Raw genomic sequence first — 87,984 nt, 5'->3', positions numbered from 1 at the left:
CAACAACGGTAACATCAGGAAATGCACGGACTAAATCTGGAACGCCACCAATGTGATCATTGTGGTGGTGCGTAATCATAATCGCTTCTAAAGTTAACTCGTTAGCTTGTAAGTATTCCAATACAGGCTTTGCATCACCCGGATCAACAACGGCACAACGTTTATCGCTATTTTGTATTAGCCAGATGTAATTATCATTAAATGCGGGTATGCTTTTGATCTCTAACACGATTCGTTCTCCGTCACCCATTATAGTTAGGTGGTTAATGAAACCAGCACTCAGCAACAAAACTATACCACACCCGTCGACTTGGTCCGATCTGAATAATGGACCTTGGGTGCTTGAGTCAATCCAAACTCGGTTTGATGAGTGGTGTCCGAAACTTTTCGGTTACCACATGCTCAAACTGGGCGGGTTGAGCTGTGAGCTAACCAGCAGTAATTGTAACATTCAACACCAAGTCAACGTAGATATCCAGAACCCGTTGCATAATGTCGTTGCGGATGGTTACGAATTACCCTTTTTGGAAAAAAGCTTTGATGTGGCAATTCTGGCTCATCAGCTAGACTACGCACGTGATCCTCACCGTCTATTAAGAGAAGTGGACAGAGTGATGATGGATGATGGCTACCTGATCATTACTGGTTTTAATCCATTTAGCTTTACTGGCTTGGCGAGTCTTTTCCCGTGGCGTAAAAACAATTTGCCTTGGAGTGGCCGAATGTTCTCATCGAACCGTGTTCAGGACTGGCTCGGGCTGCTTAACTATCAGGTGATTCATCGTGATCGCTATGCACTTTTCCCAATGACACGTTACCGCACAATGTGGACTTGGTTTGAAAACAGTTTAGGGGAATGGGCATCGCCAGCGGGCAGTCTGTATTATATCGTTGCCCGTAAACGAACATACCCTCTCAAGCCAATCAAGCCGCACTGGCGTTTAAAGAAAAAGCTCACACCACTGGGGGTTATGAATCGAGAGGGTGCTGGAGTGAAAAAGATGTCGAGCGATAAGCGCTAGGAAGCTTGATAGCCAGTGTCTTCTTCAGTCGGGTTTTCTGCTGCTGTTCGGGCTAATTCATCACAGATTTCGTTTTCTCTGTGGCCCGCATGACCTTTTACCCAATGCCATTCAACTTCATGGCGGGCGGTTTCTTTATCGAGCGCCTGCCATAAATCTGCGTTCTTCACTGGCTTTTTATCCGCTGTTTTCCAACCACGTTTTTTCCAGTTATGAATCCACTGAGTAATGCCTTGACGGACATATTGGCTGTCGGTTGTTAATGAGACTTTGCAAGGTTCTTTTAGCGTTTGCAGCGCAACAACTGCAGCGAGCATTTCCATACGGTTGTTGGTCGTTAGGGTGTAGCCTTTAGATAGTGTTTTTTCCACGTCTTTGTAGCGCAGAACGACGCCGTAACCACCCGGTCCAGGGTTACCTAAACAAGATCCGTCAGTGAAAATCTCAACGTGTTTGGTCATATTTTTTGGTACTATTAGCCGAAACATTTATTAAAGCATAGTCTGACACATATAAGCTTATGAATACCAGCAGCAATTCTGAATATAATCGCATTGTGGTTCTCGATACCGAAACCACGGGTATGAACCAAGAAGGCGGTCCTCACTACATGGGGCACCGTATTATTGAGATCGGAGCCGTGGAGATCATTAACCGCAAGTTGACCGGGCGTCACTTTCACGTTTATCTAAAGCCTGATCGTGAAATTCAGGCAGAAGCGGTTGGGGTTCACGGTATTACCGATGAATTCTTAGTTGATAAGCCTGAGTACGCCAGTGTGCACCAAGAGTTTATCGACTTCATCAAAGGTGCCGAGCTGGTTGCCCATAATGCGCCCTTCGATACCGGCTTTATGGACTACGAGTTTGAAATGCTCGATCCGAATATCGGTAAAACAGATGATTTCTGTAAGGTAACCGATACCCTTGCCATGGCGAAGAAGATCTTCCCGGGCAAGCGAAATAACCTCGATATCTTATGTGAACGTTACGGCATTGATAACTCGCACCGTACACTCCACGGGGCTTTGCTCGATGCGGAGATTCTGGCTGACGTTTACCTATTGATGACTGGTGGACAAACAAGCCTTGAGTTTAACGCCAACAAGCAAGAAGGAGGCGTAGAAAGCGTTCGCCGGGTCGAGGGAAGAAAAGCGCTAAAGGTTTTGCGAGCAAGTGCCGATGAAATAGATGCGCACCAGAAAAGGTTAGAGCTGGTGAACGACAGTATTTGGCTTCAATAGGAGAAACTATGCTCAGGGCTTTGTCGGTTGCTATCCTGGCAATCTGGAGTTGTCTTGCGAGTGCCGCGAGTGAATCTACGATGTCTTTGTTAGATAATCGCTTTCGTGTCGATCCTAGTATCGAGCAAATCACATTTCTGGTCCATCGTGAGCAAAGTTCTCAACCCGTTGTCTTAGTTCGTCCTGACGGTAAAAAATACTATGCTTGGGGCTCCTACGATAATATCCGCTGGTATCAGGAGCCTGCACTGGATATTGTCTCGATCGATCAGCCGATGCCGGGTCCATGGCAAGCGGTGGGTAAAGTCACGCCTAAGAACAATATTCGCTTAATTTCTCATTTGAAGTTAAGCACTGACGCTTTTCCGAATCATCTATATCACGGTGAAGCACTCAAATTTACCTCACGACTGACTTCAGACGACAAGCCTCTGGTGTTAAGAGATTTTCTCGACCGAGTTAATTTACAGGTCACCTTTACCAAGTTTGTTGAAAACGAAGATGAGCTGATTAACGAGGAGCGACCAGTTCCATTAGTGATTGGTGATTTCCAGGATGACGGCCGAGATTTGGATGAGCAAGCTGGTGACGGCGTATTCACCGTTCAGCTGCCAATTGAAGTTCAACCGGGAAAATATCGTGCACGTATTGTCTCTGGGAATGGCGTCTTCTTGCGTGCTGAAGAGCAGGTAGTACTCGTATATCCGAATCCTATTTCGCGTACCTTTATTCAATCTCGTGAACAAAACCAACCTCATCAGCTGGTGGTCAGTGGCGAGCAAGGCATGATTGCGCCTGGTTCACTCCTGGTAAGTGTGGAAAAAAGTGCTCCCGATGGTTTTAAGAGTTATGGCCAAGGTCAAGTTTCTCAAGACGGTCTGAAAGCGACATTGAATTTGGATAATGACCCTGAGCTAGGTAAATACTCTTGGCAAGGCGTTATCTTTGCGACGGATTTTGCCACTCAACGTCCTCTGATTTTCCCAATTCAGGAGCAGACATTCAGTGTCGTTGATGACGTTGATTTGGAGGCCGCGCGTAAAGCCAAAGAAGCGGAGCTTGCCGAGCAGCACCGAATCGAGACAGAAAAGCGCATCCTTGCTGAACGAGAAGCAGAACGTAAGCGCAGTCTACTAATGATCGCGGTAGGTAACGTCGTGATGTTAATTATCGGTATCTTAGTTTGGCTGATATGGCGAAAGCTAAAAGCCAAAAGAGAAGCCATTCCTGAAATGCAGCTGCAAATGCCAAAGAATTAGAATAAGCGGAACCGATTGGTTCCGCTTTTGGTTTGGTCATGGTCAGCATTGACGATATCAAGCTAATTGGGTTGAATTAATCACGCAAGCACTAAGCCACTTCGGGAATCGGCTTCGGAGTTTGTTCCAAATCGGGTTCTTTTTGTACGGCTGGAACTTGCCCTTCACCAACAGCGCTGATGTAGCATCCGCTGAGTTTGATGGCGAGATACATATCGGCACGAAGTAAGATCCCGCCATCGCTGGTGCTGATGCCCGTTAGATCACACCATTGGCGTAAGCGGCGTTTTCGACCAGCAAGAATCAATCGTATGCCGCGTTTTTTCAGCATTTCATGAAGATCTGACAGGGTTGCCATCACGCTTAAATCAAGGTGAGTAAAGCTGGATACGGCGTCTACCACCACGCAACTGACGTCTTTTGTATGTTCTGCTTGTTCCAATACCCGGCGTTTAAAATAAGGGGCGTTAAAATACGTCAGTGGCGAGTTAAACCGGTAAATCACCATCCCTGGTATCGGAGTAGCTTTACCTGTGCCATCGACAGTTCGTATTGTGCCTTTCTCATCCAAACCCAGGATTTGATCGCTCGGGCGCATGACAATCCGCAAAAATTGGAATAGCCCCAAAAGCACCGCTAGTGTAATCCCCGGAATCACCCCAATAACCAATACGGATACGAAGGTGATGCCTGCTAGGTTGAAGGCATCTTTGTCGCGCTGGCGTAATGTCCATATCGCTTTGAGGTCGAGTAACGATAATGAAGCGATGATCAATACTACGCCAAGTGAAGCGATAGGGATAAACTGTAAAGGCTCATAAATAAAGATCGCGATGACCGCGATAGTCAGTGCGGCAATAATAGAGACCAACTGTGATTTGCCGCCATTGGCATCGTTGACTGCCGTCCGAGAGTCGGCACCACTGATAGCAAAACCTTGTGAAAATGCCGACGCGATATTGGCAAATCCTAATGCTCTGAATTCTTTGTTTGCATCAATGTCATAGCCATTTTTTGCTGCGAAGCTACGTGCAGTGAGCATCATGCTTACAAAGCTGACAATAGCAAGGTTCAATGCAGGGACCACCAGTTCACGCACTTCACCGAGTTCAAACTTTGGTGCTTGAAATTGAGGGAACCCACCCTGAGTAATGCCCACCACTGACACACCCATATCTTGTAAGTGGAGTAGCCAAACAGAGCCAGTCGTGACCAATATAGCAAGCATGGCGGCTGGCCAAGCGGGGCGAAAACGTTTGGTGACCAGATAAACGACGACAGTGGCAATACTTAACGAGACGGTAGGCCAGTGAACTTCGGTTAAGCGTTGAGGTGCTTCCCATAAACGTTCCAATAGGTAGCGCTGTTCGTATCTCCAGCCGACAACTTTAGCGAATTGGCTGACAATGATGGTCAGTGCAACACCGTTAAGTAATCCAAGCAGAATAGGGCGGGAGAGAAAATCCGCAAAAATCCCTAATTTAAATCGGCTCGCCACAACACACCAAATGCCCGTCATGGCTGTCATGGTCATCACTAACTGCCAGTGTTTGGTTGGGTCGCCAGCTGCGAGCGGAGTGACAACAGCAGCAATCACCGCACAGGTAGCGGCATCAGGGCCAACAATGAGTTGTCGAGAAGTCCCCATCAAGGCATAAACCAACATCGGCAACACACATGAATAGAGGCCGACAACAGCAGAAACACCGGTTAGTTGTGCATAAGCGATGGCGACAGGTAAGGCGACGGCAACGACAGAAAAAGCGGCTCGAAAGTCATTAGTGAACCATTCACGTTGATAATGCTTAAGCTGAACGAGGCCAGGGAACCACTGCGAGAATAATTTTTTGGCCACAGATGCACCCCCTAAAAAATGGTTTATTTACAGTAAAGTATACATCGTTCTGTTATTGCGTCCGTGAGCTGTTTATCACTCATCAGCGCACAAGTCGCATATCGCTATCAATCTAGGGCCAGAAAAAACAAAAAACCGAGAGCCATTTGGCTCTCGGTTTGCTTATTACTTTGGCGTTATTGTCTTAGGCGACGCTGTCCATGTGAGGATAATTCGGCTTTGCCGCCAATTGCTCTGGCTCAAAGTCATCGACGTTAATGGTATCTAAACGGTGCTGCTCTGCTTCTCTGAGAAGTTCCGCTTCTTCCTGACTAATAATGCCTTGCTCTAGCCCTTCTTCCGCAATCATATCCAGACGTAAGAACGGACGACGTTTGCCTTGCGCTTTACACACTTTGTCGAATACTGGCTCGGCTTGAAGAATCACAGACAATGCTAATTCAATCTTACCTGCCGGGTTATGTTCTGTTGGTGCCAGATACTGACCACGACCAATGCGCGAACGCGTTGCGCTAGGTGTTTGCAAAATACGCGCAACTTTGCTGTCGAGCTTGTCGCTTGGCGCTTTGCGTACACGACCAAACGGCATGATTAATACGCGCAGCGTGCGAGCAATGGCTTTGTTCGGGAAGTTAGCTAAAAACTCATCAACGGCGGTTTCTGCTTGCTTCAAGCTGTCTTGCAGAGCCCAGTGAACCAAAGGTAAATCTTCAACTGGACGGCCATCTTGTTCAAAGCGTTTTAGCGCTGCTGAACTTAAGTAAAGTTGGCTAAGGATGTCACCAAGACGAGCAGATAAACGCTCTTTACGTTTCAATGAGCCGCCAAGCACTGCCATCGAAATATCAGACAGAAGTGCTAAGTTAGCGCTGTAACGGTTAAGTTGTTGGTAGTAACGTTTGGTCGCGTCTTTGGTTGGCGCGGATGAACCCAAACCATCGCTCAAACCAAACCAAATACTGCGTACAAGGTTACTCATGGTGAAGCTCACGTGACCTGCCAATGCCTTATCAAACTTTTCGACGGCATCACTTGCATCAGAGTAGGCTGCGTTCATCTCTTCGAGAACGTATGGGTGACAACGAATGGCACCCTGACCAAAGATGATCATTGAGCGAGTCAGAATATTTGCACCTTCTACGGTCACCGCAATTGGTGAGCCTTGGTAGCCACGAGCGAGGAAGTTTGACGGGCCAATACAGATGCCTTTACCACCGACAATGTCCATAGCATCAATGATGCTCTGTTGACCACGGTGGGTACAGTGGTACTTCACGATGGCAGAAATAACAGACGGTTTCTCGCCAAGGTCGATACCCGCAACCGTTAAGTTACTCGCAGCATCCATTACGTAGGCGTTACCACCAATACGTGCCAAAGGCTCTTCGATGCCTTCCATGTGGCCGATAGGTTGTTTGAACTGACGACGAATACGCGAGTAAGCTCCTGTTGCCAGTGCAGCTGTTTTAATGCCACCCGTTGAGTTTGAAGGAAGTGTGATACCACGACCAACCGACAGACACTCAACCAGCATTCGCCATCCTTGGCCTGCCATCTTCTCACCACCGATAATGAAATCGATAGGAACGAAGATATCTTTGCCGCGTGTTGGGCCATTCTGGAAAGGGACGTTAAGAGGGAAGTGACGATTTCCGATTTCAACGCCTTTAACATTGGTTGGAATGAGTGCACATGTGATACCCAAGTCTTCTTTATCACCTAGCAGACCTTGTGGATCGCGCAGTTTAAAGGCAAGACCCAGAACAGTTGCCACAGGAGCAAGCGTGATGTAACGCTTATTCCAGGTCAGGCGCATGCCGAGTACTTCTTTGCCTTCCCATTGACCTTTACACACCACACCATAGTCTGGGATAGAGCCCGCATCGGAACCCGCTTCAGGGCTGGTTAAAGCAAAGCATGGGATTTCTTTACCTTCTGCCAGTCGAGGTAAATAGTAATCTTTTTGCTCTTCTGTACCGTAATGTTGCAGTAGCTCGCCCGGACCCAAAGAGTTAGGTACGCCAACGGTAGAAGAAAGCACGCCGGAAACACCAGTCAATTTTTGTAGCACTAATGACTGTGCGTAAGCAGAAAATTCCAGACCGCCGTATTTTTTCTTGATGATCATGGCAAAGAATTTGTGGTCTTTTAGGTATTGCCAGACTTCTGGTGGCAAATCTGCAAGCTCATGCGTTACCTGAAAGTCGTTGACCATGGCACAGACTTCATTTACTGGGCCATCAAGGAAAGCTTGCTCTTCCGCACTCAGCTTAGGAGTCTGAATCGCATGCAGCTTTTTCCATTCAGGTTTACCCTTAAATAATTCTGCTTCCCACCAGACCGTACCTGCATCTAAGGCTTCTTTCTCGGTTTGAGACATCGCCGGAAGGACTTTTTTGAAAACAGCTAAAGCCTTACGACTGATAAGAGATTGACGAATACCTGATACAGCAAATACGGCGATGGCAAGGATGTAAATAGCCCAGCCAATAAAGCCTGCAGAACCAGCGATGGTCAGCACTAACATGGCAGCAGTTAGAAGGCTGACGGATTTTGCGAGTGACATTCGGTGATAGAGCGTAATGCCTAAGACGATTGTCACCGCAACGATTGAAAGCAAGATGTCCATATATGTTTTCCTTTTCAGACGTTATAAGTGTTGTGCGTCTGTATTCTGATAAGAGGTCTAACCAGTTCTTGTAATTGTAATCAGAATATTAACAAAATGTAAAACTTGGTTTTGGGTAAAAAGTGATCTAAGTAGAGTAAAAATTCTAAAAATGCGATTTTGGTGCTGTTTTCTTGAGCAAGTTACTAAGTTTATTACTTCTACCAATCCAAATCTGTTGGTTCGCTATCGACACTAATTCTCGTTTGTGGGTAAACTCTCTGTAACGAAATGTCTGGTGTCAGATTGGCAACAGAACCATTTGCCAAGGTAATGTGATTGCATACCAAGGGCCGAAATAATAAAGAGAACGTCTTATGTACCAAGATCTGATTAAAAGTGAGTTAAACGAAGCTGCTGAAGTGCTCAACAAATTTTTAAGCGATGACCATAACATTGCTCAAATTGAAGCCGCTGCGAAATTGATTGCTGATTCTTTTAAACAAGAAGGCAAGGTGCTGTCATGTGGTAATGGTGGTTCACACTGTGATGCAATGCATTTCGCTGAAGAGTTGACAGGTCGTTACCGTGATAACCGTCCGGGTTATGCTGGTATTGCGATTTCTGACCCAAGCCACCTTTCTTGTGTGAGTAACGATTTTGGTTACGACTTTGTCTTTTCTCGCTATGTTGAAGCAGTCGGTCGTAAAGGCGATGTACTGTTTGGTTTATCGACATCTGGTAACTCAGGCAATATTCTTAAAGCCATTGAAGCCGCGAAAGCAAAAGGCATGAAGACCATTGCACTGACAGGTAAAGACGGTGGTAAAATGGCAGGTTTGGCAGACGTTGAAATTCGTGTGCCTCATTTTGGCTACGCTGATCGTATTCAGGAAGTACATATTAAAATTATTCACATCGTCATTCAGTTGATTGAAAAAGAGATGGAATAATTAGGACGGCAGTTCCTGTTTAAGGTTGGTATTTTAGGTAAGGAGTTCTTTAAACCATGTGTGAATTGCTCGGCATGAGCGCCAACGTTCCAACGGATATTTGTTTCAGTTTTACTGGGCTGATGCAGCGTGGAGGCCGAACTGGCCCGCACCGTGATGGGTGGGGAATCACTTTCTATGAAGGTAAAGGATTTCGGACGTTTAAAGATCCGAAGCCAAGCTGCGATTCAAAAATTGCGGAACTGGTTCAGAACTACCCAATCAAAAGCCGCGCTGTAGTCAGCCATATTCGACAGGCTAATCGTGGCGGAGTCAACCTGGAAAATACGCATCCATTTACACGTGAGTTGTGGGGTAAGTATTGGACATTTGCTCACAATGGTCAGTTGTCAGATTATCAGGATTTACATACAGGTCGGCACCGTCCTGTAGGTCAAACTGACAGTGAACTGGCGTTTTGTTGGTTGTTGAAGCAGATGGAAGATCGATACCCAGAGCCTCCAGAGGATATGGCGTCGGTTTTTGTCTATGTTGCGAAGTGCTGTGATCAACTGAAAGAGAAGGGCGTATTTAACATGCTGCTGAGTGACGGTGAGTTTGTCATGACGTATTGCACCAATCACCTGTATTGGATTACGCGACGAGCTCCTTTTGGTAAAGCGGCATTACTGGATGAAGATGTTGAAATCAACTTCCAGGAAGAAACAACACCAAATGACGTTGTGTCTGTGATCGCGACTCAGCCGCTGACAGGTAATGAAGCATGGCAGCGAATGAAGCCAGGCGAATATGGTCTGTTTCATTTAGGTGAGTTGGTTGATGGTAATGCAGCTGCGCTGAAAGACGTCGCATTCGCGCCAAAGAAAGTAGCCAGCCAGGCTCCGACGGAACCGTTAGAATAATCAATGCTTTCCAGCTATGAATAAAAAGGCAGTCATCAAGACTGCCTTTTTTGATTTGGTTTTGAGTTTGCCGAAGAGCGTTACTCTTCTTCAGCGGCTGCATAGCCGTGAGCACCAAGCTCTTTGCCATCTAACCACGCTTTGCCGTCTTGCATCTTTAATCTGTCTTCAACCAGCCATTTAGTGACGATTGGATAGATAGTGTGCTCTTGAGTTTGAACTCGAGCCGCAAGGGTATCTGCATCATCATCTTCAAATACAGGTACTTTTGCCTGCAGAACAACCGGACCACCGTCGAGCTCTTCCGTTACGAAGTGGACACTGGTGCCGTGCTCTTTATCTTTCGCGTCAATTGCACGTTGGTGAGTGTGCAGCCCAGGGTATTTTGGCAACAGTGAAGGGTGAATATTGATCATCTTACCCATGTAGTGTTGCACAAATTCGCTGCTGAGAATGCGCATATAACCAGCCAATACGATGACATCTGGTTGATACTGGTCGATTTGCTTCATCAATTCTGCATCAAATGCTTCACGAGACTCAAATGCTTTTGGGTCGACAAAATGGCCTTCAACATTAAATTGTTTCGCGCGCTCTAATCCGTAAGCGTCCGCTTTATTTGAGAAAACGGCAGCGACTTGCGCGTTAGGCATATTTGCTTCACACGCTTCCAATATCGCTTGTAGATTACTGCCACTACCAGAAATTAGGACCACTATATTTTTCATGATGTTGAGACTGCCTTACTACTGTAGGTTTTTTAAATTATATCAATGTTAGCAAGAATGATGATCTCATTACGGAATTGATATCACCTACTATTGAAATGGTTTTCGAGTTCCAGATAGCAAAATGAGGACATAGCGTCCTCATTCTTTTTACTTTTTGAGCAAGAATCGCAAGTTATTTGATTTCAACTTGTTCTTCATTTGCTTCCGCTTGAGCGATTTCACCAATCACCCATGCGTTTTCGCCTTCTTCTTGCAGAAGTGCAACCGCTGCTTCTGCTTGATCTTTAGGAAGAGCAACGATTAGACCAACACCACAGTTAAATGTACGGTACATTTCGTGTGTTTCAACGTTACCTTTCTCTTGTAGCCATTGGAAAATCACTGGCCATTCCCAGCTGTTACCGTCGATCACTGCTTTAGTGCCTTCTGGTAGAACGCGTGGGATATTTTCCCAGAAACCACCACCTGTGATGTGAGAAATTGCATGAATGTCGTGCTTCTCAATCATTTTAAGTGCTGATTTGATGTAAATCTTAGTTGGTTCTAGAAGATGCTCACCGATAGTGCGACCTTCTAGCATTTCGTTTTTGTCTGCGCCAGATACTTCAAGGATCTTGCGAACCAGAGAGTAGCCGTTTGAGTGAGGGCCGCTTGAACCTACTGCGATAAGAGCATCACCTGCCGCTACTTTCATACCGTCGATGACTTCTTCTTTTTCTACCACACCTACACAGAAACCAGCTACGTCGTAGTCTTCACCTTCGTACATGCCTGGCATTTCAGCAGTTTCGCCACCGATTAGGGCACAACCTGCTTGCACACAGCCGTCTGCAATACCAGATACAACGTCAGCCGCTGTATCGACATCTAGCTTGCCTGTCGCGTAGTAATCTAGGAAGAACAATGGCTCTGCGCCTTGCACGATAAGATCGTTTACACACATCGCAACTAAGTCGATACCGATAGTGTCGTGCTTGTTCATATCCAGTGCGAGGCGAAGTTTTGTACCTACACCGTCAGTACCAGAAACCAATACAGGTTGTTTGTATTTCGTCGGCAATTCGCATAAAGCGCCAAAACCACCGATACCACCCATCACTTCAGGGCGACGAGTACGTTTTACCGCACCTTTAATACGATCTACAAGCGCGTTGCCTGCATCAATATCAACACCAGCGTCTTTATAGCTAAGAGAAGAGTTATTACCACTCACAGGGAAGTCCTCGGTATTTAAGTTGGATATGAAAACGGCGCTATTCTACCAGTGCTTAAATACAGATAGCAAACGTTTGCGCAGGTTTTTTTCTTCAGTGATATATCCTGATTTCCTAGCAGAAATCGTGTATAATCTGAAGGTTTGTTTAAATATTGCCTATTATAGCCGGAGATGGACATGAAAGTTGTTGAAGTAAAACACCCTCTAGTAAAACATAAAATTGGTCTAATGAGAGAAGGTGACATCAGCACAAAACGTTTTCGTGAGTTAGCGACCGAAGTCGGTAGCCTACTTACTTACGAAGCGACAGCAGACTTTGAGACAGAGAAAGTTACTATCGAAGGTTGGAACGGTCCGGTAGAAGTTGACCAGATTAAAGGTAAGAAAGTAACGGTTGTGCCAATCCTACGTGCTGGTCTAGGTATGATGGATGGTGTTCTTGAGCATATGCCAAGTGCACGTATCAGTGTGGTAGGTATCTACCGTGATGAAGAAACGCTTGAGCCAGTTCCATACTTTAACAAGCTTGCTTCTAACATTGATGAGCGTATCGCACTGGTTGTTGACCCAATGTTGGCAACTGGCGGTTCTATGATCGCGACGATCGATCTTCTGAAAGAGAAAGGTTGTAACCAAATTAAAGTTCTTGTTTTGGTAGCGGCACCGGAAGGTATCGAAGCGCTAGAAAAAGCACACCCAGATGTTGAGCTATACACAGCGGCAATCGACGAGAAACTAAACGACAAAGGTTACATCGTTCCTGGTCTAGGTGATGCGGGTGATAAGATTTTCGGTACTAAATAAGCGTCTAACATAACGCAGATTCAGTTCTGAACAAAAAAAACAAAGGCTTGGTTATTACCAAGCCTTTTTTGTACGTGTCGAATTGAACCTACGAATTAGTTCGCTTTGTCTTCTTCGATCTGAGCGTTATCTACAACGTGGTTTTCACCTAGGTCGTGTGGAAGAACCAGGTTCAGAATGATTGCCACGATACCGCACAAGCTAACGCCTTGTAGGCTGAATTCACCAATGCCGAAAGCCATGCCACCAATACCAAATACTAGCGTAACAGCAACGATAACCAGGTTGCGAGACTTGTGTAGATCAACGTGGTTTTTGATCAGCGTGTTCAGACCTACAGTAGCGATAGAACCAAACAGGAGGATCATGATGCCACCCATTACAGGAACAGGGATGGTCTGAAGGATAGCGCCTAGCTTGCCAACCAAAGCCAGAACAATAGCGGTCACTGCTGCCCATGTCATGATCTTCGGATTGAATGCTTTCGTCAGCATTACCGCGCCAGTTACTTCGCTGTAAGTCGTATTTGGTGGCGCGCCAACCATTGCCGCCGCCATTGTCGCTACCCCGTCACCTGCGATAGTGCGGTGTAGACCTGGCTTTTTAAGGTAATCTTTGCCTGTCACGTTAGAAATGGCCAGCATGTCACCTACGTGTTCTACAGCAGGAGCAATCGCAACCGGAATCATGAACAGAATCGCGTTGATATTGAATTCTGGTGTGGTGAAGTTTGGCAATGAAAGCCAAGCTGCTTGAGCGACAGGGGTAAAATCAACAACGCCATAGGCAAGAGACACGGAGTAGCCTGCCAATATACCACCAACAATTGGTACTAGCTTTAAGAAGCCTTTCGCAAATACGCTCAGTGCAATAGTTGTTAATAGTGAAACGGCAGAGATCATGATCGCTGCATCACCATTGACTAGTTGAGCTGCGCCGTCACCAGTTTTACCAATCGCCATATTCACTGCGGTTGGAGCCAAGCCCAGGCCGATTACCATAATCACTGGACCAACAACCACAGGTGGCAGAATCTTATGAATAAAGCCTACGCCACGAACTTTAATCGCTGCACCGAGGGCAATATAAACCATACCTGCTGCCATTAAGCCGCCCATAGTTGCACCGATACCCCATGTTTGGATACCGAACATAATAGGAGCAATAAACGCAAAAGAAGAAGCAAGGAAAATTGGGACAGAACGTTTAGTGATTAATTGGAAGAGTAGGGTACCAACACCAGCGCCGAAGAGTGCTACGTTTGGATCGAGGCCAGTTAGAAGTGGCACGAGTACCAAAGCACCAAAAGCGACAAAGAGCATCTGAGCGCCTTGTAACGCATTTTTCATAATCATTTCCTATTTAAAGATACGCAGACAAATCCGGCGAATAGTACCACTCGGCAAACGTTTGCGACAATGATCAGATCAAACTTTTCGATGATTTTAAGTGGTTAAAATATGCTTTTAGAGCGGTTTTCTTACAAAAGTGCCTGTTTTACGAGCTAAAGTTCATATTTTGTTAGATGAATTGCAAAGAAAAAGATGTAATCGCCTGCTACTCACAAGGTCAGGCTTAATGTTGGAGATGGGGTTTTCTTTTATCTAGTCCGCCCGGAGAACTCAGTTTTTGTATACGCATATAGATTGATAAGAGTAAGGATAACTCATTAATTGACACTGAATACTGCGCCGCAATTGACGTAAGTTGCTCAAATTTTAGGCTATTTTCTTGTGGCTCGCCTTGCTCAAGGTTTGATAGTTGCTTATTATGCTTTCTCTTATTTAGAGGAAAATGAAAACTATGCGCTATTTAGCTCTTTTACTGATCGGTTGGTTGTCTCTGCCCGTTTACGCATTAACACAGGTAGATATCTATCGTGCTGAAGTGGTTATCGACAGTGAGCAAGATAACGGTGAGTCTTTGGCTCGTGAACAAGGTATGAAAGAGGTGATTGTTCGAGCAACTGGTTCTCAATCTTCTTTAAGTAATACCGTTATTCAAAAAGCGCTGAGCTCAAGCTCACGTTACATTTCTCAACTTGGTTACGGTCAAGTGGACGGCAAACCAAGTCTGGATATGCGCTTTAACAGTGGTCAGATTCATTCTCTTTTGACTCAAGCACAGTTGCCATCGTGGTCGCCTCATCGCGCCAATATTCTTGTCTGGGCGATTGAAGAACAAGCTTATGAACGCACCATTGCTTGGGAGAATTCAGACTCAGCGCAGGTTTCTGCATTGCGCGTTGCAGCGGAAACACGAGGCCTGCCGATTACTGTCCCAGTGGGTGACTTTGATGATGTGACTGGCGTTGATGTCTCTGATCTATGGGGCGGATTTGTTGAACCCATCGCGAAGGCGAGTCAACGTTACCCCGTTGATGCGGTGATGGTACTTAAAGCTCAGGGCGATCAAATTCGCTGGACGTTATACGACCAATCACCATCGGCGATTCTTGTGTCGCAGCGTTCTCCTCGTAGTGGGGCGGCAACAGGGGTGAATGCGATGGCAGAAGTGGTCGATGCTATTTCCGACTATTACGCAGGCAAGAGTGCCGTGGTTGTGTCGGGCGAGTCTTCTGATGGGATCACGATGAAAGTGGTTAACATCCATTCAGCGAAAGATTTTTTCCACTTAGAAAGCGCGTTAAAGAAACTTAACTCTGTTGCTGGCACTGAGGTTAAGCGAGTTCAGGGGAATGAACTGACGCTTAAACTTCATCTATTGGCTTCTAAAGAGGCGTTTGAAAAGGAAGCGTCATCGATTTCGCAACTGGGTGACTACCAAGAGCCAGTAACGCCAGTGGAAGACGCCGCGCCTTTACAACCTGTTCAAGAGCCAATTCAATCTGAATTGGCAACGGAAGAGGCCCCATTGGCTTCAGATGTTGTGACCGCTGACGTCGCAGTTGAAGAAGTTAAAGAATCTGAGCCTGTTGTAATTCAACCGGTGCAAGAGCAGTACGACGTTATTTATGAATGGACTTCTAGTCAACGTTCATAGAATGCTAACGTTTTGAAAATAATAAAAAAGAGTCGCAAATCGCGACTCTTTTTTGTTTCATCGTTGGCCTTATTTGTTGAACTTCGCTTTTTCTTCTTTCTCTACTTGGGATAAGCGTTTGAGTTTGAGGCCCAACTCTTTGCCTCTTGCTCTCGCAAATAGAATGTTGCCAAAAAAGCCTAGCGTCGTTAGCAGAAGCTCGACTGCGGCAAGCCAACGTTCTCCGCCATCGACATATAAGATGGTTAATGCATGAAGGAAATACAGCATTAACACAAAGTTTGCCCAAGCGTGAGTATAGGGTTTGCCCGCCAATATGCCCGGCAACGGAAGCAATAATGGAATACACCATGCAATCGCTAGCGTTGTACTGCTCAAGTGAGGGTGAGGAGACAGCGCGAGTTGCCATATCGCTACCCAAGCCAGTAAAGCCAAGTTGCCAAACAAAGCCAAGTAACGATAGCTTTTCGTTTGTGCACTAAGTGCAGGTTGGTCAAAAGATTCAGACATCGATTTACTATCCTTGAATTTACTAGCTGCTCTTCAGCTTTAGTGCTGCTGTTGCTAGTCGTTTACCCAACTTCTGTGCCAGACGAGCCTCATCATTGGTGAGTGTTGGCTCTTTGCCGACACTGCTCGCGCCATACGGTGTACCACCTGACTGAGTTAAGTGCAGCTCTGGTTCTGCATAAGGAATTCCCAATACCATCATCCCGTGATGCAACAATGGAGTCATCATGCTTTGTAGTGTGGTTTCCTGACCACCATGCATCGAAGAGGATGAGGTAAATACACACGCTGGCTTATCGATTAAGTCTCCGCTTACCCACAAAGGTGTGGTTTGATCCCAGAAGTGCTTTAACGGCGCTGCCATGTTGCCAAACCAGACGGGACTACCAAATGCAAGACCATCGCATTTTTTCAGTTCTTCTAGAGTAACAATTGGATCGGAAGGGGTATGTGAGTGAGGTGACAATTCTTCAACTGTACGCAAAATTGCTTCGCAGTGAGGAGTCGATTCGACCCCTCTTGCTATCTGTCTTGCCAGTTGTTTTGTTGCGCCGTGACGGCTGAAGTACAAAATAAGGATCTGGCAATCCATTTATAGAATATCCAACACTTGCTCTGGTGGACGACCGATTTTCGCTTTGCCGTTTGCGACAACAACAGGGCGCTCGAATAGTTTTGGATTTTGTGCCATTGCTTCGAACAGTTGTTCATCACTGACAGACGCCTCACCCAAGCCTAATTCTTTGTACTCGGCTTCTTTTGTACGCATCATGTCACGAACAGCTGAGAACCCTAGTTGAGCGTAGAGTGCTTTTAGTTCTTCCACGGTAAGTGGGTTATCCAAATATTTTACGACTTCAGGTGTAACACCATTTTGTTCCAGCAGCTCAAGAGTTTGACGGCTCTTTGAGCAACGAGGGTTGTGATAAATCACGACTGACATGGTTTTCTCCATTTCGTTATTGTAATGCCATGAATCGATCTCTTTGGATCATGAGCTGGTCAATTCGAGCATCGTATCGTGCTTGCTCTAAACTGCCCAACTTGGCCATTTTACTTGCTTCACTGTAATATTGAATCGCTTTATTCCAATTCGCTCGCAACGCCAAAATCTCGGCGCGTGCAGCCAACTCTTCATCGTTACGCCCTAACTCGTTGTAGGTCTTCGACAACAGTTGCCAACCATTGGTATCTTCAGGGTTGTCATGGGTGTATCGTTGAAGAATACGCACCGCTTGCTCATCTTTATTGTCTTCGAGCAGCGCATTCGCGTAGTTAATCGTCAAAACTTTATTTTGCGGATTACGTGCGAGTGCTTTACTCAACATATCGGCCGCTTTTTCGGGTTGTTTTTTCTCGATATACAGATCACTCATCGTATCAAGATAAAAGGGGTTGCCCGGATCTTGCGCCAACAGTTTCTTCAATATTGGTTCGGCTTTCGATAACTGTTTGCTGTCCAAATGAACCAGCGCACGCCCATAATCAAATGCCGGCATGATATCGGCTGTGGCTTTCTTCTGCGTACGCTCAAACCAGCCTAAAGCGGCTTGCGAATCAATGCTTGCATAACGGGCTACGATACGCGCACGGGCGAGGTGATAGTCAATCGACGGAAGTATACGCAGCGGAGGATAAGCCTGCGCGCGTTGTCGACTGTCTGTGATTCGGTCTTCTGGAAGTGGGTGAGTAAGCAACATCGGAGGCGGCTTACTCGCATAGCGATATTCGTCGGCTAAGCGTCCGAAGAAGCGAGGCATGGCCTGAACATCAAATCCTGCTTTCGCCAGTGTAGATATGCCAAAACGGTCGGCTTCTTTCTCGTTTGCGCGCGTGTAGTTTATTTGGCTCTGCATGTTACCAGCCGTTGCCGCAGTGATAGCGGCAATCCCCGCTTCTGGTGCAGCAATTGAAAGTAGTAGGGCTCCCGCTAACGCCGCCAATGATGCTGGTGAGCGTCTTGCTTGCTCTTCCATACTACGAGCAAGGTGTCGCTGCGTAACGTGCGCGATTTCGTGCGCAACCACTGAGGCGAGTTCACTTTCACTGCGAGCGTGCAGAAACAAACCGGAGTGCAGAGCGACATAGCCGCCAAAAAACGCAAAAGCGTTGATGTTGCGGTCACGAATCATGAAAAAATGGAACGGTGTCTTTACGTCATTTGCATTGGCCACTAAACGGTGGCCAAGAGAATCAATATACTCATTAATCACAGGATCGTTAACAAGCGGCTTGCTCGCTCTGAGCATGCGCATGTAGGCATCACCATAAATCAACTCTTGGTCTATCGATAGAGTGCTACCTGCGGCTGTCCCAATATCGGGTAAGTCGATACTATTGGCGTAGGTTGTTGGCGAACTAATTGCTGCAGCAATACATAAGCAAACTAGCGATCGAGTGCGTTTTAACATACGTTTTAAAGGTTCTCCCAAATACCTGAGCATGTGGTAGGAGGTCGCGAACCTCACAACGTCACCACTATACTGTACGGTCATCCTGTTATTAGTATGCCCAAATAACCTCGAGAAACTCGCGGTATCATGCACCTTGAAGTCATTTGGGTATATGCTAGCAATAAGACCGAGAATAAACGAATTGGTTTCGTAAATTGTGTATATCTGAGTGATTTCAGGATCTGGTTAAATCATGTCAGAAGTGCTAGCACCAACTTAAAAAGCCGTTACAATACAACCCTATCATAAGTGCAGAGCAATACAATGGAATCCATGCTACTTGATTTGCGCAAGCAACGCTGCCCCTTAGCGCTGTTACTTGCAAAGCGTCACACTGTTGAGGCATTTGAAGGAGAAAATCCGCAATATCAAAAGCTTGTCATTCAAGTTACGGATAACAGCTCTAAACAAGATATTGTGAAATACCTAAATGCTCAAGGGTACGTGGTTGATTGCAAACCAACATCAGATCACCACACATTGACTGTTTTCAATAAGGAATCCGCTTAGATGTTCGAAATGGTAAGTCGTTGGTATCAACGTCGATTTTCTGATCCACATGCAGTGAGCCTGGTAGCGATTTTGCTGTTTGGTTTTATCACTATTTACTTCTTCGGTCATCTCATTGCTCCACTATTGGTGGCGATTGTACTCGCTTATCTGCTGGAGTGGCCGGTAGTGCAAATGTGCCGTATGGGGGTGCCGCGTACACTCGCTGTCATCATCGTATTGCTGATCTTCATTAGTTTGATGTTGATTGCTTTGTTTGGTTTAGTGCCGACTATCTGGACTCAGGTTGGCAACTTAATTAACGATATCCCTAATATGTACAATGGGTTGCAGAAGTTCATTGTTACGCTTCCGGAACGTCATCCCGAACTGGCCAACCTACAAATCGTAGAAACTATCGTAACCAATGCGAAAAATCAGGCTTTAGGGCTTGGCGAAAGCGTCGTCAAAGGGTCTTTGGCTTCTTTAGTCAGCCTCGCGACGTTAGCGGTGTATTTAATTCTGGTGCCTTTGCTGATTTTCTTTTTGCTAAAAGACAAAGAGGAAATGCTCGGTATGGCGAGTGGTATTCTGCCTAAAAACCGCAGACTAGCGAACAAAGTTTGGCACGAGATGAATGAACAAATCTCAAACTATATTCGCGGTAAAGTGCTCGAAATCCTGATTGTCGGTGGAGTAAGTTATGTCACCTTCGCGATTCTGGATTTACGTTATTCTGCGTTGTTAGCCGTCGCGGTCGGTTTGTCCGTTCTTATCCCATATATTGGCGCAGCAGCGGTCACCGTACCTGTGGCTATCGTCGGGCTGTTCCAGTGGGGGCTTACACCGCCATTCTATTGGCTACTGCTCGCGTACGGGATTATCCAGGCATTGGACGGGAACGTGTTGGTTCCGGTTCTGTTTTCTGAAGCAGTAAACCTTCATCCCGTTGCTATCATTATTGCTGTGCTGGTCTTTGGCGGACTGTGGGGCTTTTGGGGTGTCTTCTTTGCTATCCCATTGGCGACGCTAGTAAAAGCCGTTTGGAATGCGCTACCGAGTACAGAAGAGAGTGAACCTGCGGAGCAGGAATAGCGATACCAAGCTTGTCTGCATTAAGAGAATCAATTCTCACTGTCTGAGAGAAAAAAGAAAGCCCAGCATGTACTGGGCTTTCTTGTATTTAGGAGTTCGGTTCAAGCCGACGGTTTACGCGTTTTCGTTGAGGTAATTTAAAACCGCTTCATGGTGATCTTTGGTTTTAAACTTATTGAACACGTGCTCAATCACGCCTTCTTCGTTGATAAGAAAGCTGATGCGATGCAGACCATCGTAGATCTTACCCATGATATCTCACCCTTGGGAATATTCTAAGACCTAAATTTTGACAATTATTGACAAACTCTATTTTTAACAGTGAGTTAGGGTAATAAATTTTCTTTTTGAACTCTAATTATAGCAGTTGTCATAATTTTTTGTAAATCTGGCTGTTTTTGACGCTTTTCAAAGTGGAAGCTTGTCATAAAAAGTTTAGGCGATGTTATAATATGAAGCTGATTGTCATTGCGACAGAATCGCTCGGTGATCACAAGCATAATTCTGAGCTTGTAACTCATTTGTGGACAAAAGCTTCTTAGAGTAATCACTTAAATTAGGAAAATGCGGATAACCTTTAGGGTTCTTCTCCGCTTAGGTGAGCTTGATATTTGGGTAAAAAGTTGAGTGGGTATCAGGAACCGATGTTTGTCTGATCTTCAACTTAAAATAATCTGTATCTCTTACTCCTCTGGCTCTTCGTCTGAGTAACCCTATAGATACATTGCCAGCCTCAACCCGAGCGTTGGTCAGCTTGTATTTTGCGTAGTTACAGATACCTACTTTTCTTTCTAATATTGAGTCTGCAAAGCTGCTTAGTGACATTATCCGAGTTGACTTTGCTAGACGGCACCAAGCTTCAAGAGCGGCTGTCATGGTCTCGTAACAAGGCTCATCCCATATCGCTTGTAGCTGCTCTTTTAGCATATAAATCACGCACAACGTCTTGTTACTCTCAAGTAAATCGTCGAGTCTGTCAGACTGCTTGTCATCCAATTTCTGTGCATTTTTCAGTAGGAGGAAGAGTGTGCCTTTAAGCATCCTTTTCTCATCGTGCGAGCCAATCCTAAAAGCTTTCGCTCTCTCTTTTCTGATTAAAATGCAGTAGTTTTGCATCACATGGAATCGGTCAAAAACGATGTCTGCATGAGGTAACATTTTTCTTACCGCTGATTGGTAAGCTTGCCCCATATCCATTGATACCGCTTTAATTCCAGCCTTTGTTTCCTCTGATAGTTGCTCGAAAAATGAGATAAGGACTTCTGCTTTTCGTCCATGTTCTACCCAAATTAAATGACCAGAAACAAGGTCGTAAACGACGGTCATATAATCGTGTCGTTTAGCTCTAGCTACTTCATCAACGCCAATGTGGAGTAAGTTCTTTAGTTTCTCGGGTTCTAAAGCTGGCAGGCTTGAACGCAAGTATTCTCTATCGATGTTTTTGACTGTTTCCCACCGAATACCTAAATGCTGAGACACGGCATGTATGCTCATGTGGCGGCATAATCCACTGATAAACTTGCAAAAGCGAGCGGTATAGCGACCTCCTTTAGAGACATAGTCAGTATCTTCAATTAGCCGTCTTCCGTCTTTATCTCTGGTTTTAGCCAGTTCAACTTCTATCGTGCATGGCCGTCCGCTAACAGGCAGATCCTGAAGTCGTCTTTTGACATAGTGGTCTACGGTGCAGGTTGCACCTGTGATTGGATCTTTGACCTTATATCTTCGGTCTCGACGGCAACGAACGAAAACTGATTGGGACACTTCTTCTATTGAACAAGATTCGACACACTGACCTTTAAAGCAAAACAACGAGGAATACAAAGACGACAAAATACACTACAAACTTATAATAAAAATAAGCATTATAAATCATGTGATTATGATAGGTTCATTGATGTTGTTTGACTCATGAAAGCGGAGAAGAGCCCCTTTAGTATCAGAAAGTCGCTTAACGGAGTGTCCAAAGTTGCTGGTGCAGATCAGGAGGCTTTTAGCCTCCTTTTTTGTGCCTGAAGGTTATTGAGGCCAGTCCCAAGCTAAGTAGCTGTCTAATTGATCTCCAAGTTCATCTGATGCGTCATGGTCAACATGAAAATCGTTGTAGTTGTACGTTTTGCCTTGAGGGATACCTTCAAATTCATTTTCTTCAAATGGATTGAAAACAGGCATGTCACCGATAGTTGAAATGTTGGTGTTGATAGTCTTCATCCAAGTAACCAAGATGGCTTTTGCTCCCGCTGCTTCTACATACTTCTTAGCAGCGTCTAAAGACCAACCTTTAGTACAAATGTCATCGACAAGCAGAACAGTTGTCCCTTTTTTGATCTGCTTGGTTTTGTACTGATTTTTGTAATTCCATATAGGGAACTTATTCAACTTAATAGTATTTAGTTGGTTGTGATGGTCGATAAACTCACCCCTAGCTCTAGCGAAAGCACATTTCTTAGCTGTCTTGTGTCTTTCTATTAAGTTGTGGAGGTATTTTGTATGGCTAAAACAGTGGGTAAATGTAAGTAAATCACTACTCATAACATCGCTATCTACACCTTCTGAGTGACTTGGGTATGGTGCTATGAATTTGACTCGTTGGTAGATTCCTGTGAAATACAAACTTGTCACAGTTGCTCCAAGCCAGAAGTCTAAAGTACCACCACCATCGAACTTAGCAGCGGCAAATCCGTTACGTGAGTATTTAGCAAACCTTTCTACTTTCGTTGCGTAAGGGGCTAGAGCATAATACTCAAAGTCATCATCTTGGATTACATGACTCCAAAAGTGTTCACGAAGACACAAGGTATCAATGAAGCGTGCAACTTCCTTTGGCTCTGAAAACTTGAAACCATACTCTGCACAATCTTCATGGTCAGCGTACCATGTTGCTCTCAAGAACAGGATTCCACCGTGCAAAGCGGTGATCATGTCGTCTTTACTGCTGCCAATGTAGATAGTTTCGTTCGGCTCCCATCCCATTTGATTTAGTACGTATTTGGTTGCGTTAGGAGTCTTCTTGTATGGCACTCTTCCATCACGAATACGGGTGAAGATAATTAGATCGTCAAACGTCTTTTCGAGATAGTCGTATAAGTCCACTTTGCCTTGTGGAGTTATCACCCATCGTCTTTGATTGGCTAATAAGACAGGTTTAATGCCCTTTGACTTGAAGAAATTGAATAGTTTAGTTATCTCCGTATCGTCAATTTCATTGTAATCAGCGTTAGCAGGATCGATGCGGAAAAGTAGGGTATCTTCAACGCTGAGTATCACGCCTTTTAATTGCTTTGTTTCCATCCTGACATCCTTATAAGCCAAGTGAGATCTGACGTTCACCATCGTTTAAATCCGTTACTGGTGACTCTTCTATTTGTTCTATTTCTGAAGTTTCTAGGAAGATTAGTAGCTCGGTCGTTTTTTCTGGGACTTTGAAAACAACGCCCTTCCTGTATGAAGTAATAGCTTGTAGTTCGCTACTTTCGGGGTTCGAATCTGGTAAGTAGGGCATAACCAAGAAACGGTTGAAGTCTTTAGCGAAATTGACAGTGTGTGCAGTACCGCTTTTGATCTTCCATTCTACTGGAATAACACATGTAGCGAGTCCCGCTTGAATACGGTTTCTTTGAACAAAGTTATGACCGCTGTAGCTCTGACCTATTAAGTATTCGGTCACGATTGTTCCGCCAGCGTTTATGATTTGCTCTCGGACTGTTTCAGAACCTTTAGGGTAGTTGCTATCAATGCCCGTACCCAAGACCGCCACAGTTGGCACACCGAAGCGAATTGATTCAATGTGTGCTCGTTGGTCGATACCGTCAGCTAATCCGCTAACAGATACGAGATTCTTGTTCGCCATACCTGCAACGATGAGCCTAGTTAACCAGTGACCATCTTCTGATGATTTGCGGCTGCCGATGATAGCTACAGACTTGGTATGAAGGTTATTCAGGTTGCCTTGAACGAATAACCACATTGGAGGCTCTTCTATGTTTCTCAAGCTGTTAGGGAATGCTTCATGATCGCGGAAAACCACCCTAACTTGCTTCTGAGCGTAGGTACGAGCTATTGATGTGCCTTTAGCCCATAACTCTTTCTTGAAGTTTTCCCATTGCTCTTGTGAATCGAAGATAGGCTTTGGCAGCTTGACTCGTAGTATCTTGCCAAAATGTTTAGGATCTTCGGTCTTGATTAGTTCTCTGAACTTGATTCCTTGAACTGCTATTTTGTACAGCGTTCTGAAACCAACACCATGAAGCGACTGAAGCGCATAAAACGCAACAGTTTCGGCTCTCCAGTATTCTTGTTCTTCAGTCACGGTTAAGTCAGTCTCAATAAATAATCTTGTATGAGATCAGCATACCATAGGACGCCAAAAGCGTATTAAATTTAGTATGATGGTTGTGAAAGGAACTCTAGGAGTTCGAGTAGGTAAGGGAGCGATTTATTCAGTTTCACTCCCTTGGATTATGGCACCGCTTAATGTCATACAGTTGATGACCGTGTATGTAGTTGGTAAGCCCCCAATTGGTTAGACATTACACAGGTGAGAAAAAGTAGGTCAAACCACCTCACTGTGATTTGTGAGGCTGAGCATCGCTGACATGGAATGGGGCAGCTTCGTGCCAAGCCAAGTCAACCTGGCACGTCGATGGACAGAAATGAGTTAAGATTGTCCCTTAAGCCATTGGCTTCGAAAAAACTACGTTCAGGCGAATCCATATTGAAGGCTTTTCTAATGTGCCGTTGGTATGCATTCCGTGTAACATCACGTGTGGTCAGTCTCAGAACTGACTAAATCTCTAATAACCTCTTTAAGCATACTTAGTCTGCCTGCATCTAATGCATTTTCATGGTGTGCTTTCAACACGTTGATAGGCTTTAAATCGCTCCGTTTTTTATCAGGTTTAGGTATTTGGAGGAAATCTTCTAAATCAGACTCAAACTGATGCAATCCTGTTGTACAAGGTGTCTTGGCTCCTTGGATGATGCCATTCCAAACTTTATGATTAATGAACTTATTTACAGCGTCATTATCTCCATCAAATAGTACAGAGTGTTTAATACCTAATACATTGAGTAAATGCATAAATCGATGCAAATTAAATTTACCTACACAATCTAAGATGTATACGCGCTGTTCTCTCAAAAACTCCCAATCACTATCAGCTAAGCAATCAAGCAATACTTTTTCAGATGGTCCTTCACACAAAAGTACATGTCTTGCAAAGAAGAGATTTGAACGCTCTGTATCTAGCCACAAAAAGTACTTTATCGCTTCATCAGCAGCTCTTACTTCCTCATCAAATTCGGGAGACTTATCTTCCCCATGAACTCTTGCAGCAACTAGGTTGTTTGATAGTATTTCCTTTAGAGAACGCTCTGTTATTTGATAAGCTGTTGTAGAATCTGTTTCTTTGAAAAGTCGAGAAATAGAGTTTATTGAGTCGATTGACTTGCTAACGAAAACTGATGAATGCGTCGAAACTAATACTTGTTGCTGCTCGTCTGAAACTAGTTTATTTAAGCTTCGGTAAAGCACATCTTGCTGTGCGGGATGTAAAAATGCCTCAGGCTCTTCAAATAGTATCAATGAAAAATCGGGGTTAAAATCTTTTTTGGTTGATTTGGTTTTAGCACTATATTTAGCTGAAAGCTTGATGAGTGTATATATCAAATGGCGTTGTAAACCTTGGCCAAATGACGAAATATCCACTCGCTCACCAAGGTTACTATCTTCAATATGTGGCTTTAATAAGCTCTTGACTAGGTCATCAGTGTTAATAGGGGACACTTCAATATCAAAACCCACACCCCATTGTTTCAATTCACTATTTATTTCAGATTTAACACCATCAATTGAAAATCCGCTAATTTCTTCCTGTTTAAATACTTTATTGAATTCGTTAAATGCGGTTGTTAACGTCTTAAATGACTCACTACTAGCAATAGCCTTTTTCATCACCACGTTAACCATATTTCTAAATGGTGAAGGTCCTGTAGTTTTCATGCTATCTTCGACCTTACTAACTGCTGGTATGTAGATAACACTACCTAGCTTAGATGTGGATACGTTAGCAGCACCGTAAAACAAATTGTTAGATAACTGCCCGTTCTCATAAGCATAAATATTTGATTGTTTAGACTGAACTAATCCATGCTCTGACTGAAGATATTTACGTACCTTAAGAACTCGATCTGCTGAACGATACTCTTCCTTCAGGGAGTCTTGTTCTTCTGGTGTAGTTAAGAAAGAAAGTTCAATCCAACTCTCTTTATCATCAGTTGAAAATTTGGGGAAATCTCTCTTAGTATCGAACTTTAAGCCACTTTCTTCATAAAATACGCGCAACGCCGACAAAAGGTTTGTTTTTCCTGAGTTATTTTCTCCAACAATCAAAGAATAAGGGTTAACCTCAATAGCAATATCCTTGATTGAACGGAAATTATGCACTTCAATTTTTGTGAGTTTCATATTAGTTATCTGCTTCTGTCAGCGCCGATGTAAAAATGACCCACTAACGCCGATTTAAAATTGACCCACCTGAGTCAAACTATCCGTTCGTAACATGGACAAAGCGGCGGATTATGATCAATCAGGAGCAACTAGTGGAAATACACGTTTTACATCAGCAAGGGTGCAGCATCCGCCGTATCGCAAAGGAGCTGGGGATCTCAAGGAATACCGTTCGTACTTATCTGCGAGATAGAAGCAAAGCACCCGTGTACCCCGAGCGTCAATCCCGACCAACTAAACTTCAGCCCTACCATGACTACTTGTGTACGCGGATTGAAGCCGCAAAGCCTTATTGGATACCCGCAACCGTCTTACTACGTGAGTTAAAATCACTTGGTTATGAAGGCGGTATAACGATGCTTAAGGAGTACATCAAACAGTACAAACCAAGTACGCCTGTCGACCCTGTCGTTCGGTTCGAGACATTGCCAGGTGAGCAGATGCAAGTGGACTTTACGACCATCACCCATTACGGAGTCCGTGTTAAAGCCTTCGTGGCAACGCTTGGTTATAGCAGAGCGACGTTCGTTCGCTTTAGTGAACGAGAGCGCCAAGAAGACTGGATAGAAGGTCTTGAAGAAGCGTTTGAATACTTCGGTGGCGTCCCCAAAGAAGTTCTGTTCGATAATGCGAAAGCCATCATGATAGAGCGTGATGCATACGGTGAAGGTGAGCACCGCTGGAACCCTGCACTGCTCACCGCAGCCAAGAAGTACAATTTTAAACCGAGAGCCTGTCGTCCATATCGCGCAAAGACCAAAGGAAAAGTGGAGCGATTTAACTCCTACTTGAAGAATAGTTTCGTCACTCCTCTTGCGGCGACACTCAAGCAACACGGACTTAAAATCACCGTCGATGTTCTTAATGGACATATCGGCGCATGGCTAGAAACCGTCGCTCACCAACGAACTCATGGTACGACAGGTGCAAAGCCTCAGGTTCTCTTAGATGAAGAGCGCTTTACACTTCAGTCGCTACCATCGCCGACACGCCCAGTCACACCACTAACAATAAGCGATAGTGTGATGCCACTTGAGAGCTTCCAGCACCCACTCTCGACGTATGATGCGTTGTTGGAGGTACGACCATGAACCTTCAAATGAGTCGTATCGAGGCTGCCTGTGCAACGCTGAAGTTACAAGCTATCGGTCAGGAGTGGCCGAGACTGGCAGAAGCAGCCAACAGTCGTGAACTGAGTCTAGCCGATTACTTAGAGTCACTTCTGAACGCTGAACTGGAAGCGCGAGCAGAACGCACAAGAGCCACACTGACTAAGTTCGCCAGCTTCCCAATGGAAAAAACGTTCGATGACTATGACTTCAAGTTCGCAACGGGTGCCCCAAGAAAACAGCTCAAGGAGTTAACAGGGTTAGCCTTCATTGAGCGAAAGGAAAACGTGGTATTACTCGGCCCAAGTGGCGTTGGTAAGAGCCACCTTGCAGTGAGCCTTGGCCAAATAGCGGTTCAAAAGGGCCTAAAGACACGGTTCATCACCGCAGCAGACTTGATGCTTCAGCTATCTACAGCAAAAGCTCAGGGTAAGCTTGAAAGCTACTTGAGACGAAGTGTACTCGCACCTAAGCTACTTATCGTCGATGAAATCGGCTACTTACCGTTCGGCAGAGAAGAGGCCAACTTGTTCTTTAACGTCATCGCCAAACGTTATGAGCAAGGCAGCATTATCGTGACCAGTAATTTGCCGTTCTCTCAATGGTCAAATGCGTTCGCCGATGATACAACGTTGACGGCGGCATTACTCGATAGACTTCTTCATCACTCGCACATTGTACAAATCAGCGGTGAAAGCTATCGATTAAGAGGAAAGAAAGCGGCTGGAACCATACCAGCGGTTCTAGAAAGTCTATCTGAAGGCAAAAGTTAATTGTATGGGTGGGTCAATTTTACTTCGGCGATAACGTCGATAAGTGGGTCAATTTTAAACTGGCGTTGACACTTCTATAAAAATTTCCAAATGCCGCACTCTAAACCAATGCTGGGGTATCTATTCAGTAAGCCGACTTCAGGTATCAAATAATAAATTATCGCCACATTAGACACTTTCAGCGACTGATCTAACAGCTTTAACGATTGAAAATGGTCTTATCTCGTCATTGGAGAAATGAACCTTATAACAAGGGTGTGATGCCCATACACCATTATTTTGACGTTTCTCGTAGGCAACACTGAAAGCTGTAATCAATCGACCATTTAGCTCATAACCTGGTGAGTTATCACAGTATCTTACGTATACATCTTTGAGTGCTTCATATAGCTCACCTGCCTGAATTAATCCGCTTGATAGCTGTTCTTCCTTCTGCTCGGTGAAATAGCTAATAGCGTCGCCTTGTTTCTTAAATAGCTTCCCTGCAATTGTGACTGATTTTGCTTTGCCCATTAATATTATCCTTTAGATCTAGTTGTTGACTTATCTTACGCCCCTGACTTGAACCCAACTCTTTTTGTCCGCTTATAAGTTAGCTTAATATTCAACTGAATACATAGTGAGGCGTTAGATAAACTTGGTCAAACTGAAGTGACTAGAAATGTGTCCTAAACAGGTTTGGGGCAAAGGTGTGTTTGCCGTGATCTGTGCTACATGATCTGTGCTACAGCTTGCTCATACCCCGACGTTGAAAAGTTTCAATGGTTGAAGAAATCAACGTTGTTATACGTGTCGTGGTGCGAACATGATGATAGCCATGCCGATCAACGCTACCGTTACACCTACTATGTCCCATAAAGTTGGTCGAATACCATCAACTATCCACAGCCATAGTATTGCTACAAAAATATAAACCCCACCATAAGCAGCATAAACCCTACCAGCCGCTGTTGGGTGAAGAGAAAGTAACCAAGCAAATAGTGCTAAGGATAGAGCTGCTGGTAGTAAAAGCCAGACAGATTTCCCGTCTTTCAACCAGAGATAAGGTAGATAACACCCCAATATTTCTGCTACTGCTGTAATAAAGAACAACCCGATAGTTTTTGCTTCTACCAACTCAATTTCCTCATATTATTTATGACCGACTTAGCACTGAATATGACGATTGTAACGTTCAGCTCTCAATGATGCAGTCTTTTGGCTATTGCTTCAATTTATGAATCCAGACACAACAAAGAACAACTGATTAATTTCTTAAAGGCAACACATCGCTCTGACACACTTCCACCGTTCATCAGAGATAAGTTTTATTAAGGCTACGTAAGTACAGTTGACAGTAGTGATCTTTGCCGTAAAGAAGGAATGGGGCATTTTTGATTCAGGCTAATTTGTGCAGAAGTAATTTGTGCAATAGGCTGTTGCACAATTTGGCCAGATGGAAGTTATTGCAACAGTCCAACTGCCGAGAAATCCGTATTGCTAGTTAGTGCTATGAGAGCGATCTACACCAAAGTTTTCATCTGGAAGGTCTTGCTCATCATCGAACATTACAATGCTTCGACGATGCTCCTTTAGAGCAGATAACGCAACTTGAAAACAACTTTCACACATATCAAGGTGGTGAGTAATGCCGTCCATTTTTGACCCAAAACCCCAGTTGGCAGTCAGTTCACCAACCTCTTCTAACTGAACGCCATTTGAATCGACCATCACGCTAACACCACAAATATCACAATGTCGATCAACAACGACCTCTATCGTTTTTTGTCCATAAACTTTCATTGTGAACTCCTGTCGCTGATAAGATTAATCATTACTTGGATGTTAGCCAGTACCAAATAACGACCAAGTAGTAGCTGAAAATTATAGCTGCCCTAAAGGCAACTGAACAACAATTACCAAAGTCACTGAATAATCATCGTGACTCAACGAAGTAGCCGCTTATGTAGCCACGTTAAACGTATTAGCAAAAACTAAGTCATATGACAGAGCATCAGGGAACAGGCTCAATTGACGCTGGCACACAATGGGGCAAAAACGAGTTAACGAAAAGTGAGGGGCGTCAGGCAAACTAGGCTTGATATGGGAACATGTCCACCTGAAATTCAGCTTTTTTGTTATGAAGCCCACGGGCTTCCAACCAAGAGTAGAATCGACTTCGAGAAATCGATACACCACGTTCGTTTAGTTGCCTAAGAATTTCAGCTTTGGTGGTCTTGGTGTCGAGGAGGTTCAATATGAACGCTGTATGCTCATCAAGTTTGGATTTAACCTTCTTTCCCTTCTGGCGGCCAGATGATAGTCCTTTGGCCTTGCGTTTGGCATGGCCTGCTTTAGCTCGCTCAGAGCGTTTCTGAGCCTCTACTGCGCTGGCAAAGGATTGCCCAATAACGGTAAAAATGATTTCAGCGTTATCAACGTTTTCTGAACTTATGATTGTGTCGTTGTATGCCAAATGTAGCTCACCATATGAGGCGATCTGACCTATGGCACCTACTAACTCCATAACCTTGTGGCGACCCAGACGAGTTATATCCGATACAATGATGCTTTGTTGAGAGGTGATGAGAGAAAATAACTTCCGCTCACTCAGTTCTGTCTTGGTGGCAGACACATGTTCTTCGATCCAATCTGATATTTGGATGCTATGTTTAGCGGCGTATGCCTTGATAGCTTCTCTTTGAGATTCGCCATCGGCTTTCTGTGAATCTGATACTCGAATATAACCAATCATGCCTGCCCCCAAGTTGAAGAGTTAATTGTTCATGGACTGTTATTTGTTGTTTAGGTAGTCCAATACAACTTCATGGTGATCTTTGGTCTTAAACTTGTTAAACACATGCTCAAGTTTGCCAGACTCATCAATCAGGAAGCTTGTTCTTACAACGCCCATATTTTCGCGGCCCATAAATTTCTTGAGTTGCCAAACATTGTACTTTTCACAAACTGTGTGGTCTTCATCGGCTAGCAAAGTGAAGTTAAGCTCTTGCTTGTTGATAAAGTTAGTTAATTTTTGCGGTGTGTCTGGGCTGATACCAAGAACAATAACATTGTGGGCGTCTAACTCAGATTTAGTATCTCGTAACCCTTTAGCCTGAACCGTGCAGCCTGGTGTTGAAGCGCGTGGGTAAAAATAGAGCAGTACCTTTTTTCCCTGAAACTCAGATAGCGTCACTGGGTTATTGTTTTGGTCATTTAGGGTAAAATCTGGTGCGATTTGTCCAGCTTCGATTGCCATTGGTTTTGTCCTTACTTTCTCAATTAATGGTGTGTGGCGTAGTGTTATTCGCTACGTCCTTTTTAGTGCATTTTTATTACGTTAGGGTGTACGTTTTTATCGTTAATCTAGTGTCCTGTCTAGTGATTACACTAAGCAGGACGGCTTTTGACATTACAGAGCGAAGGGTTACTTCGGCTTTTGAAATTGCGCAGCAATAATATTATCTGAACGAGTAGATACGATTTTATCCATGGCCTTTTCTCGCTGACTCTCATGCAACATGTCCATCAGTTCTTGAACGACTTTTATGTGAGTCGCAGCTTGAGCAGCTAACGCCTCTTTATGGCTTTTCGCTTCATCGTAATATTCTTTTTTCTTTTTGTTCGCTTGCGCTCTCTCACCCTTGAGTGACTTTATTTCTTTTTGAAGGACTTCAATGGGGGAGTTTGCGGTTTCATCTTGAGCAATTTGCATCTCTAATGACTTGTTTTTTATCATTAAAACAACGTCATCATGTCTTCTGAGAGCCCCAGCAGACAGCCCCGCTTCTTTTTCAACATTACTATTGTTGATTTTGAGTTTGCCCTTTCGTGCTTTATTACGCAGCTCTCTCGATGTTAACTTGGTGACATCACCATCCAAAAGCCTTTCCAATGCTTTGATTAGCTTATTTTTGGTTACCTGTGACATTATGATGTGACTCCGTATGGGATAAGCAAATTCTTAACTTCATCAGGAAAGATGACAGGCTCAAAGTCGATGTTTAAATCTTTCATAATACGTTCAGCAGCTTGAATTTTTATATAAGATTCAGAAGCAGTTTGAGGCGTCAATTCATCATTTTCAATATCATAAAGCATGTGTATTTCTGCCTCTTTACGCTTTGCCTCGGCAAATACGGCATCAACGATGTAATCATTCTTGCAGTCTACACATTCCATCAGGTTAACTTGCGTTCTTAAACTACAAGCCGTCGAAGTGCAATATACTCCCGGAGCAACGGCATGGATGTGGCGATTTTGAGTTCGAATTTGCTTTTTCCAATAGTTTAGAGAAAGCATGTCATTGTCCACCTTGTCCTTGAATAAGTTACGGTCTGTATTGGCCATGTTTTTAGCAAACTCTTTGCCTTTGCCTCCTGCAACGCGCTCCTTGTTTGCCAGTTTCTGGTAAATCTTTAAATAAATTCGGGCTTTCTGCTCAATTCTTTCTTCATCAATGGCGTTGGCAAGGTTTTTTTTCCTTTTCCTGAGTTTTTGAAACTTGCTGGCATTTTTTGCATAGTGCCGAGTCATTGCCATAGAGACATGGCTAAATTGCTGTTTGAGTTGCGGAAAGCTGCAAAGCTCAAAACCAATTAAGTAGTAGGCAAAAGAGCGACGCAGTTGATGCCCTGTAAATTCATAATCCTCACCCACTTCAAACGAAAAATTTGGGTCAGATATCTTTAGGTCAATAATGTCTTCATTGGTCAGTGCAAGCTCTTCGCCCATCGCATTTTTAAACCAATCTTGAGAATGTTTACCTAATTGACTCTTAGTTATTTCACTACAGTCCTCTTTTGTTTTGTGGAATAAGGATTGTGAGTCTGGGTGCCGTTTTCTGAGCGGTGTATGTAGTGCTTGAAGAACCTCATACGCTTTCATGCCCGTTTCGGTGGTGACAAACTCATCTTGCTTTGATTGAGAGCCTTTGGTTGTCTTTGATAAGTCGGCATGAATAACGTGTATCTTCTGTCTTTTGATTATCTCAGTCGTGCAGCCCTGAGCGGTGTTTAGGTGATAAATCTCATCGGCTCTCATCCCTGCTCGAGCCATTAACCCCCATAAGCAGCCACCGCTGAGTTTTTTAAACAGCGATTGAGCCTCCATGAGATTGGTGATTTCCCATTGCCCAATCGCTAGCTTACGCTCGGTGTGGAAGCTATCCATGTAGTCGCTGTGTATCTCTGGTCTATGAAGGCGAATGAGAGCCAGTGTCTCATCTTTACTTGGAGAATGAAGTGCGGCAAAGGCTTCTTGAAAAGCAAGGGTGCGTTTTTTGAACCATTTGTTCGTTTTTGCCAAATACCATTGAATGTTACCGTTTTTAAATCTGGCTTCATCACTGACCAGATATTCAGCATAACCCTCATATGCCTTATCAAAGTAAGTGGCGATGTATTCAGCAAGTTGCCCTAGTTCGTCACGAAGGGCATAAGCTTCATCAATAAGGGCTTCTGACCGTTGAAGACCCAGATAGTAGAGCCTTTGAGGGATGACGGTATACTGCTCCGCTTCTTTGATTGATAAACCAAAATCAGACGCGTTAAGCTTTTTGGCTAAGTTAACCTCAAACGGTAAACCTCTGGCTTCTTTGTATAGGCGATTTAACCCGTTGTAAATTGACTCTCTTTCAAAATCGATATTGGTAAAGCCGGTTAGCACCCAAGTTTCGAGTCGGTCAAAATTTAAAGCCGATAAGGTGTTACACCCTTCATTTAACAGTGGGGTAATGACTTTCTTTAGGTTCTGTAATGCTTGATAAAGAGTCTCAAACGAATGGTCATGAGGTGATAGCCACATCATTTTTAGCAGGAGGGTCTTAAGCTGATTTTTAAGGTTACGTTCAATCACCTTACCATCGAGTGTAAAATCAATGGTTCTAGTCGCTTTTGCTCGTGGTTCAAAATAAGGCCGTAGGTGTCTCCAAGCGTTATCATCGCCAATTTTACCCAGTGATTCACCCGAAATAGTAAAGCCAATATCAAGGCTTTCGAGCTCATCCCAATCACCACGCTCAATAGCTGGCTTTAGCACATCCATTAAGTAATTTGCATGTGCGCCAACATTTTCTTGTGCTTTAAGAAGCTTATTTTGGTGCTCTAGGTCATTTAGCTTTATCACTTTAGCCTCCGTAATTATAAGGATAAAAGCGCGTGGTCGATAGATACTCTTGGGTGGCGACCTTGGGCATTAAATCGCTTCATAGCCTCATCAAATACATCATCACTCGCCCTGTCCAGCGTATATTCATACTGTTCAATTTTTTCATGAATATCACCTTTCGTATCAGGGTACATATCAAATGCTTCCTTAAGAACATCTATGTATGAGATGAGCTTATAAACGGCCTCAACGTCATCTACCGCTTTGGCTGATTGGCACTTGTAACAGATATCAAATTCAGCACAAGGTAAGTTCACGCCTACCGCATGATTCGTTTCTCGCTGCGTGTTTTTTCCGTCGCCAATGACTTGTTGCCCATTGCAAGTTAGGCCATTGGGGTTGGTTTTAGCATTGCCTTCTGCGTGCTTTTTCTTCCACTCATCATATGACAACATCGGAATACCGCGCCTTGTTGCAACCGTCGCCTTTGCTTGCGCTAAGTTCGTTTTATCATCGAGATTTTGCAAAACCTCCAAGCCCTGAGACACGATAACCTTATTAAGCAAAGGGTCTCCGTTAGCGTAATCTCTCTCCAACGTTTCTTTCGTGTTTTGGAGTAAGTTTTGAGCAACAGGAATGCCACCTTCGGCGTAGGCTTGGTTGCTGGTCATTTCTCGCCAGCGACTCGATTGAAGAGAAAGATAATAATGGTTTGTCTCAACAGACCAAGTATTCATTAGCCCTGATGAAATAGGACTGATGCCTTCCCAATCTCTAGGGACGCACTGGCTACTTCTCGTTAAAAGCAGCCGTTCATATTTCTTTGGCTGCTTGTCGGCGTTCTCAGTTGCATACTGCTCAATATCTGTGATTAAAGCCAAATCAGACGCAGGTACTTTAAAGAAACCACCCATGCCATTTCTATAGTTAAAAGAAACGGTAATGTTGCCATCACTGTCTTTTTCAGAGTAGGTGAGGGGAAGTAAAATGCCTTTGAGTGGTAAGTCTGTGTAGCAAGACAAAATACAGTAGGCACTGTTGGTCGCCCCTTCTCCTGCCTTGCTCTTGCTGGTTGCCCGTACTTCCTTATAAACAATAGTACGACCCAAATGATTAACTGTTTTCTTTAACGTGATGGTTTGTTGGTTGCGATAGGCGTAAAACAGCGCTTTAAACCAAGGCAGGTTGCCAGCTCGATACGGAGATAATAGGTGTAGTTGGTTAACGAGCCTTTTATTGAGTTCTCTCAGGTTAAAGCTTTCGCTCACGTCCGCGTTATTGCTAAGGGTGAAAATTAACTCAGAGCCATCTTCTGCATTGCCATACAGCTTAGACAGTCGCTCTAGGAGCATAATAAACTTCACACCATCACGCTTATCAACATCAAATGGCTCACCCACCAATTGCTCTCCCACCAATAGAGCATCAACCTCTTTGTTCGCTCGATACTTATAGCTTGAGATTTTCACCGTCTGTAGGCTCTTATCTCGCTCTTGTGTATGAACCTCAATTGGGTGGGCAATATCTCGAATGTTGCTGTCATTGAGTGAAGTGAAAAAGCACATCAAATGATAGGCAGCGCCCATCGTGAGGTTAAAGGCTGCGCCAGCATTAACAGAGGTGCCACTTTTGCTTCGTCCAAGGCTTTGTGTATCCAATGATGTTGGGATTTGAACCACTTCCTCATGCTCACCAAGGGCAATGATAATAGGAAGCGCCTCTGGCAGAGGTGTATTGTTTTCTTTGGCTGCAATAAGCTGTGGTGTGAGAGCGAAGAATAAATTGCTCAAACGTGTCACCAGAAGCTCTTCTTCCTCTGAATACCCCTTGTATGGCGTATTTTCCCCTGCATACCCTCGGTGAAGCAAAGCCCAATTGGAAGCAGGTAAACCACACCAATCGAGTGCATTACGAAGAGCCGTAAGTGTCGTCGCCGCTGTCGCTTCTTTAATGCCTAGCTCATCACCATGATTGTATTCCCATAGTCGTTTGGAAGGGTTAAACATCTTGATGCGATGCCTTAGTTCACCATCGTTGCCACCAAACTTTAGATAGCCACTCTCCGTAAATGGGTCAACATCTACTGCATCACAAAAAGCCAGATAGGCGCGTAAGTTCTCGTACCGGCTTGAGACGGTGTTTGCTGAGTTACCATTACTGACGTATTGGTTGGCTTTCTCGCAAAAGCGCCGAATAAATGCGGTTCGGCGGTCTACTTTCTGGTTTTCCTTATTACATCCTAAATGCAGTAAGTGAGAAACATCGAACTGCTCTGGCTTTTTTGAATAAACTCCTTTGTAAGGAATGGTCAGATTCAAAGGCACGACATTTTGGCTGTTGCGGACACGTTTAACGGATGTGGATTGTCTTGCGATTTTACTTTTTGCCATTACGCCCAACCTCCATTTATCTTGCGGTTTTTCGCTTTGGCTGTGCGGATTTGGTCGTCCAATTTTTTCATGAACTTAATGTACTTCTCAGTGGTTGAAGTGCTTGCGTGCCCCATTAGCGTCGCCAATTCATCCATGAGGAAGTCGTAGTCAACGGCACGATTTTTCGATTCGAGCCAAAGCCAATGAGTAGCAAAGGTGGAACGTAAATCATGAATACGGTAATACCAAGATGAGTCCACTTCGCGTATCTGTTTTCGAAGGTTTGAAAAGTGCGTTTCCAAGGTGTTGCCTGAGTATGGCGTCCCTTTATTTGAAATAAATAGGTAATCTACGGTGTCTAAAATCTCACCTGACTGAATAAGCTCATTGCGTTTGTTTAGGTTCGTAAGTCGTGCATTACTTTCTTTATATATTTCTAGCTCTTCGTACAGTTCAATGGGAATTTCTACGGTGCGAGGCTTACTGAATTTTGTGTGAGTAATTTTGATTGGTACTGCCTCTAAATCACTGTAGTCAGCCTTTCCTATGTCGTGAGCGGGGAAATGAATAGCCTCATCAATTCGAAGTCCTGCCTCGACACATAATCGAAAGATTAATCCTGTCGCTTTTGGGAGTGAAGTGACATGTTCATTAAATAAAATTTTGTGCTCAGGGGGCATGGGCTTGAGCTTTTTATGGGCTGGGGTGTTTTCTTTTTTAGGAAACATTCTCATGATGTTGGATGTTTCATAAGTACGCCTAGAGTCTACTCTTGTGTGAGCCAACATGTCGTGTTGGTTTAGCCCTTGATGCACTGTGCCAGTTGTGTAGTGGGTAACAACATTCTGCTCGTCATTTTTGATGTAGCCGTATTTTTGCATCCACTTATAGAATCCAATCACGGCACTCATATAGCTTCTAGCGGTAGACAAACTAAAAGCTTCATCACCATTAGCACCTTCAATATTGTTGCAGTTAGCAAGCAGAAACTCAGCAAACCGCCAAGGTGCGCCTTCTTCCTCATATTTGGTTAAAGATTTATAAGTTAAATACTCAGGAGGAATAATGTTTCCATCTTCGTCTTCTTGCTCGACACAGGTTGAATCTAAGAATCGAGTAAAGGCGAGCAGCCCCTTAGCAATTGAGCCAGTATCTTTTACTTTTCCCTCACCACGTAACTTAGAGACCAAATAGAGAGACTGAGGATAGACCACTAAGCCATTACGACCAATGATGATACTGGTTTCTTTATTGAATTGCTTTAAGGAGGATGGTTCTAATAGGGCAGAAAAAGCAACTTCGCCTGATTCAGTGTCAGTGCTGCTTCTTATCTTGAGCTTGGCTAACGTATCAACTTCTATTGGTAATAACCAACAGTCATCATAAATTTCTAAGCATGTATGATTTGTTTCTATCAAAAAACAACCCTTAATATGTTTACTCACATATTAAAGATAGTCTGTCATAAAAAACAATCAAGGTTATTTGTCATAAAAATTAACTAAGGGTAAACTTCTTTTCGCCCCAAACACCAAACTGGTCTGCGACCGCGTGGTCTTCGTCAGACAGTAGCGTGAAGTTAAGCTCATCGCGCTCGATAAATTTGCCCAGACGTTTTACCGGGTCAATGCTGACGCCAAGTACAACAACATTGTGCGCGTCGAGTTCTGCTTTAATGTCACGCAGGCCTTTTGCTTGCGTTGTACAACCCGGAGTCATCGCTTTCGGGTAAAAGTAGAAAAGTACTTTCTTGCCTTTAAAATCACCAAGTGTCACTGTGTTGCCGTCTTGGTCGAGCAAAGAGAAGGCTGGCGCTGGCGAGCCTGCTGTCAGCGTATTCATTATGATTTCCTTTACTTTATAGTGTGTTTTTAATGAAATTCAGAGAACCTTGTACGTTGAGCGACTTACAAAGTTCATCGAAATCTTCTTGTAATTGCATCAGATTGCAATCGGCACTCACCGATGCAGTAATGGCTATGTGGAATTGATCAACATCGGCCTGAATCTTTGACTTGCTGATGGTTTGTGCGCTCAGTGAGTCCAGTCCAATCTGCTGGTCAGCAAAAAACTGAGTGAATTTCTCAGTGAGCCCAGGACGGTCTTCTGACTCGATAAACACTTCCATGGTGTAGCTGTTGTCGAGTAACTCGTGAGCAGCGGTACGCTTCATTATCGTGATCAGGTCGTGTTCTTGCCCCAGTAAAGGCATCTGTGTTTCGACGCGAGTGATATTACTGGTGCTACCTGTCAGCAGCATGATTAGGGTAAATTCATTGCCAAAAATAGCAATTCGGCTATCGACAATATTACAGCCAGCTTGCGTAACGAGCTTTACGACTTGGTTACAGATACCTGGACGATCCGTTCCAACTGCTGTAAGTACCAGATGTTGCTTCATAAATGAGCTTCTTGTCCTTTCTTCAATAGAAAGATGTTAGCACAGATATTCCAGAGAAAGATCGAGTCAGTCCGCTTTTGTTTACAACATGGTTTTTTTATTCACTCAAGTCTGACTTGATTCAGCGCGCCGAAGAGTATATTTCTGAGCATAGTAAAAATGAGGTCTTTCTTTTGCTCGCGCCTTGTTCTTCAAAATTGAATCAGTTAACTAACGCTGTTATCCAGTTTTGTGCGAGTCCGGCCAAAGCGAGCATTTAATTTGCTAGATCTCTAACATCTGATAATTATTCACTCATTTGTACTTTGTAAGCGAGTTTACGCTCTTGTGTTTTTCAATCGCATTACAGTACCATGCAGAAAGAACTAAATAAGGGAGATAAACATGTTTTCAGGAAGTATCGTAGCGCTGATTACGCCATTCAAAGCGGATGGCGAAGTAGACTTTGATAGTCTGCAAAAGCTAGTGGAATACCATATCGAATCTGGTTCCGATGGTATTGTGGCAGTAGGCACAACCGGAGAGTCAGCGACACTGACGATTGAAGAGCATGTAAAGGTTGTTAATAAGACGGTAGAGTTTGCCAATGGTCGTATCCCGGTGATAGCTGGTACGGGTGCAAATGCTACCCACGAAGCCGTGACGTTCAGTAAATTACTGGCGGATTCTGGTATCGCTGGTTTCCTAAGTGTAACGCCTTACTACAATAAGCCGACACAAGAAGGTTTGTACCTGCACTATAAAGCTATTTCAGAAGCGAGTGATGTGCCGCTCATTCTTTACAATGTACCAGGTCGCACGGCGGTAGATATGAAGCCTGAGACAGTGGCACGTTTGTCAAAGCTTGATAATATAGTTGCTCTAAAAGATGCGACAGGCGATTTGGACAGAGTTGCAATTCACCGTGAACTTTGTGGCGAAGATTTTATCTTACTAAGTGGTGATGATGCGACGGGCTTAGATTTTGTTAAGCTTGGTGGCAATGGGGTTATCTCGGTAACCAACAACATCGCGGCAAAAGATATGGCAGACATGTTCCATTTGGCAAGTGAAGGTAAGTACGAAGAAGCAGAAGCGATTAACGAGCGTTTAATGACTCTGCATAAGAATCTATTCGTTGAAGCAAGCCCGATCCCAGTCAAATGGGCAGCAGAAAAGCTGGGTTTGATCGAGGATGGTAGCTTACGTCTTCCTCTAACCACGCTTTCTGAAAATCTGCAGCCTATCGTGGAACAGGCGTTAATCGACGCCCGTATTTATAAAGATTGAGCTACTAGGATTGACGTTCATACTGGGGGCCACTGAGCCCTCAGTGTTTTAGGAGTATAAATGAAGCTTTCAAGCCAGTTAGTGTTAAGTTCATTAGCTGTATTCGTATTGACTGCCTGTACAGGTGGTGCCACCCAACGTCGTCAGGCAAAGGACGATTTCGAGTATTTAAACACCCCAACGCTGGGTGAGTGGAATACGCCACAAGGCGTTCAGCCTCAGCTCTACCCAAACTACGAGATCCCTCAGGGTGCTTATGCTGGTGGCGTGGGTAAAGACGTTGATATTCGTCCACCACAGCAAGTGTTAGAACTTATTCCTGGCGCTCGCTTGGATCGCAGTCAAAATGGTGAAGTGACGTTGTGGTTGCTCCGTAAAGACGAGTTGGACAAGGTTTGGCAAACTGTACAAGGTATGGTTGAGGCCAGAAAAATTCCGGTTGAGAGTCAGACCGATTCACGTATTGAAACGGGTTGGGTAACTTGGGATTCTCCAGATGAAGACATGGAGATTGGCAGCCGATACGAGATCTTGCGTACACAGCAAGGCGGTCGTTATGGATTTAAAGTCGGTCTTATTGACTGGCGTGAAGGTGGCCAAGTAAAAGAAGTCACTCCGACAAACCGTGAGCGTTACAATGTGTTCATGACTAACCTGGTAACCGCTCGTTACGATCAGCAAGTCCGTGAAGATGCTCAGCGTAAAGCTCAGGAGCTGGTAAAACAGATTCCTGTGACGATGGGTACAGACCGAAGTGGACTTCCAGTCATCATCGCTCGTGCTCAATATGACGTATTGTGGCCGCGTCTGCCTGCGATTCTGCCTAAGATGGGTTTCACGGTTGAAGATCGCACCCAATCCCAGGGTACAGTAGAAGCGAGATACGCATCACCGGATGATGAGTTCTGGAATGATATTGGCGTTAAACCTGTTGACTTGAAGGCGGGTAAATACACCTTCCTATTTGGCGACTTGGGTAACCGTACGTCAATCAACATTACCGACTCTTCAGGTAAGCCTGTTGAAGAAGAATTCCTTAAATCACTAGCGCCAGTTCTGGCAGAAGTAGTGAAGCAGTAATTGTTCAGTGCATAAGTATTTGTACAGTGCATAGAGAAAAGGGACCGTTTGGTCCCTTTTTTAATGGCATTCATTAACGAGAACGATCGTCTTTGTTCTCTTTATCCCCGTAGCGTTCCTGGTCGAGCTCATTCAGTTTATCCAAGTCGTTTTTACGGCTTTTATCCATTTGATTAAACTTCATTTTGGCTGTGTATTTCAGGGCGGCAATATTACCGATGATGACACTTAACACGACAATAATGATAACCCAAGGGTTAGTGAGCAGCTCTATCATGGTGCCTCCGGCGGTGGTGCAATGTTACGAATAAACGTAGACATGATCTTATCTAGATTATTGAGTATTGAATCTATTCCCGCAATCTTGTGCTGCTCGTTTTGCTTAATCAGTTCACTTCTTAGCAACTCAGACGTTAGCTGTGAGCAACATTGCTGACCGACAATTTTGTGGCTAATGTGCCATGGTTCAATAGCGACGCCACCAAGATCGTCTTTGTATGGGAAGAAAAAGCCAAACTCATTGAGGTGCGTTTTCAGCCATAGATAGAACTCATACTGGTGGCCTTCTAGATACTCCCACGGTTCCAGTTGCAGATCTGTACCTTCAGGTAACAAGTTACGAGCATAGACATCAAAATCGCATCCCCAGTGGTGACGGCTTCCACCTGGCAGAGCTGACCACCGCAAAATCGCCATTAGCTTCTCTTCGTCACTCAACGCAGACTTATTCAGTGGCTTTGAGTCTGAATCAAGAATTGGCAACCCACCAGAAAACTTTCCGTTCCAGATTGAGCGCTGACGTGAAAAATCTCGAAAGCCGCTGGCAATCTCCATTTTAAAACCAGCATCCGTTGCAGCCTCAATCATTCTTAGCAGGTCATGAGCCACTTCTGGGTGAAGCAAAAAGGCTTTCTGACCCACCATCGTTGATTGAAGGTGAGAATCGGTGGTTCCTGTAAGTTGCGATGGTGTCATGTTGTTCTCGTTAACTGGCTGTTAGCGACCGATTACTTCGCCAATAAATGCTTAAGCGTATTTTGGTACATGTCCGTTAACTTTTCTAAGTCATCTACTTTCACACACTCGTTCACTTTATGAATGGTTGCATTCACAGGACCAAGTTCTACGACTTGACCACCCATTCGAGCAATAAAACGGCCATCCGAAGTTCCGCCAGTTGTCAGTAGCGCTGGTTTGGTGTGGTTTACTTCATTCACTGCAGCAACGACGGCATCCAGTAACGCGCCTGTGTCGGTTAAGAATGGGTCACCGTTGAACGTCCAGTTCAGCTCATAGTCCAGGGCATGCTTGTCTAGCGTTTCTGTCACTCTTTGAACAATAGTGTCGTTGTTCAGCTCTGTGCTAAAACGCAGGTTGAATTGAACATTGAACTCGCCCGGAATGACGTTTGAAGCACCAGTACCTGCCGACACGTTCGGAATCTGGAAGCTGGTTGGCGGGAAGTAGTCGTTACCTTTATCCCATTCCGTGGTTGCTAACTCGTGAATGGCTAACAGAGAAGAGTGAACAGGGTTATTAGCCAGATGTGGGTAAGCCACGTGTCCCTGAGTACCTTTAACCGTCAGGTCACCAGTGATTGAACCACGGCGACCATTTTTCACGACATCACCAACGATCTCGGTACTTGAAGGTTCACCCACGATACACATATCAATGTTTTCACCACGTTCCATCAGCGCTTCTACCACGCGAACGGTACCGTTGATGAAAGGACCTTCTTCATCTGAAGTAATCAAAAAGCCGATAGAGCCTTTATGATCAGGGTTCTCTGCAATAAAACGTTCCACAGCGACAATCATTGCCGCCAGAGAGCCTTTCATATCTGCCGCACCGCGACCATGCAGGTAGCCGTCGATTATTGTTGGCTCAAATGGATGCGTATCCCATTGCTCAAGCTTGCCCGCAGGCACTACGTCAGTGTGGCCAGCAAAGGCAAATAAAGGTGCTTCGGTGCCACGGCGAGCCCAAAAGTTGGTTGTATCTTCAAACACCATGACTTCGATTTCAAAACCAAGCGCTTTTAATCGCTCGATCATTAAGTCCTGGCAGCCCGCGTCTTCAGGCGTTACGGATTGTCTGCTGATTAGGTCTTTCGCAAGAGCCAGTACTGGACTGTCTGTCATCCTTGAGTGTTCCTTAATTTATGAGTTAAAAATCGTTGTGTATTGATCTGCTTTAAAACCAATATGGAGCTGATCATTCACTTTTAAAATTGGGCGCTTAATCATCGCTGGGTTTTCCACTAGCAGCTTGATAGCATTTTCTTCATTCAGAGAATCTTTCTGTTCCTGAGTTAACTGGCGGAAAGTAGTACCACGTTTGTTGAGCACGATTTCCCAGCCTAGAGCATCACAAAATTCTGTCACCAATGCTTCATCTACGCCTTGTTTGCGGTAGTCATGAAACTCATACGCGATATCTTCCGCTTCTAACCATTTCTTGGCTTTTTTAATTGTGTCGCAGTTTGGGATACCGAACATGGTAATCGTCATAATTGTTTCCTTTTATCTTTACTTTGTTTTTATGCACAGAGGCTGAGATTCTCTGGTGCTCAAGCAATTTTGGGCTGTGTACCGCATCCTACCAAGAAGCAATCAAACTGACAAAATGCGAAAGAAAATAATTTATGACCTCGAAGCACGCCAAATTGCCGAGTTGGAAACGTTGATAACTTACAGAATGAGCGTAAATGGGAATTAACTTGTAGGAATTTGAGTAAAAAGACACCAAAAAAGGGTGGATAAGTCGAGTTATTGATCAAACGCAACATCTCTCTGTGCAAAAACGAAATAATGATTCAGCACAAGTTTAGGAGGTGTCAATGGAGTTGAGTCCTGTTTTTGCAAGGCGGTTATATTTGGCCTTGTTGGTCGAAAGCCTGGAAAGGCCAAATGTACCAAAATTAATCGAACAAACGGGTTGGCCTCGACGTACAATTCAAGATGTACTCAAGGCATTACCGGGTATCGGCATCGAGCTTATATTTGTTCAAGATGGTCGACGTCACAATGACGGCTATTACCAACTTTCGGATTGGGGACCTTTTGATAGTCAATGGGTTCTGGAGCGAGAGCGTGATATCGCTAGTAGCCTTGGATTTCGTGCATAAGCCAGCAATTGCTGGCTTTTTTTATCTGTCGAGGCAGGAGATAAATTCCCTGAATAGGGAACATGCATTACTTGCAGCGGTAGGCAACACCTAACAGGTTGAAAGACGTGACGAAATATTGAGGAGACACCATAAATACCGTATCAGCACCCATGGTCATCGCGTTGTTTTTTAGGTCGTTAACCGCACCTTTGATCATGCTGTCATTGCTGAAGAACAGGTAGTTATACCAATGCCCTTCATTGCCAGTTACTTCACCAAGGTACTCGCACTGAGCAGGGTCGAACTGGCCATCAATCCGCACTTCGACCTGTTGGCTTTTATCGTGAGAATTGAGAGGTGTCGATGAGCAGCCAAAGAGAGTAAAGATTGATATGGCGACAATGATTCGAAGCATATTATTTTCCCATGAAAATAGTGGCGGCGAAGCCAATCCAACTGAGAACAAGTAGCACCCATGGCAGCGCGGATGATTTAGCTGTTGAGGACTCTACCGCAATTTGAGGCTCGTGTTGTGTTTGTTCTTCGGTCTCGCGTTGTTTTTCTCTTTGCTGTTTCTTTTTGGCTTTGTCTGCTTGGCGGCTTCGCTCTTTTTGTTGTTTTTTATACAACGCAATGCCTTTCTCGATACCCTGAGCAATGAGTTTGGTTTGTTCCTTTGTTTGCCCTGGTTTCTGAGTCGCTCTGGCAATGTTCATTGCTTCGTTCTGAGTTTCTTGGGAAGGAACGGGAGCTGCTGTATTTTTCTTTTTCATGTTTTTATTTACTCGGCGCTAGGAGCCTGCGTTTGAAATTACTTAAGCCTAGTCTACTCGCCAAGTTGGTTGAAATGAACCGTAGAGCGCAAGTTCTCTGAACAAGATTTCGCTTTTTGCGCGGGGTGTGAGGCTTTATTACCGGCGGGAGGTACTTGCGTTGCAGTTTCGCTGCGATCAGGTAAAGTGACCACAGTAAGTTATTAAAGAAGAAGATATTGTGCGCTACGCATTTGATCAATATGACGCTCATGGCTTTTTAAAAGCGCCTATTTTTGTTTGGTTAGGGTGGATGTTTCTTGCCCGATCTTGGGTGGTGTTTGCCATGGCAGGTGTGAGCCGGGAGAGTGGAAGTAAACTGCTGTCGATTGTTTATCCAGATTCGAGCACACTGTATTTGGGTTTGTTAGCCGGTGTTCCCAGCTTACTATTGATGTGGTTGATGGGTTTACGCCAGCCAGACCGAAAATGGGTGAACAAAGTGATGAGCTACGGGCGAGAGGTGACCTTGATCTTGTGTAGTATTCAGCTTGCTCAGACCATGTATCATGTCTACCTGGAACATGGTGTATTCAATTGGGCAAACGCTCTTACCATCACCTTAATTACCTGGTTTATGATCTACCTTTTGAACGGAAGGTGGGTAAAAGACTGTTTTAATGTGCCACAATTTGAGCATAATAAAGAACAGCCTTCAAAGAATTAAAAATCAACAACTTCCCGCACAGGGGCAAAGTATAGAGGAAACCTCAATGTTACAAGCTCAAACGGCAATTGTGCCAGAAGCAGGACCATTTGCACTGTACACTCAACTGAAAGTAAACCAAAACCGTGAAAACGTATTGGCGAAGCTAAAAGCCCTTCCAGAGCTGGTTGAAGAGCTAAATAACAGCCAGCCAGGTGCTGACCTCACACTATCCATCGCATTCACAAAATCATTCTGGCAGCACTTAAATATCGATGCGCCTGAAGAGTTGATTGAGTTCCCACAGTTAGGGGAAGGGGATGTTGTGGCGCCAGCAAGCGATGTTGATGTGCTCATTCACTGCCACTCAACTCGTCACGATTTACATTTTTATGTTCTGCGTAAATTCCTGGTCGACACGGCAGAAGATGTGACTGTCGTTGATGAAACGTATGGCTACCGTTACCTGGACGCTCGTGATATGACTGACTTTATCGATGGCACAGAGAACCCAGAAGGCGAAGCACGAGCAGAGGTAGCCTTGATTAAAGAAGGCCCATTTGCTGGTGGTAGCTACGTAATGGCTCAGCGTTTCGAACACAACCTTCCTGCATGGAATCGTTTGAACGTAAAAGCACAAGAGAAAGTGATTGGCCGTACTAAGCCAGATTCTGTTGAGTTGGATGATGTGCCGGCTGCGTCGCACGTTGGCCGTGTAGACATCAAAGAAGAAGGTAAAGGTCTGAAGATCGTTCGTCACAGTTTACCATATGGCACCGTGACGGGGGCTCATGGCCTGTTGTTCATCTGCTACTGTCATACACTGCATAACATTAAAGTGATGCTTGAGAGCATGTACGGTGTGACGGATGGCAAAACCGACCAGCTTCTGCGTTTTACTAAAGCGGTCACTGGTGCGTACTTCTTTGCACCATCTCAGGCTATGCTGGCGGAACTTGCGATTAAGTAATTCCAAGCCGGTAATTTTGAAGCTCTCCAATCGGAGAGCTTTTTATTTTCTGGATCTTTCCCTCTTCCTTTCTTTTGCTCGTCACCCTATTGCTAAAAGCACTAAACCTTCCAAGAATCCGGCCGATAAATATCCAATACCTTCATCTTATTGGAGCACATATTTGTGGCTATCACCGTTAATACCAATATTTCAGCTCTGGTGGCACAGCGTCATTTAACTAACGCAACGGATATGTTGAACCAATCTATGGAGCGTTTGTCTTCAGGGAAGCGCATTAACAGCGCGAAGGATGATGCCGCAGGTTTGCAGATTTCTAATCGCTTGCAAGCGCAAATGCGTGGTCTGGATGTCGCAGTTCGCAATGCAAACGATGGTATTTCAATCATGCAAACCGCTGAAGGCGCAATGAATGAAGTCACTAATATTATGCAGCGTATGCGAGATCTCTCCTTACAGTCGGCAAATGGTTCAAACAGCAATGCAGAGAGGATAGCATTGCAAGAAGAAGTCAGCGCATTGAATGATGAACTGAATCGTATCGCGGAAACCACTTCGTTTGGTGGACGCAAATTGCTCAATGGCAGCTTCGGTAAATCAGCGTTTCAGATTGGCGCGGCTTCAGGAGAAGCGGTACAAGTTGAATTAAAGTCTATGCGTACTGATGGGCTAGATATGGGTGGATTCAGTTACATTTCGCGGGGCAGAGCAGGGTCTGATTGGAAAGTGAAGAGTGACTCAAACGAGCTTACCATGTCCTTTGTTAACCGCTTGGGTGAAACAGAACAAGTCCATATTAGCGCGCAAGCCGGTGACGACATTGAAACGTTAGCCACGTACATAAATGGTCAAACCGACAAAGTGTCAGCGTCAGTGAATGAAGATGGGCAATTACAGATCTTTATGGCCGGCAAAGAAACCTCTGGCACGATTTCATTTTCCGGCGATTTGGCGAACGATTTGGGTTTGGAGCTAAAAGGTTATCAAGCGGTCGATAGCATTGATGTCACCAGCGTTGGTGGAGCGCAGCAAGCTGTGGCGGTTCTGGATACGGCAATGAAGTATGTGGATAGTCACCGTGCCGAGCTCGGTGCTTATCAAAACCGTTTTAATCATGCGATAAATAATTTAGACAACATTCATGAGAATGTGGCGGCTTCTAATAGTCGAATTTTAGACACCGACTATGCCAAAGAAACCACACAAATGGTCAAACAGCAGATTTTGCAACAGGTCAGTACTTCTATTCTTGCTCAAGCGAAACAAGCGCCAAATCTGGTTTTGTCTTTACTGGGGTAATGTCATTCCCGTTTAAAATTTAGAAAAAACTGCCTGTATCGACAGGTGAAAAAGAAGCTTTAGTGAAAATTTAACGTTTTTTGTCTTTTTTACCTATTTCGTCACGATCCCCCCTAAATATGAACTTTTTCTAAAAAAATCGAACATTTTTCCTAAAGAAATCAGATTGTGCGTCGTTAATAAAAGTAACTTTGAGAGAACTACTTGGTTTTCCGAGACGTCGGAAACCGCTACACCGGAAAATCAATTGGAGAAATCACCATGGCAGTGACTGTAAACACAAACGTATCAGCGATGACCGCTCAGCGTTACCTTAACAATGCAAACTCAGCTCAACAAACGTCGATGGAGCGTCTGTCTACAGGCTTTAAAATCAACGGCGCAAAAGATGATGCAGCTGGCCTTCAAATCTCGAACCGTTTGAATGTGCAAAGCCGTGGTCTGGATGTGGCTGTTCGCAACGCGAATGACGGTATCTCTGTTGCGCAAACTGCTGAAGGTGCGATGAACGAGACAACCAACATACTGCAACGTATGCGTGACCTGTCACTTCAATCTGCAAACGGTTCTAACTCAAAAGCAGAACGTGTTGCGATTCAGGAAGAAGTAACTGCACTGAACGACGAGCTTAATCGTATCGCGGAAACCACTTCATTTGGTGGTAACAAACTTCTTAACGGCACATACGGCACCAAATCGTTCCAAATCGGCGCAGACAATGGCGAAGCAGTCATGCTTGAGCTGAAAGATATGCGTTCTGACAACCAAATGATGGGCGGTCTTAGCTACCAAGCTGAAAATGGCAAAGGTAAAGACTGGAATGTTTCTGCGGATAAATCAGACCTGAAAATCAGCCTGACAGACAGCTTTGGTCAAGAGCAAGAAATCTCGGTTAATGCAAAAGCAGGCGATGATATCGAAGAGCTGGCAACGTACATCAACGGTCAGACTGACTTGGTAAAAGCTTCAGTGAATGAAGATGGCCAATTGCAAGTCTTTGCTGGTAACAACAAAGTGGAAGGCGAACTGTCATTCTCTGGTGGTCTATCTGGCGAATTAGGTCTGGATAAAGGCAACAGCGTCACGGTTGATTCTATTGATGTTACCTCTGTGGGCGGCGCACAAGAATCAGTAGCAATTATTGATGCTGCTCTGAAGTACGTAGACAGCCATCGTGCGGAACTAGGTGCTTTCCAAAACCGTTTCAACCATGCAATCAACAACTTGGATAACATTAACGAGAACGTGAGTGCATCGAAGAGCCGTATTAAAGATACCGACTTCGCAAAAGAAACGACAGAAATGACCAAGTCACAAATTCTATCGCAGGCGTCAAGCTCAATCCTTGCGCAAGCGAAACAAGCGCCGAACTCAGCGCTAAGTCTGCTAGGTTAAGGGTTATACCCAGATTAACCTCAGACGAGAACCTCATTGGCTCGTGGTGAGAGATGAGCGAGTAAACCCAGCTTCGGCTGGGTTTTTTTCTATCTGAGGAAAGCACGCTGACGTGTTAATTTGGTCACAGTTGATACCGGTCACACTTCTCTAAGTAGAGGATACTAATCGCAAAAAAATGGGAAATTCTCCTAAAGGATATGTATTGATCGCCGTTAAAGGGATTGAGAGAAATGAGATGTACCCAAGTGAGGTGAGAGACACGAAGGTACATTCACAAAAGCCTTAAGGAGAACAACTATGGCGATTAACGTTAATACTAACGTTTCTGCGATGACCGCACAGCGTTACCTGAATCAGGCCGCTGAAGGTCAACAAAAATCAATGGAGCGCTTGTCTTCGGGCTATAAAATTAATAGCGCGAAAGACGATGCTGCAGGTCTACAGATTTCAAACCGCTTGAACGCGCAAAGCCGTGGCTTGGACATGGCAGTGAAAAACGCCAACGACGGTATTTCTGTTGCACAGGTTGCTGAAGGTGCAATGAATGAATCTACCAACATCCTACAGCGTATGCGTGACCTTTCGCTTCAGTCTGCGAACGGTTCTAACTCAAAAGCAGAACGTGTCGCGATTCAGGAAGAAGTAACAGCCCTAAACGATGAGTTAAACCGTATTGCGGAAACGACATCTTTTGGTGGTAACAAACTTCTTAACGGTACTTACGGTACACAGTCTTTCCAAATCGGTGCTGATTCAGGTGAAGCAGTAATGCTTTCTTTGGATAGCCTGCGTTCTGATACTTCTGCTATGGGTGGTAAGAGCTACGCTGCAGAAGAAGGCAAAGATGCATCTTGGGCTGTTGGTGAAAAAACTAAGCTTGAAATGAGCTACACCAATACACAAGGTGAAGAGCAAAAGCTGACTATCAACGCCAAACAAGGTGATGATCTTGAGCAGTTAGCGACTTACATCAACGGCCAGAGCGATGACGTGAAAGCGTCAGTAGGCGAAGACGGTAAGTTGCAAGTATTTGCTTCTTCTCAGAAAGTAAATGGTGAAGTTGAATTCTCAGGCAACCTGGCTGGCGAAATTGGTTTCGGTGATGCTAAAGACGTCACGGTGAAAGACATCGACGTTACATCGGTAGCTGGCTCTCAAGAAGCTGTGGCTGTTATCGACGGTGCACTTAAGTCAGTAGACAGCCAGCGTGCGTCTCTTGGTGCTTTCCAAAACCGGTTCAACCACGCGATCAATAACTTAGATAACATTAATGAAAACGTTAATGCGTCTAAGAGCCGTATTCAAGATACTGACTACGCGAAGGAAACAACAGCAATGACTAAGTCGCAAATCCTTCAGCAAGCGAGTACTTCGATCCTGGCACAAGCGAAGCAGTCACCATCTGCAGCGCTAAGCTTGTTGGGCTAATTAGGCTGGATTAGTCAAGCGATAGACCCTATCGTTAGCTCATAAGTTGGAAGGGAGATTGTAATGGAAATAGCCTCCTACACATCGAACATCCAGTCTTACGGTGCAGAGGATGGCACCAAAGTTGCTAGTAAAAATGGCTATGGCATAGGCGTGCCGGACCCAGCAAATTCAGTCGGTGACATTTCGCTGTCAAAAGCGAAAGACACCGAGCGTGATTTCTCTGTTCAAGCTGCAATCAAAATGGCGGAAAGCCGTCAGGAGCTGAACAGAGAAGAGCGTGAAAAAATGGTCGCACAAATGAATGAGTTTGTGACAGCCATAAACAAGGGAGTGGCGTTTCGCGTGGATGAAGAATCTGGCCGAGACGTTGTGACGATTTACGAAGCCAAAACGGGCGACGTGATTCGTCAAATTCCTGATGAAGACATGCTGGTCGTTTTACGTCGCCTAGCTGAGCACACAGCTAACAGCGGTTTGTTAGTTGAAAAAGTTTAATACCAATCGTAGTAAATAACTGGTCATTCTAGCTTGTTAAAATACTCGATAACGACGTTAAAATTTTTGATTGTAGAATAACTACTTATCGAAAAATTTTGCCTTGTTCTCAAGCATTTTTCCTACGCTATTTCTGATCACTTACTTACTGTGATTGGTATAAGCCGTTTTTAGAGGTGATTTAATGAGTTTAGGCCCGTTGGGGATGTCTGGTGGCATGGATATTAATGCCATGGTCAGCAAAATTGTCGATGCCGAGCGTGTACCAAAGCAGCAGAGCATTAACAATGAACGCACGACGATAGATGCCAGCATCAGTGCTTATGGGCGACTCAGAGAATCGTTGGATACGATGAAAAACCTCATGGTTAACTTCCGTCAGGAAAAAGCTTTTGCTGCCCGGACGGTTGATACCACGGACGATAAAATCGTATCTGCCACTGCAACTACCGATGCTATAGCTGGTAAGTATGCTATCGATGTGTTGCAGCTTGCACAAAGCCATAAAGTTGCGTCTGATGTGTTACCAGAAGACGCAAAGCTTGGTCCGGGTAAGCTGCATATTTCGCTTGGTGACGAGAGCTTTAACATCAATGTCCGTTCAAGATCTAAGCTCGTAGATGTGGTACGTAGCATCAACGGTGCGAAAGACAACATCGGCGTTCGTGCTTCACTTATCAACGATGCCGAAGGCCCCCGCCTTATCCTTGCCTCAAACCAATCTGGTAAGGATCACCAAATTACCGTCACAGTGGACGCTGAACAAGGCAATCCACTTAAAAAATTCGCATATCAAACACTTGAAGAGCGAGTACGAGCTTTGGAAGAAGCACGTGCTGCCGCTGAAGAGGTGTTAGGTCCTTTGCAAGATCCACAATCATCCGAACCTGTTTTACTGGATGAAAGCGGCAACCCTCTACCTCCCGAAATGCAATCCTCGCAAGAGGAATTAGCCACTCAACAGGGGAGTGCAGTTGGTGAACCTGTTTCTACTGCCGGCGCAGATGCTGCCAAAGCGGGACAAGATGCTCTCGATAAAGCGCAAGAACGCGCAAGTTGGCGTCCAGAGGAACGAATTCCTGGCTGGACGGAAACGGCCTCAGGCACCTTACTGGATTCATACCAAGAGCCAGAGCTGGAGCTGGACGACAAGGCGATTGAAAAAGCGCCTGATGTTCCGGGTTGGAACAATGCTGCATCTGGTACGCTGACCGACTCTTATGTCACCACCAAAGAAGCAAAGCAGCGGCTTGATCAAGAAAAAGCAGAAATTGAGCAGAGCATTGCTGATGAAAAGCAGGAGCTTGATGCGAAAGTAAAACGTGGTGAATTGACGCAAGAGCAAGCGAAGCAAATACATCGTGCTCAGCTTTCACCGGAAGAGCGCGAGCGACTCGAAAAAATAGACGCTGCCGAAGCCAAAATTGCTCAGGCCGAATCTATGTTCGAAGGTTATAGCGGCATGACCGAAGTTCAGGCCGGCCAAGACTCGGTCGTGTTACTCGATGGCGTTGCGAAACTCTCGAGTCATAACAACGTGATTGAAGATGCGATAGAAGGCGTAGACCTCACATTGAAAGGGAAGTCTGAACCTAATCAAGCACCGGCGGAAATAGGCGTTGAATATGATCGTCAGGGCGTTCGCAGTGATATAGAAAACTTTGTTGCGGCTTATAATTCGTTTTATCAAACCTCTCGGGCGCTCTCGAGCGTTGATCCTCTTACCGGACAAAAAGGCCCTTTATCGGGCGACAGCACCGTACGAAGTGCTGATGCCAGACTTAAATCGGTCTTTTCCGCCCAAATTGACAAAGCGCCAGAAAACCTCAAATCCCTCACTGAGTTTGGTATCACCACGACTCGTCAGGGAACGCTCGAAATTAACTACGACATGCTCGATCGTCAGTTAAATAACAACTTCAATGAACTGGAAAGTTTCTTTGGTGGTAACACTGGTTTCGCAAAGCGCGTTGAAGATGCCATTCATGGCATTACCGGGGTTACCGGCAGCATTCGTACCCGCGAAAAAAGTCTTACAGAACAGAATTACCGTTTAAATGATGATCAAACTTCCCTCGATCGCCGCATGGCGAGCTTAGAAGAGCGTACCCATGCAAAATTCTCTGCCATGCAAGATGCAACGGGAAAAATGCAAGGCCAGCTAGGCGCATTAATGAGTGCACTGGGTTAATCAATGCATAGCGAACTTATTGAAATTAACGATTTGGATCAACGCATTAGCCAAGAGCTGCAAAAAGTCGATATTAATACTGAAGAAATTCTTCGTTTGGTCGATATCAGAGAAAGCTTATTGCAAAACTTGCTGTCAGTGGTTCAGAAAAACCCATTGGTTAAGCAAGACGTCGAGTGGCAAGACTTGCTTGCTCGTACCCAAAGTATTGTTGAACTGATGCAATCAGAGACGTCAAAAGTTGGAAAAGAGTTGCATAAATTGCGCTATGGCCAACGTTCGCTTCAGCAATACAAAAAGTTTATTTAGAAAGAGGATTACTATGCGCGGATCTTTGCAAGCATACAAAAAGGTATCAGTCGACAGCCAGCTAAGCGCGGCTTCTCCGCACAAAGTCATTCAAATGCTAATGGCGGGAGCAATTGAGCGTCTTATTCAAGGTAAAGCAGCGATGCAAGCTGGCAACATACCAGTAAAAGGTGAGCGTTTGGGTAAGGCATTAGACATTATCATCGCGCTGAGAAGTTGTTTGTCAATGGATGATGGTGGTGAGATTGCCTCAAACTTAGATTCACTTTATGAATTCATGATTACGCAGATTTCTGCGGCAAATCACCAAAATGATCCGCAACTTATTGATGACGTTATCGATATTATTCGAGAGATAAAATCAGCGTGGGATCAAATTCCGGCAGAGTTCCACAACCTAACGGCCGAAGAGGTCGGTATTTAATAAATAAAACAAATTGTTATATTGACTTGAATATATATTGAGCGCCTAAGCAACAAGTTGTGCAGCAAGGTCACAATCACGCTTAGAGCTCTCGATTGCTTGGTTGCCTTATTTTTATATTCAAATAAAATAAGCGCTATTAGTAGCCCTAATGGCTTTTTTTGTTGCTGATTTCCCCTTTGTCTCTCGTGCATTGAGTGTGGCGTTCCCGCCTTTCTGAACACTCATTTGAGCTAATCAAGGTTTGGCCGCAACACATCCAAAAATAAAGGCAATCATTCTTAGTTATGCAAGGTTTGGCAAAACTGCTTGTAATTGATGACGATGCTTCAAGTCGTTTAAATTTAAGCAATATATTGGAATTTGTTGGAGAAAGTTGCGAAGCGGTCAGTTCTGATCAGCTAGGTGATGTTGATTGGTCTGAACTCTGGTCTGGTTGCATTATCGGCAATATTTCTTCAGCTTCAGCAGCGACAACAGTCATGGCGCATCTTAGCGATGCTTACCACATTCCATTGCTCGTAATGGGGCGCTTATCGCTACCTGTTGATGACTTGCCAAGTTACGTTGGTGAGTTGGAACTGCCTTTAAACTACCCTCAACTTAGTAACGCCTTGCGTCATTGCAAAGACTTCCTGGGTCGAAAAGGTGTGAACGTGATCGCAAGTGAGCGCAAAAATACACTTTTCCGCAGTTTAGTGGGTCAGAGTCGTGGCATTCAGGAAGTTCGTCACCTTATTGAGCAAGTCGCCAAAACCGAAGCTAACGTTTTAATCCTTGGTGAGTCGGGCACGGGTAAAGAAGTGGTTGCGCGTAACATCCACTACCATTCCACGTACTCTAGTGGACCATTTGTGCCAATTAACTGTGGTGCGATTCCTCCTGAGCTTTTAGAGAGTGAGCTGTTTGGTCATGAAAAAGGTGCTTTTACCGGGGCGTTAACCTCGCGTAAAGGTCGTTTTGAATTGGCCGATGGCGGAACCTTATTCCTCGATGAAATTGGTGATATGCCAATGCCAATGCAGGTGAAGCTACTTCGTGTGCTTCAAGAGCGTTGCTTTGAGCGAGTGGGTGGTAACAATACGATTAAAGTGAACGTTCGCATCGTAGCTGCGACACATCGCAACCTCGAGAGCATGATCGAAGAAGATACCTTCCGAGAAGACTTGTTCTATCGCCTCAACGTATTTCCAATTGAAATGCCTGCGCTGAAAGAACGTAAGCGTGACATTCCTCTGTTGCTGCAAGAATTGATGGCTCGTCTGGAAGCCGAAGGTGGACAGCCTATCTGCTTTACTTCGCGCGCGATTAACTCTTTGATGGAACACGACTGGCCGGGGAACGTGCGTGAGCTGGCAAACCTGATCGAGCGCATGGTGATTCTTTACCCGAACAGCCTGATCGATGTGAATCACTTGCCGACGAAATACCGTTACAGTGATATCCCGGAATTCCAGCCTGAAGGGAATCCTTTTGTTTCAGTCGAAGAGCAAGAGCGTGATGTCTTTCAGGATATTTTCTCGGGAGATTTCAGTTTTGATGAACTCAATGAGTTAGAGAGCAACGCAAATGCGCCGCAGGAGCTTCCTCCTGAAGGCGTAAACCTAAAAGAACTGTTGGCTGATCTGGAAATCAATATGATCAGCCAAGCGCTTGAAGCCCAAGGTGGTGTTGTCGCACGAGCAGCCGATATGCTGGGAATGCGCCGCACGACTTTGGTTGAGAAAATGCGTAAGTACAACTTGCAACGCTAACTCTGCACGCCCAATGAGTGGTTTTCTCCAAGACAAAACCGCTCAAATTCTTATGTCAATTTGGTGTCAACTTATTGTCGCTAATATAAGTTACTGATAAATAGATTAAAATAGCTTGGTATGCTTATTGCTTACTAAGCTGTTTTACTATTTAGTGGCGATATTTCGACAGGCAGTTAATGGAAGATAACACCAACCAATCCCATTTAGACTCAGTAGAAAACCAGGTCGAACGTTATAAACAGGTTCTGGATGTGATGCCTGCGGGAGTCATCCTGCTCGATACGTTCGGTGTGGTGCGCGAAGCGAACCCTGAAGCACACCGCATTCTTGAAATACCCTTGGTCAGCGAAAAGTGGTTCAACGTCATTCAGGCGGTATTTGACCCGCGTGAAGATGACGGCCATGAAGTCTCTCTGCGCAATGGCCGCAAAGTGCGTTTGGCGATTTCTGCTTCTGAAACGGGTCAGCTCATCCTTATTACTGACTTGACCGAAACGCGCTTACTTCAATCCCGAGTGAGTGACTTGCAGCGCTTATCGTCTTTAGGACGTATGGTGGCTTCTCTTGCTCATCAAGTCAGAACGCCTTTATCCAGCGCAATGCTGTATGCGTCAAACCTGGCTGCGCCGAATCTTCCTGCGAATACGAGAGATCGATTTCAAAGTAAATTGATGGATCGACTGCACGATTTGGAAAAGCAGGTTAACGATATGCTGCTCTTTGCCAAAGGTGGCGACAATAAAGTCATTAAGCCATTTACGATTGCTCAGTTGGTTTCGGAATATCAACCAATGGTTGAAGCTGCCTTAAAAAACAACAACATTGACTATTTTCTTGAAGTAGAGGAAGAGCAAACTGACCTGCTTGGAAATGCTAATGCGATTGCATCTGCCTTGAGTAACTTAGTCATGAATGCGATTCAGATGTCAGGTAAAGAGTCGCAAATTGATATTTTCTTCCGCCCGGTCAACGGTGAGCTGCGCATTTCTGTGCAGGATAACGGACCGGGTGTACCTAAAGAGCTACAAAGCAAAATCTTAGAGCCATTTTTTACCACCCGTTCTCAAGGAACAGGGTTAGGTCTTGCGGTAGTTCAAATGGTTTGCCGTGCCCATGACGGTCGATTAGAGCTTATTTCTGAGCAGGGTGATGGAGCCTGCTTCACCATGTGCATTCCGCTAGAGCGAGTGCAAGCAGAAGTGCAATAGTCGCTTCTGCCAATAAGGAGAATCATAATGGCGCAAAGCAAAGTGCTGATCGTAGAAGATGACGAAGGTCTTCGTGAGGCCCTGGTAGATACTCTGGCTCTGGCAGGCTATGAGTGGTTAGAAGCGGGCTGTGCGGAAGAAGCTCTGGTTAAGCTGAAATCAAACACAGTAGACATTGTCGTCTCTGATGTGCAAATGGCTGGCATGGGCGGTTTGGCCTTGCTAAAAAACATCAAACAGAACTGGCCCAATCTTCCTGTTCTGCTGATGACGGCGTACGCGAATATTGAAGATGCGGTCTCAGCAATGAAAGACGGTGCGATAGACTACATGGCGAAGCCATTCGCACCTGAAGTGTTACTTAATATGGTCAGTCGTTACGCGCCTATCAAAAGTGACGATAGTGGCGATGCAGTGGTCGCGGACGAAAAAAGCCTGAGACTGCTAGCTCTGGCAGAACGAGTGGCGCGCACCGACGCCAACGTTATGATCCTAGGCCCAAGTGGCTCAGGTAAAGAAGTTATGTCGCGTTACATCCATAATGCTTCAAGCCGCAAAGATGGTCCTTTTGTCGCGATAAACTGTGCTGCCATTCCAGATAACATGCTTGAAGCTACGCTATTTGGCTACGAAAAAGGCGCTTTTACCGGTGCTGTTCAAGCGTGTCCGGGTAAATTCGAACAAGCGCAAGGCGGGACGATTTTGCTGGATGAGATCAGCGAAATGGACCTCAACCTTCAGGCCAAGCTGCTGCGTGTATTACAAGAGCGCGAAGTCGAACGTTTAGGCAGTCGCAAGAGCATTAAACTGGATGTTCGAGTCTTGGCAACCAGTAACCGCGATCTTAAACAATATGTGTCGGAAGGTAACTTCCGTGAAGATTTATATTACCGCCTTAACGTTTTTCCAATTGCATGGCCAGCGCTGTGTGAGCGTAAAGGCGATATAGAGCCACTAGCCAAACATCTGGCGGAACGTCATTGTGGCAAGATGGGTATGCCTGTACCTAAGATCTCGGCCTCTGCGGTAGATAAACTGCTCAACTATCCTTGGCCGGGTAACGTGCGTGAACTCGATAACGTCGTTCAGCGTGCTCTGATTCTGAGTGAAAATGGCGACATTGATGGCGAACATATTTTGCTCGAAGGTGTCGACTGGCAAGACGCGAACAGCCTGCAACGTGTGGTGCAAAATGCACAAACTTTGGTACCAGACGTCAAGCCCGTTGCTCAGGCAGAAAGCGTGAGTCGTATTGTGTCTGGTGGTGAAGGGTTAGGCAGCGAGCTACGCGACCAAGAGTATGCCATCATCCTTGATACCCTGGTTGAGTGTAACGGTCGTCGAAAAGACATGGCGGATAAACTTGGTATCAGTCCACGCACACTGCGCTACAAACTGGCTAAGATGCGTGATGCGGGTATCGACATTCCCAATTAGTTCTGCTGAGTTTAGCGGAGCCTTTTGCGTATAGAGTCACAATGCTTGGGCAAAACCAAACAAATCATTACCGCCTTATGGCACGTTAATTGCTTCGATAATGAACAATTTTATTAATAGTCAAAGATTTGGCTCCGGGGTGGTAATGAAAATTGATGGTATTCAAGCAGATATGCGCGCCATGATGGTAGAGGCAACGAACACGGCGCCTGTGGCAACAGGTGCCAAAGTTGGTGCCGATTTTGGTGATCTCCTCACATCCGCTATCAATAACGTAAATTCACTTCAAAAAGCCTCGGGTGATCTTCAAACCCGCTTTGACCGTGGCGACGCCGATGTTTCCCTTTCAGACGTGATGATTGCCCGAAACAAATCCAGTGTGGCGTTTGATGCCACAGTCCAAATCCGCAATAAGCTCGTCGAGGCCTACAAAGACCTCATGAATATGCCAGTGTAATTTAGGTAATCAGTGTGGCAGACAAGTCTACAGATTTAACCGTCACTGATGGCGGTGCAGATGGTGCGCTTATCGCGAACTCTGAACTGGATGTGGAAAGTCAAAATCCAGATTTGGAAGAGCGCAGCGCGTCAAAACTAGATATGGCCGTAGGCGATCTTGACTTACTTCGTCAGGTCGTGCTGGTGTTGTCCATTTCCATCTGTGTTGCGTTGATCGTGATGTTATTTTTCTGGGTGAAAGAGCCAGAAATGCGTCCACTTGGCGCGTACCAGACCGAAGAACTGATCCCGGTTCTGGACTATCTTGATCAGCAAAAAATCGACTACAAACTGGATGGTAATACCGTTTCGGTTGAGGCGAGTGACTACAACTCGATCAAACTTGGTATGGTGCGAGCGGGGGTCAATCAGGCTACAGAAGCTGGCGATGACATTTTGCTGCAAGACATGGGTTTTGGGGTTTCTCAGCGCTTAGAGCAAGAGCGTCTGAAACTCAGTCGTGAGCGACAACTTGCTCAAGCGATTGAAGAAATGAAGCAGGTTCGCAAAGCTCGGGTGTTACTGGCATTGCCTAAACACAGTGTTTTTGTTCGCCATAACCAAGACGCTTCGGCCTCCGTTTTTCTGACTTTATCCACTGGGGCTAACCTCAAGCAGCAGGAAGTCAACTCTATCGTCGACATGGTCGCCAGCGCGGTTCCGGGAATGAAAACCTCGCGTATCACCGTAACGGATCAGCATGGTCGTTTGCTGAGTTCAGGCTCTGAAGATCCGGCGTCGGCTGCTCGTCGAAAAGAGCAAGAGTTGGAGCGAAATCAAGAACAAGCGCTACGTGAAAAAATTGATTCCGTGTTACTGCCAATTTTGGGTATCGGCAATTACACCGCGCAGGTTGATATCAAAATGGACTTTAGTGCGGTAGAACAAACCCGAAAACGTTTTGATCCAAATACGCCAGCGACACGCAGTGAATATGCACTGGAAGATTACAACAACAGCAACACGGTGGCTGGGATTCCTGGCGCTCTGAGTAACCAACCGCCAGCCGATGCGTCGATTCCACAAGATATTGCTCAGATGAAAGATGGGTCGTTATCAGGGCAAGGTTCCGTGCGTAAAGAATCGACACGTAACTTTGAATTGGACACCACCATCAGTCATGAACGTAAACAGACTGGTACCGTTGCGCGTCAAACGGTTTCTGTGGCAATCAAAGACCGCCGAGAAGTTAATCCAGACACCGGTGAAGTCACTTACACGCCAATGTCTGAACCCGAAATTAATGCGATTCGTCAGGTGTTAATTGGCACCGTCGGTTTTGATCAGTCGCGTGGTGATTTACTCAATGTATTGAGTGTCAAGTTTGCTGAGCCAGAAGCGGAGCTGCTTGTCGACCAACCAATCTGGGAACATCCAAACTTTAACGATTGGGTTCGCTGGTTTGCCAGCGCCTTGGTCATCATCGTGGTGGTGTTGGTTCTGGTTCGCCCTGCTATGAAGAAACTGCTTAACCCAACCAGCGACAACGAAAATGAAATGTACGGCCCGGATGGCATACCTATTGGTGCGGACGGTGAAACTAGCCTGATTGGCAGTGATATTGAGAGTAGCGAGCTGTTTGAGTTTGGTTCAAGTATCGACTTGCCGAATTTACACAAAGATGAAGACGTACTGAAAGCGGTTCGTGCGCTGGTGGCAAACGAACCAGAACTGGCAGCTCAGGTTGTGAAAAACTGGATGAATGAAAATGGCTAACGATATCGTACCTCAGGGTGAAAATGGCGCAGGCATGCCAGTGGAGTTTGATGCATCAACCATAAGCGGGGAAGATAAAGCCGCCATTTTGTTGTTGAGCCTCAATGAGCAGGATGCGGCGGGCATCATTCGCCACCTGGAACCAAAACAGGTACAGCGTGTTGGTGGTGCGATGGCTCGAGCAAAAGATCTGAGCCAGGAAAAAGTGTCTTCTGTACACCGTGCTTTTTTGGAAGATATCCAGAAATACACCAATATTGGTATGGGCAGTGAAGACTTCATGCGTAATGCGTTGGTAGCCGCTCTTGGTGAAGACAAGGCGAATAACCTGGTGGATCAGATTCTGCTTGGTACGGGTTCAAAAGGTCTGGATTCCTTGAAATGGATGGATCCACGTCAAGTCGCAAGCATCATTGTCAATGAGCACCCACAAATCCAAACCATTGTTTTGTCGTATTTAGAAGCAGATCAGTCGGCAGAAATTCTGTCACAGTTCCCAGAACGTGTGCGTCTGGATTTGATGATGCGTATTGCCAACCTAGAAGAAGTTCAGCCATCGGCATTAGCAGAGCTGAACGAAATTATGGAGAAGCAGTTTGCTGGTCAGGCTGGCGCGCAGGCTGCCAAGATTGGTGGCCTGAAGGCAGCAGCCGAAATCATGAACTACCTCGACAACAATGTCGAAGGCATCTTGATGGATCAAATCCGAGATCAGGACGAAGACATGGCGACGCAAATTCAGGATCTGATGTTCGTATTCGAGAACCTGGCGGAAGTCGACGATCAGGGTATTCAGAAATTGCTGCGTGACGTTCCACAAGATGTACTTCAGCGAGCACTGAAAGGTGCCGACGATTCTCTGCGTGAGAAAGTATTTAAGAACATGTCAAAACGTGCGGCTGAGATGATGCGTGACGACATTGAAGCGATGCCGCCAGTGCGTGTTGCTGATGTGGAATCAGCGCAGAAAGAAATTCTTGCGATTGCACGCCGTATGGCGGATGCGGGCGAGCTCATGCTCTCTGGCGGCGCAGACGAATTCTTGTAATCTCTTTTGCCCTGCTATTTTCCTACCGCAGGGCAACTTCAACACAAATCAAATATGCATAGGTAACCCATGGTTGGCGATAGAAAACGTGGATTTATTCGTCCTGATGAAGATGATGCGATGATCGAACCGCAACGCTGGGGGCTGCCTGACTACGGCGAGCCAAAAGCCAAGCAAGCCAGACAAACGGCGTTGAATTACGATCCGGGCTGGACTCCAAACTTTGATGAGCCAGAAGAAGAGCAAGTTCTTGAACTGACCGAAGAGCAGATTGAGCTGATCAAGCAAGGTGCTTATCAGGAAGGATTGCACCAAGGTCAGGAGGCGGGCTTTAAACAAGGTTACGATAAAGGCAAAGAAGAAGGTTTGCAGGCGGGTCATGCTGAAGGTTTAGAACTCGGTAAAGCAGAAGGTGTGAGTGCCGGACAAGAGTTTATTCAGCAGCAGGTGGAAGTATTCATGAATCTGGCTAATCAGTTCGCGCAACCTCTGGAGCTGATGAATGCTCAGGTTGAAAAACAGCTGGTGGACATGGTGCTGTGCCTTGTCAAAGAAGTGGTTCACATTGAGGTTCAGACCAACCCTCAAATTATTCTCGATACGGTCAAGCAATCGGTTGAAGCACTGCCTATCTCTGGTCATCCCATTACGTTACACCTCAATCCGGAAGACGTGTCCATCATTCGCTCTGCATACGGTGAGCAGGAATTAGATTGTCGCAACTGGACGCTGGTCGCTGAGCCTTCACTCAATCGTGGTGATGTGCAGATCGCAGCAGGTGAATCGAGCATTAATTATCGTATGGAAGAGCGGATTAAAAATGTACTGCAGAGTTTTTGTGGCGCAAACCGTCACCAAGAGGGTGAGTAACCCATGTTAGCGCTGGCAGACCGTCTCAAAAATTACAAAGTCGAAGGGTTGACCACAAGACCGGTGGCATCTGGCAAACTGGTTCGAGTGGTCGGTTTGACCTTAGAAGCGACAGGATGCCGGGCTCCGATTGGCAGTTTATGTCTGGTCGAGACCATGTCCGGGCACATGGAAGCTGAAGTGGTGGGCTTTTCTGGCGACAACCTGTTTTTGATGCCGAGTGAACAAATCACCGGTATTTTGCCTGGCGCAAAAGTCACGCCATTGACCAGTGACGCAGGCTTACCAGTAGGAATGGAGTTGCTTGGGCGTGTTATTGACGGTGTGGGTAATCCACTTGATGGACTCGGCCCTATCTATACCGATCACCGTGCTTCATTTAATGCGGAGCCCATCAACCCACTGGCGCGCAAACCGATTTCAGAACCTCTCGATGTGGGATTAAAAGCGATTAACGGATTGCTGACGGTTGGTAAAGGTCAGCGTATTGGTCTGTTCGCTGGTTCTGGTGTGGGTAAATCGGTCACGCTGGGTATGATGACCAGAGGCACTACCGCGCAAGTTGTGGTCGTAGGGCTGATTGGTGAGCGTGGACGAGAAGTTAAAGAGTTCATCGAAGAGATCTTGGGTGAAGAAGGGCGTCGTCGATCTGTTGTGGTCGCAGCGCCTGCCGATGCATCTCCACTGATGCGTTTAAAAGGCTGTCAAACCGCGCTGACTATTGCAGAGTACTTCCGCGATCAAGGATTGGACGTGCTGTTGCTCATGGACTCTTTGACCCGTTTTGCTCAGGCACAGCGTGAAATCGCCTTATCTGTTGGCGAGCCGCCTGCAACCAAAGGTTATCCGCCATCGGTGTTTGCCAAATTGCCGGCATTGGTCGAGCGGGCGGGTAACGGCGGCGCAGATCAGGGCTCAATCACTGCATTTTTTACCGTTCTAACCGAAGGTGACGACCTGCAAGACCCGATTGCCGATGCATCTCGTGCGATTCTTGACGGTCACATTGTGCTGTCTCGTGAAATGGCGGATGCGGGACACTACCCGGCGATTGACGTCGAGAAATCCGTCAGCCGTGTGATGCCGCAAATCACAACCGAAGAGCACGTACTGATGTCGAAAGCTGTTCGTCAGGTGTTGTCGATTTGCCGCAAAAATCAGGACTTGGTTTCGATTGGTGCTTACAAACCAGGTACCGACCCTGCTATCGACAGTGCATTTACGCTTAAGCCGAAGTTAGACGAATACTTGCAACAGCGTATGAAAGAATCCGTTCCATATGACATGTGCGTCAACATGCTGAGAAGTATTTTAGGTGGGTAATCGCTATGAATAACGCCATGGAATTTTTGTTTGATCAAGCAAAAGAGCGGGAAGAGCAAGCTGTATTAGCTTTGAATAAAGCGCGTGCTGAGTTAGAGGATTACTACCGTCAAGTTGAACAAATTGAAAAGTATCGGCTCGATTACTGCCAGCAGTTAGTGGACCGGGGACAGGCTGGATTAACGGCAAGTCAGTATGGTCATTTGAATCGATTTCTTACTCAGCTGGATGAAACCTTGTCTAAGCAGAAGCAAGCGGAAAGCCACTTTAGAGAGCAAGTCGAAAACGGCAAAGAGTACTGGCTGAAAATGCGTCAAGAGCGCATGTCTTATGAGTGGATGATTGAGAAGCGAGCTAAAGAGAAACAAGCCGAAGAAGCCAAGCGTGAGCAAAAGCAAATGGATGAGTTCTCGACGTTGCTCTACAGCCGTAAGGTCAAAATGTTCTGACCATTATTCAGAGAGCTTTTGCACGATCACTTTGATGTTCTTTTAGCGTCAGGAAAATTACGTTTTGTATTGGCGTGATTTTTGCAAATTCACCTTTTAATAATTCAACTTACCTCTGACATGTGATTTGGCTGAGCGAAGTCGTTCAATGCCAAAAACGAGAATGTTTATATGAATGTGAATTTGTCTAATGTTGCTGCGACCAATAAGACCTCGGTTTCTGAGGTTGGCGCAAAAACGTCTACAGAAGGCTCAGAAAGCAAAGGTTTTATTGAAACCTTAGCTGGAGTATTCGCAGATTCACTCAAAGTTGAAGTGACTGATGAAAAATTGACGCCAGATGTGCCTGAAGCTACTGAAACGAGTGAAAACGCTCGTGCTTCTTCCGTGGAAACCTCTGAACCAGAAAGTGGAGTTGAAGAGGCCGTTGTATCTGAAGGACAAAGCGAAAATCAGTCAACAAAAGCATTGTTAGAACAAGACAATGGGCAGGCAGAGCCTGAAGAACAGGTAATGCGGTCGGTAACGCGCGCGAGTGGAAGTCAGGAGATAGCCACGAGCAATCAGGTCGCACCTAAAAAACAAGCGCCGTCTGATCTTGAGCAGACCGTCGTGGAGACAGACAAGCCTGAGCCGAAAATTGCCAAAACTGATGAAGTTGTCGACCTTGATGTCACTCGTTCTATGGACGAAGGACAGCAACTGCTCGGACGAATTGAACAAGCGAATCAAGCCCTAAACTCTGTCAATCAAGAGCTAGAGCGTGGCAAGGTTTTGCCTCCCAAGACGACTGATGTTTTGGATCACGTTGGCAGCAAGAACGCTAAACACCCAGAGGATTTAGAACTCGTTAAACCTTTTGAGCCTGTTGACGGTGTCGAAAGTGTCAAAAACCTTGTTGCTGAAGATGAACTGAAGCCCGCTGTCATTGAAGCAAAAAATCATGTTTCTGATTTGGCTGAGGAGAAAGACACGTCTCCTCTGATCTCTCAACCTGAAACAAGACTGGAACCAAATGCCGTCAATATCGAGGCTATGGCGTACACAGCGAGTGCTATTAGCAACGATGAGCCAGGTGTTATGAGTGCGAATGCAGTTCAGCGCGTCTCGATTGAAGAACTTGAAGTTATCGACACCAAACTGGCTCAGGGTAAACCACTGACGAGCCAAGAGTCTGACATTATTGACGGTTTGAAAACCGGTGCCGTTATCGCGGAGTTATCCGACGATGAACTTTCTCAATTAGTGGCTTTTCCAAACGAAGTAAAACTCGCAATATCAGAGCCACAAACGGCGCAACACAACGTTACGCGCCACCAGATGAACGCTTCGACTCCGACACCGCAAGTGGCGGCTCAAGAGTTGAAAGCCGCGGTTGGACAAGTACCAACGCAGGTGGCTGAAAAAGCCGATTTACCTGCCATGCCGGAAGGGCTAACGACGGCTACTGTCAATCCTGCGATTGGGCAGACGCTGGCAAATACAGAAGCCAGCCACAAAGCGATGAACTCAGCATTAGCGACCGGAGTCCTCAAAGCTACGACGGATAAGCAGGATAAAACCGAGCCACAGCAGGGGTTAGCTGGTCAGTTGCAAGCCGCTGTCAGTCAGCAAGGCGTTACCACGCCACAGCAAGCCCGAATCGATGCCGCACAGCAAGCACAATTACCATTACAGTTGACCAAGGAGTTGGCTAACGATCAGGTAGCAGAAAAAGTGCAAATGATGATGTCGAAAAACTTGAAGAACCTTGATATCCGCCTTGATCCGCCTGAGCTTGGCCGGATGCAGATTCGCATGACTATGAACAGCGATTTGGCCAATGTTCACTTTACGGTATCCAATCCGCAGGCGCGTGACATCATTGAACAAACACTGCCTCGACTGCGAGAAATGCTTGCCCAGCAGGGTATGCAGTTGGCTGACACTTCGGTTCAACAGCAAAATAGTGGCCAGCAGCAACGTGGATATTCTGCGGCGGAGCAAAATAAGCAAGGCGGCTTTGGGCGAGGTTTCTCAGGTCAGACTGATGAAGACTTTGATGGTGGCGTTGAACTTAATGTGAATGTCACCTCGCCGCGTGATGGGATTAGTTTCTACGCATAACATGATTGAATTTGGATGATGAGAACCAATATGGCCTCGTTATCCACCAGATTAAATAGAACAAAAATAAGAGAAAAGAATGGCTGAAGAACAGTTACAAGGGGTAGGCGCACCAAAGGGCAAAGGCAAGCTACTGATTATCATCGCAGTCGTGGTCCTTTTGTTGGGAGGCGGTGCAGCTGCGTTCTTTTTCATGGGATCGGATGATTCGGAGAAGTCGAATAATGCGGAACCGCAACAAGCTCAAGTAGCCGCAGCCGAAGTTCCCATTGCGTATGTAAATCTTCCCCAGCCGTTTGTTTTCAACGTGACCGGAGACAGCCGCGACAGACTGGTACAAATCAAAGCTCAGTTGATGGTACGTGGCTCAGATAATGAACAACTGGCACGTTATCATTCGCCACTGATTGAGAGCTCACTGCTGTCGACGTTCGCTTCGGCAACCGTAGAGCAGTTGCGCTCGCCAACGGGACGAGTGGAGTTACGCGATCGCGCGTCTGAAGATATTAAAGCAGCACTGAATGCCGCTGTCGGAAAGTCAGTGATTGAAAAAGTACTGTTTACAGATTTTGTTATTCAATAGGTAAAACGTGACCGATCTATTAAGCCAAGACGAAATTGATGCGCTATTGCATGGCGTTGACGATGTTGATGACGTTGACGATTCCATCGATGACGATCCCGGTGGTGCTGTCAGTTTTGACTTCTCATCTCAAGACCGAATAGTCCGTGGTCGCATGCCGACGCTCGAGCTTATCAACGAGCGTTTTGCCCGACATATGCGTATTAGCCTGTTCAATATGCTACGCAAAACGGCAGAAGTGTCGATTAACGGCGTTCAGATGATGAAATTCGGCGAGTACCAGAACACCTTGTATGTTCCAACCAGTTTAAACATGGTTCGCTTTCGACCGCTAAAAGGTACGGCGTTGATCACCATGGAAGCGCGCTTGGTATTTATTCTGGTAGAAAACTTTTTTGGTGGTGATGGTCGATTCCACGCCAAAATTGAAGGCCGCGAATTTACGCCGACTGAGCGACGCATTATCCAACTGCTGTTGAAAGTCGTCTTTGAAGATTACAAAGAAGCATGGTCGCCAGTCATGGGGGTGGAGTTTGAATACCTCGACTCGGAAGTCAACCCGAGCATGGCAAACATTGTCAGCCCAACAGAAGTGATTGTGGTCAGTTCTTTTCACATCGAAGTCGATGGTGGCGGTGGTGATTTTCACGTGGTTATGCCGTACTCCATGGTTGAACCGATCCGCGAACTGCTGGATGCCGGTGTGCAGTCTGACAAGATGGAAACTGACGTTCGCTGGAGCTCGGCTCTGCGCGAAGAAATCATGGACTGTCCGGTTAACTTCCGCGTGAACCTGCTGGAAAAGAACATTTCGCTGCGTGATCTGATGGAGCTGCAACCCGGAGACATCATCCCGATAGAAATGCCGGAGCATGCGACCATGTTCGTCGAAGACTTGCCGACCTATCGAGTAAAAATGGGACGTGCAGATGACAAGCTGGCGGTACAGATATCACAAGAGATTGAGCGACCTCACGTCGTGAAAACCGATTTAGCTTTCTTGAGTAAAGACATCATGTCTGAACTTGAGAAGGACAACCAAACAGAAGATTAAGACACCTTACAGGGCTCCTATGTTGAGGGGCAAGTAAGGAAAAGCACAGGATAGAAAAATGGAACCAAGTGACGATCAAAAGCTAGCGGACGAATGGGCGGCTGCTCTGGGCGAGGACCCGTCTGCACCGTCAATTGACGTAGATGAAGTATTGGCAGCACCTCTGGAGGAGCTGAAAGATACCTCAAGCCCAATATCTGATGATGAACGTCGTAAACTCGACACCATCATGGATATTCCCGTAACGATTTCTATGGAAGTTGGCCGTTCGCAAATCAGCATCCGAAATCTATTGCAATTGAACCAAGGCTCCGTGGTGGAACTGGATCGTCTGGCGGGTGAATCACTGGATGTGTTGGTTAATGGCACTCTGATTGCGCACGGTGAAGTGGTTGTGGTCAACGACAAGTTCGGTATCCGTTTAACAGACGTGATCAGTCAGACTGAACGAATTAAGAAGCTTCGCTAATGAGCATTGGTTCAAAAAGATGGAAGCAAATAGCTGGCGCGCTGAGTTGCACACTAAGTGCGCCACTGGCGCTGGCTTCTTCTGCTTCGATGTCTGCGCCAAGCAGTTTTGATTTGCTGACGACACTCGGTTCACTGGTGCTGGTTATCGGGGTGATATTGCTGCTTGCCTGGTTGTTGAAGCGCATGCAAGTGCCAGCATTCGGGCAACAAAAAGGCTTAAAAATCGTCAGCCAGTTACCTGTGGGAACCAAAGAGCGAATTGCAGTGATTCAGGTTGGTGAAGAGCAATTTTTAGTCGGCATCACTAGCCAATCTATCCAAACGCTTGCCAAGCTCGAGAAGCCTCTCAAAGAGGAAGAGTTGGCGAATACTGCTTTTGCCAATCAATTTAGTCAGCTGATAAAGAAAAATGACAAACGCTAACCCAATTCGTCTCATCATGAGCACCTTTATTTTTCTGGCGAGCGTACTGTTTTCTTCACTTTCGTTTGCTCAGGTGGAGGAGTGTTCACTGCCTGCTAATTTGGCAGAAGGGAATAGCGTAACCGTTCAGGCGATGCAGACTGATACAGGCGCTAGCCGCACGATGTCGGTCACTAATAGCGGTGGAATACCAGCGTTTACCATGACCACCAATCCGGATGGTAGCGAAGATTATTCCATCACGCTGCAAATCCTCGCCTTAATGACCATGCTTGGCTTCTTGCCAGCAATGGTGATTTTGATGACGTCATTTACGCGCATTGTTGTGGTCATGTCGATTCTTCGTCAGGCGATGGGCCTGCAACAAACGCCTTCCAATCAGGTGATCATTGGTATCGCACTTTTCCTTACCTTCTTTGTGATGTCACCGGTGCTGAACGAGATAAACGATACCGCCATTCAACCTTATTTGAATGAGCAGGTGACTGCCAGAGAAGCGTTTGATGCCGCGCAGGTGCCAATGAAAGCCTTTATGCTCAAACAGACTCGAATTAAAGACCTAGAAACCTTCGTCAATATGTCGGGCGAGCAGGTGACAAACCCAGAAGACGTTTCTATGGCTGTACTGATTCCGGCGTTTATTACCTCTGAGCTGAAAACCGCCTTCCAAATTGGCTTTATGTTGTTCTTGCCGTTTTTGATCATCGACCTTGTCGTCGCTTCAGTACTTATGGCGATGGGTATGATGATGTTGTCACCGATGATTGTATCGTTGCCGTTTAAGCTGATGCTATTCGTGCTGGTGGATGGCTGGAATTTGATACTGTCGACGCTCGCCGGCAGTTTTGCCCTGTGATTGGCGCGGAGTAGAGGATAAGACATGACTCCAGAAATGTTTGTCGAGCTGTTCCGCGAAGCACTGTGGATGGTGCTGATCATGGTCTGCGCCATTATCATACCAAGCCTGCTCGTGGGTCTGATCGTGGCCGTTTTTCAGGCGGCAACTTCAATTAACGAACAGACCTTAAGCTTTTTGCCTCGTTTGATCATCACTTTGCTCGCTCTGATGCTCTTTGGACACTGGATGACACAAATGTTGATGGAGTACTTCTACGGCTTGATTGAGCGCCTGCCTCAAGTGCTGTACTAGGGACGCGCATGGAATACCCGTCTGGTATCATTTTAGAGTGGATTGCCAACTATTTTTGGCCGTATGTCCGCATTTCTTCCATGTTGATGGTGATGACCGTTACCGGGGCTCGTTTTGTGTCGCCTCGAATTCGTCTCTACCTGGGGCTCGCCATTACGTTTGCGGTCATGCCTGCGATACCGACTGTTCCACAAGATATTGAGCTGGTCTCATTTCGCGGTTTTATGACCATTGCCGAGCAGATGATTATCGGCATTGCGATGGGCATGGTGACTCAATTCATGATTCAGACCTTTGTCTTGTTAGGTCAAATTCTTGGCATGCAATCCAGTTTGGGCTTTGCTTCGATGGTTGATCCCGCTAACGGACAAAATACCCCGTTGCTCGGTCAGCTGTTTATGTTTTTAACCACCATGTTCTTTCTTGCCACAGACGGGCATTTAAAAATGTTGCAGCTGGTGGTTTTCAGCTTTAAAACACTACCTATCGGCTCTGGCACTCTAACGGCCGTGGATTTCCGTGAGTTGGCGGGGTGGCTGGGCATCATGTTCAAAACGGCATTAAGTATGTCGCTATCAGGCATTATTGCTCTGTTGACCATCAACTTATCATTCGGTGTGATGACGCGTGCAGCGCCGCAGTTAAATATATTTTCACTCGGCTTCGCGTTTGCCTTGATGGTCGGTTTGTTAATTTGTTGGTACATCTTGGCTGGCTTGTACAGCCATTACGAGTTGTACTGGGCTGTGGGTGAGGAGCAGATTTGTCGCCTCATTCGCCTGGATTGTTAGGAGGCTGGTTTGGCAGAGTCAGACGGTCAGGAACGCACCGAAGAAGCCACGCCCCGACGGTTACAACAAGCCAGAGAAAAGGGGCAGGTTGCTCGGTCCAAAGAGCTTGCGTCAGCGTCGGTATTGATAGTTGGTGCCATTTCGCTGATGTGGTTTGGTGAGACATTAGCACGCGCGTTATTTTCCATCATGAGCCGCCTGTTCAATCTGACCCGTGATGAAATTTTTGATACCGCTAAGTTGTTCGATATCGCGTTAGGCGCGATGACGGAACTGTTTTTTCCACTCTTCCTGATTCTGGCTACCTTATTTGTCGCCGCGATGATAGGTGCAGCGGGTGTTGGTGGCATCAGTTTTTCTGCCCAGGCGGCAATGCCTAAGCTATCAAAAATGAACCCGCTTAGTGGCCTTAAACGTATGGTTGGCATGCAAAGTTGGGTTGAGCTGATCAAATCGATCTTAAAAGTCGTACTGGTGACTGGATTCGCTATGTATTTGATTCAGGCGTCGCAAGCGGACTTGATTCAACTGAGCATGGACGTTTATCCGCAGAATATTCTCCATGCCCTCGATATCTTGCTGAACTTTATCTTACTGATCAGTTGCTCGTTACTGATAGTGGTTGCCATCGACATTCCCTTTCAGATTTGGCAACACTCCGATCAATTGAAAATGACCAAGCAAGAGGTCAAAGATGAATACAAAGAGACAGAAGGTAAGCCTGAGGTTAAAGGTCGAATCCGTATGTTGCAGCGGGAAGCAGCACAGCGCCGAATGATGGCTGATGTGCCTCAAGCGGATGTTATCATCACCAACCCTGAGCACTTCTCGGTTGCGCTGCGCTATAAGCAGAAAACGGACCGTGCTCCTGTGGTTATCGCCAAAGGCACCGACCATATGGCAATGAAAATCCGCGAGGTGGCTCGTGAACATGACATTACCATTGTCCCGGCGCCACCATTAGCTCGTGCGCTCTACCACAGTACGGAATTGGAGCAGGAGATCCCGGATGGTCTGTTTACCGCAGTGGCACAAGTACTCGCATTTGTCTTCCAGTTGAAACAGTACCGCAAGCGTGGTGGCCAGAGACCTAAGCTTCAGGACTATGACTTGCCTATCCCACCGGAACATCGTCACTAGACGGAGTAGTGCGTCAAATAAAAGTTCTTTGATTCAATGATTTGTGACCTGTTGAGCCTTTAGTCATTATTTTGGCGTAAATCATGGTACGCAGATTGCTAAGAATGATGTAACTATCAACAATTCCTAAACTTTTAGGCTAAAGCCGTCGCGCACAATATCGTTACCAACGCGATGCTTTCACTCGATTGAGATACCTTGCAGTATGAAGTTAAACCTGCCATTTGCAGATAAATTGCCACGAATTCCTCAGCGTGAAATGCCAGCCATTGGCGCACCTGTTATGGTCTTGGCCACCCTTGCAATGGTGGTGTTGCCGATACCTGCATTCCTGCTGGATATGTTTTTCACCTTCAATATCGCGCTATCTATGGTGGTGTTGTTAGTGACGGTTTACACCCGGCGTCCGCTCGACTTTGCGGCCTTTCCTACTGTTCTGCTTATTGCAACACTACTGCGTCTCGCACTAAACGTCGCGTCGACGCGTGTCGTATTGCTGCATGGTCATGAAGGCGGAGATGCGGCAGGTAACGTTATCGAGGCGTTTGGTAACGTAGTAATTGGCGGCAACTACGCAGTTGGTTTGGTTGTTTTCCTCATCTTGATGATCATTAACTTTATGGTGGTCACCAAAGGTGCCGGTCGTATTTCAGAGGTGAGCGCTCGCTTTACTTTGGATGCTCTACCGGGCAAACAGATGGCGATCGATGCTGACTTGAATGCGGGTCTAATCGATCAGGAACAAGCGCGCGTGCGCCGTTTTGAAGTGACCAAAGAGGCGGATTTTTACGGCTCAATGGACGGTGCATCGAAGTTTGTGAAAGGGGATGCGATTGCTGGCATCCTGATTCTGTTTATCAATATTATCGGTGGTCTTTCCATCGGTATGGCGCAATACGGTTTAGGTTTTGGTGATGCGATTGAAATCTACACGCTGTTGACCATTGGTGACGGCTTGGTCGCACAGATACCGTCACTATTGCTGTCGATTGCCGCTGCAATGATGGTGACGCGTCAGAACACGGATGAAGACATGGGCGAGCAATTGGTGTTCCAAATGTTCGATAATCCCAAAGCGTTGATGATCACTGCAGCGATTCTTGGTGTGATGGGCATCGTCCCGGGCATGCCACACTTTGCGTTTTTATCGTTAGCCGTTGTGGCCGGAGCGGGCGCTTACTTTATCGATAAGCGTCAAAAGCAGAAAGCTAAGGAGCCTGCTTTACCCGCGACAGCCGATGAGGGTAATGAGCCATCTTCAAAACGTGAGCTTTCGTGGGATGATGTTCAACCCGTTGATATTATTGGCTTAGAAGTCGGCTATCGTCTGATTCCGCTTGTTGATCGTGATCAGGGTGGTGAACTCTTGGAGCGCGTTAAAGGTGTGCGTAAAAAGTTATCTCAGGACTTCGGCTTTCTCATCCCCGCCGTCCATATCCGAGACAATCTGGAACTGACCCCAAATAGCTACCGTATTACCTTGATGGGCGTCGCGGTAGGTGAGGCTGAAATCCGTCCGGACCAAGAACTCGCGATTAACCCCGGGCAGGTTTACGGCATGATTGATGGGGAACCAACCATTGATCCGGCATTTGGACTTGAAGCCGTATGGATTCGTGAGGAGCAGCGCGAGCATGCTCAGGCGCTGGGTTACACAGTGGTGGATTCGTCCACGGTACTGGCAACGCACCTCAGTCAACAGCTGACCAACAATGCGTCGCAATTGATTGGCCATGAAGAAGTTCAGAACCTGATGGAAATGCTGGGTCGAAGTGCACCTAAGCTGGTGGAGAATTTTATACCCGATCAGTTACCGCTGGGGGTGGTGGTGAAAGTACTGCAAAACCTGCTTAACGAAGCGATTCCAATTCGAGATATCCGTACCATCGTGCAAACCTTGGCGGAGTACTCCAGTAAGAGTCAAGAACCTGACATTTTAACGGCGGCCGTTCGTATCAGTCTGAAACGTTTAATTGTTCAGGAAATCAATGGTATAGAGCCTGAATTGCCAGTGATTACGCTGATTCCTGAACTGGAACAGATATTGCATCAAACAATGCAGGCGTCGGGCGGCGAATCTGCAGGTATTGAACCTGGGCTTGCCGAACGATTGCAGTCTTCACTGAGCCAAGCAACGCAAGAACAAGAATTGAAAGGCGAACCTTCTGTTCTGCTAACTTCTGGCGTTCTGCGCTCCACGTTGGCTAGATTTGTGAAGAACACAATCCCTAATCTTCGGGTACTTTCCTATCAGGAAATACCGGATGAGAAACAGATCAGAATTGTGCAAGCCGTGGGTAATTGATTCTCACGCCTTTTTTAATGGATTGATAGTTTGAAAATAAAGCGATTTTTTGCCAAAGACATGCGAACAGCGCTGCTCCAAGTAAAAGAGGAGTTGGGTGCGGAAGCGGTAATCATGTCGAATAAGAAAGTGGCTGGCGGGGTAGCTATCGTGGCTGCCATCGATAGTGAATCAAACTCGTCTTCACCACAGGCTTCTGCGCAACCTAATCGCGCTACCTCTCTACCTAATCGCTACAACGAACATCGTCAAATGTCCTCTTCAGCGGCTGAGCGCTTTCAGGAACGCAGCTTAGAAGAAGATAAAATCAGCCTGCGTAGCAATAAAACGGATTCTCACGAAAAATCAGGCTCAATGACGCAGCGTTTTGCGAGCATGCTTAAGCATTACAGTGGTGGTGCAGAGGACCCGGATGAGTACGTTGCTGAAAATGAAGATTCACTGTCAGCACTCTTAAAGCGCCAAAACAAGCAACGTGACGAATACAGCCAAGAAAGAGCTGCGCCTTATCAGCCCGATTCTCCGTTGGCGAAGCTGATCGCTCAGGACGATCGTTTTGAACGTCCAAAGCCAAAACTCGACCCAACACGTTACGATCGCCGCAGACCTTCAGATGCCCGTGATGACTCACCGACAGAGCTGGAAAACATGCGCGAAGAGATGACATCAATTCGACGTCTTTTGGAGCATCAGGTTTCTGGTTTGATGTGGCAGGAAGTAGAGCGCCGCGAGCCGTTAAGAGCCATGCTCATCAAACGATTAGAACGGATGGGCGTGTCTCCTGAGCTGGCGGATCAAATGGCGTGTTATATCCCAGAAGATACCAAACCAGCACGAGCATGGAAGGCGCTACTTTCTCTCGTCGCGGACCAAATCCATATTCCAAAGCAAGATATTTTAAAGCGCGGTGGCGTGGTTGCATTGCTTGGACCAACAGGCGTCGGCAAAACCACAACCGTGGCAAAGCTGGCGGCCAGGGCTGCGATGGAATACGGTGCCGACAACGTGGCACTGGTGACTACGGATACTTATCGTATCGGTGCCCATGAGCAGCTCTCAATTTATGGAAGAATTATGGGTTGTCCCGTAAGAGTTGCTAAAGATTCTAAAGAGTTAGCCGATGTAATATATCAGCTACGAAACAGAAGATTGATTTTGGTTGATACGGCAGGGATGGGCCAACGAGATGTGAGGCTGACCGAGCAACTCGACACCCTGATGCAAGAGAGCGGGGAAGTGATTCACAGCTACCTTGTTTTGCCCGCTACCGCACAACGCCGCGTTCTGCAAGAAACACTGGAACACTTCAGACGCATCCCACTGTCAGGTTGTATAATGACTAAACTTGATGAATCCCTGAGTCTAGGGGAGTTCATCAGTGTGGTGATTCAAAATGCACTGCCAGTGGCTTACATCGCTAATGGTCAGCGCGTGCCAGAAGACATTGTGATAGCACAACCAAAATACATGCTTGCGAAAGCAAATGAACTGTTAGAGAAGTCGATAGAGAACGAACCTCACTTTTGGAACAGTGAAAGTGAAGGACTCTAGGGCGACGGATTACTATGACTGAGAATATGATACACGATCAAGCAAGCGGCCTCCGTCGCTTAACACAGCCATCATTAACCAAAGTAATTGCTGTTACTGGTGGTAAAGGTGGTGTGGGTAAATCAAACGTAACACTGGGTCTTGCGATCTCTATGGCTCGTCAAGGCAAGAAAGTAATGGTTCTTGACGCTGACTTAGGCCTGGCCAATGTTGACGTAATGCTCGGGATTCGTTCAAAGCGCAACTTAGGACATGTCCTGGCTGGGGAGTGTGAGTTAAAAGATGCGATTGTTGAAGGACCTTATGGCATTAAGATAATTCCGGCAACATCTGGCTCACAGAGCATGACTGAGCTTTCTCATTCACAGCATGCTGGGCTTATTCGTGCATTTGGCAGTCTTGAAGATGAAATGGATGTCCTACTGGTTGATACCGCTGCAGGTATCTCAGACATGGTGATCAGTTTCTCACGAGCCGCCCAAGATGTGGTTGTCGTTGTGTGCGATGAGCCGACGTCGATCACTGACGCCTACGCACTAATCAAACTGCTGAGCAAAGAGCATCAGGTTCAACGCTTTAAAATCGTCGCGAACATGGTTCGAAGCTATCGTGAAGGGCGAGAACTGTTTGCAAAACTGACACTTGTCACTGAACGATTCCTGAATGTAAGCCTTGAACTCGTCGCCTGCATTCCTTTAGATGATAAAGTCCGTCAGGCCGTTAAACGCCAGAAAATTGTCGTAGATGCGTTCCCACGCTCTCCTGCAGCGTTAGCGATCAGTTCTTTAGCGAATAAAGCATTAACGTGGCCAATACCAAAAACGCCAAGTGGACACTTGGAGTTTTTTGTCGAAAGGCTGCTAAATCGTAGTGAATTCACAGAGGACCCATTTGGTGAATAATGCAGTAACCTACGATCAACGCGGGAAAGTAAACAGTCAACAGGCGTTCATAGAGCGTTATTCTGTGTTGGTTAAGCGTATTGCTCATCACCTTTTAGGCCGCTTACCGCCGAGTGTTCAGGTAGAGGATTTAATCCAGGCCGGCATGATCGGCCTTATCGAAGCTCAGCAGAATTATGACGGCACGAAAGGTGCGAGCTTTGAAACCTATGCTGGTATCCGTATTCGCGGCGCTATGTTAGACGACATGCGCAAAGGGGATTGGGTTCCGCGTTCGGTTCATAAAAACAATCGTGAAATTAATCAAGCCATTGCAGAGCTCGAAGGCATTCTCAACCGTGACCCGACAGATTCTGAAGTGGCGGCACATCTCGAAATGACTTTGGATCAATATCATAGTGCACTAACTGATATAAACTGCTCAAAGTTAGTCGGTATTGAGGATTTAGGCGTTTCAGATGATGTCATTTCACCGTCAGATGAAAGTGATAACAGCAACCCATTTAAAGGTGTGGCTGACGAATCTTTTCGTAAAGCACTGATTGAATCAATAAAACAGCTTCCAGAGCGTGAAGCATTGGTACTTTCGCTTTATTATGACGAAGAACTTAACTTAAAAGAAATTGGCGATGTTTTGGGCGTAAGCGAATCTCGCGTAAGTCAAATTCTGAGTCAATCGATGCAACGTTTACGCACCAAGCTGAGTGCGTGGACACAAAATAATTAGAAAACACTGACTTTATGATTCAGTGGAGGCAATTTTGAATAAAAACATGAAGATCCTTATTGTTGATGATTTCTCAACAATGCGCCGTATTGTTAAAAACCTGCTTCGTGACTTGGGTTTCAATAACACTCAAGAAGCGGACGACGGTTTAACTGCATTACCAATGCTGAAAAAAGGTGACTTCGATTTTGTGGTAACTGACTGGAACATGCCAGGTATGCAAGGTATCGATTTGCTAAGACATATCCGCGCGGATGCTGAACTAAAGCACCTTCCTGTTCTTATGATTACAGCTGAAGCGAAACGTGAGCAGATCATCGAAGCGGCTCAAGCTGGCGTTAATGGTTACATTGTGAAGCCATTTACCGCTGCAACACTAAAAGAAAAACTAGAGAAAATTTTCGAGCGTTTATAACTCTTTTATTCTTTGTTAGTCGAGTCATTCATACCAAATAAAAAAACCTCAACAATGACTCGATTAGTGTTTCCCAAAGCGATAAGAAGAACTAAACGTAAAAGGTCTATTCAGAATGATCTCACTAGAGCAGGCGAAGTCGCTCGTTCAAATGTTAGAGAACGGGCAACAAGAGCAAGCCAATATGCTCGTTGCCTCGTTATATGAAGGCGTTGAGAACCCAATGCTTCAAGAAATTGGAGCCTTAACTCGCGATCTTCACGATTCACTCAAGCAGTTCAACTTCGATCAGCGCATGACCGAAATAGCTCAGGATGAAATCCCGGATGCACGGGATCGTCTTAACTATGTGATTGAGAAAACGGAGCTGGCAGCCAACAAAACGATGGATGCAGTCGATTGCTGCCTTCCCATCGCAGATAACTTGCATGAAGGTCTTCTGCAAGTCCGTCCTCAATGGAATGAACTGATGCGCGGTCGTATTGAGTTAAGTGAATTTAAAGCACTTTGCCATCGTATCGACAAGCTTTTGGTTCAGGTAGAAGGCGACAGCACCGAATTGCGCGGTCAATTGACCGAAATTCTCATGGCACAAGACTTCCAAGACTTAACAGGCCAAATCATTCGACGAGTGATCACACTGGTGAATGAAGTAGAAGGCCGTTTGGTAGACATCCTCACCGTATTCTCTGGTAACAAACCAGAAGAACAGACTCAAGTTTTGACAACATCGGCAGATAAAAAGAATAAACCATCAAGTGAAGCCGAGGGTCCGATTCTTCACCCTGAACTGAGAGAAGATGCGGTTTCATCGCAGGACGAAGTCGATGACTTGTTGTCCAGTCTTGGATTTTAAAGGTAACGTATGAGCTACGATTTAGACGAAGATATTCTGCACGACTTTCTCATTGAAGCGGGCGAAATTCTAGAGCTGCTTTCCGAGCAATTAGTAGAACTGGAAAACAACCCGGAAGACAAAGACTTACTCAATGCTATTTTCCGCGGTTTCCATACTGTAAAAGGAGGCGCTGGCTTCCTTTCATTAGCTGAGCTAGTGGATACATGCCATGGTGCGGAGAACGTTTTCGACGTATTGCGTAATGGTCAACGCTCAGTAACGCCAAGCCTGATGGATACCATGCTTAAGGCACTGGATACGGTCAACACTCAATTCCAGGCTGTACAAGCCCGTGAAGTGCCAGAAGCCGCAGAACCTACACTCCTCGCAGAGCTACACCGTTTATGTAAGCCTGAGTCCGAAGATGAGGCAGTGACAATCTCAGTTGAAGAGCCTGTGACTCCATCAGAGCCAGCCGCTCCGCAGCAAGAACTGTCGTTACCGACGGCTGGTTCAAGTATTGGTTCTGTAGACGAAATTACTCAAGACGAATTTGAAAAGCTGTTGGATGAATTGCATGGTAAAGGCAGCGCACCGGGAGTCTCTAAATCTGAACCTAAACCAACACAAGCAAACGCTTCTGTCGGTGATAGCGGTGATATAACAGACGACGAATTTGAACGTCTTCTGGATGAACTGCATGGTGTTGGCAAGAGCCCATCATCGTCGACTTCTGCGCCTGTTGAGCCACCAAAATCGCCAGAACCAGCTGCTCCGGTTAGTTCTTCATCATTTTCGGATAACGACAGTGATCTGATGACGGATGAAGAGTTCGAGAAGTTACTCGATGAACTGCACGGTACGGGTAAAGGACCATCGGTTGAAGAGCTCGACATGGCGACTAAGCCCGCTTCTACAAACCCAGCTCCAGTAGCACCGAAAGCGACAGCAGCACCTGCACCACAGACAACTGCCAAGCCAGTCGCGGTGAAGGAAGAAACCAAAGCTTCGGCACCCGCGGTCAAGAAACCACAGGCGGAGGCAACGGTACGTGTTGATACCTCCACGCTTGATACCATTATGAATATGGTTGGTGAACTGGTATTGGTTCGTAACCGTCTATTAAGTCTTGGACTTAACAGCAACGACGAAGAAATGTCGAAAGCAGTGGCAAACTTAGATGTTGTCACGGCCGATCTGCAAGGTGCGGTAATGAAAACGCGCATGCAGCCAATCAAAAAAGTGTTTGGTCGCTTCCCGCGTGTTGTTCGCGATCTGGCGCGTAACCTGAATAAAGACATCGTGCTGGAAATGCGCGGTGAAGAAACGGATCTGGATAAAAACCTGGTGGAAGCCTTGGCCGATCCATTGATCCACTTAGTGCGTAACTCGGTCGATCACGGCATTGAAATGCCAGATGATCGCGTAAAAGCGGGCAAATCACGCACTGGTAAAGTAATTCTTTCTGCGTCTCAGGAAGGGGATCATATTGAACTGGCGATCGTCGATGACGGTGGCGGTATGGACCCGAACAAACTTCGTGGTATCGCCGTCAAACGCGGCATGATGGACGAAGATGCCGCTGCTCGCTTGACCGATAAAGAATGCTTCAACTTGATCTTTGCTCCTGGTTTCTCAAGTAAAGAAAAGATCTCTGATATCTCAGGTCGCGGCGTTGGTATGGATGTCGTAAAAACCGCCATCAATACCCTCAATGGTTCAATCGATATTGATTCTGAACTTGGTAAAGGCACCAAGATTACCATCAAAGTGCCGTTGACACTGGCTATCTTACCAACACTGATGGTTGGTGTCGGTGGTCATCCGTTCGCGTTACCTTTGGCGTCTGTGAATGAAATCTTCCATTTAGATTTAAGCCGCACGAACGTCGTCGATGGTCAGCTGACGATTATTGTCCGTGATAAATCAATCCCGTTGTTCTATCTGCAAAACTGGCTAGCGACTAAGTCCCCACGAGTTCAGGAGCGTACTGGTCATGGTCATGTTGTCATTGTGCAAATAGGCAGCCAACGTGTTGGTTTTGTCGTTGATACGCTGATTGGACAAGAAGAAGTGGTGATCAAACCGCTGGATAAGTTATTGCAAGGTACCCCGGGTATGGCGGGAGCAACAATCACCAGTGATGGTCACATCGCATTGATTCTTGATGTGCCTGATTTACTGACGCGATACGCATCGGGTTCACGCATTTAACCGAAGCGGTCGTTTAGAAAAGGAATAAAATGGCGATTAAAGTACTAGTCGTTGATGATTCGAGTTTTTTCCGTCGTCGCGTTAGCGAAATCATCAACTCAGAATCGCGCCTTGAGGTGATTGACGTAGCTGTTAACGGCAGAGAAGCGGTAGAAAAAGCCAAATCTCTTAAGCCTGACGTCATTACCATGGATATTGAAATGCCCGTGATGGATGGCATCACGGCAGTTCGTGAAATCATGGCTGCGTCACCGACGCCAATCCTGATGTTTTCGTCACTGACTCATGATGGAGCGAAAGCAACGCTGGATGCGCTGGAAGCGGGTGCACTGGATTTCTTACCGAAAAAATTTGAAGACATCGCGCGCAACCGTGATGAGGCGGTATCGCTACTTCAGCAGCGTATCATTCAGATTGCGTCCAAGCGTGCTTTCTTACGTCGCCCTGTTGCTCGCACATCTCCAGCGGCAACCACGTCACTGACTCGACCGCTTACTACGCGCGATCCGATCCCGGCTACACCAAAGCCTCGCTCTTCGGTGGCGAAGTATCGAGCATCCGGCAAACGATATCAGCTCACGGCCATCGGTACGTCGACAGGTGGCCCTGTGGCACTGCAAAAGATTTTGACGCGTTTGCCTGTGAATTATCCGCATCCGATCGTGCTTATTCAGCACATGCCGGCAACTTTTACCGCCGCTTTCGCCAGTCGCCTGAATACGCTGTGCAAAATTCAAGTGAAAGAAGCGCAGGATGGCGATGTATTACAAGCTGGCGTGGCGTATCTCGCTCCGGGCGGTAAACAGATGATGGTCGATGGCCGCGCAGGTGTAGCGAGACTACGCATTATTGATGGCGGCGATCGAATGAACTACAAACCGTGTGTCGATGTGACCTTTGGTTCAGCTGCGAAAGTGTACGGTGATAAAGTGCTCTCGTTAGTGCTCACCGGAATGGGTGCTGATGGCCGGGAAGGCGCGCGCATGTTGAAATCGGCAGGTTCAACCATTTGGGCGCAAGACGAAGATAGCTGTGTGGTTTACGGTATGCCTCAGGCCGTCGCGAAAGCGGGGATTTCGTCTGAAGATTTACCCCTGGATCGCATTGCTGAGCGCATTCTGGTTGAAGTGGGGTTAGCGTAGGATAGAGCATGATCGTTTGGAGTGTAGCTAACCAAAAAGGTGGGGTAGGCAAAACCACCACCACAGTGACATTAGCCGGTCTTTTAAGTCAAAAAGGTCATCGCGTGCTTATGGTCGATACTGATCCGCATGGTTCACTTACGACTTATCTCGGTTATGACTCTGATAACGTGGCATCAAGCTTGTTTGATCTTTTTCAGCTTAAGACCTTCACGAATGAAACCGTAAAGCCGTTGATTATTAAAACGGAACTGGACGGTATGGACATCATTCCTGCTCACATGTCTCTTGCGACGCTGGATAGGGTGATGGGCAATCGCAGTGGTATGGGGCTTATTCTGAAGCGAGCGCTCAAAGCGGTTTCCCAAGATTATGATTACGTGCTGATTGACTGTCCGCCGATTCTTGGTGTGATGATGGTGAATGCGCTTGCCGCCAGTGACCGTATTTTGATTCCAGTGCAGACAGAGTTTTTGGCGATGAAGGGGCTTGAGCGCATGATGCGCACCCTGAGTATCATGAAAAAATCACGTCCGAATGGCTTTAAAGTCACGATAGTGCCAACCATGTACGACAAGCGCACGCGAGCTTCATTGCAGACCCTGACCCAACTGAAGCAGGACTACCCAAATCAGGTGTGGTCATCGGCCGTGCCGATTGATACTAAGTTTCGTGATGCGAGCCTGAAGCATCTGCCCGTTTCGCACTTTGCATCCGGCAGTCGCGGTGTCTTTGCGTATAAGCAGTTACTGATTTATCTGGAGAGGTTAGCACTCGATGAGTAATCATGATGTCATATCCAGTGAACAGGCACTTGATGATTACTTCTGCGCATTGCTAGACGAAGACACTGAGCTTGAAGAGCTGGATGAAGAATTTGACTTACTTGCTCAAGAACTCGCATCTTCAGAGCCAGAGCCAGAGCCAGAGCCAGAGCCAGAGCCAGAATTGCAGTTGCAACCTATTCAAGATGAGCCTTCTTCATTTCGAGAAAACAATACTCCTGAGCTGGAAGCCCCTAACTTAGAAGACGTAGAACGTTTATTAAGTCAGCTTGAGTCGACCAATGTGGTTGACGAACTGGATATCGAAGAAATTCTGGCCCAGAACACCATGGCGATTGCTCAGCAAGCTAAGCCGAGTTCAGTGGCGGTGTCGCAACCTGTTGAGGTCGAGGAAGAAGTTCAGGAATGGGTTATCGAAGCACCAGTAATTGAAATCGACCAGTCTGAAATAATCTCGGTTCAACCAGAACTTGAACAAGTTATCGAACCTGAGCCAGAACTGGCAGTGGCTTCTGAGTCCAAAGTTTTAGCAAGATCATGGGAAACGACTCAGCGAAATGAAGATTTTCAGGTGCTTTACTTCGATGTGAACGCAGTGATGTTTGCGGTCGCTCTCGATGAGTTAGGTGGCATTCATCGTATCACTGAACTGAATCATTTGATTGGTAAACCCGACTGGTATTTGGGGCTACAGACCAATCGTGAGCAAAAGTTTGATGTGGTTGATACCGCAAAGTGGGTGATGTCCGACAAGCTTTGCGGGGAAGAATACAAAGATAACTACCAATATGTCGTCATGCTAGGTGAGAGCATGTGGGGGTTAGCCAGTAACCAGTTGATGGGGACTGAGACGCTCAATGTCGACAACGTTCGCTGGCGTGAAAAGGCGGGAAAACGCCCATGGCTAGCGGGCATGGTGAAAGAAAAAATGTGTGCTTTAATTCACGTCCAAGCACTTATTGACATGCTAAACGCTGGTTTAGATGTCAAATCAATGAATTAGAATGAAGTCGGGAACGACATTAACGAGGATTGACTATGTCTCAAGCTTTTGAAGTTGAAGTGAAGAAAGATGCCACAAATGACGAAGTGCTTCAGTGGGTGACGTTCCAGCTAGAAGAAGAAACGTACGGCATTAACGTTATGCAGGTACGTGAAGTTCTTCGTTATTCAGAAATTGCACCTGTACCTGGTGCGCCAGATTACGTGCTGGGTATTATTAATTTGCGTGGTAACGTGGTAACGGTTATCGATACGCGTTCACGTTTTGGCTTAATTGAAGGCGAAGTGACGGATAATACACGTATCATCGTTATCGAATCTGAGCGTCAGGTGATTGGTATTCTGGTCGACAGCGTTGCTGAAGTGGTTTACCTGCGTTCTTCTGAGATCGACACCACACCTTCTGTGGGTACTGACGAAAGTGCGAAGTTCATTCAAGGCGTTAGCAACCGCGATGGCAAGCTTCTTATCCTGGTTGATTTGAACAAGCTATTGACTGAAGACGAATGGGATGACATGGCTCATCTGTAATTGGCTGAATGATCATGGCTGAAGTGAATTTTTTATCGATCCCCGTCATCGCTGGTGGTGTCGCTTTTGTAGTGCTCGTACTGCTCGTTTTGCAACTGCGTATTCGCTCCGGTTTGCAAAGGAAAATCGAACAGCAAAGAGCCCAAACTAGACATACTGAGAAAGAAGTACAGAAACTGAGTAAGCAGCTACTGGAAGTTCGATCTGTGGTTGTTGGCTTAGGGCAAAAGGTTACCGAGCAACAAGATATTATCCAGCACCTCAACGAGCGTATTCGCGAGCTGGAACATGCCGATACAGACGGGCGCTTGTATAGCCGAGCCTCCAAAATGGTTCAACTCGGCGCGGATATTAACGAGTTGATTGAAGAGTGCGAATTACCTAAAGCTGAAGCTGAGCTAATGTTATCGCTACAGAAAAAGCTGGCCGGGAAAGAGAAAATTCCGCCACTCAGTAGCCGTCCTTCAGAGATGTCGAGGCATCCATCCTCAGGCATACGACGTTAGTTATAAAAGAAGCTTCGGCTTCTTTTTTTAATCTACCGCCCAAAACGGTAGGTTTTCTCCCTTATGAAATTAAGGCCTCATCCTCATTAATCTTTATAACCATTTATGGTTATATTTATCGAATTGTGTAAGTAAGTTAACAAAAATTCATGAACTTACTTACATCTCTTGGCTCTTGTTCTGTTTCGTCTTATCTAAGCTGTGCTAATATAGCCGCTCGTTCATTATTTAGTTGAAGCCCTATGTTAGAAGTGTCTAACCTTACTGCGATCCGTGACGAAAGGGTCCTGTTTGAAAACCTGAAATTTACGATAAAACCAGGCGAACTAGTCCAGATTGAAGGGCGAAACGGAACGGGCAAAACGACGTTATTACGCATTGTTACAGGGTTAGGCGACAGAGAAGACGGTATTATCAAATGGAAGGGAGAAGAGGTTGAAAAGTCTCGTGACATCTTTCACCGGGATCTACTGTTTCTGGGACACCAAACGGGCGTAAAACGTGAACTTACCGCATTAGAAAACTTACGTTTTTACCAGTCTATTCATAACAACCAAATCTCCGATGAAGAAATCTTTACTGCGTTAACTCAAGTTGGGTTAGCAGGAAGAGAAGATATTCCCGTCGCTCAACTTTCAGCTGGTCAGCAACGCCGCGTAGCGCTGGCGAGGCTTTGGCTAAGCAAGCAAATCTTATGGATTCTGGATGAACCACTTACGGCGATAGATAAGCAAGGTGTCAAAGTGTTAGAGGCTTTGTTTACTAATCATGCTGATAATGGTGGAATTGTGATTTTGACCACACACCAAGATATGTTTTCTGATAGCCCGAAACTTAGAAAAATAAAACTGGGTGATTAATATGATATCGGCCATGACTACTATTATCCGTCGTGAACTCTTGATTGCGTATCGCCGTCAAGCCGACATTCTGAACCCACTTTGGTTCTTTATTATTGTTATCACATTGTTTCCTCTGAGTATTGGGCCCGAGCCTAATTTGTTAGCACGTATTTCAGCAGGCATTGTTTGGGTTGCTGCATTGTTGTCTGCATTATTATCATTGGAGCGGCTGTTTCGTGACGACTTTCAGGATGGTGCATTAGAGCAAATGATGCTTATGCCTATCCCATTGCAACTTGTGGTGATTTCTAAGGTCATAGCACATTGGCTGTTAACGGGATTGCCTCTGATTTTGATAAGTCCTCTGTTGGCGGTTTTACTTTCTCTGGATTTCGATACTTGGCTGGCGGTTGTACTTACGTTATGTATCGGGACACCAGCGTTAAGTTTTATTGGTGCCATTGGGGTGGCACTGACGGTTGGGCTACAAAAGGGTGGGGTACTTTTAAGTTTACTCGTTCTTCCGCTCTATATCCCGATTCTGATTTTTGCAACGTCTGCCATTGATGCCTCAGCGCTTGGTGTAGCGTATAACGGCCAACTGGCGGTGCTAGGCGCGATGCTGATGGGAGCGATGACCCTCACACCATTTGCAATAAGTGCAGCGTTGCGAGTTAGTGTTAACTAACATTAACCAAATAGTCCTTTACTACGATTGGTATTAAAAGGACTTAAATAATGATTAAAGCACAGCGATGGTTTCGGCCTCAGAGATTGTGCCCCTATAAAGCAAAAGTGAGATTGAAATATGTGGAAATGGCTACATCCTTATGCCAAGCCTGAAGCAGCGTACCGCCTTAGTGGTAAGTTTCTGCCTTGGTTTTCTGTATTGGCCCTCGTATTTTTAACGGCAGGTACCATTTGGGGGCTTGCATTTGCGCCTTCAGATTACCAACAGGGTGATAGTTTCCGAATCATTTATATCCATGTCCCGTCTGCAATGTGGTCGATGGGCGCTTATCTGTCGATGGCAATTGCTGCTTTCATCGGTTTGGTATGGCAAGTCCGACTCTCAGATATGGCGGCGTTAGCAATGGCCCCTATCGGAGCGGTATACACCTTTATCGCACTTGTGACCGGTGCTGTATGGGGCAAGCCGATGTGGGGGACTTGGTGGGTGTGGGATGCTCGCCTGACTTCTGAGCTCATTCTTCTCTTTTTATATCTGGGTGTTATTGCGCTTTATCATGCTTTTGACGACCAGAAGACCGCAGCAAAAGCAGCAGGTATTCTAGCGATCGTTGGTGTTGTGAACTTACCGATCATTCACTTTTCTGTGGAATGGTGGAATACGCTACACCAAGGCGCAAC

The 87,984-nt window shown here is 45.8% G+C and carries 87 protein-coding genes and 2 pseudogenes (1 of these 89 cut by a window edge); 56 read left to right on the top strand and 33 right to left on the bottom strand.

Features of this window, described 5'->3' with window-relative positions; translation table 11 throughout:
• A partial coding sequence (locus L9Q40_RS18345; RefSeq protein WP_498794159.1) for an MBL fold metallo-hydrolase occupies positions 1–253 on the bottom strand: 253 nt, incomplete at its 3' end.
• Between the two features lie 13 nt (positions 254–266).
• Between L9Q40_RS18345 and L9Q40_RS18340 the strand changes: the two genes are divergently transcribed.
• Positions 267–1,022: a class I SAM-dependent methyltransferase gene (locus L9Q40_RS18340; protein WP_014232741.1), complete on the top strand. Its 756-nt coding sequence runs from the start codon at positions 267–269 to the stop codon at positions 1,020–1,022.
• On the opposite strand, the gene rnhA is transcribed toward L9Q40_RS18340, so the two are convergent.
• Positions 1,019–1,483, bottom strand: a complete 465-nt coding sequence (rnhA, locus tag L9Q40_RS18335) for a ribonuclease HI (RefSeq protein WP_020335128.1) — start codon at positions 1,481–1,483, stop codon at positions 1,019–1,021. The genes L9Q40_RS18340 and rnhA overlap by 4 nt on opposite strands.
• 59 nt (positions 1,484–1,542) lie before the next feature.
• Here rnhA and dnaQ point away from each other — a divergent pair, with 59 nt between their 5' ends.
• Positions 1,543–2,265 carry a DNA polymerase III subunit epsilon gene (gene dnaQ / locus L9Q40_RS18330; protein WP_014232739.1) on the top strand — a complete coding sequence of 241 codons (723 nt, stop codon included), beginning with the start codon at positions 1,543–1,545 and terminating at the stop codon, positions 2,263–2,265.
• Positions 2,266–2,273: 8 nt separating this feature from the next.
• The gene (locus L9Q40_RS18325; RefSeq protein ID WP_020335127.1) at positions 2,274–3,524 is read left to right on the top strand and encodes a TIGR03503 family protein; all 1,251 of its coding nucleotides are present in this window, start codon (positions 2,274–2,276) and stop codon (positions 3,522–3,524) included.
• 91 nt (positions 3,525–3,615) lie between these two features.
• Here the strand turns inward: L9Q40_RS18325 and L9Q40_RS18320 are convergent, their stop codons facing one another.
• Together L9Q40_RS18320 and fadE are read right to left on the bottom strand one after the other, a co-directional pair.
• Positions 3,616–5,379, bottom strand: coding sequence for a SulP family inorganic anion transporter (locus L9Q40_RS18320; protein WP_020335126.1), 1,764 nt, complete (start codon positions 5,377–5,379; stop codon positions 3,616–3,618).
• 184 nt (positions 5,380–5,563) lie between these two features.
• Positions 5,564–8,008 carry an acyl-CoA dehydrogenase FadE gene (gene fadE / locus L9Q40_RS18315; protein ID WP_498794155.1) on the bottom strand — a complete coding sequence of 815 codons (2,445 nt, stop codon included), beginning with the start codon at positions 8,006–8,008 and terminating at the stop codon, positions 5,564–5,566.
• Between the two features lie 356 nt (positions 8,009–8,364).
• On the opposite strand from fadE, the gene lpcA reads away from it, so the two are divergent.
• Both lpcA and L9Q40_RS18305 read left to right on the top strand, forming a co-directional pair.
• A complete protein-coding gene (gene lpcA / locus L9Q40_RS18310; RefSeq protein WP_014232735.1) occupies positions 8,365–8,940 on the top strand; it encodes a D-sedoheptulose 7-phosphate isomerase in 576 nt (191 codons plus the stop codon).
• Positions 8,941–8,996: 56 nt separating this feature from the next.
• Positions 8,997–9,842: a class II glutamine amidotransferase gene (locus L9Q40_RS18305; protein WP_014232734.1), complete on the top strand. Its 846-nt coding sequence runs from the start codon at positions 8,997–8,999 to the stop codon at positions 9,840–9,842.
• Between the two features lie 80 nt (positions 9,843–9,922).
• Here L9Q40_RS18305 and purN read toward each other — a convergent pair whose 3' ends face one another.
• Positions 9,923–10,570 carry a phosphoribosylglycinamide formyltransferase gene (gene purN / locus L9Q40_RS18300; protein WP_498794154.1) on the bottom strand — a complete coding sequence of 216 codons (648 nt, stop codon included), beginning with the start codon at positions 10,568–10,570 and terminating at the stop codon, positions 9,923–9,925.
• Between the two features lie 175 nt (positions 10,571–10,745).
• On the bottom strand, positions 10,746–11,786 hold the full coding sequence (gene purM, locus L9Q40_RS18295; protein ID WP_498794153.1) for a phosphoribosylformylglycinamidine cyclo-ligase: 1,041 nt from the start codon (positions 11,784–11,786) through the stop codon (positions 10,746–10,748).
• Positions 11,787–11,966: 180 nt separating this feature from the next.
• Between purM and upp the strand changes: the two genes are divergently transcribed.
• A complete protein-coding gene (upp, locus tag L9Q40_RS18290; RefSeq protein ID WP_014232731.1) occupies positions 11,967–12,593 on the top strand; it encodes a uracil phosphoribosyltransferase in 627 nt (208 codons plus the stop codon).
• Between the two features lie 95 nt (positions 12,594–12,688).
• Here upp and L9Q40_RS18285 read toward each other — a convergent pair whose 3' ends face one another.
• Positions 12,689–13,942, bottom strand: a complete 1,254-nt coding sequence (locus L9Q40_RS18285; RefSeq protein ID WP_014232730.1) for a uracil-xanthine permease family protein — start codon at positions 13,940–13,942, stop codon at positions 12,689–12,691.
• A gap of 454 nt (positions 13,943–14,396) precedes the next feature.
• On the opposite strand from L9Q40_RS18285, the gene L9Q40_RS18280 reads away from it, so the two are divergent.
• Entirely contained in the window at positions 14,397–15,596 is a 1,200-nt protein-coding gene (locus tag L9Q40_RS18280; RefSeq protein ID WP_498794151.1) for a DUF2066 domain-containing protein, read from the top strand.
• 69 nt (positions 15,597–15,665) lie between these two features.
• On the opposite strand, the gene L9Q40_RS18275 is transcribed toward L9Q40_RS18280, so the two are convergent.
• Genes L9Q40_RS18275 through bepA form a run of 4 tightly spaced genes read right to left on the bottom strand, consistent with a single transcriptional unit; the run spans position 15,666 to position 18,517 of the window.
• Entirely contained in the window at positions 15,666–16,106 is a 441-nt protein-coding gene (locus L9Q40_RS18275; RefSeq protein ID WP_014232728.1) for a DUF2069 domain-containing protein, read from the bottom strand.
• Between the two features lie 22 nt (positions 16,107–16,128).
• Complete coding sequence (gene wrbA / locus L9Q40_RS18270; RefSeq protein WP_014232727.1) at positions 16,129–16,698, bottom strand: NAD(P)H:quinone oxidoreductase; 570 nt, start codon at positions 16,696–16,698, stop codon at positions 16,129–16,131.
• Positions 16,699–17,049, bottom strand: coding sequence for an arsenate reductase (glutaredoxin) (arsC, locus tag L9Q40_RS18265; RefSeq protein WP_014232726.1), 351 nt, complete (start codon positions 17,047–17,049; stop codon positions 16,699–16,701). It lies immediately after the preceding gene.
• 16 nt (positions 17,050–17,065) lie between these two features.
• The gene (gene bepA, locus L9Q40_RS18260) at positions 17,066–18,517 is read right to left on the bottom strand and encodes a beta-barrel assembly-enhancing protease (RefSeq protein ID WP_498794149.1); all 1,452 of its coding nucleotides are present in this window, start codon (positions 18,515–18,517) and stop codon (positions 17,066–17,068) included.
• A gap of 315 nt (positions 18,518–18,832) precedes the next feature.
• Here bepA and L9Q40_RS18255 point away from each other — a divergent pair, with 315 nt between their 5' ends.
• A complete protein-coding gene (locus L9Q40_RS18255; RefSeq protein WP_498794158.1) occupies positions 18,833–19,069 on the top strand; it encodes a sulfurtransferase TusA family protein in 237 nt (78 codons plus the stop codon).
• Positions 19,070–20,143 carry an AI-2E family transporter gene (locus L9Q40_RS18250; protein WP_372377206.1) on the top strand — a complete coding sequence of 358 codons (1,074 nt, stop codon included), beginning with the start codon at positions 19,070–19,072 and terminating at the stop codon, positions 20,141–20,143.
• Positions 20,144–20,257: 114 nt separating this feature from the next.
• Here L9Q40_RS18250 and L9Q40_RS18245 read toward each other — a convergent pair.
• From L9Q40_RS18245 to L9Q40_RS18225, 5 genes and pseudogenes are all read right to left on the bottom strand, one after another.
• A pseudogene (locus L9Q40_RS18245) lies at positions 20,258–20,395 on the bottom strand (thioredoxin-dependent thiol peroxidase); the annotation flags it as partial.
• Positions 20,396–20,737: 342 nt separating this feature from the next.
• Positions 20,738–21,976 carry an ISL3 family transposase gene (locus L9Q40_RS18240; RefSeq protein WP_498791601.1) on the bottom strand — a complete coding sequence of 413 codons (1,239 nt, stop codon included), beginning with the start codon at positions 21,974–21,976 and terminating at the stop codon, positions 20,738–20,740.
• Between the two features lie 186 nt (positions 21,977–22,162).
• Positions 22,163–23,434, bottom strand: a complete 1,272-nt coding sequence (locus L9Q40_RS18235) for a hypothetical protein (protein ID WP_062854494.1) — start codon at positions 23,432–23,434, stop codon at positions 22,163–22,165.
• Positions 23,435–23,444: 10 nt separating this feature from the next.
• Entirely contained in the window at positions 23,445–24,452 is a 1,008-nt protein-coding gene (locus tag L9Q40_RS18230) for a DNA-processing protein DprA (protein ID WP_062854495.1), read from the bottom strand.
• Between the two features lie 450 nt (positions 24,453–24,902).
• Positions 24,903–26,609 carry an ATP-dependent nuclease gene (locus tag L9Q40_RS18225; RefSeq protein WP_062854496.1) on the bottom strand — a complete coding sequence of 569 codons (1,707 nt, stop codon included), beginning with the start codon at positions 26,607–26,609 and terminating at the stop codon, positions 24,903–24,905.
• Between the two features lie 113 nt (positions 26,610–26,722).
• On the opposite strand from L9Q40_RS18225, the gene istA reads away from it, so the two are divergent.
• Entirely contained in the window at positions 26,723–27,742 is a 1,020-nt protein-coding gene (gene istA, locus L9Q40_RS18220; RefSeq protein WP_050935650.1) for an IS21 family transposase, read from the top strand.
• Complete coding sequence (gene istB, locus L9Q40_RS18215; RefSeq protein ID WP_050935648.1) at positions 27,739–28,533, top strand: IS21-like element helper ATPase IstB; 795 nt, start codon at positions 27,739–27,741, stop codon at positions 28,531–28,533. Before istA ends, istB begins: the two co-directional genes overlap by 4 nt.
• Before the next feature lie 168 nt (positions 28,534–28,701).
• Here istB and L9Q40_RS18210 read toward each other — a convergent pair whose 3' ends face one another.
• The 11 genes and pseudogenes from L9Q40_RS18210 to L9Q40_RS18160 all read right to left on the bottom strand — a co-directional run bounded on the left by L9Q40_RS18210 (position 28,702) and on the right by L9Q40_RS18160 (position 39,393).
• Positions 28,702–29,046 carry a hypothetical protein gene (locus tag L9Q40_RS18210; protein WP_062854497.1) on the bottom strand — a complete coding sequence of 115 codons (345 nt, stop codon included), beginning with the start codon at positions 29,044–29,046 and terminating at the stop codon, positions 28,702–28,704.
• Between the two features lie 270 nt (positions 29,047–29,316).
• Positions 29,317–29,649, bottom strand: a complete 333-nt coding sequence (locus tag L9Q40_RS18205) for a YnfA family protein (protein WP_055467088.1) — start codon at positions 29,647–29,649, stop codon at positions 29,317–29,319.
• A 363-nt stretch (positions 29,650–30,012) separates the two neighbouring features.
• Positions 30,013–30,315, bottom strand: coding sequence for a hypothetical protein (locus L9Q40_RS18200; RefSeq protein WP_062854507.1), 303 nt, complete (start codon positions 30,313–30,315; stop codon positions 30,013–30,015).
• Between the two features lie 289 nt (positions 30,316–30,604).
• On the bottom strand, positions 30,605–31,267 hold the full coding sequence (locus L9Q40_RS18195) for a recombinase family protein (protein WP_498794148.1): 663 nt from the start codon (positions 31,265–31,267) through the stop codon (positions 30,605–30,607).
• Between the two features lie 39 nt (positions 31,268–31,306).
• Positions 31,307–31,771, bottom strand: coding sequence for a thioredoxin-dependent thiol peroxidase (gene bcp / locus L9Q40_RS18190; RefSeq protein WP_062854508.1), 465 nt, complete (start codon positions 31,769–31,771; stop codon positions 31,307–31,309).
• 168 nt (positions 31,772–31,939) lie between these two features.
• Positions 31,940–32,443, bottom strand: coding sequence for a bacterioferritin comigratory protein (locus L9Q40_RS18185; protein ID WP_498794147.1), 504 nt, complete (start codon positions 32,441–32,443; stop codon positions 31,940–31,942).
• On the bottom strand, positions 32,443–34,638 hold the full coding sequence (locus L9Q40_RS18180) for a site-specific integrase (RefSeq protein WP_498794146.1): 2,196 nt from the start codon (positions 34,636–34,638) through the stop codon (positions 32,443–32,445). Before L9Q40_RS18180 ends, L9Q40_RS18185 begins: the two co-directional genes overlap by 1 nt.
• Positions 34,639–34,652: 14 nt before the next feature.
• Positions 34,653–37,010, bottom strand: coding sequence for a hypothetical protein (locus L9Q40_RS18175; protein ID WP_498794145.1), 2,358 nt, complete (start codon positions 37,008–37,010; stop codon positions 34,653–34,655).
• Complete coding sequence (locus L9Q40_RS18170) at positions 37,010–38,410, bottom strand: tyrosine-type recombinase/integrase (protein WP_498794144.1); 1,401 nt, start codon at positions 38,408–38,410, stop codon at positions 37,010–37,012. The genes L9Q40_RS18175 and L9Q40_RS18170 overlap by 1 nt, the downstream gene beginning before the upstream one ends.
• A gap of 91 nt (positions 38,411–38,501) precedes the next feature.
• Positions 38,502–38,834, bottom strand: a pseudogene (bcp, locus tag L9Q40_RS18165) (thioredoxin-dependent thiol peroxidase); the annotation flags it as partial.
• 16 nt (positions 38,835–38,850) lie between these two features.
• Positions 38,851–39,393 (bottom strand): glycine cleavage system transcriptional repressor, encoded by a 543-nt coding sequence (locus L9Q40_RS18160; RefSeq protein WP_020333622.1) that lies wholly within the window; start codon positions 39,391–39,393, stop codon positions 38,851–38,853.
• A gap of 384 nt (positions 39,394–39,777) precedes the next feature.
• Between L9Q40_RS18160 and dapA the strand changes: the two genes are divergently transcribed.
• On the top strand, positions 39,778–40,662 hold the full coding sequence (dapA, locus tag L9Q40_RS18155; protein ID WP_014232691.1) for a 4-hydroxy-tetrahydrodipicolinate synthase: 885 nt from the start codon (positions 39,778–39,780) through the stop codon (positions 40,660–40,662).
• 60 nt (positions 40,663–40,722) lie between these two features.
• Entirely contained in the window at positions 40,723–41,742 is a 1,020-nt protein-coding gene (gene bamC, locus L9Q40_RS18150; RefSeq protein ID WP_498794143.1) for an outer membrane protein assembly factor BamC, read from the top strand.
• Positions 41,743–41,815: 73 nt separating this feature from the next.
• Here bamC and L9Q40_RS18145 read toward each other — a convergent pair whose 3' ends face one another.
• The 4 genes from L9Q40_RS18145 to L9Q40_RS18130 are packed head-to-tail and all read right to left on the bottom strand — an operon-like array spanning position 41,816 to position 44,255.
• Entirely contained in the window at positions 41,816–42,019 is a 204-nt protein-coding gene (locus L9Q40_RS18145; RefSeq protein WP_014232689.1) for a DUF2897 family protein, read from the bottom strand.
• The gene (locus L9Q40_RS18140; protein WP_020333619.1) at positions 42,016–42,717 is read right to left on the bottom strand and encodes a M15 family metallopeptidase; all 702 of its coding nucleotides are present in this window, start codon (positions 42,715–42,717) and stop codon (positions 42,016–42,018) included. Before L9Q40_RS18140 ends, L9Q40_RS18145 begins: the two co-directional genes overlap by 4 nt.
• Positions 42,718–42,749: 32 nt before the next feature.
• Positions 42,750–43,886 (bottom strand): succinyl-diaminopimelate desuccinylase, encoded by a 1,137-nt coding sequence (gene dapE / locus L9Q40_RS18135; RefSeq protein WP_014232687.1) that lies wholly within the window; start codon positions 43,884–43,886, stop codon positions 42,750–42,752.
• 18 nt (positions 43,887–43,904) lie between these two features.
• On the bottom strand, positions 43,905–44,255 hold the full coding sequence (locus tag L9Q40_RS18130) for an ArsC family reductase (protein ID WP_065297222.1): 351 nt from the start codon (positions 44,253–44,255) through the stop codon (positions 43,905–43,907).
• Between the two features lie 329 nt (positions 44,256–44,584).
• Between L9Q40_RS18130 and L9Q40_RS18125 the strand changes: the two genes are divergently transcribed.
• Complete coding sequence (locus L9Q40_RS18125; RefSeq protein ID WP_014232685.1) at positions 44,585–44,872, top strand: winged helix-turn-helix domain-containing protein; 288 nt, start codon at positions 44,585–44,587, stop codon at positions 44,870–44,872.
• Positions 44,873–44,939: 67 nt separating this feature from the next.
• Here the strand turns inward: L9Q40_RS18125 and L9Q40_RS18120 are convergent, their stop codons facing one another.
• Together L9Q40_RS18120 and L9Q40_RS18115 are read right to left on the bottom strand one after the other, a co-directional pair.
• A complete protein-coding gene (locus L9Q40_RS18120; RefSeq protein ID WP_498794140.1) occupies positions 44,940–45,269 on the bottom strand; it encodes a DUF4156 domain-containing protein in 330 nt (109 codons plus the stop codon).
• A 1-nt stretch (position 45,270) separates the two neighbouring features.
• Positions 45,271–45,627 (bottom strand): DUF2956 domain-containing protein, encoded by a 357-nt coding sequence (locus tag L9Q40_RS18115; RefSeq protein WP_498794139.1) that lies wholly within the window; start codon positions 45,625–45,627, stop codon positions 45,271–45,273.
• 220 nt (positions 45,628–45,847) lie between these two features.
• On the opposite strand from L9Q40_RS18115, the gene L9Q40_RS18110 reads away from it, so the two are divergent.
• The 42 genes from L9Q40_RS18110 to L9Q40_RS17905 form a co-directional block, all read left to right on the top strand.
• Complete coding sequence (locus L9Q40_RS18110) at positions 45,848–46,333, top strand: DUF2919 domain-containing protein (protein WP_065297221.1); 486 nt, start codon at positions 45,848–45,850, stop codon at positions 46,331–46,333.
• A gap of 46 nt (positions 46,334–46,379) precedes the next feature.
• A complete protein-coding gene (locus L9Q40_RS18105) occupies positions 46,380–47,282 on the top strand; it encodes a Dyp-type peroxidase (RefSeq protein WP_498794136.1) in 903 nt (300 codons plus the stop codon).
• 165 nt (positions 47,283–47,447) lie between these two features.
• Positions 47,448–48,581: a flagellin gene (locus tag L9Q40_RS18100; protein ID WP_065302739.1), complete on the top strand. Its 1,134-nt coding sequence runs from the start codon at positions 47,448–47,450 to the stop codon at positions 48,579–48,581.
• A 261-nt stretch (positions 48,582–48,842) separates the two neighbouring features.
• Entirely contained in the window at positions 48,843–49,976 is a 1,134-nt protein-coding gene (locus L9Q40_RS18095; protein ID WP_498794135.1) for a flagellin, read from the top strand.
• Between the two features lie 300 nt (positions 49,977–50,276).
• Positions 50,277–51,407, top strand: a complete 1,131-nt coding sequence (locus L9Q40_RS18090) for a flagellin (RefSeq protein ID WP_065300054.1) — start codon at positions 50,277–50,279, stop codon at positions 51,405–51,407.
• Between the two features lie 63 nt (positions 51,408–51,470).
• Positions 51,471–51,905: a flagellar protein FlaG gene (gene flaG / locus L9Q40_RS18085; RefSeq protein WP_498794134.1), complete on the top strand. Its 435-nt coding sequence runs from the start codon at positions 51,471–51,473 to the stop codon at positions 51,903–51,905.
• Between the two features lie 184 nt (positions 51,906–52,089).
• The gene (gene fliD, locus L9Q40_RS18080) at positions 52,090–54,096 is read left to right on the top strand and encodes a flagellar filament capping protein FliD (protein ID WP_498794133.1); all 2,007 of its coding nucleotides are present in this window, start codon (positions 52,090–52,092) and stop codon (positions 54,094–54,096) included.
• A gap of 3 nt (positions 54,097–54,099) precedes the next feature.
• Positions 54,100–54,405, top strand: coding sequence for a flagellar protein FliT (locus tag L9Q40_RS18075; protein WP_498794132.1), 306 nt, complete (start codon positions 54,100–54,102; stop codon positions 54,403–54,405).
• A 13-nt stretch (positions 54,406–54,418) separates the two neighbouring features.
• Positions 54,419–54,829 (top strand): flagellar export chaperone FliS, encoded by a 411-nt coding sequence (gene fliS, locus L9Q40_RS18070; protein ID WP_020333610.1) that lies wholly within the window; start codon positions 54,419–54,421, stop codon positions 54,827–54,829.
• Positions 54,830–55,116: 287 nt separating this feature from the next.
• On the top strand, positions 55,117–56,583 hold the full coding sequence (locus tag L9Q40_RS18065) for a sigma-54 dependent transcriptional regulator (RefSeq protein ID WP_065297216.1): 1,467 nt from the start codon (positions 55,117–55,119) through the stop codon (positions 56,581–56,583).
• 179 nt (positions 56,584–56,762) lie between these two features.
• Entirely contained in the window at positions 56,763–57,794 is a 1,032-nt protein-coding gene (locus L9Q40_RS18060) for a sensor histidine kinase (protein WP_420659070.1), read from the top strand.
• A 27-nt stretch (positions 57,795–57,821) separates the two neighbouring features.
• A complete protein-coding gene (locus tag L9Q40_RS18055) occupies positions 57,822–59,231 on the top strand; it encodes a sigma-54-dependent transcriptional regulator (RefSeq protein ID WP_014232670.1) in 1,410 nt (469 codons plus the stop codon).
• A gap of 145 nt (positions 59,232–59,376) precedes the next feature.
• Positions 59,377–59,688: a flagellar hook-basal body complex protein FliE gene (gene fliE, locus L9Q40_RS18050; protein WP_014232669.1), complete on the top strand. Its 312-nt coding sequence runs from the start codon at positions 59,377–59,379 to the stop codon at positions 59,686–59,688.
• 14 nt (positions 59,689–59,702) lie between these two features.
• The gene (gene fliF / locus L9Q40_RS18045) at positions 59,703–61,445 is read left to right on the top strand and encodes a flagellar basal-body MS-ring/collar protein FliF (RefSeq protein WP_498794131.1); all 1,743 of its coding nucleotides are present in this window, start codon (positions 59,703–59,705) and stop codon (positions 61,443–61,445) included.
• Complete coding sequence (fliG, locus tag L9Q40_RS18040) at positions 61,438–62,493, top strand: flagellar motor switch protein FliG (RefSeq protein WP_014232667.1); 1,056 nt, start codon at positions 61,438–61,440, stop codon at positions 62,491–62,493. Before fliF ends, fliG begins: the two co-directional genes overlap by 8 nt.
• A 69-nt stretch (positions 62,494–62,562) precedes the next feature.
• Positions 62,563–63,363 carry a flagellar assembly protein FliH gene (fliH, locus tag L9Q40_RS18035; protein WP_020333606.1) on the top strand — a complete coding sequence of 267 codons (801 nt, stop codon included), beginning with the start codon at positions 62,563–62,565 and terminating at the stop codon, positions 63,361–63,363.
• A 3-nt stretch (positions 63,364–63,366) separates the two neighbouring features.
• Entirely contained in the window at positions 63,367–64,686 is a 1,320-nt protein-coding gene (gene fliI, locus L9Q40_RS18030) for a flagellar protein export ATPase FliI (RefSeq protein WP_020333605.1), read from the top strand.
• Positions 64,687–64,691: 5 nt separating this feature from the next.
• On the top strand, positions 64,692–65,135 hold the full coding sequence (fliJ, locus tag L9Q40_RS18025) for a flagellar export protein FliJ (protein WP_330471008.1): 444 nt from the start codon (positions 64,692–64,694) through the stop codon (positions 65,133–65,135).
• Between the two features lie 171 nt (positions 65,136–65,306).
• Positions 65,307–67,241 carry a flagellar hook-length control protein FliK gene (locus L9Q40_RS18020; protein WP_498794129.1) on the top strand — a complete coding sequence of 645 codons (1,935 nt, stop codon included), beginning with the start codon at positions 65,307–65,309 and terminating at the stop codon, positions 67,239–67,241.
• Positions 67,242–67,320: 79 nt separating this feature from the next.
• Entirely contained in the window at positions 67,321–67,824 is a 504-nt protein-coding gene (fliL, locus tag L9Q40_RS18015) for a flagellar basal body-associated protein FliL (protein ID WP_498794128.1), read from the top strand.
• Between the two features lie 7 nt (positions 67,825–67,831).
• Positions 67,832–68,878 (top strand): flagellar motor switch protein FliM, encoded by a 1,047-nt coding sequence (gene fliM / locus L9Q40_RS18010; RefSeq protein ID WP_014232661.1) that lies wholly within the window; start codon positions 67,832–67,834, stop codon positions 68,876–68,878.
• Positions 68,879–68,936: 58 nt separating this feature from the next.
• Complete coding sequence (fliN, locus tag L9Q40_RS18005; RefSeq protein WP_005448377.1) at positions 68,937–69,347, top strand: flagellar motor switch protein FliN; 411 nt, start codon at positions 68,937–68,939, stop codon at positions 69,345–69,347.
• Positions 69,347–69,772: a flagellar biosynthetic protein FliO gene (gene fliO, locus L9Q40_RS18000; RefSeq protein WP_065302732.1), complete on the top strand. Its 426-nt coding sequence runs from the start codon at positions 69,347–69,349 to the stop codon at positions 69,770–69,772. The genes fliN and fliO overlap by 1 nt, the downstream gene beginning before the upstream one ends.
• Positions 69,759–70,628: a flagellar type III secretion system pore protein FliP gene (gene fliP / locus L9Q40_RS17995; RefSeq protein WP_498794127.1), complete on the top strand. Its 870-nt coding sequence runs from the start codon at positions 69,759–69,761 to the stop codon at positions 70,626–70,628. The genes fliO and fliP overlap by 14 nt, the downstream gene beginning before the upstream one ends.
• Positions 70,629–70,652: 24 nt before the next feature.
• A complete protein-coding gene (fliQ, locus tag L9Q40_RS17990; RefSeq protein ID WP_014232658.1) occupies positions 70,653–70,922 on the top strand; it encodes a flagellar biosynthesis protein FliQ in 270 nt (89 codons plus the stop codon).
• Between the two features lie 8 nt (positions 70,923–70,930).
• Entirely contained in the window at positions 70,931–71,713 is a 783-nt protein-coding gene (fliR, locus tag L9Q40_RS17985; protein WP_014232657.1) for a flagellar biosynthetic protein FliR, read from the top strand.
• Positions 71,714–71,722: 9 nt separating this feature from the next.
• Entirely contained in the window at positions 71,723–72,853 is a 1,131-nt protein-coding gene (flhB, locus tag L9Q40_RS17980; protein ID WP_020333596.1) for a flagellar biosynthesis protein FlhB, read from the top strand.
• Positions 72,854–73,058: 205 nt separating this feature from the next.
• Positions 73,059–75,158, top strand: a complete 2,100-nt coding sequence (gene flhA, locus L9Q40_RS17975; protein ID WP_498794126.1) for a flagellar biosynthesis protein FlhA — start codon at positions 73,059–73,061, stop codon at positions 75,156–75,158.
• A 30-nt stretch (positions 75,159–75,188) separates the two neighbouring features.
• The gene (flhF, locus tag L9Q40_RS17970) at positions 75,189–76,709 is read left to right on the top strand and encodes a flagellar biosynthesis GTPase FlhF (protein WP_014232654.1); all 1,521 of its coding nucleotides are present in this window, start codon (positions 75,189–75,191) and stop codon (positions 76,707–76,709) included.
• Positions 76,710–76,723: 14 nt separating this feature from the next.
• Complete coding sequence (locus tag L9Q40_RS17965; RefSeq protein ID WP_020333595.1) at positions 76,724–77,611, top strand: MinD/ParA family protein; 888 nt, start codon at positions 76,724–76,726, stop codon at positions 77,609–77,611.
• The gene (locus L9Q40_RS17960; protein ID WP_014232652.1) at positions 77,604–78,338 is read left to right on the top strand and encodes an RNA polymerase sigma factor FliA; all 735 of its coding nucleotides are present in this window, start codon (positions 77,604–77,606) and stop codon (positions 78,336–78,338) included. Before L9Q40_RS17965 ends, L9Q40_RS17960 begins: the two co-directional genes overlap by 8 nt.
• A 46-nt stretch (positions 78,339–78,384) precedes the next feature.
• On the top strand, positions 78,385–78,753 hold the full coding sequence (cheY, locus tag L9Q40_RS17955; protein ID WP_020333593.1) for a chemotaxis response regulator CheY: 369 nt from the start codon (positions 78,385–78,387) through the stop codon (positions 78,751–78,753).
• Between the two features lie 115 nt (positions 78,754–78,868).
• Positions 78,869–79,609 (top strand): protein phosphatase CheZ, encoded by a 741-nt coding sequence (locus L9Q40_RS17950; RefSeq protein ID WP_014232650.1) that lies wholly within the window; start codon positions 78,869–78,871, stop codon positions 79,607–79,609.
• A 9-nt stretch (positions 79,610–79,618) separates the two neighbouring features.
• Positions 79,619–81,805, top strand: a complete 2,187-nt coding sequence (locus L9Q40_RS17945) for a chemotaxis protein CheA (RefSeq protein ID WP_498794123.1) — start codon at positions 79,619–79,621, stop codon at positions 81,803–81,805.
• A 29-nt stretch (positions 81,806–81,834) separates the two neighbouring features.
• Positions 81,835–82,947, top strand: coding sequence for a protein-glutamate methylesterase/protein-glutamine glutaminase (locus L9Q40_RS17940; RefSeq protein WP_498794122.1), 1,113 nt, complete (start codon positions 81,835–81,837; stop codon positions 82,945–82,947).
• Positions 82,948–82,955: 8 nt separating this feature from the next.
• Complete coding sequence (locus L9Q40_RS17935; protein WP_498794121.1) at positions 82,956–83,732, top strand: ParA family protein; 777 nt, start codon at positions 82,956–82,958, stop codon at positions 83,730–83,732.
• Positions 83,725–84,735: a chemotaxis protein CheW gene (locus L9Q40_RS17930; protein ID WP_498794120.1), complete on the top strand. Its 1,011-nt coding sequence runs from the start codon at positions 83,725–83,727 to the stop codon at positions 84,733–84,735. The genes L9Q40_RS17935 and L9Q40_RS17930 overlap by 8 nt, the downstream gene beginning before the upstream one ends.
• A gap of 35 nt (positions 84,736–84,770) precedes the next feature.
• Positions 84,771–85,265, top strand: a complete 495-nt coding sequence (locus L9Q40_RS17925) for a chemotaxis protein CheW (RefSeq protein WP_498794119.1) — start codon at positions 84,771–84,773, stop codon at positions 85,263–85,265.
• Positions 85,266–85,279: 14 nt separating this feature from the next.
• Positions 85,280–85,771 carry a DUF2802 domain-containing protein gene (locus L9Q40_RS17920; protein WP_065297685.1) on the top strand — a complete coding sequence of 164 codons (492 nt, stop codon included), beginning with the start codon at positions 85,280–85,282 and terminating at the stop codon, positions 85,769–85,771.
• A 242-nt stretch (positions 85,772–86,013) separates the two neighbouring features.
• Positions 86,014–86,631 carry a cytochrome c biogenesis heme-transporting ATPase CcmA gene (ccmA, locus tag L9Q40_RS17915; RefSeq protein ID WP_498794118.1) on the top strand — a complete coding sequence of 206 codons (618 nt, stop codon included), beginning with the start codon at positions 86,014–86,016 and terminating at the stop codon, positions 86,629–86,631.
• Position 86,632: 1 nt separating this feature from the next.
• On the top strand, positions 86,633–87,301 hold the full coding sequence (ccmB, locus tag L9Q40_RS17910; RefSeq protein ID WP_498794117.1) for a heme exporter protein CcmB: 669 nt from the start codon (positions 86,633–86,635) through the stop codon (positions 87,299–87,301).
• Between the two features lie 120 nt (positions 87,302–87,421).
• A protein-coding gene (locus L9Q40_RS17905; protein ID WP_014232641.1) for a heme ABC transporter permease crosses the window boundary here: on the top strand, positions 87,422–87,984 show its 5' portion. It continues 181 nt past the right edge of the window; 563 of the gene's 744 nt are visible here — the first part of the coding sequence; its start codon is at positions 87,422–87,424; its stop codon lies off the right edge, out of view.

Origin of the sequence: Allocatenococcus thiocycli (assembly GCF_921292965.1) — a bacterium.
GTDB classification, from domain to species: domain Bacteria; phylum Pseudomonadota; class Gammaproteobacteria; order Enterobacterales; family Vibrionaceae; genus Vibrio; species Vibrio natriegens.
Note: the sequence above shows the minus strand (reverse complement) of the source record. Positions and strands in the feature narration are given on the sequence as shown.

Excerpts from the sequence above, each read along its gene's own strand:
- L9Q40_RS18340 (WP_014232741.1), top strand. The coding sequence starts at position 267 with ATGAAACCAGCACTCAGCAACAAAACTATACCACACCCGTCGACTTGG.
- rnhA (WP_020335128.1), bottom strand. The coding sequence starts at position 1,483 with ATGACCAAACACGTTGAGATTTTCACTGACGGATCTTGTTTAGGTAAC.
- dnaQ (WP_014232739.1), top strand. The coding sequence starts at position 1,543 with ATGAATACCAGCAGCAATTCTGAATATAATCGCATTGTGGTTCTCGAT.
- L9Q40_RS18325 (WP_020335127.1), top strand. The coding sequence starts at position 2,274 with ATGCTCAGGGCTTTGTCGGTTGCTATCCTGGCAATCTGGAGTTGTCTT.
- fadE (WP_498794155.1), bottom strand. The coding sequence starts at position 8,008 with ATGGACATCTTGCTTTCAATCGTTGCGGTGACAATCGTCTTAGGCATT.
- lpcA (WP_014232735.1), top strand. The coding sequence starts at position 8,365 with ATGTACCAAGATCTGATTAAAAGTGAGTTAAACGAAGCTGCTGAAGTG.
- L9Q40_RS18305 (WP_014232734.1), top strand. The coding sequence starts at position 8,997 with ATGTGTGAATTGCTCGGCATGAGCGCCAACGTTCCAACGGATATTTGT.
- purN (WP_498794154.1), bottom strand. The coding sequence starts at position 10,570 with ATGAAAAATATAGTGGTCCTAATTTCTGGTAGTGGCAGTAATCTACAA.
- upp (WP_014232731.1), top strand. The coding sequence starts at position 11,967 with ATGAAAGTTGTTGAAGTAAAACACCCTCTAGTAAAACATAAAATTGGT.
- L9Q40_RS18285 (WP_014232730.1), bottom strand. The coding sequence starts at position 13,942 with ATGAAAAATGCGTTACAAGGCGCTCAGATGCTCTTTGTCGCTTTTGGT.
- L9Q40_RS18280 (WP_498794151.1), top strand. The coding sequence starts at position 14,397 with ATGCGCTATTTAGCTCTTTTACTGATCGGTTGGTTGTCTCTGCCCGTT.
- L9Q40_RS18275 (WP_014232728.1), bottom strand. The coding sequence starts at position 16,106 with ATGTCTGAATCTTTTGACCAACCTGCACTTAGTGCACAAACGAAAAGC.
- wrbA (WP_014232727.1), bottom strand. The coding sequence starts at position 16,698 with ATGGATTGCCAGATCCTTATTTTGTACTTCAGCCGTCACGGCGCAACA.
- arsC (WP_014232726.1), bottom strand. The coding sequence starts at position 17,049 with ATGTCAGTCGTGATTTATCACAACCCTCGTTGCTCAAAGAGCCGTCAA.
- bepA (WP_498794149.1), bottom strand. The coding sequence starts at position 18,517 with ATGTTAAAACGCACTCGATCGCTAGTTTGCTTATGTATTGCTGCAGCA.
- L9Q40_RS18255 (WP_498794158.1), top strand. The coding sequence starts at position 18,833 with ATGCTACTTGATTTGCGCAAGCAACGCTGCCCCTTAGCGCTGTTACTT.
- L9Q40_RS18250 (WP_372377206.1), top strand. The coding sequence starts at position 19,070 with ATGTTCGAAATGGTAAGTCGTTGGTATCAACGTCGATTTTCTGATCCA.
- L9Q40_RS18235 (WP_062854494.1), bottom strand. The coding sequence starts at position 23,434 with ATGGAAACAAAGCAATTAAAAGGCGTGATACTCAGCGTTGAAGATACC.
- L9Q40_RS18225 (WP_062854496.1), bottom strand. The coding sequence starts at position 26,609 with ATGAAACTCACAAAAATTGAAGTGCATAATTTCCGTTCAATCAAGGAT.
- istA (WP_050935650.1), top strand. The coding sequence starts at position 26,723 with ATGATCAATCAGGAGCAACTAGTGGAAATACACGTTTTACATCAGCAA.
- istB (WP_050935648.1), top strand. The coding sequence starts at position 27,739 with ATGAACCTTCAAATGAGTCGTATCGAGGCTGCCTGTGCAACGCTGAAG.
- L9Q40_RS18210 (WP_062854497.1), bottom strand. The coding sequence starts at position 29,046 with ATGGGCAAAGCAAAATCAGTCACAATTGCAGGGAAGCTATTTAAGAAA.
- L9Q40_RS18200 (WP_062854507.1), bottom strand. The coding sequence starts at position 30,315 with ATGAAAGTTTATGGACAAAAAACGATAGAGGTCGTTGTTGATCGACAT.
- L9Q40_RS18195 (WP_498794148.1), bottom strand. The coding sequence starts at position 31,267 with ATGATTGGTTATATTCGAGTATCAGATTCACAGAAAGCCGATGGCGAA.
- bcp (WP_062854508.1), bottom strand. The coding sequence starts at position 31,771 with ATGGCAATCGAAGCTGGACAAATCGCACCAGATTTTACCCTAAATGAC.
- L9Q40_RS18185 (WP_498794147.1), bottom strand. The coding sequence starts at position 32,443 with ATGTCACAGGTAACCAAAAATAAGCTAATCAAAGCATTGGAAAGGCTT.
- L9Q40_RS18175 (WP_498794145.1), bottom strand. The coding sequence starts at position 37,010 with ATGGCAAAAAGTAAAATCGCAAGACAATCCACATCCGTTAAACGTGTC.
- L9Q40_RS18160 (WP_020333622.1), bottom strand. The coding sequence starts at position 39,393 with ATGAAGCAACATCTGGTACTTACAGCAGTTGGAACGGATCGTCCAGGT.
- dapA (WP_014232691.1), top strand. The coding sequence starts at position 39,778 with ATGTTTTCAGGAAGTATCGTAGCGCTGATTACGCCATTCAAAGCGGAT.
- bamC (WP_498794143.1), top strand. The coding sequence starts at position 40,723 with ATGAAGCTTTCAAGCCAGTTAGTGTTAAGTTCATTAGCTGTATTCGTA.
- L9Q40_RS18145 (WP_014232689.1), bottom strand. The coding sequence starts at position 42,019 with ATGATAGAGCTGCTCACTAACCCTTGGGTTATCATTATTGTCGTGTTA.
- L9Q40_RS18140 (WP_020333619.1), bottom strand. The coding sequence starts at position 42,717 with ATGACACCATCGCAACTTACAGGAACCACCGATTCTCACCTTCAATCA.
- dapE (WP_014232687.1), bottom strand. The coding sequence starts at position 43,886 with ATGACAGACAGTCCAGTACTGGCTCTTGCGAAAGACCTAATCAGCAGA.
- L9Q40_RS18130 (WP_065297222.1), bottom strand. The coding sequence starts at position 44,255 with ATGACGATTACCATGTTCGGTATCCCAAACTGCGACACAATTAAAAAA.
- L9Q40_RS18125 (WP_014232685.1), top strand. The coding sequence starts at position 44,585 with ATGGAGTTGAGTCCTGTTTTTGCAAGGCGGTTATATTTGGCCTTGTTG.
- L9Q40_RS18120 (WP_498794140.1), bottom strand. The coding sequence starts at position 45,269 with ATGCTTCGAATCATTGTCGCCATATCAATCTTTACTCTCTTTGGCTGC.
- L9Q40_RS18115 (WP_498794139.1), bottom strand. The coding sequence starts at position 45,627 with ATGAAAAAGAAAAATACAGCAGCTCCCGTTCCTTCCCAAGAAACTCAG.
- L9Q40_RS18105 (WP_498794136.1), top strand. The coding sequence starts at position 46,380 with ATGTTACAAGCTCAAACGGCAATTGTGCCAGAAGCAGGACCATTTGCA.
- L9Q40_RS18095 (WP_498794135.1), top strand. The coding sequence starts at position 48,843 with ATGGCAGTGACTGTAAACACAAACGTATCAGCGATGACCGCTCAGCGT.
- L9Q40_RS18090 (WP_065300054.1), top strand. The coding sequence starts at position 50,277 with ATGGCGATTAACGTTAATACTAACGTTTCTGCGATGACCGCACAGCGT.
- flaG (WP_498794134.1), top strand. The coding sequence starts at position 51,471 with ATGGAAATAGCCTCCTACACATCGAACATCCAGTCTTACGGTGCAGAG.
- fliD (WP_498794133.1), top strand. The coding sequence starts at position 52,090 with ATGAGTTTAGGCCCGTTGGGGATGTCTGGTGGCATGGATATTAATGCC.
- L9Q40_RS18075 (WP_498794132.1), top strand. The coding sequence starts at position 54,100 with ATGCATAGCGAACTTATTGAAATTAACGATTTGGATCAACGCATTAGC.
- fliS (WP_020333610.1), top strand. The coding sequence starts at position 54,419 with ATGCGCGGATCTTTGCAAGCATACAAAAAGGTATCAGTCGACAGCCAG.
- L9Q40_RS18065 (WP_065297216.1), top strand. The coding sequence starts at position 55,117 with ATGCAAGGTTTGGCAAAACTGCTTGTAATTGATGACGATGCTTCAAGT.
- L9Q40_RS18060 (WP_420659070.1), top strand. The coding sequence starts at position 56,763 with ATGGAAGATAACACCAACCAATCCCATTTAGACTCAGTAGAAAACCAG.
- L9Q40_RS18055 (WP_014232670.1), top strand. The coding sequence starts at position 57,822 with ATGGCGCAAAGCAAAGTGCTGATCGTAGAAGATGACGAAGGTCTTCGT.
- fliE (WP_014232669.1), top strand. The coding sequence starts at position 59,377 with ATGAAAATTGATGGTATTCAAGCAGATATGCGCGCCATGATGGTAGAG.
- fliG (WP_014232667.1), top strand. The coding sequence starts at position 61,438 with ATGGCTAACGATATCGTACCTCAGGGTGAAAATGGCGCAGGCATGCCA.
- fliH (WP_020333606.1), top strand. The coding sequence starts at position 62,563 with ATGGTTGGCGATAGAAAACGTGGATTTATTCGTCCTGATGAAGATGAT.
- fliI (WP_020333605.1), top strand. The coding sequence starts at position 63,367 with ATGTTAGCGCTGGCAGACCGTCTCAAAAATTACAAAGTCGAAGGGTTG.
- fliJ (WP_330471008.1), top strand. The coding sequence starts at position 64,692 with ATGAATAACGCCATGGAATTTTTGTTTGATCAAGCAAAAGAGCGGGAA.
- L9Q40_RS18020 (WP_498794129.1), top strand. The coding sequence starts at position 65,307 with ATGAATGTGAATTTGTCTAATGTTGCTGCGACCAATAAGACCTCGGTT.
- fliL (WP_498794128.1), top strand. The coding sequence starts at position 67,321 with ATGGCTGAAGAACAGTTACAAGGGGTAGGCGCACCAAAGGGCAAAGGC.
- fliN (WP_005448377.1), top strand. The coding sequence starts at position 68,937 with ATGGAACCAAGTGACGATCAAAAGCTAGCGGACGAATGGGCGGCTGCT.
- fliO (WP_065302732.1), top strand. The coding sequence starts at position 69,347 with ATGAGCATTGGTTCAAAAAGATGGAAGCAAATAGCTGGCGCGCTGAGT.
- fliP (WP_498794127.1), top strand. The coding sequence starts at position 69,759 with ATGACAAACGCTAACCCAATTCGTCTCATCATGAGCACCTTTATTTTT.
- fliQ (WP_014232658.1), top strand. The coding sequence starts at position 70,653 with ATGACTCCAGAAATGTTTGTCGAGCTGTTCCGCGAAGCACTGTGGATG.
- fliR (WP_014232657.1), top strand. The coding sequence starts at position 70,931 with ATGGAATACCCGTCTGGTATCATTTTAGAGTGGATTGCCAACTATTTT.
- flhA (WP_498794126.1), top strand. The coding sequence starts at position 73,059 with ATGAAGTTAAACCTGCCATTTGCAGATAAATTGCCACGAATTCCTCAG.
- L9Q40_RS17965 (WP_020333595.1), top strand. The coding sequence starts at position 76,724 with ATGACTGAGAATATGATACACGATCAAGCAAGCGGCCTCCGTCGCTTA.
- cheY (WP_020333593.1), top strand. The coding sequence starts at position 78,385 with ATGAAGATCCTTATTGTTGATGATTTCTCAACAATGCGCCGTATTGTT.
- L9Q40_RS17950 (WP_014232650.1), top strand. The coding sequence starts at position 78,869 with ATGATCTCACTAGAGCAGGCGAAGTCGCTCGTTCAAATGTTAGAGAAC.
- L9Q40_RS17945 (WP_498794123.1), top strand. The coding sequence starts at position 79,619 with ATGAGCTACGATTTAGACGAAGATATTCTGCACGACTTTCTCATTGAA.
- L9Q40_RS17940 (WP_498794122.1), top strand. The coding sequence starts at position 81,835 with ATGGCGATTAAAGTACTAGTCGTTGATGATTCGAGTTTTTTCCGTCGT.
- L9Q40_RS17935 (WP_498794121.1), top strand. The coding sequence starts at position 82,956 with ATGATCGTTTGGAGTGTAGCTAACCAAAAAGGTGGGGTAGGCAAAACC.
- L9Q40_RS17930 (WP_498794120.1), top strand. The coding sequence starts at position 83,725 with ATGAGTAATCATGATGTCATATCCAGTGAACAGGCACTTGATGATTAC.
- L9Q40_RS17925 (WP_498794119.1), top strand. The coding sequence starts at position 84,771 with ATGTCTCAAGCTTTTGAAGTTGAAGTGAAGAAAGATGCCACAAATGAC.
- L9Q40_RS17920 (WP_065297685.1), top strand. The coding sequence starts at position 85,280 with ATGGCTGAAGTGAATTTTTTATCGATCCCCGTCATCGCTGGTGGTGTC.
- ccmA (WP_498794118.1), top strand. The coding sequence starts at position 86,014 with ATGTTAGAAGTGTCTAACCTTACTGCGATCCGTGACGAAAGGGTCCTG.
- ccmB (WP_498794117.1), top strand. The coding sequence starts at position 86,633 with ATGATATCGGCCATGACTACTATTATCCGTCGTGAACTCTTGATTGCG.